This is a genomic window from uncultured Aquitalea sp. (assembly GCF_945957525.1).
Lineage (GTDB): Bacteria > Pseudomonadota > Gammaproteobacteria > Burkholderiales > Chromobacteriaceae > Aquitalea.
On record NZ_CAMFLA010000002.1, the window covers coordinates 167746 to 281282 of the forward strand.

Sequence of the window (113537 nt, forward strand, 5' to 3'; positions counted from 1 at the left end):
GTCCAGCCCATCTTGCCGAACAGCGAGGAATTAAAGCGGTGATGTCGCAGCAAGGACAGGCCCCACCAGACGGCCCGGCCGCCATCCAGCGCATCGCCGCCGGCGCTGCCGTAATCCAGTTGCGCGTTCCAGGTGTCCTGCAGATTGCTGTTGCTGATGTCCAGCTCGCTGTAGAACATGCTCTGATAGGGCGAGGCTGTGCCGGAGTAGTTACTGGCGGTGCCGCGGCCCAGATAGCCGGACCAGCCGATGTCGATGTTGTTGGTGTAGAGGTAGTCCATGCGCCAGGTGAAGGAGGGCACATTGTTGCGTTTGCCATCCACCGAGGCTGGCTCCACATGCCCCACTTCGTTGCCCAGCATGCCTTTCCACAGCCAGTTGCCCGAGATCCACTGTGCGCCTGCGCCGACAAAGGTGCCCGGTTCGCTGAAGTCGAACAGCAGGTTGTGGGTGATGGTGAGCGTTTGCGGGCTGGTGGCCACTTCATAGCCGGCAAAGGACTGCAACTGCCCGGCGTACACCTGCCAGTGCTGATCAAGCGGGAAAACAATCTGCGCCGCGTTGATGATGCTGTTGTTGCTGCCCGAGGCGTTTACCGCCGAGGTCATGCCGATGCCGCGATTGGGCATCAGCGAGATGTCGGCATAGGGCGCCATGGGGCCGGAGCCGAAGCTCTTTTTGATGTCCAGATATACGTCGCCGATGTTGGAGGCGTCGTAGGCGTAGCTGTTGCTGTGATTGACGAAAGTGAAGCCGGCTTTGCGCTGATTGCGGTTGTAGCTGTAGTAGGGGTCGAGATAGCCGCTGATGGACAGATTGGCCAGCGGGCCGGTGTCGGCGTCCTCGCCCAGCTTGTCCACCTTCAACGCCAATGCGGCGATGCGCTGGCGGGAGTCCTCGTCGGCTTCGGTATTGGCCTGGGCCGGGCTTTCGGCCAACCTTGCCTGCAAGGCGCTGACCTGGCTTTGCAGGGCGGCGAGCTGCGCCTTGAGCTGATCCAGTTCGTCGGCGCGCGCTTGCCAGGGCAGGCCGGCAAGCAACAGCGCCATCAGGGTAAGCGGGAATTTAGGCATGTCGGTCTCCTGGCTCAGCGTCCGGTCTTGAAACCGGCCCACAGCCGGGTCATCTGGCGCATCAGCTCGGGCGAGAGCCCCTGGATGGGCGTGAGGCGCTGCAAGGTGGTGGCGTCCGGGTTTACCGAGGCGTCGTTGCGCACTTCAGCCTTTACCAGCGCATTGGCCACCTTGTTGGCGCTCAAGTAGTAGGTGTTGTCGCTGATGTCGGCATGCACTTCGGGGGTTTCGATGTAGTTGAGCCACTTGTAGACGGCGTTGATATTGGGCGCGTCGCGCGGCACGGCCATCACGTCGAACCAGATGGCGGAGCCCTCTTTGGGGATGATGTAGTCGATCTGGAAATTCTTCTTGCTCTCCTTGGCCTGCAAACGGGCCTGCATCACGTCGCCGGACCAGCCGATTGCCACGCACAGATCGCCCAGCGCCAGATCGCTGACATAGCTGCTGCTGTTGAATTGGGTGATGTAGGGGCGAATGCCTTTCATCAGCTCATAGGCGTCTTGCAGGTCTTTGCTGTTGGCCTTGTTGAGGTCGCGCTTCAGGTAGCGCAGCGCAGCGGCAAACACATCGCCGGGCGAATCCAGCAGGCCGACGCCGCAGCTTTGCGCGCGGGACAGGTATTTGGGATTGAACAGCAGCTCCCAGCTGTCGTAGGGCGCCGCCGGCCCCAGCAACTGACGCGCCTTGCTGTTGATGACGAGGCCGGTGGTGCCCATGGTCCAGGGAATCGCGTATTGGTTGCCGGGGTCCACGGTTTCCAGCTTTTTCATCAGCACCGGGTCCAGATTCTTCCAGTTGGGGATGCGGCTCTTGTCCAGCTTCTGATACAGGCCGGCCTGGATCTGGTTGCGCAAGTAGGCCGAAGACGGCACCACCACATCGTAGGCGGAGTGGCCGGCCAACAGCTTGGCTTGCAAAGTGTCTTCGCTGTCGAAGGGGTCGTAGCGCACCTTGATGCCGTAATCCTTCTCGAACTTTGGCACGGTGTTCTTGCCGGCGTAATCGGCCCAGTTGAAAAAGTTGAGGACTTCGGCGCTGACCGAGAAGGCGGCGCAACCGAGGCCGACCGCCAGAGCGAGGCGGGGCAGAGTCTTGCTGAGCATGGCGTCTCCATGACAGGTTGATGACGGGTAGAATCTCTCAAAGACCCCGGGGCGGCGCTGTCCCCCAACGGGGGGACAAAACAGAAGGGGGAGCATCATGGGGGGAGACGCCTTGCCGCTGGACGCGGCGGCGGCGCTGGTAGCCAGCCTGGGCAGCCGGGAGTTGCCCGAACGCTTGTGGGATGTGCTGTCAGCCCGCTTGCCGTTGTGTCATTTGTCCGCCGCGCGCTTCAATCAGCCGCATCCGGAGGCGGTGATCGCCTCGGTGGACTGGTTGTTCGCCCGCAATATCAATCCGGCGCACGACACCGGCGAAGTGGCGCAGCGCTATGTGGAACGTTACTGGCGCGAAGATCCGTTGTTATCGCACATCAAGCCGCTGCAGGATCCGCAGCTAGTGCTGATCCGTCACAACGACATTCCGGCGGAAGATTACGCGCAGGATGTGTTCCGCAACGAGCTGGTCACGGAAGAATGTAATCTGCTGGTGCGCGGCGAGGGCGGGGTGTACGTGCTGGCGGTGTATCGCATGGCCGGGCAGCCATCGTTCTCGCTGGAAGAGTTGTCTCTGTTGCGGCGCTGGGTGCCGCTATTGCTGGCTTTGCTGATGCAGCATGCCCGCCTGACGGTGTCTACCCGGCGTTCCGAACTACCCTCGCTGCCGCGCCTGTTTGACAAGCGGGTAGCCACCGACGGCGTGAAGCTGTCGCCTCGCGAGCGCGCCATCTGCCATTACCTGCTGCAAGGCTGGTCCGCGCCTAAGGCCGCGCACGCCATGGGCGTGCGAGAATCCAGCAGCAAAACCTATGTTGATCGCGCTTTCGTCAAACTGGGAGTGCGCAGCAAGGCGGAGCTGTTTGACTGGTGTTTGCGTTGTGCTTGAGCGGAAAGAAAAACGGGATGCGCAAGTCCATGAAAATACCGCAGCAGGTGGGCGCGAAACGGACGGAGAAGCCGCTTTCGTCATTCGTCATGCCGACGATGAAATAAGCCTGGGCTGCCGACAAGCTGAAAGCCGCAGGACGGCGGTGTTGCTTTGCCGGCAATGCCGGTGCTTGGGCAACTGTTCCAAGGTGCATGCCTCGATCGCTTAACAAGAGCTTGGGTGGGTGGGAAAATACTAGCTTATTCAGTCTCTTATCCCGGATATTCATGAAGTTTGAACGCGACGACATCCAGTTTTTCTGCGCCTACGTCACTTATTACGCCTTGATGCCTTGCGGCAAACCGCGCGCGGATATTTTGGCGCGTTTTCAGCATATTGACCGTAAGTTTGCCGAACTTGGCGTCTATTGCCGTTTGATTCAGCAGAATCAGGCTGGCTGGCCCAGCTACGAGTTTTACCGGGGCGAGTGCCTGTTGTCGGCCATTCCCTATCGCCTTTATCGCGAAGCCATGGATGATATCGCCAAGCGCAGCTGGCGCTGGGCGCAATTTGTCTGAGCGGTGCGCCCCGGGCCCAGGCAAGGCCGGGCTGGCATGAAAAAAGGCGCCATTAGGCGCCTTTTCTGTTGCTGGCCGAGGGCTGTTACAGCTTGATCAGCGTGCTCTTCAGTTCGGTGTACTTTTCCAGCGCGTGCAGCGATTTGTCGCGGCCGTTGCCGGATTGCTTGAAGCCGCCGAAGGGGAAGTTCATGTCGCCGCCTTCGTCGTAGCAGTTCACCCACACCGTGCCGGCGCGCAGACGGCGCGATACCTGATGGGCGGTGGTCACATTGGCGGTCCAGACCGCTGCGGCCAGGCCGTATTCGGTATCGTTGGCGATGCGGATGGCTTCTTCCACGTCATCAAAGGTGATTACCGACAACACCGGCCCGAAAATTTCTTCCTTGCAGGTGGTCATGTCGGCGCGTTGGCAGTCCAGCGCGGTGGGCTCGATGAACAGGCCCTTGTCGGTGTGAGTGGCCTTACCGCCGCAGATCAGGCTAGCGCCTTCGCTGACGCCCTTGTCGATGTAGGACAGCACCTTGTCGTACTGGATCTTGTCAACGATGGCGCCCATGCTGGTGGCCGGGTCCAGCGGCTCACCCGGATACCAGCCGTCAGCGGCCTTCTTGAACTCGGCGAGGAACTGCTCTTTCACCTTGCGATGCACCAGCACGCGGGAGCCTGCGGTACACATTTCACCCATGTTGTAGAAGATGCCGCCGGCTGCGGTGCGAGCCGCCTTGGCGATATCGGCGCAGTCTTCCAGCACGATGTTGGGAGACTTGCCGCCCAGCTCCAGCCAAACGCGTTTGAGATTGGACTGCGCGGCGTAACCGGCAATCAGCTTGCCCACGCCGGTGGAACCGGTAAAGGCCAGGCAGTCGATGTCCATGTGCAGGGACAGCGCCTTGCCCACATCGCCCGCCCCGGGCAGCACTTGGAAGATGCCGTCGGGGATGCCGGCTTCCTTGGCCAGTTGCGCAATGCGGATGGCGGTCAGCGGGGATTTTTCAGACGGTTTGACGATAACTGCGTTGCCGGCCGCCAGTGCCGGGCCGAACTTCCAGCTTGCCATCAGGATGGGGAAGTTCCACGGCACCACGGCGGCTACCACGCCGATGGCTTCACGGGTTACTAGACCCACCAGTTTCGGGTCTACCGGCGCAACTTCGCCGCCGATCTTGTCGATGGCTTCGGCAAACCATTCCACGCAGTAGGCTGCGCCCGGCACGTCCACCGAAGTGGTGTCGCCGATGGGCTTGCCCACATCCAGCGTTTCCAGCAAAGCCAGTTCGTCGCCGTGCTCGCGGATCAGTGCTGCGAAGCGTTTGAGAATCTTGCCGCGCGCCAGCGGCGCGAGGTCGGACCACTTGCCGGAGTCGAAGGCGGCGCGCGCGGCGCGCACGGCGGCTTCCACATCGGCCTCGCCGGCCCATGCGATGTCGGCCAGCTTCTGGCCGTTGGCCGGGTTGATGCATTCGAAGGTGCGACCGTCCGCCGAGGCGGTGTAGGCGCCGTTGATGAAGGCGCGGCCTTCAATCTTCAGTTCCGCTGCAAGCTGTTTCCATTCTGCATGGGTGCGAGCCATGGTGTTCTCCTTTGTAGCTTTATTGGGTCTGTGCGACCGGTCTTGATGTGCGGGTCGTCAACATCAGAACGTCGGCGGCGAGCTGGCGCTGACCATCTCGCAGACTTCATCGCTGGTGTTGCGGAAGCGATGGGGCAGGCGGCTGTCAAAGTAATAGGAGTCGCCGGGGCCCAGTTCCCGTGTTTCGTTGTTGACGGTGATTTCGATGTTGCCGGCAATGATCACGCCGCCTTCCTGTCCATCGTGCTGGAGCATGTCCGGGCCAGTGTCGGCGCCGGGCTCGTAACGTTCCTTCAGAATGGCGATGTCGCGCCGCTCGTGAGCGGTACCCACCAACAGCAATTTGATCTGATCGTTGCCGAGATTGGGAAGGTCCGAAGCTTCATAGAACACTTTGGGTTGTTGCGGTTCTACATCAAAAGTGAAGAACTCCGCCAGTGTCATTGGCAGACCTTCCAGCACTTTCTTCAAAGAACTGACGGAAGGGCTGACGCGATTCTGCTCGATCAGGGAGATCGTGCCGTTCGTGACGCCAGCCCTTTTGGCAAGTTCGCGCTGCGAGAGACCAAAGCGGTCTCTGACCATTCTCAATCGTGCTCCAACATCCATTGTCCAGTTCCATCTGTATGTTAATAATTTTAGACGTCACATGATAATTATTTTGAGCGAGCGACGCATCACTTGTTGCATTGCAAAATGAAATTTCTTTGCAACTTGGCAGGTTTATAGCCAGAATCAGCCATGGGAAGCAAGGGTGTTGTGGATTTTTTTAAACATGAATGGTTTGATATTCCACTAAAAGCCGTAGGAGGCGATTATGCTGATTGGCGTTCCGAAGGAAATCAAAAACCACGAGTATCGTGTGGGTCTGACACCCGCCGGCATTCGTGAATTGGTGGCGAATGGTCATAAGGTGTTGGTGCAGACCCAGGCCGGTCTTGCAATCGGCTTTACCGACGAGCAGTACATTCAGTCCGGGGCGTCCATCGCCTCTTCCGCCGAGGAAGTTTTCGGCAAGGCAGACATGATCGTTAAAGTCAAGGAGCCCCAGCCGGTTGAGTGCCGGATGCTGCGTTCCGGACAGGTTCTCTTCACGTATCTGCACCTGGCTCCCGATCCGGAGCAAACTAAACTTTTGATCGAATCTGGCGCAATCGCTATCGCTTATGAGACAGTAACGGATGAGCGCGGCGGTTTGCCTCTGTTGGCCCCGATGTCCGAAGTGGCCGGTCGCATGGCGGTGCAAGCCGGCGCGCATGCACTGGAGAAGGCGCAAGGCGGTCGCGGTGTGCTGTTGGGCGGAGTGCCCGGCGTGGCGCCGGCCCGCGTGGTGGTGATTGGCGGCGGTGTAGTGGGTTTGAATGCGGCGCGCATGGCGACCGGTTTGGGCGCGGATGTGACGATTCTGGACAAATCGCTGCCGCGCCTGAAGGAAATCGACATGGTGTTCGGCGGGCGCATCAAGACGCTGGTGTCCAATGCCGCCAATATCGACGAATGCATTCGCGAAGCCGACATGGTGGTGGGGGCGGTGCTGATTCCGGGCGCGGCTGCGCCGAAGCTGGTGACGCGAGCCATGCTGGGCAACATGAAACCCGGCGCGGTGCTGGTGGATGTGGCCATTGATCAGGGCGGCTGTTTCGAGACCAGTCGGGCTACCACGCATCAGGATCCGATTTACGTGGTAGACGGCATTGTGCACTACTGCGTCGCCAACATGCCCGGCGGCGTGGCGCGTACCTCCACCCAGGCGCTGAACAATGCGACGCTGCCCTTCACCCTGGAGCTGGCCAAGAAGGGTTGGCGGCAAGCGCTGCTGGACAACGCGCATCTGCGCAACGGTTTGAACATCTGTCGCGGCAAGGTGACTTACCAGGCCGTGGCGCATGATCTGGGCTACGATTTCGTGGACCCGATGGAGGCCATCAAGGCGGCTTCCTGATACATCAATAACTAACCAAGAGACATCAAGAGGTTTTTATGCAGCAACCGATCATCGGTATCCCGTGTGACATCAAGATGGTAGGCCCGTTGCCGTTTCACGCGGTCGGCGAAAAATACATCGCCGCCGCGGCCGGCGCGGTGAAGGGCGTTCCGGTTCTGATCCCCGCGCTGGGTGCGGATATCCCGGTTCGCGACATTCTCGACATGGTGGACGGCGTGCTCCTTCCGGGCTCGCTGTCCAACATCGAGCCTCACCGTTATGGCGGCGCAGCCAGCCGCCAGGGGACACTTCATGATCCGGCGCGTGATGCAACAACGCTGCCGCTCATCGACCTTCTTCTGCAAGAAGGCATCCCGCTTCTGGGTATTTGCCGCGGTTTCCAGGAAATCAATGTTGCACTGGGCGGCGAACTTTTCCAGCACGTACAGGAAGAGGAGGGCTTCAAGGACCACCGCGAGCCCGATACTCAGAATCTGGATGAGATGTATGGTCTGGCTCATGCCCTCCATCTGCAACCCGACAGCCTGCTCAAGGGCTGGATGGGCGGCAAGGAGGTCGTGGAGGTGAATTCGCTTCATCAGCAAGGCATCAAGCGTCTTGCCGACCGTCTGGCGGCGGAAGGCGTGGCCGATGACGGGCTGATCGAAGCTTACCGGGTAAAGGATGCCAAGGGCTTCGCTTACGGCGCTCAATGGCATCCCGAGTGGAAGTACTGGGAAAATCCGGTATCCATGGCCATTTTCAACGCTTTCGGTGACGCTTGCCGCAAGCGTCGTGCAGATCGCAACCGCTGATCCACGCACGTCATCCAGAGCCGGGTTACCGGCCAACAGGAAGTAGAGGAAATCATGAATCAAATCAATGACTGGCTGCGCGAGCACCGTATCACTGAAGTCGAATGCATCGTGCCGGACATGACCGGCGTGGCGCGCGGCAAAATCGTTCCCAAGGACAAATTCGTATCGGACCCGGAAATGCGTCTTCCGGAGGCCGTACTGATCCAGACTGTTACCGGCGACTACCCGGATGACAGCATGCTGGACCTCACCGACCCCGACATGGTGCTGACGCCTGATCCGGGCTCCCTGCGCTTTGTGCCCTGGGCGGCAGACCCCACCGCACAGCTGATCTATGACTGCTACCGCGCGGACGGCTCGCTGGTGGATGTGGCGCCGCGCAGCGTGCTCAAGCGCGTTCTGGGCCTGTTCGATGAAATGGGCCTGGAGCCGGTGCTGGCGCCGGAAATGGAGTTCTACCTGATGTCGCCGAACCCGGATCCGGACATCCCGCTGACCGCTCCGATCGGTCGCACGGGCCGCGCCGAGTTTGGTCGTCGTTCCTACTCCATCGACGCGGTCAACGAATTCGACCCGCTGTTCGAAGATATTTACGACTATTGCCATGCGCAGAATCTGGAAGTGGATACGCTGATTCATGAAATCGGCACCGCCCAGATGGAAATCAACTTCCTGCACGGCAACCCGCTGGATCTGGCCGATCAGGTATTCCTGTTCAAGCGCACCGTGCGCGAGGCGGCGTTCCGTCACAATATGTACGCTACCTTTATGGCCAAGCCGATGGAAAACGAGCCCGGCTCCGCCATGCACATGCACCAGAGCCTGGTGGACAAGAATACCGGCAAGAACGTGTTCACCAAGGAAGACGGCAGTCCGTCCGACATCTTCTTCCACTTCATCGGCGGCATGCAGAAGTACATCCCGGAAGTGATGCCGTTCTTCGCGCCTTACGTGAACTCCTTCCGTCGCCTGAGTCCGTATACCGCCGCACCCACCAACGTGGAATGGGGCTACGACAACCGCACCGTCGGCCTGCGTGTGCCGCATTCTTCCCCGGCTGCCCGCCGTGTGGAAAATCGCGTGCCCGGCGTGGACGTCAACCCGTACATCTCCATGGCCGCCACACTGGCTTGTGGCTACCTCGGCATCGTCAACAAGATCAAGCCGCGCGACCCGATGTCCACCGATGCCTACGAACTGCCGTTCCAGTTCCCGCACGGCGCGGAAGAGTCGCTCAAGCGTTTGGCTGCCTGCCCGGATATTCCGGATGTGCTCGGCCCTCGCTTCGTCAAGATGTATCTGGGTATGAAGGAGAAAGAATTCTCCGAATACTTCCGCGTGATCAGCCCGTGGGAACGCAAGTACCTGCTGCTGCACGTGTAAACCAAAAAAAGTAGTGCCTTTGGGAGGGAAAGGCTGGCCAGCCGGCCAGCCTGACATCAGGCCCTGGGAGAGGGCCGAAGAAACTGTGAAGGAAAGACTGTTATGCAGAAGCAACGTACGACGACTGAATGGCGCGAACTGGATGCGGCCCACCACCTGCATCCTTTTACTGACACCGCCTCGCTCAACCAGCAGGGCGCGCGCGTCATTACCAAGGCCGAAGGCATCTTCCTGTATGACTCCGAAGGGAACAAGATTCTCGACGGCATGGCCGGTCTGTGGTGCGTGAACATCGGTTATGGCCGCAAAGACCTGTCCGATGTGGCCAAGCACCAGATGGACGAGCTGGCCTACTACAACACCTTCTTCAAAACCACGCATCCTGCGGTGGTGGAACTGTCCCACCTGTTGGCCGAAGTGGCGCCGAAGGGCTTCGATCACGTTTTCTATACCAATTCGGGTTCCGAATCGGTAGACACCATGATCCGCATGGTGCGTCGCTACTGGGACGTGAAGGGCAAAAAGGACAAGAAAACCCTGATCGGCCGCTGGAACGGCTATCACGGCTCCACCATCGGCGGCGCCAGCCTCGGCGGCATGACCTATATGCACGAGCAGGGCGATCTGCCGATTCCCGGCATGGCGCACATCGAACAGCCGTGGTGGTACAAGCACGGCAAGGACATGACGCCGGAAGAGTTCGGCGTGGCTGCGGCCAAGTGGCTGGAAGACAAGATTCTTGAAATCGGCGCCGACAAGGTAGCTGCTTTCGTGGGCGAACCGATTCAGGGCGCTGGCGGCGTGATTATCCCGCCGTCCACCTACTGGCCGGAAATCCAGCGCATCTGCCGCAAGTACGACATCTTGCTGGTGGCTGACGAAGTGATCTGTGGCTTTGGCCGCACCGGCGAATGGTTCGGTCATCAGACGCTGGGCTTCCAGCCGGACATCTTTACTACCGCCAAGGGCTTGTCCTCCGGCTATCTGCCGATCGGCGCGGTATTCGTCAGCAATGCCGTGGCGCAAACGCTGGCCGACGGCGGCGACTTCAACCACGGCTTTACTTACTCGGGCCACCCGGTAGCCGCCGCCGTGGCGCGCGCCAACGTCAAGGCGCTGCGCGACGAAGGCATCGTCGATCAAGTGAAAAACGATACCGGCCCGTACATGCAGAAGCGCTGGCGCGAAGTGTTCGGCCAGTTTGAACACGTGGACGACATTCGCGGCGTTGGTCTGATCCAGGCTTTCACGCTGGTGAAAAACAAGGCCACGCGCGAACTGTTCCCGAACAGCGGCGAAGCGGGCATGATCTGCCGCGACATCTTCTTCAAGAACAACCTCATCATGCGCGCTTGCGGCGATCACATGGTTTCCGCGCCGCCGCTGGTGATCAGCAAGGCTGAAATCGACCAGATGCTGGAGATTGCGGCCAAGTGCATGCAAGAGTTCGAGCGCCAGCTCAAAGAGCGCGGCCTCGTTTGAGTTTTTTCGGAATTGTCTGTTCCATCCTTCAGGGCCTGCCATGCAGGCCCTTTTTTACATCCGGCGTCTGCGCTTGCCTAAGCGCAGGGGTGCTGGCTACAAAGAAAGAGTCGCGAGGCCGGTGTCAAGGGCGTTGATGCCCGAGGTCAAGGTTTGGCGGGGCGTGCAATGTAAAGATTCATGGGCAAGTCGCTTCGGCAAACCTTGGCTCATGCTATTATTTCACTCGTCATCAGACGTTGAACGCATTTACCAGCCTGTGGTGAGGGCTTGCGATTCAACGCGGACCGGTCGCAGCGTCATGGGGATGGCGCGCGGACGGCAGCCAGGTACGAAGCGCGGGCGGGCGATAGCGGCCCGACGCGGTATCACGATAATCACAATCACAGGACCAACAAGCAATGTTCGTCGCGATCGGCTATCTCATCATTCTCGGTTCCGTGCTGGGGGGCTTCGTGGCCGCCGGCGGTCACGTCGCTGCGCTGATGCAGCCGCTGGAAGTGGTCATGATTGCAGGCGCTGCCGTGGGCGCCTTCGTCGTCGCCAACGGGGGCTCCCCGCTCAAGGCCACAACCAAAGCGCTGCCTACCGTATTCAAAGGCACGCCATACAACAAAGCCTTTTATATGGAATTGTTCACCTTGCTGTTTGAAATCCTCTCCAAGGTACGCAAGGAAGGCCTGATGTCCATTGAGGCCGACGTGGAAAACCCGGAAGCCAGTCCGGTGTTTTCCAAGTACGCGGCGGTGCTGCACGACCACCATGTCGTAGAATTCATTTGCGACTACCTGCGGTTGATGGTGGGCGGCAACCTCAATGCTTTCGAAATCGAAAACCTGATGGATGTGGAAATCGAAACCCACCACCACGAAGGCGAAGTGCCGGTAAACGCGGTAAAGGGCCTGGCCGACGGTCTGCCGGCTTTCGGTATCGTGGCCGCGGTGATGGGCGTGGTGCATACCATGGAATCCGTAGGCGCGCCGCCGGCGGAGTTGGGCATGCTGATCGCTCACGCGCTGGTGGGTACCTTCCTCGGGATTTTGCTGGCCTACGGTTTTGTGGGCCCGCTGGCCACCATTCTGGAGCACAAGCTGGGCGACGGCACCCGCGTCTACCAGACCATCAAGGTGACCCTGCTGGCCAGCCTTAACGGCTACGCGCCGCAGGTGGCGGTGGAGTTCGGCCGCAAAGTGCTGGCCTCGCATGATCGTCCCTCCTTCAAGGAGCTGGAAGATCACGTCAAGCAAGCCAAAAAATAAGCGGAGCGACCCAGTATGGCAGACGAATCGCAACGCCCAATTATCGTCAAACGCATCAAAAAAGGCGGCCATGGGCATCATGGCGGCGCCTGGAAAATTGCCTACGCCGACTTCGTAACGGCAATGATGGCCTTCTTCCTGCTGATGTGGCTGCTTGGTTCCGCTTCGCAAGGCACCCTTAACGGCATTGCCGAGTTTTTCAAGACCCCGCTGAAAGTGGCGATGGCAGGCGGCGAGGGCGCCGGCGACGCCACGTCAGTCATCAAGGGCGGCGGCAACGACCTGACCAAGAAAAACGGCCAGGTCAACAAGGGCGGCAAGGACATGCAGGACGAAGAGCAGCGCAAGCAGCAAGAGAAAAAAGCGCTGTCCCAGCTGCAAAAGCAGATTGAGCTGACGGTAGACCAAAGCCAGATCCTCAAGGACTACAAGAATCAGTTGAAGCTGGAAATCACGCCGGAAGGCCTGAAGATCCAGATTGTCGACGAACAGAACCGGCCTATGTTCGACGCTGGCAGTTCACGCATGTTGCCGCACACTCGTCTGCTGCTGCAGCAGTTGGCGCAGGAACTCAATCAACTGCCCAACCGCATCAGCGTCTCCGGCCATACCGATGCATCGCCCTTTGCCGGTGGACAGGGCGGTTACAGCAACTGGGAGCTGTCGGCTGATCGAGCCAATACCGCGCGCCGGGAGCTGATTGCCGGCGGTCTGGCGGAAAACAAGGTATTGCGTGTGGTAGGCCTGGCTTCGGCCAACCCCCTGATCAAGAGCAATGTCTTCAGCCCCGAAAACCGCCGCATCGCCATTGTGGTGCTGAACAAGGAAACCGAAGAGGCCCTGCTGAACGATGGCGTGAAGCCGCAGTTCAACCAGACGCCGATTGGCGGCCCTGCGCAGGGCGAGCAAGCGGCCCAGGGTCAGTAAAGCGGGCCGCGCTTGTTGTTGCGACACCTGTTGATCCAGTTGCTGGCCGCTGTCGGCAGCTGGGTATTCATTGCGCCGGCCGTCGATCCATTGCCTTGGGCTGTTCTGCAGGGCTTGTTTGCGGCTTTGCTTTGCTATTTCTGGCGCATGCCGGGCTGGCTCAAACTGACGCATGGCCTTTTCACGCCGGCCATTGTGGTGTTGCAGCAGCAGGGCGTACCACCTTGGGTGTATCTGGCGGCTTTTCTGCTGACTTTCGCCTTGGGGCGCAACGCGGCAACCGAAAGAGTGCCTTTGTACCGGTCTTCGGTGGAGGCGGCAGATGCGCTGGCCAGCTTGCTGCCGCAGGGGTGCCGCTTGCTGGAGGCTGGCTGCGGCGATGGACGCCTTGCCATGCTGCTGGCGGCGCGGAGACCTGATCTTGTCATCTGCGCCATGGAAAATGCCTGGGGTGGCTGGTTGCTGGCCAAATGGCGCTGGTGGCGCGCCGGCAGCCCGGCATCCGTTTCGATTCGTTGTCGCAGTTTCTGGAAAGAGCACTGGGGGAACCACGATGCGGTATATGCTTTCCTGTCTCCTGAACCCATGCCGCGCGTCTGGGAAAAATTCCAGCGTGAAGGCGCGGATGGCAGCCTGCTGGTCAGCAATACTTTCGTCGTTCCCGATGTTCAACCCGACAGTCGGATTCCGCTTGGCGGACCGCTGCAAAAAGCACTGCTGATCTGGCGCCACCCACATGGAACTCGCTAACTGGTTTTCCTCGATTTCGGAACGACGCTGGCCTATCCTGCCGTCAACGCTGGTAGAGCTGAAGGACGCCTGCGCGCGGCACAGCGACCTCATCAGTTTCACCACGCTGGCCAATGTCTGCCTGTCCGACCCCTTTCTGTTGTTTGATCTGTTGCGCGTAGTGGGCGGCTCTCGCGCGCTACAGCGCAACGAGTCCATCCCGTCGGTAGAGCAGACGCTGATGCTGATGGGGCTGGAGGCGGTGGTGAACCGCTTCGGCAAACTTACCGCCATTGCGCCGGTTGAAGGCAAGCTCGACCCCGAAGTGATGGATGCGGTGGAAGACTGGATGGGGCGCAGCCGCGTTGCCGCGCTTATCGTCAAGGAATGGCTGTCCATTTCCGGCGAGCACAAGGTGGAAGACTGTTTCGTTGCCGCGCTGATCTACAATCTGCCTGCTTGCCTGTATCTGATTTACCGCAACCAGCTGCCGGACAAGCCGCTGTTGCAAGAAGTGGCTGATGCTTTCAATACAGACTACTCCAAGCTACTGGAGCAGTTCGTCAAAGCGATTCCGCTGCCTGCGGGGCTGCTCAACTTGCTGGGCAGCGGCGCGCCCAACAAACGCAAGCAGCTGCTGAAACTGGCCATGGCCACCGCCAATTCAGTGGAGCAGGGCTGGTGGCGTTCTCCCTGGAATGTGGGTATCGACGCAGCGGCCAAGCTGATTGGCGCTACGCAGCAGCAGGCTTACGACGCTGTGGTGCAGGCCTGCCTGATGGTGGCGCGCCAGCACAAGGTGGACGCCTATGCTTATCCGGCGCGCGCCTTGTTGTTTTGCGAGGGGGAGTATCTGCGGCCGGAACTCAAGAAGGTGGCGGTGTTGTCGGCATCGCCGGAGCAGCTGGATCAAGGCGTGCGGGAATCCATACGCCACTTGGGCAACGATCTCAAGTTCGAACGCATCCTGTACTACCGCTACGACCACGACACTCACAGTTTGCGATTGAAATATCAGGTAGGCCTGGCGGAAGGCCATGTACTGCGCAAGTTGCCCCTTGAGCTGGATCCCGGTACCTTCTTCGCCCTGCTGACCAGTAAACCGCAGAGTTTCCATGCGCCGGACAGCGTGCGACTGCAATTGGTGCGCAAATACGAAGACGAATTCTTCGAACATATCGGCGATTGCGAATTCGCCGTCATGACACTGTTCGCCGGACATCGCCTGGCTGGCGTGTTCTATGTGGATAATGGACGCAGCAACAAAGTCATAGACGAAACCATCTATCACCGCTTCAAGGAATTGGTGGCGCGCTTGTCGCCGCACCCCTAACGCATGCCGTACCCGTATAAAAGCATTACCTCCCCGCAAAACGAAACCGTCAAACACCTGGCCCGGCTGGCGCAAAGCAGCCGCGACCGTCGCCGTGAGGGCGTGATGCTGCTGGAGGGCATTCACCTCCTGCAGTCTAGCCTCGAGCAGGGCGTGGAGCCGTTGGCTGTCTATGTCAACGACCAGTCCGTCGCTCATGCCGAAGTCAGCCGTCTGCTGCAAGTCCTGTCTGCCGACTGTGACGTGATCGCCATGCCGGATGCGGTGTTGGCCAAGGCCAGCGCCTTGGCGTCCGCACCGGAGTTACTGACCATGTGCCGCCGCCCAGAGGCGGGCCAGATGGTGGCGGGAGAGTCGTGCGTCCTGCTGGAAGATCTGCAAGACCCGGGCAATATCGGCACCATCCTGCGTGGGGCGGCTGCGTCCGGCGTGCGCAGCGTATGGCTGTCCAAAGGCTGTGCCGATGTGTATTCGCCCAAAGTGTTGCGCGCCGGCATGGGTGCGCACTTTGTACTGGATATTCATGAGCAAGCGGATCTGGCCAGTGCCATGCGCGGCTTTGCCGGGCGGCGGTTGGTCACGCACCTGGAGGGCAGCGTCTCTCTGTATGCCGAAGACCTTTCCGGACCGGTGGCGTTGGTATTCGGCAATGAAGGCGCTGGCGTGAGCGAGGCGCTGGTGGCGCTGGCGGATGCCCGGGTGCGCATTCCCATGCCCGGGCATGCCGAATCCCTCAATGTGGCCATGGCTGCCACCGTCTGTCTGTTTGAGCGGGTGCGTCAGTGCGAAGCGAAGGCGGGCCGATGAAGCGCCTGCTGCTGGCGGTACTGTTTCCGTCGCTGACTGCCTGCGCGGCCGGGCCGGAAGTGGCGGTGGATGTAGGCCATTCGCTCAAGGCGACCGGCGCGCGCAGCGCCAGCGGACAAACGGAGTTTTCTTTCAATCAGCGACAAGCGCGGCAGCTGTCGCAAGCGCTAACCGCGCGCGGCATTGGCACGGTGCTGATTGGCGAGTTGGGCGAGATGGATAAGCTGACCGATCGCACAGACAAGGCCTCGGCGCAACGGCTATTCGTCTCGGTGCATCACGATTCGGTGCAGCCGCAATATCTGGCCGAGGCGGGACGCTTCCACGGCTATTCGGTATTCGTTTCGCGCCGCAATCCTTACCCCGAGGCCAGTCTGGCCTGTGCCCGCCGTATTGCCGCCGCGCTGCAGCAGCGCGGCGAGTCGCCCACTATGCACCATCACGAAGCCATTGCCGGCGAGAATCGTCCGTTTGCAGACGAGGCGCTGGGCGTGTACTGGTTTGACGATTTGGTGGTGTTGCGAACGGCCCGCCAGCCGGCCGTGCTGGTGGAACATGGCGTGATTGTCAATGCGCAAGAGGAAAAGCGTTTGGCCGAGCCGGCAGTGGAGCGCAAGTTGGCCGAAGCGGTGGCGGATGGCGTTCAGGCCTGTTTGCCTGCCTTGCCGCAGCGGTAAGCGTTGAGGACAAGGCCGCTATAAACGGCGCACGCGCCGAGCATGCGCAGGTCGTTGCTGTGTCTGGCGAGACGCGGCCGGCCCTTGGGCGTGTGCTCTTGCCTTCACTGTCCGGTTGTAGCCGCAATCAAACGGCCCCGTCGGCTTGCGCCGGCGGGGCCGTTGTACTTCGATGGGGTGGCAAGGCTTATTGCAGCTTGCTGTTCATGCAGCCGGCGCTCTTGCACTCGCGCTTGCGATCATTGAGGAACTGCAAGCGTTCGATGGTGGTGCGGGCAGCGCAATCCAGATTTACGAAAAAGCCGCGCGCGTCCTTGTAGCTGCAGCTGTCGTTGCGGCTGCGAATCCAGGCCAATTGGCCGTTTTTCAGCTGCTTTTTGCCATCGGCGTCCAGCATCTTGGCCAGTTCGCCGTAACTCTCATTCAGATCCTTGTCGGCCTGGCTGTAAACCTTGTTCAGACAGTAAAGATCGTCGAAGTCGTTCTTGGGCTTGTCGCAAGCGGAGTTGGCGTAAGCGCCGACACTGGCGGCCAGCAGTAGAAGGGCGAGCAGTTTTTTCATGATGGCGGTCACTTTGGGACAAAGACGCCAATCTAGCATGTCGTCATGATTTTGCCCATTTGCCGCATCGGAAATCTGTCGCGGCGCGCTTGGAGCTGAACGTCTCGCCTGGCAATGCAGAGCATCGAGGTGCTTATTGTGCTTTGGCGGCCAGTCCCAGTTGCTGTCTTGCGTCGGCAATGGCTCTCACGCGTGCGGCATCCACTGCTTCCGGAATGTGTCGTTTGTCTTCGCAGGCGGCGGCGATGGTGCCTGCGTCCACCTGCAACGCCGCGTCCAGCATGGCGGCCAGCCAATCGGCCTGCGGGTAGGGCGTCTGCTCGAAATGTAGTCTGCCGCGCGCATCAGCCACGCTCGCGGCCAGCATCAGTCGGAAACGTTCGGGACGGCGCAAGGCGTCGGTGTCGCGGAACAGTCGCAGTATCGTGGAGGATTTCATTTCGCCGGCGCAATGTACCTTGGTGTGGTGCAGGGTGGTAATGCGGGCGAGGTCGCGGCAGTCGGCGGGCACGCGCAGGCGTTCGCACATCGCCAGCAATGGTCTTTCCCCGCGGGCTTCGTGCCCGATGTGGCGCGGCAGTACGTCCGCAGGCGTGAGCGCTTTGCCCAGATCATGCGTCAAGGCGGCAAAACGGGCAGGCAGAGGCAGCGACATGGCGGCTGCGGTGTCGATAACCCGCATCACATGATCGCCGGTATCGATTTCCGGGTGATAGTCCGCGCGTTGCGGCACACCAAACAGCGCGTCCACCTCGGGCAGGATGCGCGCGAGCGCGCCGCATTCGCGCAGGATGAGGAAGAAACGCGAGGGCTGGGCCTCCATCAGCGCGCGCGCCATCTCTTGCCATACGCGCTCGGCAACCAGCGCATCTACTTCGCCTTGGTCTACCATGTCGCGCATCAGCGCCATGGTTTCCGGTGCGACGCTGAAGCCGAAACGGGCGGCAAAGCGGGCCAAGCGCAGAACGCGCACCGGGTCTTCGGCAAACGCTTCGCCCACATGGCGAAGGATGCCGTCTAGCGCATCCTGTCTGCCGTTGTAGGGGTCGATCAACACACCGTCTTCGTCTTCGGCCATGGCGTTGATGGTGAGGTCTCGACGGGCCAGGTCTTCTTCCAGCGTCACGTCCTCTGCCGCATGGAAGGCAAAACCGTGATAGCCCTTGCCGGTTTTGCGCTCGGTGCGCGCCAGCGCGTACTCCTCATGGGTACGGGGATGCAAAAAGACGGGAAAGTCTTTGCCTACCGGTTTGAAACCCTTGTCCAGCATGGTTTGCGGATTGGCGCCCACCACTACCCAGTCGCGGTCTTTGACGGGCAGTCCCAGCAGGCGGTCGCGCACGGCGCCGCCGACGATATAGATCTTCATGTTCAACGCGCTGCGGTTTCCCGGTAACGGGAGAGAACGAAGTTGATTTCAGCACAGCCCAGATAGCCGGGCGCTACGGTTTCCAGCGCGACGGGCTCGAAACCCAGCAGCGCGGAAGGGAAGGGATGCGGACTGACGTTGTCCACCTGCAACGAGCGCACATTGTCGCGGCTCATCAGCGTCGGGCCGGGCAGCATTTCCATGATGCCGGCCTGCAGCATGGCAAGCCCCGGCGGCAAGCCGAATACGGGTCGCGGGTGGCCGGTGAGGCGGCCTACGTAGCGCACCAGTTCGGCGAGTGTGTAGTCGCGAGGGCCGGCCAGGTCCAGCTTCTGGCCAATGGTGGCCTTGTTGCGCAGGCTGGCGGCCACCGCTCGAGCCACATCGCCTGCCCAGATCGGGGCGAAGCGGGTGTCGGCGCCGGCCAGCGGCAGGGCCGGCAGGGTTTTCAGCAGGCCAGCGAACAAGGTAAGGAAGCTGTCGCCCTGGCCGAACACCACCGAAGGACGCAGGATGGTCCAGTCCAGGCCGCTGGCTTGCAGTGCGGCTTCGGCCAACCCTTTGGTTTTCTGATAGTCGCTGGGCGCATCCGGCGCCGCGCCCAGCGCGCTGATGTGCACGATGCGGCGAATACCCGTTTTCTTGCAGCCGGCGATGATTTTCTCCAGCAAGTGAAGGTGGGCGGTTTCGAAGGCGGCGCATGAGCCGTGCAAGATGCCCACCATGCTCACTACCGCGTCATGTCCGCGCAACAGTTCTTCCAGCGCCAACGGGTGGTGCACATTGGTGGAGACCAGCTCGGTTTTCGGCAAGACGATCAGCGGCGCCTTGTGCCGATCGCGATTACGGGTGGCGATGGTGATGGCGGCTTCGGCGCGGGCCAGCTCTTCGGCGATGTAGCCGCCGATGAAGCCACTGCCGCCGATCAGGCAAATGCGTTGCTCATGCATGGGCGTTTCTCCTCGTCAGATCAGCGCGCGGGCACGGTTCCCATGCGCGCTTTCAGGGACAGATTGGCGTGGCCGAAACTGCTGGCGTAGAACGCTGCGTTGGCCATCACTTTCTGAACATAGTCGCGGGTTTCGCTGAAGGGAATGGTTTCTGCGTAGATGGTGCCGTCCAGCGGCCGGCTGTCCTGCCAGGCGCGGGCACGCGCCGGGCCGGCGTTGTAGGCGGCGGTGGCCATCACCTCGTTGCCCATCAGATTGTCTTTGACGTATTTCAGATACCAGGTGCCCATTTGCACATTGGTGTCGATGTCGTTTACCTGATAACGGGTCAGGCCGATTTTTTTCGCCACCCAGCTGGCGGTGGCGGGCATCAGTTGCATCAGTCCGGACGCGCCCACGCCGGAGCGGGCCACCACGATGAAGCGGCTTTCCTGGCGAATCAGGCCATACACCCAAGCGTCGTCCACGCCGATTTCGCCGGCGTAGCGGCGGGTCACGTCGCGATAGGGCGTGAGGTAACGCAGGGAGAAGTCGTGTTCTTCCTTGGTGCGTTCCGCGCTGTAAATGGCCATGTCGAAAAACTCTTCGCGGCGGCCGATTTCGGCGGCGGCCAGCAACTGCATGTCGTTGCGGCCGCGCATGCCCCAGCGCCATTCGCGGGTGGCGTCGGTGCGCAGTTCGGGTTTGCCGAAGCGTTGGCTGACGCTAAACAGCGCCAGCGCGCGTTTCACGCTCGGGTCGTTCTTCATGCCGTTGATGTCGTCGCCGGACGGCGTGCCCTTGGCGGCCGGGGCGGACATGGCGTTGCCCAGCTCCTCCAGCGCCAGCAGGTTGTAGTAGGCGTGACCCACGCTGGCGCGAGCAAACAACGTGGTGGCCTCATTGGGCTTGCCCATTTGCTTCAGGCTGCGACCGCGCCAGTACTGCCAGGCCGGTTTGCCGGCCACCTCGGCCGGCATGGCACCGATGATCTCGTCCAGTTTTTGCCATTGCTCGCCGCGCAGTGCCGAGCGGGCCCACCATTCCCATTGTTCGGCGGTGAGCTGTTGCGGGTCGGCCTTGGCGAACCATTGCAAGGACTGGGCCGGCATTTGCTTGCGTGCCGAATACAGCGCCAATTGGCCCCAGGCAAAGCCACGGCGGTCTTTGCTGAGCGAAGCTTCCGTATTGACCAGCGTGCTGGAAGCGGCATTCAGGTCGGTGCGCCCCTTGCGCACGATGTCGTAAACGATGGCTTCCTGGCCGCCGGGCGTGGCGGGGTTGGCCGAAGCGGGTTTGTTGAGCGCGGCATTGTCCAGCGGCAGATTGCCGGCATCGGCCAGCGCACGGGCCTGGGTGACAAAGTTGCCGGCCAGCAGCAAGCGCACGCGCCGCCACAGCCAGTCTTGATTCACATAGCCCTTGGCGTAGGCGGTGGCCATCAGCGTGTTGCAGCCTTCCGGCGCGGGGCGGCTGTCGAGGAAACGGTCCAGATTGTCCGGCTTCTTGCCGGACTGCATGTCCAGTAGCTGGCCATAGCAGGCGGATTCGTCATCGCGGCCTTCATCCGGCAGCTTTTTCCATTCGGCGGCAAAGGCCGACCAGTTTTCTCGCTTGCCCAGTTTCTTCAGCCATTCATTGCGGATGCGCTCGGGCAGCAGGCCTTCTTTCACGCTGGAAAGAAAGCGTGCGACTTGTGCGTCGTTGTCCTGATCCAGCGCCTTGAGCGTCAGCCAGTAAGCCGGGTAGTCCTTGAGCGGGTAGCTGGCCGGCATGGCATCGGCGATGGCTTGCAAGCGGCTGAGGTTGTTGGCGCGGTAGGCATCGCGGGCGGCGACCAGATCGTCGTCGTTGCCGGCCAGCGCAAATGCAGGCAGCAGAAGGGCGGCAACAGGAAGCAGACGGTGGGGGAAAGCGGAAAAACGCATGCTGGATTGATCTCATTTTCTGGCAACGACCAAGCGTCGCCGTGCAAAACCGGAAAGTGGGCTCAGGCCGCGCGCCGGCGCGGCGGCAAAATCGACAATGAAGTCGCAAAGTATACCTGCAAATGGCGACGCAACCATGTCGCCAGGGTGGCCAGGGCAGAGGGTTGACAGCCCGCAGGGGAAAAGTTCAGCCGCGGGGGGCAAGAAAAAAGGCACGCCATGCGTGCCTTTGCGGTGTTTCGCATGCCGGGCTGAGGACGGCGTCAGGCGTCCAGCCCGCCCTGGGCGAGCTCTGCGGCGCGCACTACGGCGCGGGCCTTGTTCTGGGTTTCTTGCCATTCGGATTCCGGCACCGAGTCGGCGACGATGCCGGCGCCGGATTGCACGTAAAGCATGCGGTTTTTGACCACAGCGGTGCGAATGGCGATGGCGAGGTCCATATCGCCGTTGAAACCCAGATAGCCGACCGCGCCGCCGTAAATCCCGCGCTTGGTGGGTTCGAATTGGTCGATGATTTCCATCGCCCGCACCTTGGGCGCGCCGGACAGGGTGCCGGCGGGGAAGGTGGCTTTCAGGATGTCGATATTGGACACGCCCTCGCGCACTTTGCCTTCCACGCTGGAAACAATATGCATCACGTGCGAGTAGCGCTCGATCACCATGTTGTCGGTGATGTTGACGCTGCCGGTGGCGGCGACGCGGCCGATATCGTTGCGGCCCAAGTCCATCAGCATCACGTGCTCGGCGATTTCTTTCGGATCGGCCAGTAGCTCTTCGGCCAACGCTTCGTCTTCATCGCGGGTTTTGCCGCGCACGCGGGTGCCGGCAATGGGGCGCACTGTCACGGTTTCATGCTCACGGCGCACCAGGATTTCCGGCGAGGAGCCCACCACGTGGAAGTCGTCGAAATGGTAGAAGAACATGTAGGGCGAGGGGTTGAGGCTGCGCAGGGCGCGGTAGAGCGACAAGGGCGAATCGCTGTAGGGCATCTGCATGCGCTGGGCCAGCACCACCTGCATGATGTCGCCGTCCACAATGTATTGCTTGCACTGCTCCACTGCATCCTTGAACGCCTCCTGACCATACTCGGAAACGGCGCGGCTGGTTTGCGAGGGCAGAGACAGCGGAATGTCCATGGGCTCGCGCAGGCGGGCGCGCAACTGGCCCAGACGGCTTTCAGCCTTGGCCAGCGCGTTGGGCACTGCCGGGTCGGCGTAGACGATCAGATAAAGCTTGCCGGACAGGTTGTCCACCACCGCCAGCTCTTCCGACACCATCAGCAGGATGTCCGGCGTGCCTACCGGATCGGGCTTCTGGGTTTTGGCCAGGCGTTTTTCCACGTAACGGATGGTGTCGTAGCCGAAGTAACCCACCAGGCCGCCGGTGAATCGCGGCAAGCCATCGATGGGTGGCGCGCTGAAGCGCTGCTGGAATTGTTCGATGAAAGCGAGCGGGTCGCCCTGGTATTGCTCGATGACTTTGTCGCCGTATTCCACTTGCACGCGGTCGGCATTGACGCGCAGGCGAGTGGTGGCCGGCAGGCCGATGAAGGAGTAGCGCCCGAAGCGCTCGCCGCCCACTACGGATTCCAGCAGATAGGAATAGGGCTGGTTGGCCAGTTTGAGGTAGACGGACAGCGGTGTGTCCAGATCGGCGAACAGTTCGAGCGTTACCGGGATGCGGTTGTAACCGGCGGCGGCCAGTCTGGCGAATTCTTCTTGCGTCATGATGTAAACCTGAAAACCGTGGTGTGAGCCGGGAGCTGGTTCAGCTCCGCCGTGCCGCATAGTTCAAGGCAAGGCCGTGACGGGCTGGCGGCAATTGAACGCGCTCCATGTGCGTTATGGGTGAGGAGCGGCTTGTCAGCGTTGCCATCGCCAGCTGGCCGGAGCGGGCAGGAAGGTCATGATGCGAGGATTTTCCATGGTCGGATTGATGATCAGCGGGTTTTATTCTTCATCAAATCGTACAGTTCGGCAAGATTGTCCAGTACCAGATCCGCGCCCAGATTGGCGGCGTCGCCATAACCATAACTCACCGCCACGGCGGCGGAGCCGGCCGCGCGCGCAGCCAGCACGTCGTTGTGAGAGTCGCCCACCATGACCAGTTCGGCCGGCTTGATGCCCAGCACCTGGCACACATGCTCCAGTGGCAGCGCGGAAGGTTTTTTCTCCGGCAGGGTGTCGCCGCCGATGATCAGGCTGAAGCTGTCGCGCAGTTTCAATTGCTCCAGCAGCGGCACGGCAAGATATTCCGATTTGTTGGTGATCACCACCAGCGGCAGTTGCAGGGCCTTGAGCAGGTCCAGCGCCGCCAGTACGCCGGGGTAAATGCTGGTGCGGTCGGTCAGGTGTTCGTGGTAGTAACGCACAAAGAAGGTAAAGCCGGCTTCCCATTGCGCACTCTCGGCCTGACCTTCGCGCTGGTCGGTGATGGCGCGGTGCACCAGGCTGGCGATGCCGTCGCCGACGTGTTCCTGGATGCGCAGATCGGCTAGTGGCGTCAGGCCGAGGTGCTGGCGCATGGCGTTGGCGGCGGCGGCCAGATCGGGAATGGAGTCCACCAGCGTGCCGTCCAGGTCAAAAGCAACAGCTTTGATGTCTTGCAGATTCATGAGATTCCTTGTGCGCGGGGCGCAGGGCGGCCCCGGTGGCTTACAGTGTACGAATATCCAGCACCGGGCATTCGCCAAAACGGTCGGACAGGGTGTAGTCGAGAATGCGTCGGGCGGCGTCGGCAGGACTGCTGAGCCCGCCTTCGGCTTTCAGCGCTTCGAAGCGCGGTTTGTTGGGAAATTGCGCCGGATCACTGTCGCGAATGGCCCCCTGCATGTCGGTATCGATCACACCCGGGTAAATGGCGGCGATGCGCGCCGGGTTGGCGGCGTCGGCCTGTTCTTCCGCCACGTGGCGACAGAAGTGGTCCAGACCGGCCTTGCCGCTGCCGTAGACGCCCCAGCCGGGGTAGGCCTTGACGGCGGCGCCGGAGGAAATGCACAGCACGCGACGCTCAACGGCCAGGTCGTCGGTATGGCGCAGCAAGGCGTCAGTCAGCAGCATGGGCGCGGTCAGGTTGATGGCGATGGCTTGCGCCAGCTCCTGGGCTGGGTAAAAACCGACGCTGGCGATGGGCGTTACCACGCCGGCATTGTTGATCAGCAGCACGCCGTCGTCGCAGTCCCCACCAAGCAGGGTCAGCGCTTCGGCCAACATGCCGTCCAGCAGCGCGCTGTCGGCCATGTCGGCGGCAAGAAAGTGCGCTTTGCCTGGGTGATTGGCCGCCAGCGTGCGCCAGTCTTCGCTTTCACGACGGGCCGCGCCTGCGACGGCATAACCCCTGGTCAGCAGGTCGGCGGCAAAAGCCAGACCCAGCCCGCGCGACGCGCCGGTGACGATGGCGGCGGGCATCAGGCTGACTTGGCCAGTTCGGCGCGCATCGCGGCGATCACGCTGGGGTAGTCGGGTTGGCCGAAGATGGCCGAACCGGCGACAAAGGTATCCGCGCCGGCGGCGGCCACTTCGGCGATGTTGTCCACTTTTACGCCGCCGTCCACTTCCAGCCAGATCTCGCCGCCGTGCCCGGCGGTGTATTCATCGATGCGGCGACGGGCTTCGCGTACTTTTTCCAGCGCGTGGGGGATGAATTTCTGGCCGCCGAAACCCGGATTGACCGACATGATCAGGATCATGTCCACCTTGTCCATCACATGATCCAGCCAGGACAGCGGCGTGGCCGGGTTGAATACCAGGCCGGCCTTGCAACCGTTTTCCTTGATCAGCCCCAGGGTGCGGTCAATGTGCTCGGAGCCCTCGGGGTGGAAGGTGATGATGTCGGCGCCGGCCTTGGCGAACATCGGCACCAGGCTGTCCACCGGCTTCACCATAAGATGCACGTCGATCGGGGCTTGCGTGTGCGGGCGGATGGCCTCACATACCAGTGGGCCCACGGTGAGGTTGGGCACGTAATGGTTGTCCATCACGTCGAAGTGGATGATGTCCGCGCCGGCGGCGATCACGTCGCGCACCTCCTGGCCTAGGCAGGCAAAGTCGGCCGAAAGCAGGCTGGGGGCGATACGGAAGTTGCGCATGGTCTACCTTGAAACGTATTGGAGAGGAATGGCCGCTATTTTAGCGCGCCATGGCCTGGCGAGCGGGATAAAATGCAGAACAACACAAGAGGGAGGACGCCATGTCCGAGAAAACCTACCGCATCGAAGTAAGCGCCGAACCGCACTACATCGAGGAGCAATCCAATGTGGCGGCGGATATCTATATCTTCGGCTATCGCATCACCTTGACCAACACCGGCACGGAGCCGGCGCAATTGATCAGCCGTCACTGGATCATCCGCGACGCCAACAATCAGGAACAGGAAGTCCGGGGCATGGGCGTGGTGGGCGATCAGCCGCGCCTGGAGCCTGGTCAAAGTTATGAATACGCCAGCTCGGCCCACCTGAAAACGCCGTATGGTTCCATGTCCGGCAGTTACCAAATGCTGGCTGACGACGGCAAGCGTTTTGACGCGCCGATTCCGGAGATGCAGCTGGTGGCGCCACGGGTGCTGCACTAATCCATAGCGCCAGCGTACTATCGGCGGGTGTCTGGAGCGGCTGGCAAAATGCCTGATGCTGTGTTGCGTCGGCGGCCGTACTCAAGTACTGCCTGCTACGGCGCGCCTTGTCTCAGCCGGGATACAGATTTTTATTAGCCGCTCTTGGCCGGCCTGTCACTTTCCATTCAGAAAATTCCATGCGAACCAGCCATACCGGCCCAGCGCCGACCGACCGCAATGATCTGCAAACCCTGAAAACCCTGCTGCCCTATCTGTGGGATTTCAAATGGCGCGTAGCGCTGGCCTTGTCCTGCATGGTGCTGGCCAAGGTGGCTGCAGTCAGCGTGCCGCTGTACCTCAAGGACATCATCGATCAGCTGTCCGTGCCGGCCACGCTGCTGGCCATTCCCGTCATGGCTCTGGTGGGCTACGGTGCGGCACGCTTGCTGTCCAGCGTGCTGGGCGAACTACGCGATGCAGTGTTTGCCCGCGTGATCCAGGGCGCGGTGCGCAGCGTGGCGCGCAATGTGTTCCAGCATCTGTTCAAACTGTCCTTGCGCTTTCATCTGGATCGCCAGACCGGCGGCATGAGTCGAGACATCGAACGCGGCACCAAGGGCATCGGCTTCCTGCTCAATTTCACGGTCTTCAACATCCTGCCCACGCTGCTTGAAATCGGCATGGTCACGGTCATTCTCATGCACCGTTACGCCTGGGAATTCGCCGCCGTGACGCTGGGCACCATCGTCATCTACATCGTCTTCACGCTGGTCATCACCGAATGGCGCACCGTGTTCCGTCGCAGCATGAACGACCTGGATTCCAAGGCCAACGCCAAGGCTATTGATGCGCTGCTCAACTATGAGACGGTGAAGTACTTCAATAACGAGCGTTATGAAGAGGCGCGTTACGACAAGAATCTGGCTGCCTGGGAAGCGTCGGCAGTAAAGAACCAGGTGTCGCTGTCGCTGCTGAACGCCGGTCAGGGCGCCATCATCGCCACCGGCGTGACGCTGATCATGGTGCTGGCCGCGCGCGATGTGGTGAACCACAGCATGACCGTGGGCGACGTGGTGCTGGTGGCCACTTTCATTACCCAGTTGTACGCCCCGCTCAATTTCCTCGGCTTCGTCTATCGCGAGATCAAGCACTCGCTGGCCGACATCGAGCGCATGTTCACCCTGCTTTCGGCCAACCTTGAAGTGGAAGATCGCCCGGGCGCGCCTCGTCTGGACACGCGCCAAGCCGCCATCCGCTTCGACAAGGTGGGTTTTGCTTACGATCCTTCCCGTCCCATTCTGCGCGATGTGTCCATTGATATCCCGGCCGGTCGCACCGTGGCCGTGGTGGGCGCCAGCGGCGCGGGCAAGTCCACTTTGTCCAGGCTGCTGTACCGCTTCTATGACGTGGGCGAGGGCGCCATCACGGTTAATGGGGCGGACATCCGCGCTCTGGCGCAGGACAGCCTGCGTGCGCACATCGGCATCGTGCCGCAGGACACCGTGCTGTTTAACGACAGTATCTACTACAACATCGCTTACGGTCGTCCGGACGCCACCCGCGAAGAAGTGGAAGAGGCGGCGCGCTCCGCCCACATCCACGATTTCGTCATGGGTTTGCCGAAGGGCTACGACACGCCGGTGGGCGAGCGCGGCCTGAAACTGTCCGGCGGCGAGAAACAGCGCGTGGCCATTGCGCGCACCATCCTGAAGAATCCGCCCATCCTGATTTTTGACGAGGCTACCAGTGCGCTGGATTCACGCACGGAGAAGGCCATTCAGCAGGAGTTGGCCACCATTTCCGCCAATCGCACCACGCTGATCATCGCCCATCGCCTGTCCACCATCGTGGATGCGGACCGCATCGTGGTGATGGATGGCGGCCAGGTGGTCGAGCAGGGCAGCCACCGCGAACTGGTGGCGCAAGGCGGGCGTTATGCCGAGATGTGGCGCTTGCAGCAAGAGCAGGAGGATAGCGTACTCGCCGGTTAAGCCGCGTGGGTTGAAAATGCCAAGGCCGCAGCGATGCGGCCTTTTTTCTTGTGATTTCAGGATGAAATCCGACGCTTACCTATATGGATGGCATATCGCGATATATTATTAGAGCAATTGCTTTGAAATGTTGACACGAATAGTGAATAGACATTTAAATGGAGCTATATAATAACCGTGCTATTGCCGCTCTTACGTCATAAAAACAGGCAGGCGCAATACAGCAATACCGGGATGTGGTCCTGATCTGGAACGCGGCAGTCACAAGCAGGCGCCATGTGTGATCAGACGATGTCTCCGCGGCTGGCTTTTCCGGCCGGCAAATCGGCAGATTGGGGAATGTTGCCATGAAAGTTCATCGCAGCCGCAGATTGATAGAAGTGGTGTGGCCTTTTGTCGCCATCATGCTTGCCTTGCTGGTGCTCAGTACATTCAGCCTGAATGTACTGAGCACCATCCGGGCATATGTGGCCGGCGAGGGGCAGTGGTCCAAAGCACAGAAGGACGCTATTTACTATCTGTCCCGTTACGCGGGCACCCGCTCGCCCAATGACTTTCAAGCCTATCAGTCGGCCATAGCCATTCAACTGGGTTACCGGCAGGCGCGCATGGCGCTGGACCAGCCCCAGCCGGATCTGGAAAAAGCCCGGCAAGGCATGCTGCAAGGCGGCACGCATCCTGAAGACGTGGAAAACGGCATACGCGCTTTCCTTTGGTTTCGCCATGTGAGCTATATGAGCCAGGCCATTTACTTCTGGCAGATTGGCGATCGCTACGTGATGGAGCTGGCCAGCCTGGCGGATCGCCTGCATGACGGCTTTACCCAGGCCAGCATCAGCCAGGATGAACTGATGCTGGCCAGCCAGCGCATTCGCGAGATCAACGATGAGTTGCGGGAGCCTACCCGGTCCTTCTCCGCCGTGCTGGGAGAGGGGTCTCGCATGGCCAGTCTCGGACTGTGGTGGATCAATCTGATCGCCGGCCTGGTGTTGCTGGCGCTCACCATTCGCCAGGTGCGCCTGCTGCTGTTGCAGTCGGCCCGCTTCGAAGATGCCCTGCATGGAGAAAAAGAGCGGGTGGAAGCCACGCTCGACGCCGTGGGCGATGCGGTGGTGTCGGTCGATCTGTCGGGCAAGGTGCTGTATTTGAACGCAGTGGCGCAAGTGATGCTGGGCGCCAAGGGGCGCGCGCTGGCCGGTTCCTACCTTGAGGATGGATTGACATTGCTGGACGTGTCCGGCGGCGGCAACGATGCGCTGACCATGGCCAGCCTGCGCGCCCAGGCGGCGGGCAAGCAGCATTTCCCCTTGCTGCGCTTGCAAACCGCGGATGGTGAAAAGCATATGGTGTCGATGGTGGCCACACCGGTGCACGACGTTTACGGCAGGGTGGCCGGCCTGGTGCTGGCCTTGCATGACAAATCGGTGGAAATGCAGTACATAAACCACTTGTCCTGGCAGGCCGCTCACGATGCGCTGACCGGTCTTTACAACCGGCGCGAGTTCGAACAGCGCGTCGTGAAGGCGCTGGGGCGGCTGGCGATGGCCTCGTCGCGTCATGCCCTGCTGTTTGTCGATCTGGACCAGTTCAAGCTGATCAACGATACCCACGGCCATGGCGCCGGCGACGAAGTGTTGCGCCAGTTGTCGCGCCTGTTGACCGATCAACTCGGCAACGAGGACGTATTGGCGCGGTTGGGCGGTGATGAATTCGGCGTCTTGCTGGAGGATTGCAGCGAAGACGCTGCGCTGGAAAAGGCCGACCGTTTGCGGCGGGCGATCAGTCAGGCGCACTTCCAATGGGAAGGCATGCTGTTTTCAGTCAGCACCAGCATCGGTCTGGTGTCCCTGCATGAGGCGGGGGCCACGTTGGCCGAAGCCATGCAGGCGGCCGACATTGCCTGTTATATGGCCAAGGAAAAAGGCCGCAACCGTATTCAGATCTACAACGATCGCGATGCGGAGTTGCAGGCCAGATCGCATGAAATGGCCTGGGTGCAGCGGCTGCGCGATGCGCTGGAGGAAGAGCGTTTTTGCCTGTACGGACAGGAAGTGGTGCCGGCGGCGGCTGACGCGCCAGCCGGGGGGCGGCATCTGGAGGTGTTGTTGCGGCTTGATAGCGAAACCGACGGCCTGATTTTGCCGGGCCAGTTCATTCCTGCTGCTGAACGTTTTGGCCTGATGCCTGAAATTGATCGCTATGTGGTGCGCAAGACCTTCGAAACATTGCAAGCGAGACGGCAGGTGGGCGTGGACGACATCGCGCTTTGCGCGGTGAACCTCTCGGGCGCCTCGCTGGGGGATGATGGCTTTCTCGATTTCATCCGCGACCAACTGGGCCGGTATGGCATTGCGCCGGAGCGTATCTGTTTCGAAGTGACGGAAACCAGCGCCATCAGCAATCTGGCGCGGGCTACTGCCTTCATTGATGCTCTCAAGGCGGTTGGCTGCCGTTTCTCGCTGGATGATTTCGGCGCGGGCATGTCGTCTTTCGCCTATCTGAAAAGCCTCAACGTGGATTATCTGAAAATAGACGGCAGCTTCGTCAGGGACATGTTGGTAGACAATACCAACCGCACCATGGTGGAAATGATCAACCATTTGGGCCATGTCACCGGCAAGCAGACCGTCGCGGAATTCGTCGGCTCGCGAGAAATTCTCGAAGAGCTGAGACGTATCGGAGTGGATTTCGTCCAGGGGTATTTCATCGGTGAACCCACTCCGTTTTCCTCGGCGCTGCCGCCGGCGTTGTCGCAGACAAGCGGCAGCGGCGCTGCGCACGAGCCATACAGACCCTAGGATAGAAAAGGGGAATACATGCAAGAACAGCATTTTGTCAGAACCGGCCCCCTCATGGAGGCGGCCAGCTACCCGGAATGGACCCAAGAGCTTATCCATCATTGCGACAAGCTCAAGGCCGAGATCGTGCAGCATGATCTCATCACCATGATGAAGGACGGCGTTTTGCCCGCGCCCATTCATCGCGCCTTCCTCATTGGCGGCTGGCCGGTGATCGAACAGTTTCCGCAGTACATGGCGCGCAACCTGATCAAGATCCGCTATGGCACTGGCCCGGGCGAAGACATGGCGCGCCGTTATCTGATCCGCAACATCCGCGTGGAGCAGAACCACGCCGATCACTGGGTAGCCTGGGCGGCCGCCAGCGGTATCTCGTTGGAAGAACTGCTGGACGATCAGCAGGCTCTGGAAACCAGAACCCTCAGCCATTGGTGCTGGCAGGTGTGCGATCGCGAATCGCTGGCCATCGCCATGGCGGCTACCAATTACGCTATCGAAGGCGTCACAGGCGAATGGTCGGCTCGCATTTGTTCGGAAGATCACTATGCCGAGCTGTTTGACGAGTCGGTGCGCGCCCCGGCTATGAAGTGGCTGAAGCTCCACGCCAAGTATGACGATGCCCACCCCTGGGAGGCGCTGGAAATCATTGTGACCTTGGTGGGCTTGAATCCGTCGGCCGAAACAGTGGACAAACTTCGTTATGCCATTTGCCAGAGTCATCGCTATACACGGCTTTTGCAGGATCACTACATGAAGGCCGGCTCGGCAAGCGTACCGGTTTCTCGTCGAAGTTCTGCAGTAGCTGTCTGATTTAAAGCTGTTTTTGCCTTGATGCCCCGGCGATGTGCCGGGGCATTTGTTTTTCCGCTTGCAGGGAAGTCCCCATGACGGGAATGCATGGCTCGTGATACAGTCGCTGAGTCAGTCGGCGCACGGCCCTGCCGTGCGCCGCTCCTTATTGTTGCGGCGGCTCACAAGGCGGTCGCATGTCGAAGCAAAGGATTGCAAGTGAGCAAAATCGCCGAACTGGAACCCCGCGTCGTCTGGGAGCAATTTCAAACCCTGTGCGAGATCCCCCGTCCCTCCAAGCACGAAGAGCAGCTGCGCGACTACCTCAAAGGGTGGGCCGAGTTGCGCGGGCTGGAAACCGTAGTGGATGCGGTAGGCAATCTGATTGTGCGCAAGCCGGCTTCGCCGGGTTATGAAAACCGCGTCGGCGTTGTGTTGCAAGGCCATCTGGACATGGTGTGCCAGGCCAATAGCGGCACCGAGCATGATTTCTTCAAGGACCCGATCTGTCCTGTGCTGAAAGATGGCTGGCTGGTGGCTGAAAACACCACGCTGGGCGCGGACAATGGTATTGGCGTGGCGATGGGGTTGGCTGTGCTGGCCTCCGACGATGTGCCGCACGGGCCGGTTGAAGTGCTGATGACGCTGGATGAAGAGGCTGGCATGGGTGGCGCGCTGGGGCTGGAATCCGGCCTGTTGCAAGGCAAGATGCTGATCAATATCGATACCGAAGAGTGGGGCGAGTTCTATATGGGCTGTGCCGGCGGTATTGATGTCAATGTCAGCCGCGCCTATGTCGTGGAGCCTGTACCGGCTGGCTACGTTGGCGCGTCGCTGGTGGTGAAAGGCCTGAAGGGCGGCCACTCTGGCGCGGACATCCACCTCGGTCGCGGTAACGCCAACAAGATCCTGTTGCGCCTGCTGCGCGAGCTGGAGGCGATGACCGACCTGCGTCTGTCCAGCCTCAAGGGCGGCACGGCACGCAACGCGCTGTCGCGCGAGGCGTTTGCCGAAGTCTGCTGGCCATCCGCTGATGCGGACAAGGTGGCCGCCAAGCTGGATGCGTTCCAGAATCTGCTGCGGTTTGAATTGGCCGGCGTGGATGAGGGCGTGATCATTGAATCGGCCGCCGCCGAGGCAGTCACTGCGATGGCGAAGGCGGATCAGCAGGCCATTCTTGCGGCGCTGCACGCCGCCCCTCACGGGGTGAAGCGCATGAGTCAGCGGGTGGCCGGGGTGGTGGAAACCTCCAACAATCTGGGCGTGGTAGTGATTGGCGACGGCAAGGTTTTTGCCAATCTGATGGTGCGCTCCTTGCTTGATTCCGGCACGCACATGCTGGCGCACGAAGTGGAAAGTCTGTTCTCGCTGGCTGGCTTCAAGGTGGAAATGGAAGGCGGCTATCCGGGGTGGGCGCCGAATCCCCAATCGCCGCTGCTGGCCTTGTTCCAGTCGGTCTACGCCAAGGAGTTTGGCGGCAAGGCTGGCGTGCAGGTGATTCATGCGGGTTTGGAGTGCGGCATTCTCGGCGCCAAATACCCGGGCATGGACATGGTGTCCTTCGGCCCCAACATTCGCGGCGCGCACGCGCCTGGCGAGCGGGTGGAAGTGGCGTCGGTGGCATCCGCCTGGCAGTTGCTCAAAGCGGTACTGGCGGCAGTGCCCGCAGTCTGAGCTTGGCCGAAGGCCCGTCACGATAAAAGCCCCGCATGGCGGGGCTTTTTCTTTATGCGGCCTATCTGGTTGATTGGCCTATGCTTCGTCGTTCGGATCCTTTTTCCGCGCGCGCGGATGGGCGGCGTCATACACCTTGGCCAGATGCTGGAAGTCTAACGAGGTGTAAATCTGCGTAGTGCTGAGGTTGGCGTGGCCCAGCAGTTCCTGCACGGCGCGCAGGTCGCCGGAGGATTGCAGCATGTGGCTGGCGAATGAGTGGCGCAGCATGTGAGGGTGCACGTGACGATCAGCCCCAGTGCGAATTGCCCACTCGGCAAGACGCTTTTGTACCTGTCTGGGGCTGATGCGCACGCCGCGCTGACTGATAAAGACAGCCTCCGAGGCGGCAAGCGTAGCGCGCTGTTGCAGCCATGCCTGCAGCGCGTCCAGCGCAGTCTGCCCGATGGGCAGCACGCGGGTCTTGTTGCCCTTGCCGGTGACAGTGACCAGCGCTTCCAGTAAATCCAGATCCGGCATGTCCAGATTGACGGCCTCGGACAGGCGCAGGCCGGAGGAATACATCAACTCGAACAGCGCCTTGTCGCGCAAGCTGAGCGTGTCGTCGCCTTCGATATGATCCAGCAGACCGGAGGCGCCATCCACGGGTAGTGCCTTGGGCAGGGGTTTGTCCTGCTTGGGTGCGCGCAGCCCGTGACAGGGGTTGGTGCTCACGCTGCCGCGCTGCTCCAGCCAATCGTAAAACTGCCGCCAGGCAGATAGCTTGCGGGCAAGACTGCGGCTGCCAAGACCGCGTGCGTGCAGGGTGGCTAGTGCGCGACGGATGTCATCGCTGCCAGCGTCGCGCCAGTCCTTGCCGCTCAGCAGCGGCTGCAGCGATTGCAGATCCTGCAGGTAGGCGCTGAGCGTGTGCGGGCTTTTGCCGTCCAGCCGCAGTGAGTCGGCAAACTCGTCCGGCAGCGACGGTTTGGCGAGATCAGCCACGGCGCATCTTGGCCATTTGCATCAGTCGTTCAAACAAAGACAGATCCTGCTCGTTTTTCAGCAGCGCGCCTGCCAGCGGAGGCAGGTTGGCCGAAGCATGACGCTCGGTCAGTTCCTGCGGGGCGATGCTTTCGGCTGACAGTAGTTTGAGCCAGTCCAGCAGTTCGGAGGTGGTGGGTTTTTTCTTCAGGCCGGGCAGTTCGCGGATGGCAAAGAACACCTCCAGCGCTTCTCCCACCAACTGTTGCTGCAGTTTCGGGTAGTGCACATCGATGATGGCCTGCATGGTGTCGCGATCCGGGAAGCGGATGTAGTGGAAGAAGCAGCGGCGCAAAAAGGCGTCGGGAAGCTCTTTCTCGTTGTTGGAAGTAATGATGATGATGGGGCGCTGGCGCGCGCGGACGAACTCTTGTGTTTCGTGCACGAAGAATTCCATCTGATCCAGTTCGCGCAGCAGATCATTGGGGAATTCGATGTCGGCCTTGTCGATTTCATCGATCAGCAGCACCGGGGCGACATCTGCCTCGAAGGCTTGCCAGAGCTTGCCCTTAACGATGTAGTTGCGGATGTCGTGCACTTTGGCGTCTCCCAGTTGCGAGTCGCGCAACCGGGAGACAGCATCGTACTCGTACAGTCCGTGCTGCGCCTTGGTGGTGGACTTGATCGGCCAGACTATCAGCTCACGACCCAGACTGGCGGCCACTTCTTCGGCCAACATGGTCTTGCCGGTGCCGGGCTCTCCTTTGATGAGAAGCGGGCGTTGCAGGGTGATGGCCGCGTTGACGGCCATCATCAGGTCTTCGGTGGCAACGTAGTGTTCGCTGCCGGTGAATCGGGTGGTCATGTGGTGTCAGCCTTGTTTTTATTGACGACAAAGCCGCCACGAGACAGCTGGCGGCTTTGCGGGCGGGGCGGAGCGGCGTCAGCGAACGAACTGGCGTTCGATGTCGTCCAGCGTAATGCCCCAGGTTTTCATCAGATGTTTCAGCAGAGCCATTTCCGGTTCGCTGATGGTACCGTCGGATTTACTGATGTCGATGGCCAGCGCGCCGGTGAGGATACGCTTTTTGTGGTCGGTAACCTCAGCAAGCAGGCTATTGACGCGCTCTTTGTCGAGCAGGTGGATGGTGCCGTCCTGCTCGGCTTCGTCGGAGATGTCGTCGCAATAATCAGCCAGCACTTTGGCGAACTGTTTGCGCGGCAGACCGATCAAATCATAGACGTGCACGGTTTCCAGTAGGTCCAGCTCGCGCGGGTCCATATTGCCGTCGGTGATCATGAACATGGCCAGAATACGGGCAATGGCTTCCGGGCTGTTGACGGGATAAGTTCTCATGGGACTGCCCCCTCTCTCTTTTTATGGGGTGAATCTGCTGCGGAAGGCGTCTGGCATGGCAGCCACCTGCCGGTTGGCGTAATCAAAAAACACGATGCCGGTTTTCAATCTTGCCACTTCTTTACCCGTTTTGTCATCGACCGCCTGATAGACGATGTCCATGCCGCAGCGGTTGAAGTCTGTAAGGCCGATATCGAAGCGCAGCTGGTCGCCGTGAAAGGCTTCCGCACGGTAAGCGATGGCGGCGTCCGCCATGATGATGCCTACGCCTTCAACGTCCAGCTCCGTATAGCCCAGGCTCTTGAAAAAGCGCAGCCGTGCTTCGTGGGCCAGGCTGAGAATGGCGTCGTTGGCCATGTGGCCGCCGTAATTGATGTCGCCGATGCGGATATCCAGTCTGGTGGAGAAGACAAAGCGCTCGGGAAGGTCGATCTTGACGCGTGGCATGAGAAGCACCGTGAATGGAGTGTGTTCGAGTCTAATCACACTCTTAACCTGCATCAACCGTATGCCATGCCGATTTGATAGACTGGGATTGCTGGGCACACACATCAAACACTACAAAGGAGTCGGTTTATGTATCAACGTATCTTTGTTCCGGTGGACGATAGCGAAACCTCCAATCTCGCATTGGCGGAAGCTTGCCGTCTGGCCAAGCACGAAGGCAGCCAGTTGCGTCTGGTGCACGTTGTCGATCTGGCTCAGTTCGGCTGGGGCGGGACCGAGTTTCTGGATGCGTCGGAGCTGCAGAAATCCATCAAGCAGGCTGGCGAGCAGGTGCTGAATCAGGCTGCCAATCAGGCTAGGGCGGAAGGACTTGAGCCTGAAGTGAAAATTCTTGAAAGCTGGGGAGACAAGATCGCCTCGGTACTGGTTGACGATGCCTCGACGTGGGGGGCAGACCTGATCGTCATGGGCACGCACGGCTGGACAGGACTCATGCACATGTTGATGGGCAGTGTGGCCGAGGGTTTGCTCAAACAGGCGGATGTGCCTGTGCTGCTGGTGCGCAACGCCGGCGAGTGAGGTTGGCTTAAAAGAGCCGGGTCGGATGGCCCGGCTTTTTTGTGCCTGCGGGTTTGCTAAACGCAGCGGGGCTTGAGTGCGTAGGCAAAAAGAAACGGCTGCCGGGGCAAAGCCGGGCAGCCGTTTGGCGGTATGAAGCGCTGACTCAGTTGGCGGCGGTTTCGCCGGCGCCTTCCTGGGCTTCCATCTGGGCGCGTACGGCCTTGCGCAGGCTCTTGTACAGATCCGGGTGGGTTTCCTTCAGGTATTCCACGATTTCGAAGTCTTCGCGGCGCACTTTGGACAGATCGATCTGTTCAACGTGAACCAGACGCAGCAGTTCGCGCACCGGCTTGGGCATATTGCGACCACTTTCGTAGCGGGAGCCGCCGGATTGGGTGACGCCGATGCGGCTCCAGAACTCTTGCTGGTTCAGGCCCAGTTTGCGGCGGATTTCACGCGGATTCGGAATTTTTTCAAACAGTTTCATGGGATGTTCCTCAAAGGCTAATAGTATTGGCTTAATTAATTATTGGTATGGTGAGGCGTAAGCCTCTGTCCTAAAAATAGCAAAAAAAATCCATCAGGAATAATCAGATGCGTGAAAAAACATTAAGTTCCACGCTGTGGTGAATCATTTTTTGCTAATGTTAGCGTGTTCTTATGGTGGAGGACAAATGAATTTCGCTGAAATGACGAAAACATATACCTTGATGTCGGTTTTTTGAAACAAACTAAAAGGGGGAGGGGTGGCGAGCCTGACCCTCGGCACTTGAGCTAAGTAACTATGGCTGCTTCCTTCCGGACCTGACCAGGTTTGCTACCGCTCAATGCGAGGAGACCCGCCATTGAAGAGGTCGAATGATACCTGCTCGCATCCTTCTTGCCAAGCAAAACATGACAAATCGGCCGCTTTTCTCATGCGCGCCATAGTCTGACGCTCTTGCCTTGGCTGATCGCGTGTTGCGAAGCCGGCCGCAATCGGTGCAGACTGGCGTCTGGCCCGCTTTATGTCACCAGGACCCGCTCATGCTTGAATCCATCCGCCCCCACTTGTCCCGTCTGGTTGCCTTTGATACCACCAGCCGCAATTCCAACCTGCAACTGATTGACTGGGTTCGTCTGTATCTTGCCGAGTACGGTGTCGAGAGCCGGTTGACGATGGATGACGTGGGCGGCAAGGCGAATCTGTTTGCGCGTATCGGCTCGCCGGGCCTTCCGGTGATGGTGCTGTCGGGTCACACGGATGTGGTGCCGGTGGATGGTCAGGCGTGGAGTTCCGATCCTTTTGTGTTGACCGACAAGGGGGATGGTCGCTGGTATGGTCGCGGCTCGGCCGATATGAAAGGATTCATCGCTTGTATCCTGGCGCTGGTGCCGGAGTGGGTAAGGCTGGCAGAGGCCGGGCGTTTGAAGCAGGCAATCGGCATTGCGCTCTCTTACGACGAAGAGGTGGGGTGCCTTGGGGTGCATCGCTTGATCGAAGGGCTGCTGGAAGACAAGGTGCGGGTGGCGGGTTGCCTGATCGGCGAGCCCACCAGCATGCTGCCGGTCGTGGCGCACAAGGGTATTGCACATTATCACTGCCATGTGCGCGGCCGGGCGGCACATTCTTCGCTGACGCCGCATGGTGTCAATGCAATTGAGTATGCGGCGAGGCTGATTACTCACGTGCGCAGACTGGCGGATACCGAGGCCTCTTTCGGTCACCACCAACCTTTATATGATGTGCCGTTCACCACGCTGCAAACTGGCACCATTAGCGGCGGGACAGCCAACAACATCGTACCCAAGGATTGCGAGTTCACCTTTGAGTGCCGTTGGCTGCCGGGCGATGATCCTCAGCGTTTCGTGGCGTCGGTGCGCGATTACGCCGACACCTTGTTGCTAGAAATGCGCAGTGTGGCGCCTGAGGCTGATATCTCCATCGAGCCGCGCGTTTTTTGCCCGGCTTTTGAGTCCGGCGAAGACAATGCGGTGTTGGGCTATGTAGAGAAACTGTGCGGCGGCAAGAACGGGCAGGGCGTGGCGTACACCACGGAGGCCGGTGTTTTTCATGCCGCGGGGATGCCCTGCGTTGTGCTGGGACCGGGCTCGATTGAGCAGGCACACCGCCCCGACGAATATATTGAGACGGATCAATTGCTGGCTTGTTGTGACTGGTTGCAACGGTTGGCCGAAGAATTGTGTGGTGAGCAATAGGGCTTTTCGTAAAATTTTTTGCGCTGCCTGTCAAATCGCTTCAGAATCCCGGCACCGGTCAACCCGGTGACAGAGGTGCCCGCTCCTGGTTACCCCCCGAGCGGGCTTGTTTTTTGCAGTGATCGAGACACCACAATGAAACAGGACAACAGATCCTCCGCACCCGCCAGCCCGGTCAAGGCGCGTGACGGTTTTACTTCCAGCTTTGGCGTGCTCGCCGCCACGTTGGGTTCCGCAGTAGGCCTGGGCAATATCTGGAAGTTTCCTTATCTGACCGGCACCAATGGCGGCGCCGGTTTTCTGGTGGTTTACGTTATCGCTACCTTGCTGGTGGGCTTGCCGGTGATGATTTCCGAAATCATGCTGGGCCGTAAAGCCAAAGCCGACGCGGTAACTGCGCTGAAAAAGCTGGCGCCTGCCGGTCAGCCCTGGTGGCTGATCAGCGCTTTTGGCGTCTTGTCCGCCTTTCTTATCATGGCTTTCTATTCAGAAGTGGCCGCTTGGGTATTCGCCTATGTGTTCAAGGCTGTTGGCGGGGATATCCTTTCCAGTGACCCCAAGGTCACATCCGCCGCGTTTGGCAGTCTGATCTCCAATCCTGTGCAGTCTCTGGTATGGCAATGGGTGGTGTTGGCGCTGATTGGCGGCATCCTGCTGATGGGTGTCTCCAAGGGCATCGAGGCTGTCACCAAGAAGCTCATGCCTGTGTTGTTCCTGCTGCTGGTGGTGATTGGCGTGCGCAGCCTGATGCTGCCGGGCGCGATGCAGGGCGTTGCCTTTCTGTTTACCCCGGATTTTTCCAAGATCACGGCGGGCGTGGTGCTGACGGCGGTGGGGTTGGCTTTCTTCAAGCTGTCCATCGGCATGGGCACGATGATGACCTACGGCAGTTACTTCCGTGACGATCAGAACATTCCGGCCACCACGCTGCGCGTGATGTGCGCGGACCTGTTCGTGTCCATGCTGGCCGGCATCGCCATCTTCCCGGCCGTGTTTGCCTTTGGCTTCAAGCCGGAAGCAGGCCCTTCGCTGTTGTTTATCACCATTCCTGCGGTATTCGCCAATATGCCGCTGGGCCATGTGTTCATGGTGGCTTTCTTCGTGCTGGCCGCCATTGCCGCCACGGGTGCGATGCTGTCGATTCTGGAAGTGCCAGTATCGGTGCTGAGTGAACGATTCGGGGTCAGCCGCCCCAAGGCGACGGTAATGAACCTGTTGTTGCTGGCGGCCATCGGCGCCACCTGTGCGCTGTCCAATAGCAGCATGGCCGAGGTGAAGCTGTTCGGCATGACCATGTTCGATCTGTTCGACTTTGTCACCTCCAACATCCTGATGCCGCTGGGCGGCATTTTCCTCTGCCTGTTTGTCGGCTGGGTATGGGGTTTCGATCGCCTTAAGGCCGCCTTGTCCAATGACGGACAGCTAGCCAATGAAGGGTTGGTGCGGGTGTTGTTTGTGGTGGTGCGCTTTGTATCCCCCTTGCTGATTCTGGTGGTGATGCTCAAAGGCTTGAAAGTGTTCTGATTGCAGGCAGGCCTCAAGTTGAGAACAGGTCGTAACACTTCGGTGTAACGGCCTGTTTTCATTAGTGCGTTGCGTTTTTGATGCAATCGCTGCTTTCTTTGATTTCTAACAGTCTTTCAACTGGCGGTGAATAATGATCTGTGATTAAGATGCAGACCTTGCTCCATCGTTTCGGAGAGAAAGAGGGCAGCATGAACAAGAAAGCCAAGGGGAATGTGTTGCAGTTCACGCCGTCGCAGCTGGCCAGGCCGGAAGGGTTGGCGGATTTGTGCGGCAAGCTCACCGCGCTGGTGCCTGATCGCTACGCCGGGCCGTGGTCAGAGGAGGAGCTCAAAGAACTGGTGCAGTGCTGGAAGATGATGGCGTTCTGTCAGGATGAAGACACTGTCTGCGCCAAACCCTTTCATTCGGGAGACGGCTTGTTCCGTACCGTTGTTTTCGAGCGCAAAGTGGCTTGAGTCAGTCTTCTAGCGCGCGGTGGCAGCTTGAGATGTGGTCGTTGACTACGCCTGCCGCTTGCAGGAAAGCGTAAATCACCGTGGTGCCGACAAAATTCATGCCGGCCTTTTTCAAGGATTTGCTGATGGTGTCCGACAGCGGGGTGCTGGCCGGGCAGTCAGCCATGCTGGTCCAGTGGTTGCGCACGGGTTTGCCGTCGGTGTGCGCCCATAGCCAGCGGTCAAAGCTGCCGTGCAGTTCCTGCATGCGCAAAAACACCCGCGCATTGCGCATGGCGCTGCGTATTTTCAGACGGTTGCGCACAATTCCGCTGTCCAGCATCAGTCGCTCCACATCGTCTTCCGTCATGGCCGCCACTCTGTGCGGGTCGAAATCGTGGAAGGCGCGGCGATACCCCTCCCGCTTGCGCAGAATGGTGATCCACGACAAGCCGGCCTGAGCGCCTTCAAGAATCAGCATCTCGAACAGTTTTTTATCGTCGTGGACAGGCCGCCCCCACTCCTCGTCGTGATAGGCGACATAGAGTGGATCCGTGCCGCACCAAGGGCAGCGGGGAAGGGTGTCGTCAAGTGGCGTCATGAGCGGTGGGTCAGGCCTTGTTGTGCACCAGGATGTCGAAGACGAGGCCGGTTTTTTGCAAAGCTTGGCGACTGCTGAGATTGAATACCAGCGGGTTGCGCAGGTTGGCCGAAAGGCGGCCCAGTGCCGGGTGGCTGTCGTCGTCGGCCTGTTCCTGATAGAGCATCAGCAGGATGGCGGCTTCGCCCGGGTTGGTCAGCGCCAGCTGCGCCACTTCCGCGTCGTCCAGCTCCACTTCGAAACGCACGCCCAGCGCTTGCGGCGTGGTCAGGCTGATGGTGATGTCGGGATTATCCAGAGACTGCAGCCAGAAAACCGAAGGCTGCGTTTTGTCCGCGTCGTGGAACAGTTTGAAGCGGGTGCAGTTCTCAAGTGCCGGAATGCCGTTGGCAAAGGTGATGATGGTGGTCTCGTCGACTTCTACCGCGCCCAGCTGGCTGGAATTGAACAGCATGACAGTCTCCCTGTGGTTTACCGCGTCATTATGCATCAAAGCCGTACCGCCAGCGATGACATTGGCGCGCTGGCATGCGGTTTGCTGCTGATGCGATGGACGGACTGCAAAGGAGATCGTCATGATGGTGCTGGAAAAAGCGGTGTTGCGCGCCATGCGGCAAGATGACAAGCCCGGGTTGTGCGCTTTGCTGGCGCGCAATGTGGCAAGCGGGGCTTCCATTGGGTTTCTAGCGCCGCTGGCGCAGGAGGTGGCGGCGCGCTATTGGCATCAGGTGTACGCCGACATGCTGGAAGGGCGGAGACTGGCGCTGGTGGCTTGCGACGGGCAAGGCGGCTTGCTGGGTGCGGCGCAACTGGAGTTCTGCTTCAAGGAAAACGGCGGGCACCGTGCTGAGGTGCAGAAGCTGATGGTGGCCCCCGAAGCGCGCCGGCAGGGCATTGCCTCCCGTCTCATGCGGCAACTGGAAGAAGAGGCCAGGCTGGAGCGGGTGGAGCTTCTGGTGCTGGATACGGCAAAAGGCAGCGAAGCCGAACGCTTATATCAAGGCCTCGGCTGGACCCGTGCGGGTGAAATTCCCGATTTTGCGCTGGATGCGGTGACGCGGCAGCCGCACGCTACGGCAATGTACTGGAAGCGCCTGTAAAAGGCGGTAGCCGCTTTCTGTTCCGGCTGGCGCAAGCGGTGTCTGCACAGAATTGGTGCTGCGCGCTACACTGGCGCACCATGCAGAACCATCAATCGCTCTATCACCGTCTTGAAGCGGCGCTGCTGGCCTGCGCCCCCGATGACAAAATCAGGTTGGCCGAAGCGCTGCTTTGCGATTGGCGTGCCGGCAAGTTGAATCGCCAGGATGCGCCCCTCTATTCCTTGCCTGACCCTGGCAGACCAGTCAGGCCATTGCTGGTGTCGCCCCGCCAAGTGCCCAGGCGAAGGCTGGATACCCGGGAGGGACATGCGGCCATGCTGCATGCTATCGCCCATATCGAGTTCAATGCTATCAATCTGGCGCTGGATGCAGCCTGGCGTTTTCGCGAGATGCCCGACGAATTCGCCGGCGACTGGCTGAGAGTGGCGGCTGAAGAAGCCGGTCACTTTGCCTTGTTGCAGGGCCGGCTTGGCGCTTTGGGTTTTGGCTATGGGGACTTTGAGGCGCATGACGGGCTCTGGCGGGCATGCATGATGACCGATCACGATGCGCTGGCTCGGATGGCGCTGGTGCCGCGCGTGCTTGAAGCGCGCGGTCTGGATGCCACGCCGGCCATTCAGCACAAGCTGGCCGGCATTGGCGACCGCGACAGCATTGCGGTGCTGGATATCATCCTGCGGGATGAAGTCGGACATGTTGCCATTGGCAATCACTGGTTTCATGTTTTGTGTCGAGAGCGCAACCTGGATCCGGTGGCCACTTTCCGGCAGCAATTGGCGGAGCATGATATCGGCTCGCATCGCGGCTGCTATAATCTGGCCGCCCGGCGCGAGGCCGGGTTCAGCGAGGCGGAGTTAGCCTGGCTGCAAACGCCGCCGGATAGCCTGGCGCATTGATAGAGAGCGGGATGATGCATTCCTTTTTGAAGAAGTTGCAGCGACATCGCGGCCGGGCGCTGGCCTTGTTGATAGGCGGCACCTTGCTGTTCACGTTGGCCGCCGCCGGCATGGCGGGCGGTGAGTCGCAGCCGCTCTGGTGGGAGCGTGTGGTGTGGCTTGCGGGAATGATGGCGGGGCTCTTCGGCCAACTTGCAGGCTTGCTGGCATTGGCCAAAAAACCATGAGCACAAAATGGCATTGAAAACAGTAAGTTAATGTCGCATTCGCTATTGGCGCTCGCCTTGACGCTGAATGCGCGGCGGCGCATAATCGCGCCGCAACATAAGTGCAAAAAGGCCCTCGGTATCAACGTGGGGCCTTTTGTTTTTACTGTTTTCGGAGACCCCGAATCATGGATTACCAGGTATTCCTGCGCGAGCTGGAAACCGCCACGCTGCCTGCCGAGCGCTTCAATCATCAGGCGCATTTGTACGCTGCTTGGGCTTATCGTCGTCAATACCCGGCGCCGGAAGCCGCTGCGCGCTGTTCTCGCGCCTTTTCGCGTTATGCGATGGCCAAGGGCGCGGCCGACAAGTATCACCATACCCTGACCATGGCGTTGCTCAGCATCGCTTACCATCGCGCCGAGCAGGAACCTGCCATGGTAGAAGACTGGCAGGCCTTTCTCGCGGGTTGCGCGGATATCGCCGGCGACGCCCGCATGCTGTTGCAAGACTATTATTCCGATGACCGGCTGGAGCAGGACCAGGCTCGACGCGCTTTCATCAAGCCGGACCGCGCGCCGCTGCCCACCGCCTGTTTTGCCCACTGAGACTGTGACACCGACATGCTGAAAGCCCCGGAACTGCTGCTGCCCGCCGGCACACTGGACAAAATGCGCGCCGCCTATGATTTTGGCGCCGACGCCGTTTACGCCGGCCAGCCGCGCTACTCCCTGCGCGCCCGCAACAACGACTTCAAGCTGGAAGAGCTGAAAACCGGTATTGATGAAGCGCATGCGCGCGGCAAGCTGTTTTTTGTGGCCAGCAACCTGCTGCCGCACAACAGCAAGATCAAGACCTATATGGCGGACATGGAACCAGTGATCGCCATGAAGCCGGATGCACTGATCATGGCCGACCCGGGCTTGATCATGATGGTGCGCGAACGCTGGCCGGAAGTGCCCATCCACTTATCTGTCCAGGCCAATACCGTCAATTACATGGGGGTGAAGTTCTGGCAGAAGCTGGGCGTCTCCCGCATCATCCTGTCCCGCGAGCTGAGCCTGGACGAAATCGAAGAGATCCGTCAGGAGTGCCCGGATATTGAGCTAGAAGTCTTCGTGCACGGCGCTTTGTGCATTGCCTATTCCGGTCGCTGTCTGCTGTCAGGCTATTTCAATCATCGCGATCCCAATCAAGGCACCTGCACCAACGCCTGTCGCTGGGATTACAAGGTGCATGACACGCAAGGCGACGACGCCGGCGATGTTCAGGTCATCAAGTTCGACTTCAACCAGGCGCTGGAAGAAGCGAATCAGAGTTTTGCCGCTTGCGGCGGCGCTGAGCGTCACCCGCTGGCAGACAAGACTTATCTGATTGAAGAAGGCAGCCGGCCGGGCGAGCTGATGCCCATCATCGAAGATGAGCATGGCACCTACATCATGAACTCCAAGGACCTGCGCGCCGTAGAGCAGGTGGAGAAACTGGTGAAGCTAGGTGTGGATTCACTGAAGATTGAAGGCCGCACCAAGAGCTTGTACTACGTAGCGCGCACCGCGCAGGTGTACCGCAAAGCCATCGACGACGCGGTGGCGGGGCGTCCTTTTGATTACAGCTTGCTGGCGGAGCTGGATGGCCTGGCCAATCGCGGCTATACGCCCGGCTTCCTGGAGCGCCACCAGACTCAGGAATACCAGAACTACCTGACGGGCCACTCGAAGGCCAAGCAGAGCCAATATGTGGGCGATGTGCTGGAGGTGGATGCCGAGGGCTGGGCGCTGGTGGAGGTGAAGAACCGCTTTGCCGTTGGTGATCGTATTGAAGTGATTCATCCGTCTGGCAATCGTGTACTGGAATTGGGCGTCATGCTCCGTGACGGGGCAAGGATCGACGTTGCGCCGGGTAATGGCATCCAGGTACGCATTCCTGATATGGCGGGGATGGAGAAAGCTTTGCTGGCGCGCCTTTTCTGATCAAATCAACTGGTCTGGAATTGGCCTGATTTTATGGCGAACCGTCCCTGATGGACGCTTCGCCATTTTTATTTTGAGCGTTTTTGATCATGTAGAGAGGGTTTGATCTGTGGCAAAACAGCCTCAATCCCTTTCATGTCCCCCATGCTTGATGCTTGCGCTGCTGGTGACGGCGCGGCGTTTGCATTCGCACTGTCGCGGATGGGTTCAACGGCGGGTCTTGACCAGGTTTTCATGAGCTTGAAGCCGCTAAAGTATTGAATCCATTAGCTTGCAGTGACTGGTGGGAAGTTTTCCCATTCGAGTCGTGCTGGACGGGATGCGCGCTTGCGAAACTGGCAGCCGTTCATAATAGTAAACACGAGCAGCGCCAAGCGGTGGGTGGGTGTTGATTATATTGCGCTGCAAAATAAATTCTTATTGCAGCAGGAAGTCTTTGTGGTTAAAAAGCTGTAACACCGACGGTTGATCTGTGGATTTTATTAAACATTTGATCGCGGTGGAGACAAAGGAGGATGCTGGGTCAGTTTGGCAAGCTGCCGCCCCGGGGTGGTGCGGTCGGGTGCTGATCTGGTGCGCGGTTTCCTGAAAAATACATAAGCATGAAGTCAACGGATCGGATAGTTGGCTCGTTTGTTGGACACCGGCAGCTACATTCCGCCCATGGCGAGCGCAAATAGCCAAGCTTGCTATGTTGGGGGTATAAATACCGAGCACAAATATTGCTATATGCGATATGGGGCCCGGTTCCGGGTCTGGCAACGGCAGGTACAAGGGAAAAACCCGGCCTGCAGCAAGAAATGCGGTTCATCAGGTCCCGAATGTCGTAAAGACGGCAGGGAATTATGGTCTTGCACTCTATTAGGAAGCCTGTAATGAAGAAGAAACTTGTCAAGAAGGTTCTGTGTTCTTTGCTGATGCTGATGCCGGCGGCTGGCGCCATGGCGGAAGACAAGGCATTGAACGTGTACAACTGGTCTGATTACATCGCCAAAACCACCATCCCGGGTTTTGAGAAGCAGACCGGCATCAAGGTGAAGTACGACGTCTACGACAGCGATGACACCCTGCAAGCCAAGATGCTGACTGGCAAGGCCGGCTACGACATCGTGGTGCCGACGTCCAATTTCATGGCCAAGCAGATTGAGGCCGGCATTTACCAGAAGCTGGACAAATCCAAGCTGCCCAATCTGGCCAACCTCGACAAGACTTTGATGGCCAAGATCGCCGACGCTGATCCGGGCAACTCCCACGGCGTGCCCTGGGCTTACGGCACCGACGGCATCGGTTACAACTTCACCAAAGTGAAGGCTATCCTGGGCAAGGATGCTCCGCTGGACAGCTGGGACATCATTTTCGACCCGAAAAATCTCTCCAAACTGAAAGGCTGCGGCGTCTCGGTGCTTGACCAGGCCAACGACGTATTCGCCGTCGCGCTGCACTACCTGGGCAAAGATCCGAACAGCAAGAACCCGGCTGACTACCAGGCCGCCTTCGAGCTGCTGAAGAAGATTCGTCCCTACATCACCCAGTTCAACTCCTCCGGCTACATCAATGACCTGGCCAACGGCGACATCTGCGTTGCCTTGGGCTGGTCCGGCGACGTGAACATCGCCAAACACCGCGCCGCCGAAGCCAAGCGCTCCTACCAGCTGGGCTATGTCATTCCGAAATCCGGCGCGCCGATCTGGTTCGACGTGATGGTGGTGCCCAAGGATGCTCCGCATCCGGAAGCGGCCCTCAAGTGGATCAACTATATCGAAACGCCGGAAGTGAACGCCGCCATCACCAACGAGGTGTTCTATCCGTCAGCCAACGCGGCCGCGCGCAAGTTCGTGAAGCCCGAGCTGGCCAGCGATCCGACCATCTATCCGCCGGAAGCCGTAGCCAAGACCCTGTTCCTGCTCAAGCCGCTGCCGGCTGACATCATGCGTCTGCAGAACCGTCTCTGGACTCAGCTGAAGACCGGTCGCTAAGCAAGAATCCTGCTGTACAGCGGCGGGCTTTGCCCGCCGCGCATGCCGGACCCTGACCCCAAAGCCAGCACCTGGCGAAAGGGCAGGCACCCGGTGTGCGCAAGCCTGCTGACAAGCAGTTTTGCGCGTGCCGGGTGACATTCACATCAAAGGGAGTGCGTCGTTCCCGTTCGCGGGCGCGATGATTAAAAGAGGAGGTCGCTGGCGGAGGCTGGTTTGCCGAAGCTCGTGACTGGAATGTGTACTTGGAGAACCGGTCTTACCGGTCAAGTGGTGCAATAATGAAGAGTTTCAAGCTCAATAGGTGGATGCCGTCGGGAAAGACTACGGTCATCGGCATACCATTCATCTTCCTGTTCGTTTTCTTCCTGCTGCCTTTCCTGCTCGTAGTGGGCATCAGTTTCTCCCAGCAGCAGCTGGGCATTCCGCCCTACACGCCGCTGACCAAGATGGAGGACGATGTAATCAGCATCTTCCTCAACATCAGCCACTACAAGTTCATGTTGCAGGATGACCTGTACATCGCCACCTACATCAGCTCGGTGAAGATGGCGGTGGTCTCCACCATCCTGTGTCTCGTGATCGGCTACCCCATGGCCTACTACATCGCGCGCGCCGAGGGTTCCACTCGCGACACGCTGATGATGATGGTCATGCTGCCTTTCTGGACCTCCTATCTGATCCGCGTTTACGCCTGGATCGGCATCCTGAAGAATGACGGCTTCCTCAACCAGTTCCTGATGTGGCTGCATGTCATTGATTCGCCGCTGCGTCTTTACCATACCAACTGGGGTGTTTATATCGGCATGGTGTTCTCCTACCTGCCGTTCATGATCATGCCGCTGTATGCCCACTTGGTGAAAATGGACCTGCGCCTGCTTGAGGCGGCCTACGATCTGGGCGCCAAGCCCTGGAAGGCCTTCGTCAGCATTACCTTGCCGCTGTCCAAAAACGGCATCATCGCCGGCAGCCTGCTGGTATTCATTCCGGCGGTAGGCGAGTACGTGATTCCTGAATTGCTGGGCGGCTCCGACACGCTGATGATCGGTCGCGTGATGTGGGACGAATTCTTCAACAACATGGACTGGCCGATGGCGGCTACCGTTACCTGCTGCATGGTGCTGCTGCTGCTGGTGCCGATGGCGATGTTCCAGCACTACCAAGCCAAGACCATGGAGGAAATCAAATGAGCACGATGAAACCCAGCAAACCGCTTTCCTACACCGTACTGGGCCTGGGCTACGCCTTCCTGTACCTGCCCATCGTGTTGTTGGTGATTTACTCCTTCAACGAGTCCAAGCTGGTGACTGTATGGTCCGGCTTCTCCACCAAGTGGTACTGGGCGTTGCTGGAGGACGATGAGCTGATCACGGCGGCCTTCCTCAGCCTGAAGATTGCCCTGATGACGGCTACTGCATCGGTAGTGATCGGTACTTGGTGTGGCTTCGTGATGGCGCGCATGACTCGCTTCCGCCTCTATCCGGCCTTCACCGCCATGGTGAATGCGCCGCTGGTGATTCCGGAAGTGATTCAGGGTATTTCCCTGCTGTTGCTGTTTGTTGCCATGGAGCAGTCCTTTGGCTGGCCTGAAGGTCGCGGCATATTCACCATCTGGATCGGTCACGTGATGCTCTGCGTGTCTTATGTGGCCATCATCGTGCAGTCCCGCGTTCGCGAGCTGAATCGTTCGCTCGAAGAGGCCGCCATGGATCTGGGCGCGCGTCCGCTGAAGATTTTCTTCGTGATCACGCTGCCGCTGATTTCCCAGGCGCTGGTGTCCGGCTGGTTGCTGTCCTTTACCCTGTCGCTTGACGACCTGGTGCTGACCGCCTTCCTGTCCGGTCCGGGCTCTTCTACCTTGCCGATGGTGGTGTTCTCCCGCGTTCGTCTGGGTCTCAATCCTGAAATGAACGCCTTGGCCACCATCTTCATTGCCACGGTGTCCGTCGGCGTCATCGGCGCCAATATCTACAGCCGTCGCATGGAGCGCAAGCGCGAACGCGAAATGCAAGTGGCCTTCGCGCACGGTTAACCGGTTTTTGTCAGCGTGGTTTCCAAGTCCCGGACGGGTAGCCCTCGTCCGGGCATGATCAGTACCAAAAAAATGTTGTACCAACAGAGTAACGACAAGGGAGAAGTGATCATGAAGAGGTTGTTGATCAGCGCACTGATCGCCGGCCTGCCCGGCATGGCCATGGCCGATGCCAAGGCGGACGAAATCGCCAAACTCAAGGCACAGCTGGAGGCGCTGCAGTCACAGATGCAGCAACTGCAGAAAGCCGTGGACCAGGCCACTGCGGCCAAGACCACGGATACGGCCGAGGATGGCAATGCCGAACTCAAGCAGCGCGTGGCCGGCATGGAAATGAAGGTGGACAAACTGACCAACGACGCCAACGAAGGCCCGATTGCCGGCCTTAGCGTTACGGGTTACATCGACCCTACCTATATCTACAACCGCACTGGCAAAAGCGCTGGCTTCCAGTTTGTTAACCACTCGGGCAGCTACGGTTACGCCAACAGCACCTTCGGCGATGTTTATCTGGACATCAAAAAGACTTTCGGCGTAGGGCCGATGGCGCCAAGCGCTGAAATCAGCATCATGCCGAACCGGGGCTCCGGCAACACCTTGCTGGATGGCGGCGGCAAAAACGGCATTATCAATACTGCGATCATCAATTACCCGATTTCCGACACCACCCAGCTGGTGGCCGGTTTGATGAACAGCTTCGGCGGTTATGAGTACCAGCTGTCCACGCAGATGAACACCATTACCCATGGTTTGCTGTATGACTTCAGCGATCCGGGCAGCTACGTCGGCGCCGGCTTCAACTGGAGTCATGGTTCCTGGGCTACCAAGTTCATGATTGCGAACGAGCAGTATCGCACCACGCCCAATTCCGCCATGGATTCCAACGGTCAGACTCGCAGCAACAATACGCCGACGGTGACGGGCCGCGTTGATTACACCCTTACCAGCAACTGGGATGTCGGCGGTTCGGCCAACGTGGGTCGTCAGGCGCTGTACGCGCATCAGGATGCCAACGGTAATGCCGACGGTACCTTCGGCTTCCAGGGCGGTAGTTCCAATCCTTACAGCAACTACTACTTTGGCGAGCTGGATGCCACCTACACCGGTACTGATTCGGTTTACAACGCCGAGTTGGACTATGGCCGTCAGAAGAACGCGGCCTGGAATGGAGGCGATGCCGTGTGGTGGGGCTTCAGTCTCATGGCTCACCAAAAGTGGACGAGTGAAACCTTCGGCCGCATGGGCGCTACGCTGCGTTACGATTACCTGAATAACAGCAAGAATGGCGGCGGCGGCGGTGGCATTGCCCTTGATGCGGCATCCGGCATTGATTCCGTCAACGGCTTTGGCGTCCCGAACAGCTGCCTGCTCAATAGCTCGGCCAATGGTACGGATTGCAACGGTGTTAACCGTCAATCGCTGACGGCAGCATTGCTGTTTTACCCCTCCGATCAGCTGACGTTGAAGATGGAGTACCGTCACGACTGGGCCAATGGAGATGTGTTCCAGCGTACCGACGGCAGCTATCGCAAGAGCAACGACGTGTTCGCAGCTCAGGCGGTGTACAGCTTCTGATCGGACAGCCTGAACAGACTTGTCGTGAAAAGCGGCCCCGCAAGGGGCCGTTTTCTATTGCCAGGGTTTTTCGCCTGTCATGACTTGGCAAGAGAGGGCTGACGTTGCACACTGCGCATTCCCACCTTTGCTCGAGTTTTGCCCATGCCGCCAGCCTGGCTGACCACGCTGTTTCCACCTGTCCGTTATCGTCCCGAACCTGGCAAGGGCCACCACGGCCCGAAAGGGTATCGAAACCTGCATCCTTTCAACATGCCGTCCCCGCTCAAGTTGCTGCGCTGGCGTTGGCAGGTATGGACCGGCCCGCGCGTCGACCACCGGCCAGACATGGTGCCGCGCGCGGTGATGGATGTCGCGGCGCTGCGGGGCAATCGCAGCCGGGCATCGGCGACCTGGTTGGGGCATGCCAGCCAATTCATTCAGCTGTGCGGACAGAACATTTTGTTGGACCCGGTGTTTGCGGACAGGGTGTCGCCGTTTACCTGGGCAGGCCCTCGGCGCGAGGTGCCCTTGCCCTGCAAGCCGGATGACTTGCCGCGCATTGATCTGCTGCTGATCACGCATATGCATTACGACCACCTGGATTTCGCGGCAGTGCGGCGCTTGGCCGGGCAGCCGGGAGGGGCGCCGCGCGTTGTCGTGCCGCTGGGCATGAAATTGATGATGGAGGCTGCGGGCATGCCTTCGGCCAACATAACAGAACTGGACTGGTGGGCATCCGTGCAGATTGGCGATGTGCGAGTGTTCCTGACACCGGCTCATCATTGGAGCAATCGCGCGCCCTGGGGGGATGCCAACAAGGTATTGTGGGGCGGTTTCCTCTTGGTAGGCGATGGCTTGAAACTCTGGTATCCGGGCGATACCGGTTATCACCCGCAGCTGTTCTCCGACATGGGCGAGCAGATCGGCGGCATCGATTTTGCCTTCCTGCCCATTGGGGCTTACGAGCCACGCTGGTTTTTGCAGCCCCAGCATGTGAACCCTGACGAGTCGGTGCGCATCTTCCGTCACCTGCGCGTCAAGAAAGCCTGGGCCATCCACTGGGGTACCTTCATCCTCAGCGATGAGCCCATTCAGCAGCCCATGGCCGAGCTGGCGATGGCCTTGCGCGAGCAGGGCGTCAGCGCCAGGGATTTCATGGTGCCGGCCATTGGCGAGACCCGCTGGCTTTGATGCCTGGCAGTGGTCGGGCACGCAAACATTGCCCGTAAAGGCATTGGGGCATACAATCAAGCCTGTATTTTTTTTCGAAAACGAAGCGATTTTTTCGTTTTCAGGGCATTTCTGGGGCTTTTTATGACGATTCTGCAACTCATCAATGAACGGGTGCGGGCCGCTTTGGCGGCTGCCGGCGCGCCCGACGCACCGGCGGTGGTTCAGCCGGCTTCCAAACCCGAGTTTGGCGACTATCAGGCCAATGGCGTGATGGGCGCAGCTAAGGCGCTCAAGACCAACCCGCGCGAGCTGGCGCAAAAAGTGGTGGCTGCGCTGGATCTGAACGGCATCGCCGACAAGGTTGAAATTGCTGGTCCGGGTTTCATCAATATTCATCTAGCCCCTGAATATCTGGCCCGACGAAGCGAAGCCGCCCTGAAGGATGACAAGCTGGGCATCGCCCCGGTAGCGCCGCAGCGCATTATGGTGGAGTATTCCTCACCCAATCTGGCCAAGGAAATGCACGTTGGCCACCTGCGCTCCACCATCATCGGCGACGCGCTGGCCCGCGTAATGGAATACCTTGGCCACAATGTCGTGCGCGCCAACCATGTGGGCGACTGGGGCACCCAGTTCGGCATGCTGGTGGCCTATCTGGTGGAAACCCGCCACGCCGGCGATGCGGATCTTCAGTTGTCCGATCTGGAAACCTTCTACCGCAATGCCAAGATCCGCTTCGACGAGAGCGAAGATTTTGCCAACACTGCGCGCGATTACGTGGTGAAGCTGCAGGGCGGCGATCAGGAAGTGCTGAAGTTGTGGGAGCAATTCGTCGATGTTTCCCTCAAGCATTGCGAAGCTGTTTACGAGAAGCTGAACGTTGGTCTCAAGCGCGAGCATGTGCGCGGCGAATCCTCCTACAACGATGATCTGCCGGTGATCGTGGAAGAGTTGCGCGAGGCGGGGCTGCTGACTGAGGATGACGGCGCCGAGGTGGTGTTCCTGGAGGAATTCCGCACCCAGGAAGACAAGCCGATGGGTGTGATCATCCGCAAGAAGGACGGTGGTTTCCTCTATACCACCACCGACATCGGCGCGGTGCGCTACCGTCACAAATCGCTCAAGCTCGATCGCGTTATCTACGTGGTGGACGCGCGTCAGAGCCAGCACTTTGCCCAGATGTTCAGCATCTGTCGCAAGGCAGGTTTCGCCCCGCCCGAAATGGTGCTGGAGCATGTCGGCTTCGGCGTGATGATGGGCGACGACGGCAAGCCGTTCAAAACCCGCAGCGGCGGCACTGTCAAGCTGATCGAATTGCTCAATGAAGCGGAAGAGCGCGCCTATGCGCTGGTGTCGGAGAAGAATCCGGACCTGTCCGAAGAGCAGAAGCGCGCAGTGGCGGAGGCCGTGGGCATTGGCGCTGTGAAGTACGCCGATCTCTCCAAGAGCCGCATGAGCGACTACATCTTCAACTGGGACACCATGCTGGCTTTCGAGGGTAATACAGCGCCCTACCTGCAATACGCTTACACGCGCGTGCAAAGTGTATTCCGCAAGGCCGAAAGCTATGATGCGTCCGCGCCTATCGTCATTACCGAGCCGGCGGAGAAGCAGCTGGCCGCCGCATTGGCGCAGTTTGAAGACACCTTGCAGGCTGTGGCCGAGGGTTGCTACCCGCACTATCTGTCTACGTATCTGTATCAGATCGCCACGCTGTTCTCCCGCTTCTACGAAGCGTGTCCGATTCTCAAGAGCGAGGGCGAAGTGCGCGCCAGCCGCCTGCAATTGGCGGCCTTGACCGGCAAGACCTTGCGCGCTGGTCTGGATCTGCTGGGCATCAAGGTACTGGACGCCATGTAAGCCGTTTTGGCCGCAAGTAAAAACGCCCGCATCTGCGGGCGTTTTCTTTTGTTGGATGGGGGCTGATCCCCGCACAAGGTTGGCCGAAGGCTTCGGCCAACCTTGTTGTTCGGACTCAGATCGCTTCGGTACTGCGCATCAGCCAATCCAGCGCTGCGCCGCTGACCAGCGGGCTCAAGCGTTGACGCACTTCCGTGTGATAGCGATTGAGCCAGTCCACTTCCTGGCGCGAAAGCAGGGAGTGTTCGATGCAGCGCGTGTCAATGGGGCAAAGCGTCAGCGTTTCAAAGCGCAAGAAATCGCCAAAAGCATTCTGTTCGGCCTCAACATTCAGCACCAGATTCTCGATGCGCACCCCCCATTGGCCAGGGCGGTAGAGGCCGGGTTCGATCGAGGTGATCATGCCGGCCTCCATCGCCATGCTGGCTTCCGGCACGCTGCGGGAAATGCTTTGCGGCCCTTCGTGTACGTTGAGGAAGTAGCCCACGCCGTGCCCGGTGCCGTGGCCATAGTCAAGGTTGTGCTGCCAGAGCGGTGCGCGGGCGATAGCGTCCAGCATGGGTGAGAGGGTGCCGCGCGGAAAGTGAGTCATGGACAGCCCGATGGTGCCTTTCAGTACCAGGGTGAAGTCGCGCTTCTGCTCCGCCGTGGGTGTGCCCACGGCAACAACGCGGGTGATGTCTGTGGTGCCGCCATGGTACTGGCCGCCGGAGTCAATCAGCAGCAGTCCTTCGCCTTCAATGCGGGAATGCGCTGCCGGCGTGGCGTGATAGTGGGGCAAGGCACCGTTGGCTTTGAAGCCGGCGATGGTAGCGAAGCTGGAACTGACAAAGCCGGGGCGGCGCGCGCGCGCAGCGGTGATCTGCTCGTCGATGGTGACTTCCGTCATCGGTTCGCGGTTGACTGCGCTTTCAAACCAGGCAAAAAACTCGCACAGGGCGGCGCCGTCTTGCTCCATGGCGCGTCGCACTTGTGCGGCAGCATGGTCTGTTTTTTGCGATTTGAACAGCGTGCTGGGATTGATGGCCGTGATGATGCGGGTCTGCGGGTTGATTGCCTGGCGGAAGCCAAGCGTCACGCGGCGCGGATCAATCAGCACGGACTCGCCTGCGGGCAGCATGGCCAGCGCTTGCTTGGCGGTGGCGTAGTCGGCGATGTCAATGCCGTCCTCCGCCAGTTTGGTGCGCAGTTTTGTATCCAGTTTGCCTGGGTCGACAAACAGGGTGGCGCGCTCGGGGCCGATCAGTGCATGAGCGATGAAAACCGGGTTGTAGCTGACATCCGCTCCGCGCAGATTGAACAGCCAGGCCTGATCATCAAGTGTGGAGATGAAGTGCCAATCCGCACCGTGCTTGTGCAGAGCTTGGCGTAGCCTCGCCAGTTTTTCCGTGCGGGGCGCTTCGCTCAGGCTGGCATCGTGCTCGTAAACGGGGGCATCCGGCAAGGGAGGGCGCGGCTGATAGATATTGTCGATCAGGTCCAGATCGGTGCGCAGGATGATGCCCTTGGGTTCAAGGGTTTGCCGAAGCGCTTCCGCAGCGGCCAGCCCCAGTACGTCGCCGTCAACCGCCAGCGTCTGACCGGTGATCAGCGTCTCGGCCAGCCATTGCAAGTGCAGCGGGCTAGCTGCGGTCTGGATTTTCATCAGCGCAATGCTGCTGCCGCTGAGCTCCTGCTCCGCCTGCACCCAGTAGCGGCTGTCGGCCCACAGCCCGGCAAAGTCGCCGGTAACGATCAGGGTGCCCATGGAGCCGGTAAAGCCGGATAGCCAGGCGCGGGCTTTCCAGCGCTCGGGCAGGTATTCGGACAAGTGCGGGTCGGAAGAGGGTATCAGGCAGGCATCAACGCCGGCGGACTGCATGGATTGGCGCAGTGCGGCCAGCTTGTCGGAAACGGTTAGGGTGCTCATGGCGAACTCCGGTGCGAAATTGTATCCATTTTCATGCCGCATGCCGGATAGCACAAGTGAGATTCTTCATGGCCGGGCATGAGTTTTGCGAATGCTTATGCAATAGCCCGAGCGGCTGGATGTCAATCGGTGCCCACAAGCCCGGGCGGTGTGGTTGTGCCTGGTGCTGACTTCGCTCTGCCAGGCTGCGTTGACCTGGATGCAAAAAAGGCGACCGTAAGGGTCGCCTTTTTGGATGCTTCAGCCGATGAATCAGTCGGCGCGATGCGAGCTGCTGCGCGGGCTGCTGCTCGGGCCATCGCGACGCGGGCCGCGCTTTTGGTAGCCTTCGCCGCGGCCATAGCCGCCTTCGCGGCGATCGCGACCATAGCCATTGCCGCTAGCATTGCGGTTATTGCCGTAACCGCCCGGCTTGCCGCCGGTGCGACGCGGGCCTTTCGGCGGGCGACGGGTGGGTTCCATGCCTTCGATCACGCCTTCCACGATCTGGCGCTTCAGGTATTGCTCGATGCGACGGACCTTGTGGAATTCCTTGGACTCAGCCAGGGTGATGGCCGTGCCGTCACGACCGGCGCGGCCGGTGCGGCCAATGCGGTGCACGTAATCTTCAGCCTGCTTCGGCAGGTCGAAGTTCACCACGTGAGTGATGGTGGGAACGTCGATGCCGCGAGCGGCAACGTCGGTGGCGACCAGAATCTTGATGCGGCCGCGACGCAGGTCGTTCAGCGTGCGGTTGCGCCAGCTTTGCGGCATGTCGCCATGCAGGCAGGCGGCGGAGTAGCCCTGATCGGACAGCTTGTCGGCCAGTTCTTCGGTATACGCCTTGGTGGCGGAGAAGATCACGCACTGGTCAAAGCCGGATTCTTTCAGGATGTGATCCAGCAGGCGATGCTTGTGGTTCAGGTCGTCTGCGTACAGCAGGTGCTCTTCGATGGTGCCGCCGGAGGTTTCGGTGCGAGCAATCTCGATACGCTGCGGTTCGCGAGTCATGCGCTCCGCCATCTTGCCGACGATACCGTCCAGCGTGGCGGAGAACAGCACGGTCTGGCGGGTTTCCGGCGTGGCTTTGACAATGGCTTCGATGTCATCGATGAAGCCCATGTCCAGCATGCGGTCGGCTTCGTCGAGCACCAGCATTTCCAGGCGGGAGAAGTCGATGCGGCCAGAGCGCATGTGGTCCATCAGGCGGCCCGGAGTGGCAACTACCAGATCGATCGGGCGCGACAGGGCGCGGATCTGGAAGCCGAAGGACGAACCGCCCACCAGGCAGGCGGTGCGCATCCAGCGCAGATCCTTGCCGTACACTTGGGCGTTCTTTTCAACCTGCTGCGCCAGTTCGCGGGTCGGGGTCAGTACCAGTACACGCGGGCCGTTGCCGCGCATGGTGGAGCGCTCGGACAGTTTGGTCAGGGCAGGCAGCAGGAAGGCGGCGGTTTTGCCGCTGCCGGTTTGTGCGGAAACCAGCAGATCGCGGCCGGCGAGGGCGGCGGGAACGGCTTCGGCCTGTACGGAAGTGGGCTCAGTGTAGCCTGCCTCTTCCAGAGCGCGGGTGATGGTAGCGGGCAGACCGAGGTCACGGAATTGCATAACGTCCTTTCTCGCCGGCAATAGGAGTGCCGGCCTTGCTTGGCCAGTTTGGTGGCGGTTAGCGGCCTTCATTGGCCGTCGGTCATCGGCACCAACCTGTGCAAGCGGCGAACAGCAGTCCGGTACTCAAGAAAGAGACGCTACGTGGACGAAGCCTGGAATATTGGTCAGGGACGATGAAACATGTCCCGCTAAGTGAAGATTCGCGTTGCGAAGCAGCGGAAATAGCGGAAAACTGAAGGGTTCGCAATTTACGGTAAAAACGTTTTGATTGCAAGCGTTTTTTACAAAATGATGTGCTAAGTGATTGATTTGTGGTTGGCTGAATACCGCATGTTTAAAAAACTGAAACCCTGCAGGCGCAAGGTTTCAGTCTTTAGCGCTATGTCGTGCGGCTCAGGCAGGCAATGACGCCATCCAGCTGGCGTCGCCGCTGGCATCGCGATACTCCGCACCGGACCAGTAAGGATAGGGGGAGCTTGCGATCTGGCGGAACAGTTGGCCGAATGGCAGTTGGCCGCTGCCGGGCGCGCCGCGCCCAGGCGCATCGGCAAACTGCAAATGGCCGATGCGTTGCCAGTGCTGCTCCAATATCGTGTTCAGATCCTCGTCCATGCGCGCCATATGGTAGAGATCAACCTGCCAGTACAGGTTGGGATGCGTCGGCAGACTGTTCAGGTCGGCGAGGCCGCTGATCAGGAAGCCCGGCATGTCATGACGGTTGATCGCTTCCACGGTGCAGCGGATCCCGGCTTCCGCCATGCGTTCGGCAGCCAGCAGCAGATTGCGGCGGAGCGTGCTCAGGGCCTGTTCAACATCTGCGCCTTCTGCCAACCTGCCGGGGAGGACATTCATCGCCTCCACGCCAAGCTCGCGCCCATAGCGCAGTGCCGATTCCAATGCGTGCTCGAATTCATCCTCTTTGCCGGGGGCCCCGGCAAGCCCCAGGCCGTTGGACATCAAGTCGCCTGCCGGTACGTTGATCAGCACCAATTTCAGTTGATGGGTGGATAGTTGTTCTTGCCAGAAGCTTATGGGCTGATCATAGGGGAACTGGATTTCCACCGCGGAAAAGCCTGCTTGCCGAGCCGCGGCAAAGCGTTCAGCCATCGGCTTTTGACTGAACAACATAGAAAGGTTGGCGCAGAGTTTCAGCATGCCGGGGGCGCGTCCTGATAAAAATGAATGAGGCTGGAGAGGTCGTCGTTGGCATGGCTGGCGGCGTGCAGTCGCATCAGTTGCGCGGCCAGCGCAGCCAGCGGTGTGGCGCTGCGCTGTTGGCGCGACAGCGTGCCGGCATTGTCCAGATCCTTCAATAGCGTGGCAACTTTCCATTGCACGGGTTCCGCCTGTCGGCTGGCCATGCGCGGAGCGAGAATCTGCAGAGGCAGCGAGTCGGCGAAGCCGCCCGCCAGCGCGCCAGCCAGCAAAGTGGCGTCAACGCCGCTGTTTTCAGCCAGCGAGACGGCTTCGGCGATAAGCATGGCGTTGGCCGCGACGATCAATTGATTGCAAATCTTGGTGACCTGACCCGCGCCGACATCGCCCATGCGAGTGATACGCGTGGAGTAGGCGTACAAATAGGGTGAGACTATGGCGATGGCGTCGGCATCTCCGCCCGCCATCACGACCAGCGCGCCGCTTTCTGCACCCTTGACGCCGCCGGAAACCGGGGCGTCCACCCATCGTACGCCGTGGTCCTTCAGTCGGATGGCGATGCGCCGCGTGGTCTCCGGGTCTATGCTGGAATGATCGACAATAATTTGTCCGGCTCGCAGTGCGTTGCCGAGGCCGTCGTCTCCAAACAGCAATGACTCAACCGCGGCGCCATCCGATACGCACAGCAAGATGATGTCCGAGTTCATGGCCAGATCTTGAACGGAGGTGGCCGTTTCGAGTCCGGCGGCGCGCGCTGCGGCGCGTTTTTCCGGCGAGCGGTTCCATACCGACAGGGTATGGCCTGCATCGCGCAGGCGTTGAGACATGGGCAAGCCCATCAGGCCAAGGCCGATAAATCCGAGACGGGTCATGAGTGAGTACGGGCTGGAAATGACGCTGAAATTGTAGCTGCCGGCCTGGAAGGGGTCGAGAATACTGCGCGCTTATTTTCTTAAATATTTCACGGGTAGACTTGTTAAGCATTTTTACTCTTTTACTGTCTGACCTGAAACGATATGCTTGCAAACCATTCTTTGTCAGAGAATGTCGACTACATTGATTGCAACGGGATGAAAAGCCGAGAAGACACGATGGAAAAGTGCAGACCAACCGGCAGTGCGACGAGGGAGGCGGCGAGGTGTCCATGCGGAACCTGATTCGCGCCCAATGGTCGCGTTACGCCTTGTCGGCCAGGCCGGTAGTGGTTTATGCCGTCATGGTATGCGCGAGCCTGCTTTTCAGCCTGGCGGTGGCGTTCCTGTATACCCTGACCGTGGAAAAGACCGAGTTGCGCGTGCAGGGCGACAAGCTGCTGCATCAGGCAGAGCAGCAGCTGAATCAGGCAGGCGCATCGCTCGCCAGGGTGGATGCGGTTCAGGTTGCAGATGGTTGTGACCTGCCGCGCCAGTTGCTGGCCTCGGTGGTACAAGCCACGCCCCATGCGCGATATGCGCTCAAAGTGACGCCCGAAGGGCATGGTTGTACTTCAGACATGTCGCGCATGGATGTGCCCGGGGCAATGCAAGGAGGGCGTTCCTTGCAGTTGGTGGCCAATGCGGATGGCAGCGCGGTTATCCGGTTGGCGCATCGCGGCGACTGGATCAGCGTGATTGAGCTGGGGCCCGAGTTCCTGGTGGGTTGGCTTGCCCAGCTGTCCGATGACGACGTCTCCGCCCGCTTTGTCGTCGGCGAGCAATACCTGAACAGCCAGGGCGCGGTGTTGCCGAAGGACGCTGAGCCGGCTGCGGGCATCGCTTATGCGGCGCAGTCCACCAATGGACAGTATGGTGTCATGCTTGCGGAAAGCTGGGGCGCGTTATGGTCGCGAACCTTGCTTTATCATGCGGATGCCCTGTTGCTGGCAATGGTTACCGGTGCCGTGCTGGCCTGGGCATTGTTGCGCCGCCGGGTGGCGCGCAATTCCAGTGGTTGGGAAATTGCCCAAGGCATACGCAACAAGGAATTCTTCACGCATTACCAGCCCATCGTTGCTGCGGAAAACGGCGAGTGCGTAGGGGTGGAGGTACTGGCGCGCTGGCGGCATCCGGTGCAGGGCGCCATTCGTTCCGATCTGTTTATTCCGGCGGCGGAAGACGCTGGTCTGATCGTGCCGTTGACGCGTTACCTGATCCGGCGTGTCACCAAGGAGCTGAAGCAAGTGGCGTTGCCGCCGGGTTTCTTTGTCGGTATTAATATTGCCGCAGAGCATCTTGGCATGCCGGATCTGGTGGAGGACTGCAAGGTATTGCTGGCGGTGCTGAGAGAGAAGAAGGCAGTGCTGGTGCTGGAGGTTTCCGAGCGCTTTCCCTTGCCCGAGCATCAGGTGACGCACCGGGTGGTGCAAGATTTGCGGCAAATGGGTGTCAAGCTGGCGCTGGATGATTTCGGCATTGGCCACGCTGATCGTAATTACCTGCGACGCTGGGGCTTTGATTATCTGAAGGTGGAGAAGGGTTACGTTTCCGCCTTGGGCAAGGACAGCTTCAAGACAAATATTCTCGACAACCTGTTGCTGACCTCGCAGCAATTGGGGGTGCAGGTGATTGTCAAGGGTGTGGAAACGCAAGGCCAGCAGAATTACCTGACAGTTAAAGGCTTTGAATTTTTGCAAGGTTTTTACTTCGGCAAACCCATGACGCTGAATCACTTCCGTCAATGGCTTTATTCAGGCATTACTCAGGATCGCACGCATGTGCCGCAGCGAGCTGCGGGCGTAGGCAAGCCAGAGGCTGCCAGCCGGTGATGCGGTTCTGGAGGGATGTCTTGGTCGGCGGCATATTCATGCCGCCGATTTTCATTTGTGGCATTCACTCGCCTTGAGCGCGTACTGGGCGGCTTCTGGCGTTTTTCTGTACAATCCGCCCTTTTTTTCAGGAGCCGTCAGTTCTATGCATTACGCGGTGCAACGTTATGCGGCCACCCGCCCTTGGGCGCGTCGGGTTGGTCAGGTTTACGGTTCTTCCGTGGATTTCAAACCGGCATGGGAAGAGTGCATGGCGCTGGTCAAGCGCGAGTTGGAACGTGCCGGGCAAGTGTTTCAACTGCCGGCCTCGGTGCTGTCGACCGAGCAGATGTTGGCCGACGCTTATGGGCATTTTTGTCGTCATGGGCGTGTGGTGAGTCACTTGGAGCCGGTGCTCTCTGCAGCCTTGGGAGCGACCCGTCTGCCGTCCAACATGCCGGACCGTTTGAACTTGCCAGCGGACGCGTTTTTCTTGCATGTGGAAGGAGGGGCGGCGGGCGGCGCTTTTGTGCTGCACGACAAAATGCGTCAGCAGTTGTTGATCTTGTTGTTGAGGGATGACTTCTCGCGCAACGGGGATTGGCTGGCCGGCGGAGACAGTTGCCTCTCATTGTCCATTTCCTATCCGGGCGAGTTGGCGCCTCAGATCGAGTTTGTGCCCGAAGCCTGGTCGGCATTGCTGGCGGCGGTTTTGAATGGCTTTGCCGTCATGACCCAGCCAAAGGCTACTCTGGAACGGGGGTGGGAAGCGGCGGCTCCCATTGAAATCGTACAGCGAGCCTTGCGGCCGGACTGCTTCAAGACGCGCAAGAAGAACCGCGCCGAGTTGCTGAAGGCGGGATATCAGGAGGTGAGCTTCTGCCGGATGGCGGAGTTGGCCGAAGCCCCCGCAGGCTACCAGACGCAAGGCTATTGGCGTCGCCAGGCTAGCGAAGCCGGCTCACGTCTGGTATGGGTGGCGCCGCGTCAGGCTTGAGGTTGCAGCAGTTCGTGCAACACTTTGCGCACAGCCATCGCTTCGAACGGTTTTTCCATGATGGCGGAGACGCCTGCCTGGCGGGCGGCCTCCAGCCGGTCGGTGTTGGATTCGCTGGATATCATCAGGATGGGCACGGAGCTTTGCATGCTGGAGCGGATGTAGCTGGTCAGTTCGCAGCCATCCATCATCGGCATGTTGTAGTCTGTCAGCACCAGATCGAACAGGGTGCTGTCGATCAAGGGCAAGGCATCCTTGCCGCTCCATGACTCGGTAATTTTTTCAAAACCCAGTCTTTCCAGGACGGTGCGGATGTGGCGGCGCGCCATAACGCTATCGTCCACCACCAGTACGTTCAGTTCGGCATAGTCGACATTGTCGTCGCAGTCTTCGGCTTCCATCGACAGGAAGTCCACCGTATTGTTGATCGCCTGGTCCAGTTGCTCTACGGTGAACGGCTTGGGCAGGATGCCCATCAGGCCGGCTTGGCGCATGGGGTCGATCAGATCCGGGTTGGACTCGCTGGTGACCAGGATGAACGGCAGGTCGCGCAGCTCCGGCTTGCCGCGCATCTGGAAGATCATCTGGCCGGCAGTCATGTCGGGAAGATGAAAAGCGCTCATCACCACGTCCGGTTTGTATTTGGAGATGTGACTTAGCAAATCTTCGCCTGTTTCAAAGACTTCCACACGAGTAATGCCAAGCTGGTTGAGCTCGTTGCGGATGATCTGCGCCTGGACGGAAGACGTTTCCGCCAGTGCCACGATGAGATGTTGAACGGCCAGCATGCAAGCTCCGCAGGGGGTGGCGATATAGCCATGATAGGTTGTTTGTAGCGCAAGTGCTGTCAACACAGAAAAAAGCCCCTGCTTGGCAGGGGCTTTCCTGTTTGAAAATCAGTTTGCGCTGTCTTGATCCAGGTGGTAGCGGGTGATGCGCTCCACTTCTTCGCTCGAACCCAGGAAGACCGCCACGCGCTCGTGCAGCGCTTGCGGCTGGATATCCATGATGCGCTGGCGTCCGTTGGTGGCCTGCCCGCCAGCCTGTTCCACGACGAAGGCCATCGGATTGCCCTCATACATCAAGCGCAGCTTGCCGGCCTTGGACGGGTCGCGCGCATCCTTCGGGTACATGAAGATGCCGCCGCGGGTAAGGATGCGATGCACCTCGGCCACCATGGAAGCCACCCAGCGCATGTTGAAGTCCTTGCCCAGAGGCCCGGTTTTGCCTGCCAGCATTTCATCAACGTAGCGTTTTACCGGGGCTTCCCAATGACGCATGTTGGACATGTTGATGGCGAATTCCTGGGTTGCTTCCGGTACGCGCATGTCCGGGTGGGTCAGCACGAAGGAGCCCTGCTCGCGATCCAGCGTGAAGCCATGCACGCCGCTGCCGAAGGTGAGCACCAGCAGCGTTTGCGGGCCATAGACGGTATAGCCTGCGGCCACTTGATGGGTGCCTGGTTGCAGGAAGGCGTCTTCCGTGGCGTGATCGATGCCTTCCGGGCAGCGCAGGATGGAGAAAATGGTGCCGACGGAAATATTCACGTCGATGTTGGAGGAGCCGTCCAGGGGGTCGAACATCAACAGGTATTCGCCCTTCGGGTATTCGCCCGGGATGTGATAGGGCAGTTCCATTTCTTCGGATGCCATCGCGGCCAGACTGCCGCCCCATTCGTTGGCGTCCAGCAGAAAGTCGTTGGCGATCACGTCCAGCTTCTTCTGAGCTTCGCCCTGGATGTTGCCGGTACCGGCCTCTCCCAGTACGCCTGCCAGCGCGCCCTTATTCACGGAGAAGCTGATGGCCTTGCAGGCACGGCCGACGGTTTCGATCAGCAAGCGCAGTTCAGGCGGCAGGGTGCCAGCTTTGCGCTGCTGTTCGATCAGAAAGCGGGAGAGAGTGATGCGGCTCATGTCTATCCTTGATGGCAGGTGGTGTTCAGCCCGGAGAAATCATTTGTGCTGGGCTATAGGTCAGTCGCCCATTATAACGAATCGTTGGCATGTCGTATGACGAAACCTTGATGACGGGTATGAGAGGTGGCCGATGCGGAAATTGTGTTTGTGGTTATGCCTGTGGCTGCCGTTGACGGCGTCGGCGCTTTCTATTTATACCGAAGACTGGCCGCCGGTAAGCTTTGAGCGCGGCGGCGCCGCTGACGGCCTGGCTGTGGATGTCGTGCGAGCGATTCAGGCTCGGATCAAAGATCGCACTGCGGTGGAAGTGGTTCCGTGGGCCAGAGGTTATCAGTCCTTGTTGACCACGCCTGACGTGATGCTGTTTACGGTTGGCCGAAGCGAGGCAAGAGAAAAATTGATGACCTTGCTTGGCCCGGTTGCCATCTCGCAAACCCTGCTGCTGTGCCGCAAGGGCGAGGCGGCGGCCTTGCAGGCGCTGGGGGCCGGGATTTTGCAGCGGGCGGTAGGGGCTTATCGAGGCAGCATCTTTGCCGACGCCGCATCCTCCGCCGGCTTTGTGGAGCTTGATCTGGCCCCCACGCCGCAAGTGGCGGCGCAAAAGCTGCTGTCCGGGCGGTATGACCTGTGGGTGGATGGCGGTCTGGTGGTGTCGTCCATTCTGCGCGACATACACCAGTCCGACGATGCGGTGGAAACGGTCAAAGTGCTTGATTCGCTGGAGTTGTATCTGGCGTTTTCGCGAGGGACTTCAGCAGCTGAGATCCGGCGCTGGCGCGATGGTTTTGCCGCCATACGCGCCGACGGCACGTTTCGGCGATTGTACGCAAAGTGGATGCCCAACCTGACGCCGCCGGCCATGCTGCGCCAGGTGGGACTGACTCCCGCGCATTAACGCCTAAGCCTGCTTGCCGGCTTCTGTTTCCAGCCAGCGACAAAATGCGGTTATGGCCGGGTCGTCCGCTGCCGTGCGCGGGGCGATCCAGCAGTAATCCCTTACTGGCGAAACTGGCTTGCCCAGCGGTGAACACAGTTTGCCGGCATTGATCAGCGCTTGCGCCATCGGCAAGGGGCCAAGCACCACGCCAAGGCCATCCAGTGCGGCTTGCAGCGCCAGCGAGAAACGGTCGAAGTGCAGGCTGCTGGCGGGTTTCAAATCGGGCACGCCGGCCATGGTCAGCCAGCGCTGCCAGGCGGTGGGACGGGTATCGGCATAGAGCAGGGTGTGCTGAGCGAGATCCGTCGGCGAGTTCAGCGGGATTGTCTCCAGCAGGGCAGGCGCGCAAAGCGGCAGCTCCCATTCTTTCAGAAAGGGCTGATTCAGGTGGCCCGGCCAATCGCCGGGGCCGCGGCGGATGGCGATGTCGAACGGGCTGTCCAAACGGGAAATGTCACGATCGGAAGTGACCACATGCAGCTCAACGTCCGGATGGGTTTGCCTAAAGCGCGGCAACCTTGGCAGCAGCCAGTACATGGCGAACGTAGGCGTGGAGTTGATGGTGAGACGCTGCTGGATGTCGGGTTGCATCAACTGGGAGGTGGCGCTGGAAATCAGGTCCAGACCGTCCTGGATCTGGATCAGATAGCGCCAGCCGGTATCGGTGAGCTTGACCCGGCCGCCGGAGCGCTCGAACAGCTTCACGCCCAGCCATTCTTCCAATTGCTTGATCTGCTTGCTCACAGCGCCATGGGTGACGAAGAGCTCGTCGGCCGCTGATGAAAAGCTTTCCAGTCGCGCCGCAGCCTCGAATATGCGCAGCGCGTTGAGGGGTGGGTAGGTGCTCATGGTGTGAGTATAACTCACAGGCGATGTTTCGATTACTCGTTTGTAAGGCGCTGGTATAAGGCGTAATCTTCCAGCAATCTAAACGGGGTAGAACCAACTTGACTCCCCGGACGGTTGTCGCAGGGCGCAAGCCGCCCCGACTGACTCATTGCAAACAACCCAAGCAAAAAGGTCCCCAGCTATGCTCGAAGCCTACCGTCAGCATGTCGCAGAGCGCGCCGCCATGGGCATTCCGCCCCTGGCCCTGTCCGCCAAGCAGACCGAAGAACTGGTCGAACTCCTGAAAAATCCGCCCAAAGGCGAAGAAGACCTGCTGGTCGAGCTGATTACTCATCGAGTGCCGCCGGGCGTGGATGATGCCGCCAAGGTAAAGGCTTCTTTCCTGGCCGCCGTTGCCGATGGTGATGTGAAGTCCCCGCTGGTGTCCCGCCAGAAGGCCACCGAGCTCTTGGGCACCATGCTGGGTGGTTACAACGTCAAGCCACTGATCGATTTGCTGGGCGATGCCGAAGTGGGGGAGATTGCCGCTGCAGGCCTGAAGAAAACCCTGCTGGTGTTTGATTACTTCCACGATGTGAAAACCCTCGCCGACGCCGGCAACGCCAACGCCAAGGGCGTGCTGCAAAGCTGGGCCGACGCCGAATGGTTCACCAGCCGTCCGGAAGTGGAGCAGAAAATCACCGTTACCGTATTCAAGGTGCCGGGCGAAACCAATACCGACGACTTGTCTCCGGCGCCAGACGCCTGGAGCCGTCCGGACATCCCGCTGCACTACCTGGCCATGCTGAAGAACACCCGTCCGGGTGCGGCCTTCGTGCCGGAAGAAGATGGCAAGCGCGGTCCTATCCAGTTCATCGAAGACCTGAAGAAAAAAGGCCATCTGGTTGCCTACGTGGGCGACGTGGTGGGTACGGGTTCTTCCCGCAAGTCCGCCACCAACTCCGTGGTGTGGGCTACCGGTCAGGACATTCCCTTCGTGCCGAACAAGCGCTTCGGCGGCGTGACCCTCGGCGGCAAGATCGCGCCGATTTTCTTCAATACTCAAGAAGATTCCGGCTCCCTGCCGATCGAAGTTGACGTTTCCGCGCTGGAAATGGGCGACGTGGTGGACATCTACCCGTACGAAGGCAAGATTGTCAAAAACGGCTCCGACGTGGCCAAGTTCCAGCTGAAGTCCGATGTGCTGCTGGATGAAGTGCGCGCCGGTGGTCGCATCAATCTGATTATTGGTCGCGGCCTGACCGCCAAGGCGCGCGAAGCGCTGGGCCTGGCTCCGTCCACCGCTTTCCGTCTGCCGAAGGTGCCGACTGACAGCGGCAAGGGCTTCTCGCTGGCGCAGAAAATGGTGGGCCGCGCCTGTGGTCTGCCGGAAGGCCAGGGCGTACGCCCGGGTACTTACTGCGAACCGCGCATGACCACCGTGGGTTCCCAGGACACCACTGGCCCGATGACGCGCGATGAGCTGAAGGACCTGGCTTGTCTGGGCTTCTCGGCCGACCTGGTGATGCAATCCTTCTGCCACACGGCCGCCTATCCGAAGCCGGTGGATGTGAAAATGCACAAGGAGCTGCCGGCCTTTATCTCCACGCGCGGCGGCGTTGCCCTGCGTCCGGGTGACGGTGTGATCCACAGCTGGCTGAACCGCCTGTTGCTGCCGGATACCGTGGGTACGGGCGGCGACTCCCACACCCGTTTCCCGATCGGCATTTCCTTCCCGGCCGGTTCCGGTCTGGTGGCTTTCGCCGCCGCTACCGGCGTGATGCCGCTGGATATGCCGGAATCCGTGCTGGTGCGTTTCAAGGGCGAACTGCAACCGGGCGTTACTCTGCGCGATCTGGTCAACGCCATTCCGCTGTACGCCATCAAACAAGGCCTGCTGACGGTAGCCAAGGCCGGCAAGAAGAACATCTTCTCCGGTCGCGTGCTGGAAATCGAAGGCTTGCCGAACCTCAAGGTTGAGCAGGCTTTCGAACTGTCCGACGCTTCCGCCGAGCGTTCCGCCGCAGGTTGCACCGTGCACCTGAACAAGGAGCCGATCGTCGAATACATGCGCTCCAACATCACCCTGATGAAGACCATGATCGCCGACGGCTATGCGGATGCCCGTACGCTGGAACGCCGCATCAAGAAGATGGAAGAGTGGATCGCTTCCGGCGAACTGCTGAAGGGCGACGCCGACGCTGAATACGCTGCCGTGATCGACATTGATCTGGCTGACGTGAAAGAGCCGATCGTGGCTTGCCCGAACGACCCGGATGATGTGAAGTTCATGTCCGAAGTGGCCGGCACCAAAATCGACGAAGTGTTCATCGGTTCTTGCATGACCAACATCGGTCACTTCCGCGCCGCGTCCAAGCTGCTGGAAGGCAAGCGCGATCTGCCGGTAAAACTGTGGCTGGCTCCGCCGACCAAGATGGATGCGCAACAGCTGACCAATGAAGGTCACTACGGCGTGTTCGGCATGGCCGGCGCACGCACCGAAATGCCGGGCTGCTCGCTGTGCATGGGCAACCAGGCGCAAGTGCGGGAGGGCGCTACCGTGATGTCCACTTCCACACGCAACTTCCCCAACCGTTTGGGCAAGAACACCAATGTGTTCCTGGGCTCGGCCGAGCTGGCCGCCATCTGCTCCAAGCTGGGCAAGATTCCGACCGTGGAAGAGTACAAGGCAAACATCGGCATCATCAACGAGAAGGGCGCTGAAGTTTACAAGTATCTGAACTTCGACCAGATCAAGGATTACCAGGACGAAGCTGCCAAGGTTGTCCTCTGATCCTGACGGTAAACCGTCTCAAAACCCCGCGTCTCGACGCGGGGTTTTTTATTGCCTGCGCCAGGCATCAAGCCATTCGTCGCGGGAGGAAATGGGGTTACAATCCCCCTTTGGCCTGCGCTGGTCCTGCGCGGGAGGTGCCCGGGGTTCTGGCCCGGGCTGTCACGATTCAGAGGTTAACGCGCGTGTGGTTTTTGTCTGTGCTGCTGGTGGTGAGTGTGCTGGGTGGTCTGGTCTGGTGGAAGGCGGGCAAGCCTTCCGGCGCGCGCTTGCTCAAGCAACTTGACCGTGTGTTGGGCAATACGCACGATGAACCGTTGGAGCCTCAGCCGGCCGTGCTGCGTGAACTCCGTCGCGAGCCGGTCGCCATCAGTTTTGATCATCCGGACGAGCCGGCGCAGGAGTCGTCCGAGCCGTCCCGTCCCGGCGCTCCCGCACCTGCCGCTCCGCTTGTCTCATCGCAGGCTCCGATAAATCCTGCTAACAAATCTGAAGCCGCGCCGCTGCGGCAGGCTGTGAAGCCAGAACCTGTGCGTCAGCCAGCTCCCGATTTGCCGCATGTCGAGCTATCGCGCGATTACCGCCAGCGCAAAGTCCCTGCGCCAAAATCCGATCCGGTAAAAGCAGACCTGCCGGTGATCGGCATTGATGAACTGCAACGCAATCTGCGGCAAGGACATCGCCAGCAGCACGCGAAACGGGCTGCCGCGCCGGTCGCCGAGTCCGACTTGCCCATGGTGGACCCGCAGGAGGTGCGCCAGCAGGTGAGGGCGCTGCACGAGCGGCGTCATGCGCCCAAGGACATGAATCGCCCACTCCCTCCCGTGGTGCTGCAGCCGGTGCGTCCACCTGCGCCGCCCACGCCGTCTCCCTTGGCTACGCCGGCATTCCAGCCGGCTGCTTATGCGCCGGCTTATGACGAGCCCCCTATCGTTCGTCATCAGGAGATGAAGGCCGGGCCAGCTTTTGACGGCTGGCTCAGGCCACCGGCCAAGATACGGCAGGAAGGCGGAACTGAGGCATCAGCCCAGGCAGGCCAAGCCGACAACGACGCCGTCTTGAGTACGGACGAACCGCAGCTTGCGCCGGAATCCGCCCCTTCGGCCAACCTTGAGGAGCCGGCTTCGCTGGCTGGCGCTTTTGCCGCGCGTCGCTTGGAGCGGGCCGCAGATAACGCCATTCCGGTGATTTCCCCCGTGCCGGTGGCGGAGACGAACACTAGTGTCCAACTCAAGCCGGTAGCCGAGGCGGATACCACGGATGAGGCCGGCGAAACGGCGATGACCGAGGCTGTTTTCTCGCCAGACCGTCCCGTTCCACCGATGGCTCCGCAGGCGGCTGCGGAGGATGCCGATACGCTGCCGCAGCAGGAAGAGCGCCTGCGCTGGCGTTGGCCACAACCCCAGCAACGCAGCATGGTGGCGGCAGTTGAGGACGCAGCGTCCCCGACCCACGCCGATGCGTCGCTGGCGGAGGCCAGCGACGCTGTCTCCGTACCGGAGCCGGCTGTCGCGGCGTCGGTAAAGGCGTCCTTGCCATGGACCATCGTCGAGCCCGAGGCTTCGCCGGAGGCGCAGGCGGCCCCTATCGGTGCGATGACTGCCAGCGGCGGTTTGGTATGGCATATGTTGGCCGAAGACAGTGTTGGGCCGGCCGTGGCGGAAGCCGCCAGCCTGCCTGATGCACCCGTGACCGAGTCCGCTCCTTCCGCGCGTCTTGACGAGCCTGCGCCTTGGCATGTCTTGCCGGCGGAGCAGGTGGTGGCGGTAACGGCTGCGGAGGCTGCGCATCGTTCCAGCTTGCCGGTGATCTATGGCGAAGAATGCTTGCCCGGCCTGGATCTGCTGCGCCCGGCCGATGAGGCGCAAGTGGTGTGTTCTGATGATGAGTTGCTGGAACGCGGCATCCTGATCGAAGAGAAGTTGGCTGAATTCAAGGTAAAAGTCAGCGTGGTGGATGCCTACGCGGGCCCGGTGATTACCCGTTATGAAGTAGAGCCCGCGGTGGGCGTGCGCGGCAATCAGGTGGTCAACCTGATGAAAGACTTGTCCCGCGCGCTGGGTCTGGCCTCCATCCGGGTGGTGGAAACCATTCCCGGCAAGACCTGCATGGGGCTGGAGCTGCCCAATGCCAAGCGTCAGATGATCCGCCTGTCGGAAATTTTCAGCGCGGAAGTGTTTCAAGGGTCGCGCTCGCGCCTGACGCTGGCGCTGGGCAAGGACATTACCGGCCAGCCGGTGATTACCGATCTGGCCAAGGCCCCGCACCTGCTGGTGGCGGGGACAACCGGTTCGGGCAAGTCGGTGGGGGTCAACTCCATGATCCTGTCCATGCTCTACAAGGCCACGCCGGATGAGGTTCGCTTCATCATGATTGACCCCAAGATGCTGGAGTTATCGGTCTACAACGATATTCCCCATTTGCTGGCGCCGGTGGTGACCGACATGAAGTTGGCCGCCAACGCCTTGAACTGGTGCGTGGGCGAGATGGAGCGGCGGTACCGGCTGATGAGCGCGCTGGGCGTGCGCAATCTGGCCGGCTACAACGACAAGGTGCGCGATGCGGAAGCGGCAGGGCAGCGATTGACCAATCCCTTCAGTCTGACCCCGGAAACGCCGGAGCCGCTCTACCCGCTGCCCTTCATCGTGGTGGTGGTGGACGAGTTTGCCGACCTGATGATGGTGGCGGGCAAGAAGATCGAAGAGCTGATCGCTCGTCTGGCGCAGAAAGCTCGCGCCGCCGGCATACATCTGATTCTGGCGACGCAGCGGCCGTCGGTGGATGTGATTACTGGCCTGATCAAGGCCAACATCCCCACCCGCATCGCCTTTCAGGTATCCAGCAAGGTGGACAGCCGCACCATTCTCGATCAGATGGGCGCGGAAAGTCTGCTTGGTCAGGGCGACATGCTGCTGTTGCCGCCGGGTTCGGGCTATCCGCAGCGAGTGCATGGTGCCTTTGTCACTGACGACGAAGTACACGCGGTGGTGGACTGGCTCAAGCAGTGGGGCGAGCCGGATTACGTAGAGGGTATTCTCACCGGCGAGGCGGAGGCGGAAGAAGACTCGGCCGCAGCCACGGCCAAGGCGCAGGCCGCTACCGAAAGCGACCCCTTGTACGACGAGGCGGTGGAGATTGTGTTGCGTACGCGCAAGCCATCCATTTCTTCGGTGCAGCGTCATTTGCGCATCGGCTACAACCGAGCTGCGCGGCTGATTGAGCAAATGGAGGCGGCAGGCATCGTCAGTGCGATGGAGAGCAACGGCAACCGTACGGTACTGGTGCCGCAGCGGGATTTCTAGGCGCTTCGGCTAACCTTGGCGGGTTGGGGATCAGCAATAAAAAAGGCACCATGCGGTGCCTTTTTGTTTTGCGTTAAAGCGCTTAACGCCGGCGGCGTCTGTCATCGCGCTCCGTGCGGATACGGATGGGAACCAGCTCGCGCTTTTTCTCCATCGGGGCGGTCAGCAGGCCCACTATCGCCGCGCCGGCGGCGATCAGGGCAATCATCAGAACGGTTTCCATGGCGGCTCTCCCTCAGCTTGGGTGAGGTCGTATGCTGACCCCTGCTTTCATTGTCGGCAGGTCTTGCCGATTCCTCAAGAAAAAAATGGGGCTGATGCTGCTGGTTTCAATACTTACTTTCAGATTAATCCTTTTATGAAATCAGCAATAACCTAGAATCAATCAAGACATTACTTGCGGCTGCCAGCAGGATGCGAAGCAAATGCCAGCCAGAGGGCGCAGGGGCGATCTTGTAGGCAAGAACCGGGCGGCGCGAAGGTGGCGCGGGTTGTTCGGCACAAAAAATCAGACGGGTGGAAACCGGATTGATGACTGCGAAGAAAAAGCGTAGCGGCATGGAGGTGCCGGTTGGTGTATGGCGCGCGGCGCTGGATGCTGAAGGCGGCGCCGTATTGTTGCTGGATCGCCATGGCGCGGTGTGTTACGCCAGCCCTTCGGCGAGGCAGATATTGCGCTGCGACCGCCCGGAAGATTGCAGTCTTGACGATTTGCTGGCGCAGGCGGGTGTGGCGGCGAGCCTGTTGCCGGCACTCCCCGTCCTGCCGTCTGGAGATGCGTGTCGCGAGTTGTTGCTGCAGGATGCCAAGGGCAGGCCCTGTCATGTGCGCTTGCGCCGTCGGCAGTTGGAGGAAAAGGCGGATTGGTCGCTGGTGACGCTGGAAAGCGAATGGGGCAGTCTCTCCCAGATTGCGCGCGAGCAGCACGCCTTGTTTGTCAATGGGCCGATGGTGGCGTTTGCCTGCCATGCCGAGTCTCCATCACAGTTGGCCGAGGTCAGCCCTAATGTCATGCGGCTGCTGGGCCATTTCCCCGAGGATATTCTGCTCTCGCCCGACTGGTGGCGCGAACATGTTCACCCCGCAGACCGCCATGCGCTGGATGAAACAGACTGGCAGAAGGCCGCAGGTGGGTATATTTACCGGCGCTACCGCATGCTGCACGGCGCAGGCCACTGGCGTTGGGTGGAGGAGTATGCCCAGCGCGTGGATGCAGGGCGGATTCAGGGTTATTGGCTGGATATCAATGATCAGGAAGAGGGACGGGACCGGCTGAGCAAGATTGCCGCCAGCATTCCCGGCATGATTTTCCAATATCGGGCCAGCGAAGCGAAATTTGGCGAATTCTCTTATGTCAGCGAGGGCGCGCGATCGATATTCGCCTGTTCGCCGCAGCAATTGATGGAGAGCAGCAACCTGGTGTGGGACCGCCTGCATCCGGATGATCGCTACCGGGTAATCGACGAAGCGCTGATCGCCCAGCGCTACCATCTGCCGCTGATCACGGAGTTCCGCATCCGTTTTGATGATGGCCACATCATCTGGGTGGAGGGGCGCGCTACGCCGGAAACCCAGCCGGACGACTCGGTGTGTTGGTACGGCATCATCTCCGAGGTGACCCAGCGCAAGCAGATCGAGCAGGCCTTGCGTCAGAGCGAAGAGCGGCTGGATATGGCCATCCAGGCCGCCAATATGGGCTTGTGGGACTGGAACGTGGTGCAGGGCACGCTGGAGTTCAACAAGCAGTTGCTGGACATGACGGGTGTGGATGTCGAGCAATTGCGCGCGTTTGGCCAGACTGCCTGGCAATTGCTGGTGCACCCGGAGGATGTCTCCGGTATTCGCCACTGTCTTCGCCAGTTGTTGGGAAACAAGGCGGGCGTTTACCGCATCGAATACCGGCTGCGCAATGCAAGCGGCGAGTGGATGTGGGTGCTGGACAAGGGGCAGGTGTTCGAGAAAGACGACAACGGTAATGTGGTGAGGGTGGTGGGGACGGTGCAGGACATCTCCGCGCACAGGTTGGCCCAGCAATTGTTGAAGAACAGCGAAGCGCATTTCCGCATGCTGTTCCAGAACCACGCGGCGGTGATGCTGCTGCTGGACCCGGAAAGCGGCCTGATTCAGGATGCCAACCCATCGGCCGAGCGCTTTTATGGTTACAGTCGCGATGAGTTGGTCGGCATGCCGATGAGCCGGATAAACCAAATGACCAAGGACAAGGTGTCCGGTCTGCTCAATGCCGCTTTGAGCCGCGCGCACAATCATTTCACCTTCACGCACAAAGTGCGGGGCGGAGAGCTGCGCACCGTGGAGGTGTATTCCTCGCCAGTGGAATCCCACGGCAAGAAAATGCTGTTTTCGATCATCCACGACATTACCGCGCGCCGTAAAGCCGAGGAGGCTTTCATGCTGCAGCAGCAGCAGTTGCTGGCCATCATCGAGAACTTTCATGGTGCGGTGGTGGTGGAAAACCAGCACGGTGATGTGGTGCTGGCCAATCGCCAATACTGTCGCATCTTCATGCCCGGGGTGGCTCCAGAGCAGTTGAAAGGCATTCGGCGCGAGCAGTTGATAGAGCAGGTGATGCAGGTGTTCGCCGATCCGCCGGCCATTCAGTCGCGCTTGCAAGAGCTGACCTTTGCCCGCGATCCCGTGCTGGGCGACGAGGTGCTGCTGGCGGATGGCCGGGTGATGGAGCGGGACCATGTGCCCATCATCGTTGAGCGTCAGTTGCGCGGTTTTTTGCGTGTTTATCGGGATATCACGTTGCGCAAGCGGCAAGAGCGCGAGCTGCGCGAACTGGCCACCACGGATGCGCTGACGGGCGTGGCCAATCGCCGCAGTTATATGGAGAAACTGCAGGAGGAGTTTGTCCGCTTCCAGCGCTTTGGCGATCCGGTGTCGGTGTTGATGATGGATATCGATCACTTCAAGGCCGTCAACGATACTTGGGGACATGCCGCAGGCGACAAGGTGCTCCGGGCGTTTGCCGAAGTCAGCCGCAGCGTGATCCGGCAAGTGGATACGCTGGGTCGGGTGGGGGGCGAGGAGTTTTCGGTGGTGCTGCCGGCCTGTTCGCTGGCTAGCGCCAGCAAGTTGGCCGAAAGGGTGCGCAAAGCGGTGGCTGCCAAACGCGTCAGCAATGGCAAGGACACCTTGCGAATGAAGGTAAGCATTGGCGTCAGCTGCTTTGACGCAGCGCATCAGGGGCCGGACGTGGCGATGGCGCTGGCCGATCAGGCCTTGTACGAGGCCAAGCTCAACGGACGCAATCAGGTGCGGGCTTTTGATGGGGGAGGCTTGCCGTTCGAGGTGCCCGCCAGGCCCCCGTCTTCAGACTGAGGGCGCGGCAATGCCGCTTTTTTTCAGCGCGCGCATGGCCTGGTCGATGCCTTCCAGCGTCAGCGGATACATGCGGTTTTCCATCAGCTGGCGCAGCATGCGCAGCGAGGGGGTGTAGTCCCAGGCTTGCTCAGCCACCGGGTTGAGCCAGGCGGCATGGCGGAAGTGTTCCAGCAGTCGGCGCAGCCAGGTTTCGCCCGGTTCGGGGTTCATGTGCTCCACGCTGCCGCCGGGGTAGGTGATTTCGTAGGGGCTCATGGTGGCGTCGCCCACCAGAATCAGCTTGTAGTCGGCGCCGAAGGTGTGGATGAGGTCCCAGGTGGACAGGCTGCTGCTTTGCCGGCGGTGATTATCCTTCCACACGGTTTCGTACACGCAGTTGTGGAAGTAGTAATACTCCAGGTGCTTGAACTCGGTTTTGACGGCGGAGAAGAGCTCTTCCACCACCTTGATGTGGTCGTCCATCGAGCCGCCCACGTCAAACAGCACCAGCACTTTTACCGCATTGTGCAATTCGCGGGTCATGCGCAAATCCAGCATGCCGGCATTGCGCGCGGTGGCGGCGATGGTGGCGTCCAGATCCAGCACATCTTCCGCGCCGTCGCGGGCGAACTCACGCAGTCGGCGCAAGGCCACCTTAATGTTGCGGGTGCCAAGCTCCACCGAGTCGTCAAAATTGCGGAACTCCCGCTTGTCCCACACTTTCACCGCGCGGCGATGGCGGGATTCGTTCTGGCCGATGCGGATGCCGGCCGGATTGTAGCCGTAGGCACCGAAAGGGCTGGTGCCGCCGGTGCCTATCCATTTGTTGCCGCCCTGATGGCGTTCGTGCTGCTCGGCGAGGCGTTCGCGCAGGGTGTCCATCAGCTTGTCCCAGCCCATGGCTTCCAGCTGTCGCTTTTCCTCCTCGCTGAGAAACTTCTCTACCTGCTTGCGCAGCCAGTCTTCCGGAATTTCAGTTTGCAGATCGTCCAGCGTCAGGGACTTGCCCTGAAAGTGGTGGCCGAACACCTGATCAAAACGATCGTAGTATTTTTCGTCTTTGACGAGGGTGGTGCGCGCCAGATAGTAGAACGCATCCAGGCTGCCGAAGGCCACGTGCTGACGCAGGGCCTCCAGCAAGGTGAGGAATTCTTTCAGCGTGACGGGCAGGCGCGCATCGCGCAGGGCGTAGAAGAAGTCGATCAGCATGGGAATTCTATGAGTGATGACACGGAAAAAGCTTGGTGCTATGCTGGCTTTAGAGTCGTGGCTCTAAACGACCGTTCGGGTTAATCCAACACCATCACGAGGATAGCACAATGGATGCTTTCAAAACGGCAACAGGGGAAGAGACTGTCATGCAAGACGCCTTTCTGCGTTTGCGTGCGGCAGCGCGAAAACAGGCTTTCCCCGAGTTGGCCGAACGGCGGCGCTGGCTGACGGCGCTGGAGCGGCTGATCAAGGATAACCGCCAGCCGCTGATTGCGGCGGTGAGTGCGGATTTCGGTCACCGCAGCGATGTGGAAACCCGTCTGGGCGAGCTGTTTCCCTCGCTGGAGGGCATCCGTCACGCCCAGCGCCATCTGGCGCGCTGGATGCGCCCGCAGCGGCGCAAGGCGTCCATCTGGTTCATGCCGGCGCGCAATCGCGTCATCCCGCAGCCGCTGGGTGTGGTGGGGGTGATCGTACCGTGGAACTATCCCTTGTTTCTCGCCTTCGGCCCGCTGGTGGCCGCGCTGGCGGCCGGCAATCGGGTGATGGTGAAGATGTCGGAACTGACGCCCGCCACTGGCGAGCTGCTGCGCGAGTTATGCGGGCGCTATTTTGGCCCGGATCTGGTAACCGTGGTGAACGGGGGCCCCGAGCTGGCGCAGGCGTTTACTCGCTTGCCGTTTGACCATCTGCTGTTTACCGGCTCCACCGCCATCGGCAAACATGTGATGCGCGCCGCGGCGGACAATCTCACGCCAGTGACGCTGGAGCTGGGCGGCAAGTCGCCCACGCTGGTGGCACCGGGCGCCGATGTCAGCCTGGCGGCGGAAAGCATCGTGGCCGGCAAGATGTTCAATGCCGGGCAAACCTGTGTGGCGCCGGATTATGTGCTGGTGCAGGAAAAGGAGCGCGATCGCTTGGTCGCCGCGCTGGAAGGCGCGGCCAGCAAAGCCCACCCGCAACTGCGCGACAGCAGCGCCTACAGCAACATCATCAATCAGCGTCATTATCAACGCCTGCAGGGCTGGCTGGACGAGGCGCGCGCCGCCGGCGCAGCAGTACGGCAGATCAATCCCGCCGGCGAGGCGCTGGACGGCGTGCGCAAGCTGCCGCTGACGCTGGTGCTGGATTGCCCGGACGAAGTCAGGCTGATGCAGGAAGAAATCTTCGGCCCCATCCTGCCGGTGGTGAGCTACCGCACGTTTGCCGAAGCGCTGGACTACATCAACAACCGTCCCCGTCCCTTGGCGCTGTATCTGTTCGATACCGATGAAAAGCGCATCGAGCAAACCCTGCGCGACACCATCTCCGGCGGCGTGGCCATCAACGACACCCTGCTGCAAGTGGCGCAGGACGACATGCCGTTCGGCGGGGTGGGCCCGTCCGGCATGGGCCACTACCACGGCCCGGAGGGCTTCCTCACTTTCTCCAAACTCAAGCCGGTATTCGAGCAAAGCCGCCTTTCCGGCGCGCCGATGACGCGCGCGCCCTATGGGCGCCGCATCGAATGGCTGCTGAAACTGATGATGGGGCGCTGAGATGCTGAGCCGTCGACAACTGCTCAAAACCGGCATGGCCGGTAGCGTGGTGCTGTTGGCCGCCGGTTGGCTGGCCACGCCGCGAGAAGACGCGGCGCCTGAGGGCGTGCCTGCGTTCAAGGCTTTGCAAGAACGCGACGCGGTAGTACTGCGCGCCATCATTCCGGTGATGCTGGGTTTGCCGCAGGTGCCGGTGGACGAGGTGCTGAAAGGGGTGGATGCGTCGGTGGCGGCTTTGCCGCCGCCGGTGCGCGATGAATTGCGCCAGTTGTTTGATCTGCTCGACAACCGCTGGGCGCGGCGTTGGCTGGCAGGCGTGCGCGAGCCCTGGGCCGAAGCGTCGCCGGCAGCGCTGGCGCGGTTTCTCGCCAACTGGCGCGATAGCGCCTTTCCTTTGTTGCGCAGCGCTTACCAGGCCCTGCATGCTTTGATCAATGCCGGCTGGTACGGCAATGCCGCCAGCTGGAGCGCCATCGGCTATGCCCAGCCGGCGCAAGTAATGGGCTTGCTGCCATGACAGAACGCATGACTCTCCCTGATCCGGTGGCCGCTGGCGTGGCTGGCGGCTGGCGCGTCACTGACGGCGCGGTGGCGCGTGAGGATATCAAGCTCAGCGTGGATGTGCTGATTGTCGGCACCGGCGCGGGCGGCGGCATGGCGGCGGAGACGCTGGCCAAGGCCGGGCTGGACGTGCTGATGGTGGAGGAAGGTGCACTCCGGAGCTCGAAGGACTTTCGCTTGCTGGAAGCCAAAGCCTATCCGGAACTGTATCAGGAGGCGGCCAGCCGCAAGACGGCGGACAAGGCCATCGGCATCTTGCAGGGGCGCACGGTGGGCGGCAGCACCACGGTCAACTGGACCAGCTCTTTTCGCACTCCGGCGGACACCTTGGGCTGGTGGCATCAGCGCCTCGGCCTTGCCGATACCACCGAAGCCGGCATGGCGCCCTGGTTCGAGATGGCCGAAACCCGCCTGGGCGTCAGCGACTGGCTTACCGACCCCAACCCCAACAACAGCGTGCTGGAGCGAGGCTGCAAGGCGCTGGGCCTCAAACATGGCCGCATCCGCCGTAATGTGAAAGGCTGCTGGAACCTGGGGTATTGCGGCATGGGCTGCGCCACCAACGCCAAGCAGTCCATGCTGGTGACCACCATTCCCGGCGCGCTGGAGCATCGCGCCAGCCTGATCACCCGCGCGCGCATCGACCGGCTGGTCCGGTCCGCCGACGGCAAGCGGGTGGAGCGGGCGGAGGGCAGCCTGTTGGCCGAAGACGGCATGACGCCCACCGGCCGAAAACTGATCATCACGGCGCGGCAGGTGGTGCTGGCGGCGGGGGCCATCGGCACGCCGGCCATCTTGCTGCGCAGCGGTATCGGCGATGCCGGCAGTCATACCGGCAAACGCACTTTCCTGCACCCGGTGGCACTGTCCGGCGCGGTGATGCCGGAGCGCATTGAACCCTACAATGGCGCGCCGCAGACGGTGTATTCCGATCACTTCATGCACACTCAGCCGCTGGATGGACCGCTGGGCTACAAACTGGAAGCGCCGCCGGTGCATCCTTTGCTGATGTCGGTGACGCTGACCGGCATCGGCGCTGCCCAGCAAGACTTGATGCGGCAACTGCCGCACTTGCAGGTAACGCTGGCCCTGCTGCGCGACGGGTTTCACCCGGACAGCCAGGGCGGCGAGGTCAAGCTGCGCGGCGATGGATCGCCGGTGCTGGATTACCCGCTGAACGACCCGGTCTGGGACGGCGTGCGTCGCAGCTGGCTTACCATGGCCGAGCTGCAGTTTGCCGCCGGCGCTGCTTCCGTGCTGACCGTGCATGAGCAAGCCGGCTTGACCAGAAGCTGGCGCGAGGCGCGCGAGGTCATCGCCGGCTTACCCTTGAAGCCCTTGCTGGCGCGGGTGGTGTCCGCCCATGTGATGGGTGGCGCGGCCATGAGCGCCCGGCCCGAGGACGGGGTGGTGGACGAATACGGCCGGCATTGGCAGGTGGGTAATCTCAGCGTGATGGATGGTTCCGTGTTTCCCACCAGCATTGGCGCAAACCCGCAGCTGTCGGTATATGCCTTCGCCTTGCGCTCAGCGCACAAGTTGGCCGAAACGCTGCAACGAGGGTGAATACGCCGGGCAGGCCAAATTGTTTTGTTTGAGTATTTGCACCAAAAAGCCGGCAAAGCCGGCTTTTTTCATGGCGATGTCTGCAAAAATGCGCAAGTAAATGACATTTCTCAACGGGAGTTCGCTGGCTGGCGTTAGAATGGGCCTGTATTGATGAATGGTGATTCATTACTGCTATGGCATTTTTCCGTTTGAATAAAGCCGTATTTGGCGTGCTGCTGGCGTTAACGGGGCAGGCGCAGGCGGCGGAAACGCTGGAGCAAGCCTGGCAAGCGGCAGTGCAAGCCAGCAATGCCCTGCGCGCGGAAGCCCGGCGCGTGGGCGCTGCCGGCGAGCAGGTCAAGGCGGCGGAAGCCGCTGCCGGGCCGACGCTGAAGCTGGAGGGCAGCTGGACGCAGCTGGACAGCACCCCGCAAGCGCGCATTGATCTGACGCCGATGACGCAGGGGCTGGGCCCCTTGGCCGCGCGTCTGCCGTCTAGCGTGGACGCGCCGCTGTCCAGCAATCATCTGGGCGTAGCCGACGCCAGGCTCAGTCTGCCGCTGTATACCAGTGGTCGCCTGCAAGCGCTGCGCGACGCGGCGCTGTCCTCCGAAGACGCTGCGCGGCAAGGCTTGACGCAGGCGGAGCAGGAGCTGCGTTTGCAAGTGGCGGAGGCCTATTTCAATGTGCTGCGCGCCGGCCATGCTCACGACGTGGCGCGCCAGTATCTGGCCAGCCTGGAAAGCTATCAGCGGGATGTCGGTAATTTCTTCCGCAAGGGGGTGGTGGCGCGCGGCGATCTGCTGGGTGCGGAAGTGGCCGTGGCGGACGCTAGGCAAAAGCAGATTGTAGCCGCCCAGGCCAAGGCGCTGAGCCGCGCTGCTTATAACCGTCTGCTAGGGCGGGCATTCACACAAGAAGTGGCGTTGGCCGAGGTGGATTGGCCGCGCGAGACGCGCCCGCGCGCGCAATTGGCCGCCATGGCGGATCGGCAACGGCCCGAGCTGGCGGCGCTGGCCCGTTGGCGCGACGCGCTGGAAGCCAATGCCCGCAGCGTCAAAGCCGAGGGTGGGCCGCAGGTGGGCGCCTATGCCGCCTACAGTTATGCGGACAATCCCTATCTGGTGAACAAGGGTTATGGCTCGCTGGGCCTGGGCGTGAGCTGGACGCTGTTTGACAGCGGCCTGATCCGCGCGCGCGCCGCCGGCGTCAGCGAGCAGGCGCAGGCTATGGCGGATCAGCTTCAGGAAGCCAAAAGCCTGGTGGCGCTGGATGTGGAGCGCGCCGCCAGCGCCGAGCTGGAGTCCGCCGAGCGGGTGACGGTAGCGCAAAGCGCGCTCAAATCCGCCGACGAATACCTGGCCATACAGCGAGACCGCTACCGCAACGGTCTCGCCAATCAGACCGAAGTGCTGGCGGCCGAGGCGCGCCGCGCCGACAGTCAGCGCAATCTCTACAACGCCCGTTACGACCACGCGTTAGCCGTGGTGCGGCTGAAACGGGCCACGGGTGAGCTTTGACATGAAAAAAACCGGATGGATTGTGGCGGCGCTGGTATTGGGCGTGGCTGGCGCAGTGGGGTATAGCCAGTGGCAGAACCGCGCGCGTGGTTTGCCGGACGGATTGATCCAGGCCAATGGGCGGCTGGAGGGCGACAGCGTGCTGATCGCCGGCAAGTACCCCGGCAGGTTGGCCGAAGTGCGCGCTCATGAAGGCGACGCGGTGACCAGCGGACAAGTGGTGGCGGTACTGGCGTCCGACGAGGTGACGGCGCGCCTCCATGCCGCTCAGGCTGCCGTGGCGTCGGCCCGGGCGCAAAAAGACCGTGCCGCTGCCGCCAGCGCGCAGGCCGGCAAGGATGCCGCCCGCTTTGCCGACTTGCTGGCGCGCGGATCGGTGGATCGCATGCATGCCGAGCAGATGCAGCTGGCCGCCGTCAGCGCCCGTACCGTGTTGCAGCAGGCCGACCAGCAGATCAGCCAGGCGGATGCCGCGAGGCGGGAAGCGCAGGCCGTGCTGGATGAGCTGACGCTGAAAGCGCCCAGTGGCGGCGTGGTGGTGAATCGCCTGCGCGAACCGGGAGAGGTGGTGGCGGCGGGCGCCGGCGTGGTGGAGCTGGTGGATCTCAATAAGCTGTACCTCAAGGTGTATGTGCCGGAAAACCAGATCGGCAAGGTCCGCTTGGGTTTGCCGGCGCAACTGCATACCGATGCCTTTCCTGATCAAGTGTTTGAGGCGCGCGTGACCCATATCGGCAGCAAGGCCGAGTTCACGCCCAAGGAGGTGCAGACGCCGGACGAGCGCGTCAAGCTGGTGTACGCGGTGAAGCTGTCGCTCAGCGCTAATCCGGGGTTCAGGCTCACCCCCGGGCTGCCGGCCGATGCGGTCATCCGCTGGAAGGATGATGTGCCTTGGCAGGCTCCGCACTGGTAAATCATGAACGACGAAATCGTTATCCGCGCCACGGACTTCGGCAAACGTTACGCCCGTCACGCTGCGGTCTGCGGGCTCGATCTTGCCGTACGCAAGGGCGAGCTGTACGGCCTGATCGGCCCGGATGGGGCGGGCAAATCCAGCCTGATGAAGGCGGTTGCCGGCGTATTGGCTTTTGAGGAAGGCCGGCTGGAAGTATTTGGCCTGCCGGTGGGCAGCGAGCGCGAGGCGGAGCGGGTAAAGGGACGCTTGGGCCTGATGCCGCAGGGGTTGGGGCAGAACCTGTATGGTGATCTGTCCATCGAGGAAAACGTGGATTTCTTCGCCCGCTTGCGGCAGGTGCCGGCGGCGGAAGCCGCCGCGCGCAAGGAGCGTTTGCTGGCTATTACCCGGCTGGCGGCTTTTCGCGCACGGCCGATGAAGCAGCTGTCCGGCGGCATGAAACAAAAGCTGGGGCTGGTGTGCACGCTGATTCACGCGCCGGACCTGATCATCCTCGACGAGCCCACCACCGGCGTGGACCCGGTGTCTCGCCGTGATTTCTGGGCCATTCTCGCAGAGTTGATTGCCGATCAGGGCCTTACCGCATTGGTGTCCACCGCCTATATGGATGAAGCCAGCCGCTTTACCCGCATGAGCTTGCTGCACGAGGGACGCGTGTTGGCCGAAGGTGCGCCGCAGGACATCCTGGCGCTGGCGCCGGGCGTGCTGGTGCAATGCCGGGTGGAGCCGCAATTGGAGGCAATCAGCCGCCTGGCGGCGGACTTCCCCCAGTGCGAAGCTATGGGGCCGGATATCCGCTTGTTTGCCGCGGGACTGGATGAAGCCGGCGCGCGCGCAGCGGTCGCGCAGAGGCTGGCCGGCTTGCCGTGTCAGCGTCTGGATGTCATGGAGCCGGAGCTGGAAGACGTTTTCGTCGCCATGTTGTCGAGGCAGGGCGCGGCCGCCGCCACGGCGCAGCCCGTCAGCGCGGCGGTGGCGAATGCCGAGGGACTGGCCATCGAGGCGCGCGGGCTGTCCAAATGCTTTGGCGAATTTATCGCGGTGGGCGACGTCAGCTTCCAGGTGCGGCAGGGTGAAATCTTCGGCTTGCTGGGCGCTAACGGCGCTGGAAAAACCACCGCCATCAAGATGCTCACCGGTATCTTGCCGCCCACGCGCGGCGAGGGACGGGTAGCCGGCGCCGACATGAAGCAGGCCGGCGCGCTGATCAAGTCGCGCATCGGTTATATGTCGCAGGCCTTCTCCCTCTATCTGGATCTGACCGTGGCGGAAAACATCCGTCTTTACGCAGGCATTTACGGCCTGGACCGTCGCCGCCGCGACAGCCGTCTGGGCTGGATTCTCGATATGGCCGGCCTGCATGGTCACGAAAACGACCTGGCCTCGTCCTTGCCCATGGGTCTGCGCCAGCGCCTGGCGCTGGGCTGTGCGCTGGTGCACGAACCCCGGGTACTGTTTCTGGACGAGCCCACCAGCGGCGTGGACCCCTTGGGGCGGCGCGCTTTCTGGGACATCCTGTTCCGACTGTCGCGCGTGGACGGCGTGGCCATGCTGGTGACCACCCATTACATGAGCGAGGCGGAACACTGCGACCATCTGGCGTTGATGTTTGCCGGCAAGGTAGTGGCGGACGCCAGTCCTGAGGCGATGAAACAGGAAGTCATCGCCGAGGCCGGTCAGCTTTACCGTTTACAGGCCGACAACGCCGCGGCGCTGGTGCGCCCGCTGCAGGAGCATGGTTTTGCCAATGTTTCGCCGTATGGCGCCGCCTTGCATGTGCTGACGCGCGAGCCGGAGCGGCTGCGCAAGACGCTGGCGGGCATGGGCGTGCCGGCAGACCTGCGCGAGCGGCCCATCGCCATGGAGGATGTCTTCGTGCATCGCGTCAGCCAACTGGAAGCGGCCAGCCGGAAGGGACAGCCATGAACCTGAAACGGGTGGCGGCCATCGCCTCCAAGGAATGGCGGGAGATCCTGCGCGACCGGCTGTTCTTTTCGCTGGCCTTTGTGGTGCCGGCCTTGTTGATGGTGCTGTTTGGCTACGGATTATCGCTGGATGTGGAAAACATCCCGTTCGCCGTGGTGGATCAGGATCGCAGCGCCGCAAGCCGGGATTACGCCTATCGTTTCATCGATTCACGCTATTTCAGCTTTCGCGGTTACGCCGCTAATCAGCGCGATGCCGAGCGTGCGCTAGCTGCCGGCGATGTGCGGGTGGTGCTGGTGATTCCGCCGCGCTTCGGCCAACGTCTGGCGCAGGGGCGCGAGGCCGGCATCCAGACGCTGGTGGACGGCACGTTTCCCAGTCGCGCCATGACCACCAAGGGCTACGTTACCGCCATCAACGCGGCGTTCAGCCTGGCCTCGGTGACGCAGGCGGTGTCGCGCGTCACCGGCATGCCGCCGGACGATGTGGCGGCGCAGCTGACGCCCATCGCGCTGGAAACGCGCTATCTCTACAACCAGAGCGTCACCAGCATTTGGTCGCTGGCGCCCAAGCTCATCATGGTGATCCTGATGTTGTCGCCCCCTTTTCTCACGGCGCTGGGCGTAGTGCGCGAGAAGGAAAACGGCTCCATCTTCAATATCTACGCGTCCAACGTCAGTCGGGGAGAGTTTCTTGCCGGCAAGCTGCTGCCCTACGTAGCCATTTCCAGCGTCAACATCCTGGTGTTGTGGCTGCTGGCTACGCTGTTGTACGGCGTGCCGTTCAAAGGCAGCTTGCTGTTCTTTCTGCCGGCCACCCTGGTGTATGTGCTGTGTACCACCGGCATCGGCTTGCTGGTGTCCGTGCTGGTGCGCACCCAAGTGGCGGCCATGATTGTCACCATGGTGGCCACCATGATTCCGGCGGTGCTGTATTCCGGCCTGATCATCCCCATCGTGTCGCTGGGGCCGGGTGCGCGGCAGGTGGCCGAACTGATGCCGGCCATGTACTACACCGACATCGTGGTGGGCTGCTTCCTCAAGGGCGTGGGGCTGCAGAGTCTGTGGCGACCGTTGCTGGTGCTGTCCTTGTATGCCTGCCTGTTGTTTGCCGTCGGTTACGCCCTGTTCAGCAAGAGGCCAAAAACATGAGCGATTTTCTCCTGTGGTGGCGGCTGGCGCTGCGGCGTTTCGCAGTGATGCTGGTGAAGGAGCTGAAACAGCTGGGGCGCGACCGGGTACTGCTGGCCTTCATCGTTTACGCCTTCACCGCTGATATTTTCCTTGCGGCGTCCGGGGTGTCCTTGTCGCTCAATCATGCGGCCATGTTGGTGCAGGACATGGATCGCACGCCGCAATCGCGCGAACTGGCGGCGCGCTTCGCCGAGCCGCACTTTCAGCAGGGCGGCGTGGTGACGCGTGACGCGCAAGGCCTGGCGGCGCTGGATCGCGGCGAAGCCATGATCGTGCTGTCGGTGCCGCCGGACTTCGGCAAACATCTGCAAAAGGGCGAACCCGTCGCCGTGGCCATGCAGGTGGACACCACCAATTCAGTGCTGGGTTTTCTGGCCACCAGCTATGCGCAGGAAATCGTCGCCCGCTTTGGTCTGGAGTCGGCGATGCGCCGCTTGGGTCTGGCCGGCGGCGCGGCGGCCGAGCTGCCGCAGGCGGCCAACGAGGTGCGGGTCTGGTACAACCCGAATCAGGAAGACAGCTGGTTCATGGGTATTTCGGAGATGCTGAACATCGCCACCGTGTTTGCCGTGCTGTTGCCGGCGGCGGCCATGGTGCGAGAGAAAGAGCGCGGCACGGTGGAGCAGTTGATCGTTTCGCCGCTGACGCCGTTCGGCATCCTGTTTCCCAAGGTGGTGTCCATGACCGGGGTGATCCTGTGCGGTGTGGCGCTCAGCCTGTTTCTGGTGTTGATGCCGGTATTCGCCATTCCCGCCAAGGGCAGTCTGGCGCTGTTCTTTGCGCTGTCCGGCCTGTATGTGTTCACCACGGCGGGCTTGGGCTTGTTTGCGGCCACCATTGCCCGCAATCTGGCGCAGGCGGGCATGCTCTCCATCCTGATTCTGGCGCCCATGCTGTTTCTGTCCGGCGCCTGGACGCCGCCGGAGGCCATGCCGGCTTGGTTGCGCGGGCTGATGTTTGTCTCGCCGTTGCACTATTACCTGGACATCGCCTTTGGCATCTTGCTGAAAGGGCAGGGGGTGACCGAGCTGTTGCCGGCCATCATGGGCATGACTGCCATCGGCGTAGGCGTGTTTGCCTTTGGCCTGCTGCTGTTTCGCCGGCAGTTTGATTGATACGGCCCGAGCTGCGGGCCGGCAATGTAAAACGCCGTTCAATGCGAACGGCGTTTTTGCGTGGAGCCAAACCTTGGCCGAAGGGCTCAACCGCCAGCGTGGCGGGCGCTCAGCGCGCGATAGGCATCCATGAAGTCCGGCTGTACGTAGGGCTTGAGCAGCGCCAGCACCTGACGCACGCCGCGATGGCCGGAAGCCTCGGTAATGGGCGCGCGCGGGCGGGAGGTTTGCTCGAAGGCAAACCAGAATTTCACCACCAGCCAGATGTTGACGCTGACCGCTTCGATGTCTTCCTCATCCATCTTCAGCAGGCCCAGGCGGATGAATTCGCGGAAGTGCTCGCCCAGAATGCCTTTCAGTTCGGTGTTGACGAACTGGTGGTACTCGGACTGCAGCTGGGTGTTGCGCGACAGCATGCCCGGCAGGTCGTAGAACATGAAACGGAACTGCCACATGGCAAGGAAAGCGGTGTCCAGATAGTTGACCAGATCGGTCACCGTGCGATGGCCGGTCTCCGGTACGGACAGACGCTCGGTGATGAAGTCCCGGTACATCAGGAAAATCTGGTAGACGATCTCTTCCTTGTTGCGGAAGTGATAGTAGAGGTTGCCCGGGCTGATCCCCAGATGCGCCGCAATGTGATTGGTGGTGATATTGCGCTCGCCCTGTTCGTTGAACAGTTTGAGGCTTTCCAGAATGATGCGGTCGTAGGTTTTGATGCGGGGTTTGCTCATGGGGCTACCGGATGGGAAGGCAAGGCACGATTATAACCATCGTTTGGAGTTTGTGCTCTAATTTTTACCGTTGTTTGCCGGAATTTCCGGAAAACAACCTTCCATGAACTGATGGATGATGGCTTGCTCGATACGTTGCCGCTCTTTGGCGGGGATGGCGATGCGCAAGATCAACTGATAGCGTTTTTCGTCCACTGCCTGCATGCCGATGCGCGGCTCCACGGATGGGGTGTCCACCAGGTAACGCTCCGCCATGCGCTCCATGTGGCTGCGCGCAGCCTCCACGTGCAGGGCGCAATGCTCTTCCGCCGCCTGCAGCAGCAAACGCTGCGCGCGCGCTGGCGGTATGGCGTAACCCATGGGCACGTTGATGATGTGCATCACGTAATCGCCCATGTAGTTCTCGCGAATCACGGCGTTGGACAGCAACAGGCTGTTGGGGAAGGTCAGGGCGCGGCCGGTCATCTGGTGCGCGTTGTGCTGCGGGCCGATCTCCATCACCGTGGTGGACAGCAGGCCGATGTCCACCACGCGGCCGCGGATGCTGCCCACTTCGATGTGATCGCCTAGGCTGTAGCTGTTGGAGGCGTGACGAACGACAAAGCCCGACACGCAGAGGATCAGCTCCTTGGTGGCCAGAATCAGGGCCGCCGCAAAAGCCAGCATGGACACTGCGATGGTTTGCAGTTCGTTAGCCCAGATCAGTCCGATACCTGCCAGACCGCTGATGAAGAGAAAATTGCGCGTGGTGATGGACCAGCGTCTGCGCTCTTCCACCGGTACATTGACGTTGCTGGCCAGGATATGCCCGACTACCACTCGGATCAGCACCAGCACCGCCACCAGCATCAGCGAACGGACTATCTCGTGCGAGTAGTCGGCGCGCAGGGCGTGGACGAGGTCGATCAGGCTGTACATCGGGCGTATCCCTGGCTTAGTCGTTGAGTTTGACGGCGTGTTCGCGGGTCTCGTGGAACACGATGTCCGGCCAGCGCTCTTGCGTCAGTTGCAGGTTGACGCGGTTGGGCGCGAGGTAGGCCAGGTTGCCGCCGGCGTCGGTGGCGATGTTCATCTGCAGCGCCTTGATGAATTCGTCCAGCTTCTTGCGGTCATCGCAGGTAAACCAGCGCGCCGACCAGATGCTGGCCGACTCGAACATGGCGTCCACACCGTACTCGGCGGCCAGTCGCGAGGCCACCACTTCAAATTGCAGCACGCCCACCGCGCCCAGAATCAGATCGCCGCCGCTGTGCGGCTTGAACACCTGCACCGCGCCTTCTTCGCCCAGTTGTTGCAGGCCTTTTTGCAGTTGCTTGAGCTTCAGCGGGTTCTTGATGCGCACCGAGCGGAACAGCTCCGGCGCAAAGAAGGGGATGCCGGTGAAGGTAAGTTCTTCGCCTTCGGAGAAGCTGTCGCCAATCTGGATATTGCCGTGGTTGGGGATGCCGATGATGTCGCCGGCAAAGGCTTCTTCCACGATCTCGCGGTCGTGGGACATGAAGGTCACCACGCTGGAGGCGGCGATGTCGCGATTCAGCCGCAGGTGCTTCATCTTCATGCCGCGCTCAAACTGGCCGGAACACACGCGCAGGAAAGCAATGCGGTCGCGGTGCTTCGGGTCCATATTGGCCTGGATCTTGAACACGAAGCCGGAGAATTTGCCCTCTTTCGGGTCTACGCTGCGGACGGTGGCGTCGCGCTCAAGCGGCGCAGGGGCCCAGTTGATCAGCGCGTCCAGAATCTCGCGCACGCCGAAGTTGTTGATGGCGGAGCCAAAGAATACCGGGGTCAGCTCGCCGGCCAGGAATTCGTCCAGGCTCCATTCGTTGGACGCGCCCTTCACCAGTTCGATTTCCATGCGCAGCTGTTCCATCTCCAGCGGGAACAGCTCGTCCAGGCGCGGATTGTCTATGCCCTTGATGACTTCAATGTCGCTAACCAGCTTTTCGCTGCCGGCTTCAAACAGGATCACTTCGTCGGACAGCAGGCTGTACACGCCGCGGAAGGTCTTGCCCATGCCGATGGGCCAAGTGATGGGCGCGCAGCGGATCTTCAGCACGTTTTCCACTTCGTCCAGCAATTCCAGCGAATCGCGTACTTCACGGTCGTACTTGTTCATGAAGGTGACGATGGGGGTATTGCGCAAGCGGCACACATTGAGCAGCTTGATGGTTTGTTCTTCCACGCCCTTGGCGGCGTCGATCACCATCAGCGCGCTGTCCACGGCGGTGAGTACGCGATAGGTGTCTTCGGAGAAGTCCTGGTGGCCCGGGGTGTCCAGCAGATTGACAGTGTGGTCGCGGTAGTCGAACTGCATGACCGAAGAAGCCACAGAAATGCCGCGCTGCTTTTCAATCTCCATCCAGTCGGAGGTGGCGAACTTGCCGCCCTTCTTGCCCTTTACGGTACCGGCCATCTGGATCGCGCCCGAAAACAGCAGCAGCTTTTCGGTCAGCGTGGTTTTACCGGCGTCAGGGTGGGAAATGATGGCGAAGGTGCGGCGGTGCGCCACTTCTTCGGCAATGCGGGACAGTTCGACGGACATGGAGATAAGCAGCCAAAATCAGGAAAGCCGGTGATTTTACAGGATTGACGTCCCGAGCGTAACCATGTCGCGCGTATAGGCGAGTGACGGGGTTTGGCTAAATTTCGCGGCAAATCAGCAAGATGGCGAATCAGGGCAAAACCCGGGCGGCGCAAAGGTCGGCAGGGGTGGCTGATTTGGTTATGATTGGAGGATTCGCAGCCCTTTTCGGGCAATTCCGAATCGGCATGGTTTCCCTCCCGCCGCAGGGCGGGCAGAAAGGCAAGAGATGTTTACCGGCATCGTTCAAGGCATGGCCGAGGTGGTGGCCATTGAAGAGAAGCAGGATTTCCGTCGCCACGTGGTGCGTCTGCCGGCGCACATGTTGGGCGGCATCGAACTGGGCGCCTCCATCGCCCACAACGGTTGTTGTCTCACGGTGACGCAGGTGGACAACGATCTGGTGGCCTTTGACCTGATGAAAGAAACGCTGGCGGTTACCAATCTGGGCCGGCTGGTGGTGGGCGACCGGGTTAATGTGGAGCGCGCCGCGCGCTTTGGGGATGAAATCGGCGGCCACGCCATGTCCGGTCACATCCTCTGTCTGGCCGAGGTGCTGGAAGTGATCCGCAGCCCCAATAATTGCACGGTGTGGTTTGAACTGCCGGCGGCTTTTGCCAAATACCTGTTTGCCAAAGGTTATATCGGTATCGATGGCACCAGCCTCACCATTGGCGAGGTGCGCGACAACCGTTTCTGCGTGCATCTGATCCCGGAAACGTTGGAACGCACCATCATCAGCCAGCGCCGGGCGGGCGACAGCATCAATATCGAAATCGACCCGCAAACCCAGGCTATCGTCGATACCGTCGAGCGCGTGCTGGCGCAGCGAGGTCAGGCGTGAGCGCTCTCGCGGGCGTGTTGCTGGCTGCGTCCTGGAGCGGCGGCAAGGACTCCTGCCTGGCGCTGTGGCGGGCAAAGCAGGCCGGTGCAAAGGTGCATTGCCTGCTCAACATGCTGGACGAAAACGGCGAACGCTCCCGTTCGCACGGCGTGCGCCCGGAGGTGCTGACCGCGCAGGCCGAGGCAATGGGTCTGCCGCTGGTGAGCGGCAAGGCCAGCTGGGCCGCTTACGAAGCAGAGTTTGTTTCCCGCCTGCGGGCATTGCATGGCGAGGGTGTGCAAGCCATGGTGTTTGGCGATATCGACCTTGAGCCGCACCGCGAGTGGGAAGAAAAGGTGTGCGCGGCGGCATCGCTGCAAGCCTTGCTGCCCTTGTGGCAGGAGGCGCGCGAGAAACTGGTGCGGGAATTCGTCGATGCGGGTTTTTCCGCGCGCATCGTTATGCTCAACACCGATATGGTGAGTAAAAAATGGTTGGGCCAAACGCTTGATCATGCGCTGATTGACGCCATGTTGGCCGAAGGGGTGGATCCGTGCGCGGAAGGCGGCGAATTCCACACGCTGGTGACCGACGGCCCGCTGTTCGCTGCGCCGCTGCGTCTGCGCGTCGGCGAAGAGCGCCGGGACGGCTGCTATGCCAGCCTCGATTTCATGCTGTCCTGAGCCGGGCTCGGGACGCGACACGACAAAGGAAGCAGGACATGATCATTTCTCCGATTCAGGACATCATCGCCGACATCAAGGCCGGCAAGATGGTGGTGCTGGCTGATGCGGAAGACCGCGAAAACGAAGGCGATATCGTCATGGCGGCTGAGTTCGTCACGCCCGAAGCCATCAATTTCATGGCCAAGCACGCGCGCGGCCTGATTTGCCTCACCCTGTCCGAACAGCGCTGCAAGCAGCTGAACCTGCCGATGATGGCCACCAACAACGGCACCTCCTTCGGCACCAATTTCACGGTATCCATCGAAGCGGCCGAAGGCGTGACCACCGGCATTTCCGCCGCCGACCGCGCCCGCACCGTGCAAGTGGCGGTGGCGCGCAACGCCAAGGCCAGCGACCTGGTGCAGCCGGGCCATGTCTTTCCGCTCAAGGCGCAAAACGGCGGCGTGCTGATTCGCGCCGGCCATACGGAAGCCGCCTGCGATCTGGCCATGCTGGCGGACTTGGAGCCGGCGGGCGTCATCTGCGAAATCATGAACGACGACGGCACCATGGCGCGCATGCCGGAGCTGTTGGAGTTTGCCCAGCAGCACGGGCTGAAGGTGGGCACCATCGCCGATCTGATCCACTACCGCAGCCGCACCGAATCGCTGGTGGAAAAAGTAGGCCAGCGCCCGGTGGAAACGCCATTCGGCTCTTTTGAGCTGCATGTGTTCCAGGACGCCACCACTCGTGAAACCCACATGGCGCTGGTGAAGGGCGACATTACCGAGCATGAAGAAACCCTGGTGCGCGTGCATGAGCCGCTGTCGGTGATGGACTTGCTCGACCCGTTGTGCCGCCAGCATTCCTGGACGGTGCCGGGCGCGCTGGAGGCGATTGAAGAGGCCGGCAAGGGCGTGGTGGTGCTGATGTATCGCGACGAATGCGGCGAGCAGCTGCTGCAGCGCGCACTGGGGCAAAACGTCAAGCGCGGCGCCTGGGACGGCAAGACCTTCGGCGTTGGCGCGCAAATGCTTAAGGCTTTGGGCGTGCGCAAGATGAAACTGATGTCCTCGCCGGTGAATGTGCCCTCCATGACCGGCTTTGATCTTGAAGTCAGCGGTTTCTGTCAGCCCGAACACTTCCACATCGAAATCGGTTAAAATAGCCGGTTTTCCGTCATGACGAATCCGGAGCCGGCACAGCCGTCTCCGGTCAAACCTGTTCTGCAGTGAGGAATTCCATGCTTGAAGCCATCCAGCGCATTACCCCCGACCTTAACGGCAAAGGCCTGAAAATCGGCGTGGTCATGGCCCGTTTCAACGAGCCGGTGTGTCACGGCCTGCGCGATGCCTGCCTCGCCGAGCTGAAGGTGCTGGGCGTGGAGCCGTCCGATGTGGTGCTGGCCACCGTGCCGGGCGCGCTGGAAGTGCCGCTGGTGTTGCAAACCATGGCCAAGAGCGGCCGTTTCGATGCGCTGGTGGCGCTGGGCGCGGTCATCCGCGGCGAGACCTACCATTTTGAACTGGTATCCAATGAATCCGGCGCTGGCGTTACCCGCGTGGGCCTGGATTTCGACATCCCGGTCGCCAATGCCATCCTCACCACTGAAACCGACGAACAGGCTGAAGTGCGCATGCTGGAAAAAGGCCGCGACGCTGCCCGCGTTGCGGTGGAAATGGTCAATCTGCACAAATCGCTGCGCGGCTGATGCCCTCGGGGGCCGCCCAGGTGGCGGCCGCGCGCTTGCTCTTTCAGGAAAAAACATATGAAAACCGCCCGTCGCCGCGCCCGTGAATTTGCCGTTCAGGGCATTTACGAGTGGGAAATGAATCCGGATCGTCCGGCTTCCATGATCGAAAAGCACCTGCGCGAGAACGAATACTTCGTCAAGGCTGACGAAGCCCTGTTCCGCGCCGTGTTGTACGGTGTGCTCAAGGATGTGCCGCTGCTGTCCGGCCGCATTCGTCCTTACTACGAGCGCGCCGAAGAAGAAGTCAGCCCGGTGGAGCGCGCCGTGCTGTTGATGGCCGCGCTGGAGTTGACCGAACACGTGGAAACGCCTTACCCGGTGATCATCAACGAAGCCATCGAAATCACCAAAACCTTTGGCGGCACCGATGGCCATAAATTCGTCAACGGCGTGCTGGACAAGCTGGCCGCTGACGTGCGCGCCGACGAAGTGGCTGCGCAAAAGGCTCGCCGTCAGGGTTGATGGCGCACTGCACTTTATCTCAGACGACACCCGCCACGGCGGGTGTTTTTGCGTGAACGCATGAACGAATTTGACTTGATACGCCATTGCTTCACCCGCGAAGCCCGCCATAGCGTGCTGGGCGTGGGCGATGATGCGGCCATCCTTCGGCCAACCCCGGGCTGCGATCTGCATGTTTCCACCGACATGTTGGTGGAAGGGCGGCACTTTTTTACTGATGTCGATCCGCACGCCCTGGGTCACAAAACGCTGGCGGTGAATTTGTCGGACATGGCGGCGATGGGCGCTGTGCCGCGCTGGGCCTTTCTGTCACTGGCGCTGCCTGCGGCAGAGGCGGGCTGGGCGCAAAGATTTGCCGAAGGGCTGTTTGCGCTGGCCTATGAGCATGGCGTGGATCTGGCTGGCGGCGACACCACGCGCGGCCCGCTGACCTTGTCGGTCACCATCATGGGCGAGGCGCCGCAAGGGCTGGCGCTGCGCCGCGACGCCGCTCTTGTGGGCGACGACGTGTGGGTGAGCGGCGAGCTGGGTCTAGGCGCGCTGGCGTTGGCGGAGCGCTTGGGTGGCGAAGTGGCGGTGGAGGCGGGCTTGCTGGCGGCGGCTAGGCAGCGGCTGGACTATCCACAACCGCGTGTTGCGCTGGGGCGGGCATTGCTGGGGGTGGCGCATGCGGCCATTGATGTATCGGATGGCTTGATGGCGGATCTGGGTCATGTCCTGACCGCCTCCGGCGTGGGGGCGGAGGTGTGGCTGGACAGCCTGCCTTCTCATGCCGGCATGGAGGCGGATCGACCGCGCTACCTCGCTTGTCTGGCGGCAGGCGGCGATGATTATGAGCTGTGCTTCACCGCGCCGCAGGCGGCGCGCGCCGCCGTGCTGGCGGCGGGCGAGGCAACGGGTTGCCGGGTGACGCGGGTTGGCCGCGTGACGGCGGCGTCTGGCGGCAGGCTGCTTGATGCGTCGGGAAATGTCGTGTCATTGGCAAGGACGGGTTATGACCACTTCACACAAGGCTAAGCCGGCATTCAAGCCGGATTGGGCTTTTTTGCTGCGCCGTCCGGCGCATCTGCTGGCTTTTGGTTTTGGCAGCGGGCTGGCGCCCAAGGCGCCGGGTACTTGGGGCACGCTGGTGGCTTATCCGCTGTTTGCGCTGTGTCTGGCGGCGGGGATGAGCGCTACTGTGATTGCCGTGCTGTGCCTGCCTTTATTTGTGCTGGGCGTCTGGGCTTGTCAGGTGACGGGCGATGCGCTGGGTGTGCATGACTATGGCGGCATAGTCTGGGATGAGGTGGTGGCCATGCTGCTGGTGTTGGCCTTTGCGCCGGCAACGCCGCTTGGCTGGCTGATCGCTTTTGCGCTGTTCCGCTTTTTTGACATCATCAAGCCCTGGCCCATTGGCTGGTTCGATCGGCGCGTTCATGGCGGGCTGGGCGTCATGCTGGATGACGTGATTGCCGCCTTGTTCGCGATGGCGGTGCAGGCGGTGCTGGCAAAGTGGTATTGAATCGGGGAGAGACGGCATGCGTTGGGATGGCAATCGGGAAAGCGACAATGTGGAGGATCGCCGTGATGAGAATGGCGGCGGTGGCAGTGGTTTCAGTCTGGGCGGCGGCACGATAGGGATTGGCACCATCGCTGTTGGTTTGGTCGCCTGGCTGGTGTTTGGCGCCAATCCCTTGCAGGTAATCAGCGCACTTAGCGGGCATCAGTCTGCGCAGACGCAGCAGCCCCCCGCGCACAAGCCGCCGGCGGACGATCGCGAAGCCAAATTCGTGCGGGTGGTGCTGGCGGATACCGAAGATGTCTGGGGTGGTGTCTTTCGTCAGCGCGGCGGCCAGTATCAGGCGCCCAAGCTGGTGCTGTTCAATGGCGCTACGCCCACCGCCTGCGGGCAGGGGCAATCGGCCATGGGCCCGTTTTATTGCCCGGCAGACCGCAAGGTGTATATCGACCTGGCCTTCTATCGCACTTTGCAAGACCAGTTGGGCGCGCCGGGCGAGTTTGCCCAGGCGTACGTGATTGCCCATGAGGTGGGCCATCACGTGCAGAACTTGCTGGGCATTTCCTCCAAGGTGGATGCGGAGCGTCAGCGCAGCAGCGAAGCCCGGGCCAATGCGCTGTCTGTCCGGCTTGAGTTGCAGGCGGATTGCTTTGCCGGGGTGTGGGGCAATCACGCCGACAAGGCGCGGCATATTCTTGAGAGCGGCGATCTTGAGTCCGCGCTCAATGCGGCCTCAAAGATTGGCGACGATACGCTGCAGCGCTCGGCGGGTCGCGCGGTGGTGCCGGACTCCTTCACGCATGGCAGCAGCGAACAGCGGGTGCGCTGGTTCAAGCGAGGGTTTGATAGCGGCGAAATCGATCAGTGTAATACGTTTGCCGAACGCCGCTTGTGAGCGGGTTTTGATGGGAAGCGGGTTGCCGCCTTCGTGGAGAGCAAAAATCCCGCAGCATGTCTGCGGGATTTTTTCATGTTTGCGGGCGCTGAAGCCCAATAGGGGCGGGCTTTGTGGTATTCTTGCGCCCCTCTCGTTGTGACCCGTCACTCATCCATGAAAGACCCTTGCGATCACTACACCTTCGACTTGATCGGCGGTGTGCAAAAAAAACCCGGCCGCAAGCCGCTGGGCGAGCGCGCCATGACGGTGGCCGAGCGCAAGCGTCGCAGTCGCGAGTTGCGCCGCAATCGTTTGCAAGAGCTGTCGGTAACGGTGGAACTGAGTCGCGATGCGCAGAAGTCGCTCGACAAGATGATTGAATGGTGGGGAGTCAGCAAGAAAGAGGCGATCAATCGCGCGCTGCAGATTGCCTGTCAATCGCAGACAGGGCGCACCGGCATGTTGTTTGATCTGGATATGCCTCCGCCGGCGACGGCAAAGCGCCGACGCAAGTTGGAGTGATGCGGATGCAAAAAGACTTCGGCCAACCTTTGTGTTGGCCGAAGTCTTTTCACGTGTGCGCGGCGTTCCGTTGGCATTGAGCCGGGAGGAGGCGCTTGGAGCCGCTCTAAATCGCTGATGCCGGGTTGCGCCTCCTTATCTTGATCTTGTTCGTGTTGGGAGGAGCTGCTTCAGGAACTAGGCTTCGGCAGCGGCATGACCTGTTGGAGGCGACTGCGGGACTGGCTGGCGCTAGGCGTTTGGGATCATCTACATCTAACCCTGCTGATACGACTGCGCTAACACGATCAAATGGATTGGAGTCGAGCCAGCATTGACGGGGCGAGTGTTACCAGCCCCCTGGGGGCCAACAAACTAGCCCCAATCCCACCGGCCGCGGCAAGCCCGGTAGCAAACGGCACATCGTCGTAGGTCGCCGTGGCCTGCCCTTGGCGCTGTGTTACTAGGGCTCCAGCATCTGGAACCGCGACGACAGCCGCCGCCTGCAGGATCCGCTGAGCTTTCGCGATAGCGTCTTCGTGCTCGGCGAAGTGGCTCGCGCCTACGCCGAAGCGCGCTCCCTGCTGGCAGTGCAGCTTAACTCCTCGGACGACAATCCGGGCGTGGCCGTCGGCGTAACACCCAAGGGCACGCTGTGGCAGGAGAAGAAGAACTACGTGACCAGCAGGGCTGCGGCGGGCGCAGTCTTGCCGAGCGCCAACTTCGAACCGCTACCGGGGGTCATCGCCTTCGAACAACTGGGTATCGCGCTGGCGCACAACTCGATCACCTCGGCGCTGCGCACGAGCAAGCTGGACTCGCCTGATTTCACCGGTGGGATGGAACGCTACCTGGGTACCGAAAAGTCGTATCACGCCTTCGGCGCCATGGAAAAGCCGGCGGTAGCATTAGCCATGGAGAATAAGGTGCTGGCAACACCGGTATCGACAGAGTTCTTGCCGATCGCAGGCCAAGTCGAGGACATCGCCACCAACGCCAGCCAAGTAGTCAAGCGCCTGCAGAAGCAGATCGACAATTCCTACTTGCTGCTTGGCATCGAGCTGGTCCACGCCGCGCAGGCAGTCGACCTGCGTGGAGCCAGGCAGCCCGACTTCGCCTTGGCGCCGGCAACCACCGGCCTCTACAACGCGCTGCGCGCGCGCGTTACCAAGCTTGAGGAAGATCGCCCGCTGACGCCGGACTTCCGAGCCGCGGCGCAGGTTCTCAGCGCCTATCGCGAATAACGGCATGGCAGCAACGGCGATTCGTGGCCGAAGAGGCGGGCGACATGGGAAATGGAGGCCCATCGTATATTGCCGCTCATTCAGAACGCGTTTGTGCTCTTCCGAGTAAGCGAAAGCGGCAATGGCCAAACGTGGTTGGCGGGAGGCGGAATGCCCCGTATGCAACAAGGCGTGCAAGGCGCGATGCCCCGGTGTGCGAAGTCACAGCGATATGCGAAAAGCGTAGGACGGAAGCCTCCGGTTTTTTTGGAGGCGTGCCGCCGCGATGCAGCCAGCCAAACAGACAAAAACGGCAATGTTCAGACGTGGTTGGGCTTTGTGGCACAAATCAGCCACAGGTCGAACTACCCCAATCCCCAGGCGGATTTATCCCATGCGGCGTGCTCAGTGGGGTGAGGTAGGGTAAGAGGGAAGGAAATTAAGCAAAAAATTGGACGACCTCTTCAGGTACGCCCAATTTTGGTGCAAATTTCCAAGTATAAAGTTATTAACTTCAATAACTTAACGTCCCTGCACCTGCAAGCGGGCTAGGCCTTGCGAAAATCCAGGCACACCGAATTGATGCAATAGCGCTCGCCGGTGGGTTCCGGACCGTCGGGGAAGACATGGCCAAGGTGGGCGTCGCAGCTGGAGCAGCGCACTTCGGTGCGAATCATGCCGTGCGAGGTGTCTTCGATGCGCCGGATGTTGGCGCCCGCCGCTTCGGCCCAGAAGCTGGGCCAGCCGCAGCCGGCGTCGAACTTGGTGTCCGAGTGGAACAGCCGCGCGCCGCAGCAAACGCAGTAGTAATCGCCGTGTTCGTTGTGGAAGTAATGCTCGCCGGTGAACGGGCGTTCGGTGCCTCCTTGCCGGGCGACGCGGTATTGCTCCGGCGTGAGTTGGGCGCGCCATTGGGCGTCGGTTTTGCTTGTGATGTCGCTCATGATGGGTGTCCTTGAGAGTGGGTGACGGTTGGTCGCGCGGGCGGCGGCTTTCTGACGCGTCAGAGTTCGTCCAGTGTTTCCGCCAGATGGGATTCGTCGGCCCACTTTTCCAGCACCCAGCCCTGCGGGCCCACGCTCAACCAGTTCAGGGCGGCGTTGGGAATGGGGAAGTCGCGCGGTTTTTGCAGCGGCGTACCCGTGGCGTGGCGGTAGATCATTTCCAGCACGCCGCCGTGCGCCACCACCAGCACGGTTTGCGCCGGATGCGCTTCGGCCAACCAATTGATGTGACTGATGATGCGCTGGTGAAAGCCCTGTAGGGTTTCGCCGCCGTCCATATCGTAATGCGGGTCTCGATCCTGATGCTTGCGCCAGGCTTCCGGCATGGCGGTGCGGGCTTCGTCGTAGGTCTTGCCTTGAAAGGCGCCGTAGTGACGTTCCTTGAGTGCGTCGTGAAACTGGGCGATCAGCTTCAGTTTGTCCACCAGCGGCGCTGCGGTCTGCCGGGTGCGGGTGAGACTGCTCACATGCAGGCTGTCAAAGCGCTGCCCGCGCAGTTGCAGGGCGGTGGCCAGCCGCAGGGCCTGTTCCTCGCCTTGCCGGTTGAGCGGGATGTCCAGATGGCCTTGCAGGCGGCGTTCTCGATTCCAGTCGGTTTCGCCGTGGCGAACAATGCAGAAGCGGGTGGTGTGCATGGTGTGCGTGTGTCGGGAGGTCAGAGAATCCCTACGCCGGAAATTTCCCGGGCGAGGTTGGCGGCGTAGTTGTCGGTCATGCCGCCCAGGTAATCCAGCACTTTCATGTAAGCGTGATAGAGGCTGTCGTCCGGCTGGATATGGCGTTCCAGCAGGCCCATGGCCAGGTGTTCGCGCGGGGTGAGCTGGTCCGGGCCTTTGCTGATGCAGGCGTGCACGGCCGGCACCAGCACATCGAGAATGGTGGACATGCAGGGGTAGGAGGCCAGCTCGGTAACCAGTTTGGTGCGGTGGCGGTATACCTTGTTGCTGGCCAGCTCCTTGGCCTGGATCAGCGCTTCCTGCACCGCCGGCTCGGTGAGGTTGATGAGGTCCTTGGCGGGGAAGTTGCCCGCCAGCAGCGAATCATGGTGCAGCATGAATTTCTGTGCCACTTCGGAGACGCAGCGGCCAATGGCGATGCCGCGCAGCATGGCGCATTTTTGTTTGACGTCGTGGATGGCCCAGACGCGTTCGTACTCGGTGAAGTGAGCGAACAGCCGTTCGAACTCATGGATGTCGAGAATACCGATTTCCACCGCGTCTTCGAGGTCGAGGATGGCGTAGCAGATGTCGTCCGCCGCTTCCATCAGATAGGACAGTGGGTGGCGTCCCCACTCCAGCTCGCCCTTGCGCGGCAGCTTGAGCTCTTCCGCCACGCGCTGGAAGTAAGGCAGCTCAGTGCGGTAGATGTTGAATTTGTCTCGCTGCAGCGCCATGGGCGCGTCCGAAGTCCACGGATACTTGATCAACGCGCCGATGGCGGCGGAGGTGAGGCGCATGCCGCCTTCGCCGGCATACATTTCCAGCGAGGCGACCATGCGCAGGCCGTGAGCGTTGCCTTCATAGGTTTGCACGTCGCGTACTTCAGCGGCTGTAAGGTTTTGCAGGTAGGCGGCGTTGCGTCCGGCGCGGAACCAGTCGCGCAGGGCGTCTTCGCCAGTATGGCCAAAGGGCGGATTGCCGATGTCGTGGGCCAGGCAGGCCACTTGCACCACCGCGCCGATGTCGTAAGGGCTGTAGCCCTCGGGCATCAGGCCTGCATGCTCCAGCATCACGCCCACGCGGTTGCCCAGGCTGCGGCCGACGCTGGCCACCTCTACGCTGTGTGTCAGCCGGTTGTGGGTGTGGTCGTTCTGCGCCAGCGGATGCACCTGGGTTTTGCGGCCCAGCCGGCGGAAGGCGCTGGAGAACACCACGCGGTCATGGTCGATGTGAAAGTCGCTGCGCAAGCCCGGACTGCCTTCTTCCGTGGCGGGAGTGCGGGTGGGCAGTACTTCGCCCTGGATCACCTTGAAACGCTGGGTGGAAAGCAGGGAGGCCCACTGCTGGCGGAGAGGCTGGTTCATGATGGACGACGGGTGGGTGGCGACAGGTCGATGATATTGGGTTTGTCCGCGCGGTGAAAGCCGCTGGCGGTCTGGAATGCGGCAGGGCCCGGCATGGCCGGGCCCTGATCTGGCGGCACGGGCCGGCGAAACTGGTGGCGGCGCGTGCCCAGACTATTGGAAACGCTCACAAAACTCCTTAAGCACCAGAGCGACGACGCACAGGTGCTGGCAGCAAGTTGCCTGCCGCCCGGCGGCGCAAAGCAGGGCCAGGGGGTTTGTCAGTGGGTCTTAGTGCTTCTTGGTGGTTTGGTTGCCGATGACGCCGCCAACGGCTGCGCCGCCAACCGTGCCCAGCGCGGAACCGTCGGTCAGCACCGAGCCCAGCACGGCGCCGGCGGTGGCGCCAATGGCGGTATTGCGTTGCGTGCGGTTCATGCTGCCGCAACCGGCCAGCAGCGAGACAGCCAGCAGGGCGGCGACGGGGTAGGTGATTTTGTTCATAGGAAGCTCCTTGCAAGATGCGTTGTTGCCTTGCAAGGACTGGCGGCAGCTTGCAGAGGTTCCGCTTTTGGCTGCCTTGTTTTGTAACCGATTGTCAATCTCAAGGGGTATAAACCCTGATCACTTGGCCATGCCGATCGTCGGTCAGGTACAGTGCGCCATCCGGGCCCACCCGTATCTCTACCGGACCGCCCGGGCCCTTGGCGTCTTTCCATTGCCCCAGCAATTCCACCGGCTTGCCCTTCGGCAAACCTTGCTTGTCCACCGGCCAGGCCATCAGCCGGTGCCCGTGTTGCCGGTAGCCGTGATAGCCCACTACCAGCCAGTTGCGAAAGCGTGCCGGAGCCAGCTCGCCTTGCCACCAGGCAAGGCCCAGAGGGGCGGAATGCGCTGGCAGCAGCATGTAGGGCGCGACGGTTTTGCGGCAATCGTAGGCGGGAAATTCCGGCGCCGACAGGCGATTGTCGTAGCAGTAGGGCCAGCCGTAGTGTTTGCCGGCTTGCAGGATGTTCAACTCGTCGTGCGGTAGCTCATTGTCGTTGGGCAGGCCCAGCTTCAACTGGATGGCGTCGCGGCTGTTTTCCGCTTGCAGCACCAGCCCGCTTTGCGCATTCACGCCCAGCGCCATGCTGTTGCGCAGGCCACGAGCGAATATGCCCAGATCGCTGATTTTGCCGTCGTCCGCGATGTGGTAGCGGCGCACCACGCCCACCGGGTTGTCGCCTTCCGCTTCCGGGCAGAAGCCGGCGCGCTGTTGCGCTGGCGAGGCTTGATCGCAGTTGTCCGACGAGCTGCCGACATTGACGTAGAGGTCGCCGTCCGGCGACAGGGCGAAGGTGCTGAGTGGGTGGCGCTGCCTGATGGGCAAGCTGATGACGGTTTCGCGCTGGGTCGGGTTGTTCAGTGCAAAGCGCACGATGCGGCCCACCTCGCCGACGTAAATCTTGCCATCCGGCCCGCGCATCACGCCGTGTGGGCGGTCAAAACCCGTGGCGATAAGGGTTTTCTCCCAGCCGTCTTTGCCAGCTTTCAGTTGAATGAGCCGGCCATTGGCGGCATCCCAACGCACCATTTCCGTTACCAGCAGGCTGCCGTCGTCCAGTACAGCCAAGCCGCGCGGCATGGCCAGGCCGCTGCTGATGACGCTGGCGCACAATCCGGCCGCCGGCTTGGCGGACGGCCCCTTGGCCGGCGGGCAGGCGGCGCGCGCCAGCGGGCTGGCCAACAGGGCAGTCATCAGGAGCAGACGGAGGATGATCGGCATAAATAAACCTTTTGGTTTGTAAATTGAATGACAAACTGCTATCTTGCCATGACTGCCACCAAAGTATCCGTCATGACTGTTACGCATCCCAAACTCATTCTGTTCACCGTTTGTCTCATCGCGCTGATGAGTACGGCCGGGGTGGCCATGCCTTATCCCATCCTGGCGCCGGTTTTCGTCGATATGGCGCCGGACGGTTTCAATCACTTCATGGGCCTGCCGCCCAAACTGTTGCTGGGCGTGGCGCTGGCGGTGAACCCGACCGGCATTTTGCTGGGCAGCCTGTTTATCGGCAGCCTGTCCGACCGACTGGGCCGCAAGACCGTGCTGCTAACCACCTTGGCATTGACGCTGTTGGGCTATGTGCTCACCGCCTACGCGCTGTGGAGCCGCAATTACCCCTTGTTTGTGCTGTCGCGCTTCGCCACCGGGCTAACCGAAGGCAATGTGGCGGTGGCGCGCGCCATCGTGGCGGACCTGCATCCGCAGCTGGATCGCACGCGGTCGTTTGCTTTGCTCAATGCGGTGCTCTACACAGGCTGGCTGGTGGGGCCGCTGGTGGGCGGCTTGACGCTGCCCTTGGGCGAGCCGGTGCCGTTTGCGCTGGCGGCCGTTTCTTTGCTGCCTTGTCTGGTGATCCTGACCGTGTTCTTGCCGGAAACCGGCGAGCGGCTGCATGCCGACCGCTCGTTGCTGGCGGTAGTGCGCGAGAAAAACGCCTTTCGCCTGCTGGGCAAGGACCCAATGCTGGCGCGGTTATTCTGGATGCAGCTGGCCTTCGCCATGGGCGTGAATGCTTTTTATGAGTTCTATCCGCTATGGCTCGTGGAGTTTGCCCGCCAGGACAGCCGCGGCATTGCGCTGGTGACGGCCGGGCTGTGCCTGATGATGACCGGCGCCAGCATCTGGGTGGGCAAGTGGTTTGCCGATAAACCGCATTTGCCGGTGGCGCGCACGCAGGCGCTGGTGTTTTCCGCTGGCTTGTTCCTGTTGTGCCTGCTGCCCGGCAAACAGGGCGTCTGGCTGATCATGGTGCTGGGCTTGCCGCTGTCCATCTACAACACCTTGCTGCCGGTCTGGTGCTCCGAGCGCTTTGATCATCTGGGTCAGGGTGGGGTGATGGGGCTGTTGTCCACCGTGTTTTGCCTTTCCAATGTGGCGATTGCCTTGCTGGGCAGCGTGCTCACCTTGCTGGACACCCGCCTAGTACTGCTGCTGGGCGCCTGCACCTGTTTGCTGGCCAGTGTGCGGCTGCAAGCGCTGATCCGGCTGACGACCAGGCAAGGAGGGGGGGCATGAATATGGCCGATCGACTGCTGTATCTCCTCAAGACCCGTGGCGCCATGAGCGCGCAGCAGTTGGCCGAAGCGCTGGACATGACGGCCATGGGCGCGCGCAAGCATCTGCTGGCGCTGGAAGAAAAGGGCCTGTTGTTGTCCGAAGAGCGGGCGGAGGGGGTGGGCAGGCCGGCGCGTTACTGGCTGTTGAGCGACAAGGGTCATGCGCGCTTCCCGGACCGGCATGCTGATCTCGCTTTGCAGCTGCTGGGGCATGTGCGCGAACGCTTCGGCCAACAGGGCGTGGACGACCTGATAGCCGCCCGCGAGGCCGCCTCGTTCGACCAGTACGCTGAGGTGTTGGCGGCACAGGCTGATGTCGGCGGCAAGGTGCGCGCCCTGGCGGCCTTGCGTACTGCCGAAGGCTATATGGCCGAGGCGGCGCCGCAGGGGAGTGACTGGCTGCTGCTGGAGAATCACTGCCCCATCTGCGCCGCAGCACGCGAGTGCCAGGGTTTTTGTCGTTCCGAGCTGGCGCTTTTCCAGCAATTGTTCCAGCCCTTGGCGGAAGTGCGGCGCGAGGAGCACTTGCTGGCCGGTGCGCGGCGCTGCGTCTATCGCATCCATCCGTTGTAGGTTTGGGGTGTGTATTGCGTGCACTTGGCGCTGCCGGCGGACGAGGCCGCCGTTGGCATACGAAACTGCTTGCGGTGGTAGCCTGCCTCAATGATAATAATTGAGAATCATTATCATTAAAGAGGTGGCCCCATGTTCTGGAATACTCTGTTCCTTGCCGGTCTGGGCGGCGTCATTCTCATCCGCATGATGTTCGTCGTGTTGCTGCAGTCCACGCCCGGCGCCATGCCGGGAGCGCGCTATCTGGGCTGGCCGGTGGTGGCGGGCATGTGGCTGGCGCCGCTTCTTCTGGCGCTGGCGGGTTGGCCGAAGGCATTGCCGGTCACACTGCCGCCCTTGCTGCCGGCGCTGGGTGTTTTATTGCTGGCCTTGTCGGTGTGGCTGTTCTGGCGCAGCCACGCCGATGTGCTGATGGGTAATCTGCAAGCAGGCAATCAACGGGGGCGGGGGGTGTACCAGCGCATTCGCCATCCGATGCTGCTGTCTCTATGGCTGCTGATGGTTGCCGAGTTGTTGTTGCTGGGCGATGCCTTGCCGGCCGTCATCGGCTTGTTGGCCTTGAGCGTGGATTTGCGCCGTCGGCTTGAGCGCGAAGACGACAGCCAGCGTCGACTGCTGGGCGCGGACTACGCGCGCTACCGCAGCGAGACCGGTGGGTTCTGGCCTCGCTCGCTGGCGGGCTAGCACTGGCGGAGCCACGGGATGCGGCAAAGCAAAACGGCTGAAAGTGCGGTGTTTAGTCCGCCGTTTCAGCCGTTTTGTCATGCGTCCCTGCTCAGTAAAGTCTTTAGCCGCCTTGCAGGTTGCTCAGCATGTTGCGGATGTCTTGCGGGCGGGCAATCTCCGTTTTGCCATCGCGATAAACCGTCAGCTTGCCGTTTTCCACCAGCCCCACTTCCATTTCCTTACTGCCCGGGTCCAGCAGCAGATAAGCCATCTCGCTGCCGCCCTCATGCGGCTTGTTGCCGGAAGCGTAATACACGCCGTCTTTTTGCAAGGGTGAACTCACCTGCATATTAGCGTTGAATACGGACAGCTTGTCGCCCAGCAGCGCGCGCAGGCGTTCTGCCACCATGCCCTTGCTGTAAAGGCTGGTTTCCGTCGGGTACTTGCCGACTTGTTTTTCCAGTTGCTGCCAGCCTGCGGCTTCTTCGCCATGCCCGGCGGCTTCCTTGATGATGGTGACGGCCGCCCCAAGCAAGGGGTTATCCTGGCCGGCCTGTTCCACTTTCTGTTTGGCCTCGCCGAGGACTGCGCTGGCGTGCTGTTTCAAATCGCCCAAGGGGGCGCTGGCGTCGCCCAGCGCCTGCGCAGCCGCGCCAACCGCGGCGGAGGCGGTTTGCTGCGCCTGCTCGGTCTGTTGCTGGGTGCAGGCCGCCAGTGAAATCAGGGCGAGTAGGGGGAAAGTGAGCTTGCGCATATTGAAGTTTCTCCATCAATAGATAGAAGAGTCTGAGCATGTGCTGCTACATTCGGTTCCCGTTGCTGGTGGCCAGGCTGAAATCATCAACTACAAATGTTCATAATCGAACATCGCTGTTTGCTATACTGAATTACTGGGTGAAATTAATGCATATCAATAAATTCAATGACTTGTGGTATTTTTTGGTAAGCCCTGAAAAGTGAATTTATAATGACGAAACGATTTTGCAGTGCAATAACATGTTGTGAGCTTATTACAAACTGGCGCATTTGATCTGCGTCAACTTTTTGTGTTCGTAATCGAATGTAAGATGGTTTCGAAATATGACACAACGTCGTATCGAATCAATCAGGAGGTGGTCATGGAATCCTTGTCTCGTACCGCAGTTCAGGCTGATCCCTGGCGCGGATTTCAGTCCGGCGAGTGGCAGACCCGTGTCGATGTGCGCGACTTCATTCAACGCAACTACACGCCTTACGAGGGCGATGACCGCTTCCTGGCCCCGGCAACCGAGCGCACGCAGAAACTCTGGGCCACGCTGGGCGAGCTGCTGAAGGCTGAGCGCGAGAAGGGCGTGCTGGATGTGTCGGCCGATCGCGCCACCTCCATCACCGCGCACGACGCTGGTTATATCGATAAAGACAGCGAAGTGATCGTCGGCTTGCAAACCGACGCCCCGCTGAAGCGCGCCATCATGCCCAACGGCGGCCTGCGCATGGTGGAGGCCGGCCTGGCGGCTTACGGTTTCGAGCTTGACCCCATGGTCAAGGAAATCTGGACCAAATACCGCAAGAGCCACAACCAGGGTGTGTTTGATGTGTATACCCCGGAAATCATGGCTTGCCGCAAATCCGGCGTCATCACCGGCCTGCCGGACGCCTATGGTCGCGGCCGCATTATCGGCGACTACCGCCGCGTGGCGTTGTACGGGGTGGACTACCTGCGCGCCGAGCGCCAGCAGCGTTTCCACGAACTGGACGACGCCGTGTTCAACGACGACACGCTGCGTTTGCGCGAAGAGCTGTCCGAGCAATTCCGCGCGCTGGACGAACTCAAGCAGATGGCCGCCAAATATGGCTACGACATCAGCCGCCCCGCTGCCGACGCCCGCGAAGCCGTGCAGTGGGTGTACTTTGCCTATCTGGCCGCCGTGAAGGAACAAAACGGCGCCGCCATGTCCTTTGGCCGCGTATCCACCTTCCTTGATGTGTACATCCAGCGCGATCTGGAGTCCGGCGCACTGACCGAAGCGCAGGCTCAGGAAATGATCGACGACCTGGTGATCAAGCTGCGCATCGTGCGCTTCCTGCGCACCCCGGAATACGATCAACTGTTCTCGGGCGACCCGACCTGGGTAACCGAATCCATCGGCGGCATGGGTGAAGATGGCCGCACCCTGGTCAGCAAAACCAGCTTCCGCTTCCTCAATACCCTGTACAACCTGGGCCCGGCGCCGGAGCCCAATCTCACGGTGTTGTGGTCCACCCGCTTCCCGCAAGGCTTCAAGCACTTCTGCGCCAAAGTGTCCATCGACACCAGCGCCATCCAGTACGAAAACGACGATCTGATGCGTCCGTACTGGGGCGATGATTACGGCATCGCCTGCTGCGTGTCGGCCATGCGCATCGGCAAGCAGATGCAGTTCTTCGGCGCGCGCGCCAACCTGGCCAAGGCTTTGCTGTACGCGATCAACGGCGGCGTGGACGAGAAGAGCGGCGTGCTGGTGGCCAAGGGTTTCGAGCCCATCACCGCTGACGTGTTGAGCTACGAAGAGGTGCTGCCCAAGCTGGAAAAAATGATGGACTGGCTGGCGGCCACTTATGTGAAGGCGCTCAACAGCATTCACTACATGCACGACAAATATGCTTACGAGCGCATCGAGATGGCACTGCACGACCGCGACATCGTACGCACCATGGCTTGCGGCATTGCCGGCTTGTCCGTGGCGGCGGATTCGCTGTCGGCCATCAAATACGCCAAAGTCAGTGTGGTGCGCAATGAGCAGGGTTTGGCTGTCGACTACAAGATCGAGGGCGACTACCCGGCCTTTGGCAACAACGACGACCGCGTGGACGACATCGCCGTCTGGCTGACCAAGGAGTTCATGGACAAGATCAAGGCGCAGCCGTACTTCTACCGCGACGCCAAGCCGACCCAGTCGGTGCTGACCATCACCTCCAACGTGGTGTACGGCAAGAAAACCGGCAATACGCCGGACGGTCGCCGCGCCGGCGAGCCGTTCTCGCCGGGCGCCAATCCGATGAACGGCCGCGACGTGAAGGGCTTTGTCGCCGCCGGCGCCTCGGTGGCCAAGCTGCCGTACGACGCCGCGCTGGATGGCATCAGCTGGACCGCATCGGCCACGCCGGATGCGCTGGGGCATACCGCGCAAGAGCGCATTGCCAACCTGGCCAACTGCCTGGACGGTTTTGCCGCCGCCCACCCCACCAGTTTCAGCTCGGCCAAGTGCACGCCGTTTGATTGCGAGGGCGAGCGCGACATTGAAGGCGGCGGCTTCCACGTCAACGTCAACGTGTTCAAGCGCGAAACCTTGCTGGACGCCATGGAACACCCGGAACTGTATCCGCAGCTCACTATCCGCGTTTCGGGTTATGCGGTGAACTTCGTCAAGCTCACTCGCGAACAGCAACTGGATGTGATCAACCGCACTTTCCACGGCACGATGTAATATCTGTCTGACCGGGCCCGTCCGCCGCATCGCCGGCGGGCGGGCTCTTTGCTTGCCGGAAGCCCTTCGGCCAACCTTGGAGACAAGCCATGAGTCCCCCTGTCGATCTTGCCGCCGAGCTGCTGGCCACGCGCGGTTTTGTGCACTCCACCGAAAGCGGCGCCGGGGTGGACGGGCCGGGCATGCGCTTTGTGTTTTTTGTTTCCGGCTGCCAGTTTCGCTGCCAGTACTGCCACAACCCGGACACCTGGAAACTGCACGCCGGCCGCGAAGTGAGCGTGGCCGATGCGCTGAAAGAAGTAGGGGCTTATGCCGGTTTCCTGAAGTTTGCGGGCGGGGTCACCATTTCCGGCGGCGAGCCCTTGATGCAGCCCGAGTTTGTCGGCGCGCTGTTTCATGCCGTCAAGCAACGCTACGGGCTGCATACCGCGCTGGATACCCAGGGTTTCCTGCACGCCAATGTTGCTGACGACTGGTTTGATGATGTGGATCTGGTGCTGCTGGATATCAAGCACAGCGACCCGGCGCGCTATCACGACATTACCGGCAAGGACTTGCAGCCCACGCTGGATTTCGCCCGCCGCCTGCAGAGGCTGGGCAAGAAAATGTGGATTCGTTATGTGCTGGTGCCGGGCTTGACCGATGGCGAAGCGGACATTCGCTGCCTGGCGACGTTTATCGCGTCGCTGGGTGGTGGGGTGGAGCGAGTGGAGGTGTTGCCATTCCATCAACTGGGCAAAGACAAATGGCACAAGCTGGGGATGATCTACCCGCTGGAAGACACGCCGGTGCCGACATCTGAGCAGGTAAAGAATGCGCGCGAATGGTTTGCCGAAGCTGGTTTGACGGTGACTTGAGCAATATTGCTGGCGGTTTTAATCTTTGCGAATTTATCAAGAAATACTGACAAAAACTAAGAATTTTCCTACAGTTTGACGATGTTGTGTCGTATAGACTTTGCCTTGTTATTTAATTAACAAGACAAAGTCATGATTGATACCGCTTTTATGGCCCTGAGTGGTCCTGATCTTTTCAAGGATGGCGCAGGGCATCGTCTGGTAAGTGAACAAATCTGCACCATCATCAATCGCATCGCACGCAAGGGGCGCTGCATCGTCATCTGGGAGCGCGGCAAACTGTTGTTTTGCTCGATGGACAGTCGCAATGCGTCCCGTTACCTCGCCAAGCCCACCTGCCTCGGCGTTTACGACGAAGAAGTCACATTTTCCGAACTGCAGGGCGACCTCAAAGCCGTTTTGCTGAATCAGGAGGCTGTGCCTGCCTGATCGCGCCGTATCAATCCTGTGCGCGGCATGATGATGCTCCGATTTGGAGATTGGCTCGGTCTTCCTTCCGTGCCGCAGTGAGAAAGCCAGTGTTGCGCCTCTGCGCTCGCTGGTTTTTTTGTGTCCTGGCACCACTTGAGACTCTATTTCTGGCAGTCTGCATGCGCAGGGGCGTCTGGTGAGATCAGTAGCGCCAAACGCTTGCGCATATCCTGATTCGCCAGCGTCCAAACGCCTGTTGTTACCGATGCTCTCAGTCCTGCCTGCCAGAACGGGTCTTCTTCCAGCAAGGTTTGCGCTGCCTCGCGGCTGTCAGCTTCCATGAGCCACAGGGCGCCGTAGGGTGCTGAGGTGACCGTCTCGCGCAGCGAGCCTGCCAGTAAGATACATTCGGCCTGCCTGTCCAGCCAGGCGAGGTGGGCTTCGAGATGCTTTTGCCGTACATCGCCGCAGCCCGGCTTGTCAGTGAACTGAATGATAAAGATGGGCATGCATGTTCCTGCGTGCGAGTTGGATGATCGAGTCTTGGGTGGCAATGCCGCCTGGATGCGTGTGCGCGCCGAGATGCTGATTTTGCATGCGATTAGCTATCAGAAAAGCTGTTGCTTGGGTGTTGGCGATTGTATTTGGCAATGGCCCGTTTACCCCTGCCAGCCTGTCGGGTAGAGTCCGGCATCCTTTAACGGCCTGCGGCGGCAGCCGCGACCTTGCTCATGCACTACACCATCTTCGATACCCCTGTTTTGCGCACGTTGTTGTGCTGGATTTCCCGCTTGGCCCTGCGTCTGGCCGGCTGGCGCATTCGCGGCGATTTTGCCGATATCCCGCGCTATGTGCTGATTGGCGCGCCTCACACCAGCAATTGGGATTTCCCTCTGACACTGGCAGTCTGCTTCTCGCGTCGGGCCAAGCTCTACTGGATGGGCAAGCACACCTTGTTTGCAGGTCCGGCCGGGCCGATCATGCGCTGGCTGGGCGGCATCCCGGTGAAGCGCAGCCAGAACAATTCGCTCGTGCAACAGATGGTAGAGGTCTATGGCCGTTCCGAGCGGCTGGTGGTGGCCATTCCGCCTGAGGGGACGCGCAAGCATGTCACTGAGTGGAAGACCGGGTTCTATTACATCGCGCATGGCGCGGGGGTGCCGGTATTGCTGGCGTATATGGATTACGCGCGCAAGGAGTGTGGTTTCGGCCCCTTGTTCACCACTACCGGGGATATTGAGGCCGACATGCCGCGCATCCGTGCTTTCTATCAGGACAAAACCGGCAAATATCCGCCGTCTGTCGAAGACCGCTAGTCTGAAAAAACCGTCGCCGTAGATCGCCGACGTTTTTTTCTTGCCGGTGGGGCGATATGTTCAATGCGCTGCCGAGGCTGCCGCGCTGACCGGCAGAAACTGCAGGAAGGGGCCGGCCACCAGCGACTGGCCGAAATCGATGGCGCTTCGGCGAACCTTTTCATCGTTCATCTCCGCTAGCAACTCCAGCCGGGCCATCATGCGGCCCATTTCACGCTCAAACGTCAGATTGCGCCCCTTGTCGCTGATTTCATTGGCCAGCAGCAACGGCTTGCCGTCCGTCGCCGTGCGATTGTTCAGCAGCCAGGCAGCCACTTCGATGTTGTAGGCGGCATTGGCCAGTTGTTGGGCGTCCAGACCGTGTACGAGATAAAGCTGTGTGCGGCCGCCGTAGGCATCCACCAGCATGCTGCCCAGTCCGTAGGCCAAGGCGCCGGCACGGTCGCCGGTAAATTGCGGATCAAAGGCGGTGGTGAGGGCGGCAGTGCCACGCACTTGGCCCAGGGCGGGCAGCGGCGTGTTGCTGCGTACGGCCTGCATCACCAGATTGACAGCGGCGTCGCGGTTGCCGGCGCCGCTTTTGCGCCATTCGGCGGGGTTGCGCTTGTAGAGTTTGTCCAGCAGCAGTTGCAGGGAGGCAAGGTTGTCGCGCATGGCCAGGTTGGCGGCGCGATTGGCGGCGCTCTGGCCTAGTTCCGAGGAGTCGAAATCATCGCCGTGCACCGGTTTTTTTGCCGGGGCGCTACTGCAGGCTGACAGGGTTAGCGCAAGCAGGACAAGAATGGAAAAGCGGGGTAGCGACATGGGGCGGCCGGACGGAGTGGATGCCGTCTTTGTACCGCCATGTCGCCGCAGGGGCAAGGCCTCAGGGTTTGGCGGCTTCGGCAAACAGCGCTTTCCAGCCGTCCAGGCCCAGTTCGGTCACTGTTTCGATATTGCGTTCGAAAATGGCTTCAGCTTCTGGGAAGGCTTCTACGGCGCGGTCGATGCTGCTTTCGCGAATCAGGTGCAGCGTTGGCCACGGCGAGCGGTTGGTGTAGTTGCCGATATCGTTGACCCCGGTGCCGTCAAACTGGAATTTGGGGTGAAATGCCGCTACCTGCAGCATGCCTTCCAGTTCCAGCTCATCGACGATCGCGTCAGCCACATCGAGAAATTCGTTGAAATCGAGAAACCGCTGCAGCGCGTAGGGGTGGATCAGCAGCGTGGTGTCGGTTTCTTCCGGCGAGGTATCAGCCAGCAGCTTGAGTTCGGCGGCCAATTGTTCGGCCAGTTGCGCCGGGTCGGTGGCGTCGCTGACGACGAAGCGCACCTGGTTTTTAACGTAAACCGATTTGGCGAAAGGGCAGAGGTTAAGGCCGATGACGGCTTTTTCCAGCCATTGGCGGGTATCTTCCAGTGCTTGTTCGGGCGTGGGCTTTTGCATGATGTGCCTCGGGAGAAAGCAAAAAAACCCGGACATGTCCGGGTTTTTATCAGATTCGAATCCGTGTTGCGGATTACAGAGTCTGGATGTTGGAGGCTTGCTTGCCTTTCGGGCCATCGACGATGTCGAAGCTTACGCGCTGGTTTTCGGCCAGGGTGCGGAAGCCTTTGGCGGTGATTTGGGAGAAGTGAGCGAACACGTCGTCGCCGCCTTCGTCCGGGGTGATGAAACCAAAGCCTTTAGCGTCGTTGAACCACTTAACGGTACCAGTTGCCATTTTGTTAATCCTCAAAACGAGCAGTTGAAAAAGCGCACGAAGTTCAAGGGAAATGGCGACTGTGGTACGGACAATGCCACTACAACAACTACACATCCACAACTTGAGCATCCTGCAGACCGGCATAGTGCCGATAGTTGAGAATCCTGGCAAGTCTTTTCTGCAAAGGATTTGCTCAAATTTTGATTATGACCTGATTTGAATAAGGGTTTTCGTCGTCGGGGTTCAGGCACCGAAGAAGCCGCGCGCTTCCGCGTCGTCCAGCGCAGCCCTCAACCATTGGCCGGCGAGGGGGCTGCCGTCACTCACTTTTGAAGCCGCCATGCGTATCACTT

At 60.7% G+C, this 113537-nt stretch carries 106 protein-coding genes, 1 other RNA gene and 1 pseudogene (2 of these 108 only partly in view); 64 read left to right on the forward strand and 44 right to left on the reverse strand.

What is annotated here, in order from left to right; genetic code table 11:
• Both Q0P52_RS02565 and Q0P52_RS02570 read right to left on the reverse strand, forming a co-directional pair.
• Positions 1–1073 carry the 5' portion of a DUF3138 family protein gene (locus Q0P52_RS02565; RefSeq protein WP_293764127.1) on the reverse strand. 316 nt of this gene lie to the left of the window's left edge, so only the first 1073 of its 1389 coding nucleotides appear in the window; the start codon lies at positions 1071–1073; its stop codon lies beyond the left edge, outside the window.
• Between the two features lie 14 nt (positions 1074–1087).
• Positions 1088–2179, reverse strand: a complete 1092-nt coding sequence (locus Q0P52_RS02570) for a polyamine ABC transporter substrate-binding protein (protein ID WP_293764130.1) — start codon at positions 2177–2179, stop codon at positions 1088–1090.
• Positions 2180–2276: 97 nt separating this feature from the next.
• Here Q0P52_RS02570 and Q0P52_RS02575 point away from each other — a divergent pair, with 97 nt between their 5' ends.
• Positions 2277–3062, forward strand: coding sequence for a helix-turn-helix transcriptional regulator (locus tag Q0P52_RS02575; RefSeq protein WP_293764133.1), 786 nt, complete (start codon positions 2277–2279; stop codon positions 3060–3062).
• Positions 3063–3331: 269 nt separating this feature from the next.
• Positions 3332–3622, forward strand: coding sequence for a hypothetical protein (locus tag Q0P52_RS02580; protein ID WP_293764135.1), 291 nt, complete (start codon positions 3332–3334; stop codon positions 3620–3622).
• Positions 3623–3707: 85 nt separating this feature from the next.
• Here the strand turns inward: Q0P52_RS02580 and Q0P52_RS02585 are convergent, their stop codons facing one another.
• Positions 3708–5195 (reverse strand): aldehyde dehydrogenase, encoded by a 1488-nt coding sequence (locus tag Q0P52_RS02585; RefSeq protein WP_293764138.1) that lies wholly within the window; start codon positions 5193–5195, stop codon positions 3708–3710.
• A gap of 63 nt (positions 5196–5258) precedes the next feature.
• A complete protein-coding gene (locus Q0P52_RS02590) occupies positions 5259–5804 on the reverse strand; it encodes a cupin domain-containing protein (protein ID WP_293764142.1) in 546 nt (181 codons plus the stop codon).
• Between the two features lie 208 nt (positions 5805–6012).
• On the opposite strand from Q0P52_RS02590, the gene ald reads away from it, so the two are divergent.
• From ald to Q0P52_RS02640, 10 genes are all read left to right on the forward strand, one after another.
• The gene (gene ald, locus Q0P52_RS02595; protein WP_293764144.1) at positions 6013–7137 is read left to right on the forward strand and encodes an alanine dehydrogenase; all 1125 of its coding nucleotides are present in this window, start codon (positions 6013–6015) and stop codon (positions 7135–7137) included.
• A 38-nt stretch (positions 7138–7175) separates the two neighbouring features.
• Positions 7176–7934: a gamma-glutamyl-gamma-aminobutyrate hydrolase family protein gene (locus tag Q0P52_RS02600; protein WP_293764146.1), complete on the forward strand. Its 759-nt coding sequence runs from the start codon at positions 7176–7178 to the stop codon at positions 7932–7934.
• Between the two features lie 54 nt (positions 7935–7988).
• Positions 7989–9320, forward strand: a complete 1332-nt coding sequence (locus Q0P52_RS02605; RefSeq protein ID WP_293764149.1) for a glutamine synthetase family protein — start codon at positions 7989–7991, stop codon at positions 9318–9320.
• A gap of 102 nt (positions 9321–9422) precedes the next feature.
• A complete protein-coding gene (locus tag Q0P52_RS02610) occupies positions 9423–10802 on the forward strand; it encodes an aspartate aminotransferase family protein (protein WP_293764151.1) in 1380 nt (459 codons plus the stop codon).
• A 401-nt stretch (positions 10803–11203) separates the two neighbouring features.
• Complete coding sequence (gene motA, locus Q0P52_RS02615; protein WP_293764154.1) at positions 11204–12061, forward strand: flagellar motor stator protein MotA; 858 nt, start codon at positions 11204–11206, stop codon at positions 12059–12061.
• Positions 12062–12076: 15 nt separating this feature from the next.
• Positions 12077–12988 carry a flagellar motor protein MotB gene (gene motB, locus Q0P52_RS02620; protein ID WP_293764156.1) on the forward strand — a complete coding sequence of 304 codons (912 nt, stop codon included), beginning with the start codon at positions 12077–12079 and terminating at the stop codon, positions 12986–12988.
• Between the two features lie 12 nt (positions 12989–13000).
• Positions 13001–13738: an SAM-dependent methyltransferase gene (locus Q0P52_RS02625; RefSeq protein WP_293764158.1), complete on the forward strand. Its 738-nt coding sequence runs from the start codon at positions 13001–13003 to the stop codon at positions 13736–13738.
• Positions 13725–15050, forward strand: a complete 1326-nt coding sequence (locus Q0P52_RS02630; protein ID WP_293764161.1) for an HDOD domain-containing protein — start codon at positions 13725–13727, stop codon at positions 15048–15050. Before Q0P52_RS02625 ends, Q0P52_RS02630 begins: the two co-directional genes overlap by 14 nt.
• Before the next feature lie 3 nt (positions 15051–15053).
• Positions 15054–15857 carry an RNA methyltransferase gene (locus Q0P52_RS02635; protein ID WP_293764164.1) on the forward strand — a complete coding sequence of 268 codons (804 nt, stop codon included), beginning with the start codon at positions 15054–15056 and terminating at the stop codon, positions 15855–15857.
• Positions 15854–16534 (forward strand): N-acetylmuramoyl-L-alanine amidase, encoded by a 681-nt coding sequence (locus Q0P52_RS02640; protein WP_293764167.1) that lies wholly within the window; start codon positions 15854–15856, stop codon positions 16532–16534. The genes Q0P52_RS02635 and Q0P52_RS02640 overlap by 4 nt, the downstream gene beginning before the upstream one ends.
• A 187-nt stretch (positions 16535–16721) precedes the next feature.
• Here the strand turns inward: Q0P52_RS02640 and Q0P52_RS02645 are convergent, their stop codons facing one another.
• The 8 genes from Q0P52_RS02645 to rpe form a co-directional block, all read right to left on the reverse strand.
• Positions 16722–17096 (reverse strand): lysozyme inhibitor LprI family protein, encoded by a 375-nt coding sequence (locus Q0P52_RS02645; protein WP_293764170.1) that lies wholly within the window; start codon positions 17094–17096, stop codon positions 16722–16724.
• A gap of 133 nt (positions 17097–17229) precedes the next feature.
• Positions 17230–18465, reverse strand: a complete 1236-nt coding sequence (locus Q0P52_RS02650) for a multifunctional CCA addition/repair protein (protein WP_293764173.1) — start codon at positions 18463–18465, stop codon at positions 17230–17232.
• Between the two features lie 2 nt (positions 18466–18467).
• On the reverse strand, positions 18468–19415 hold the full coding sequence (locus Q0P52_RS02655) for a complex I NDUFA9 subunit family protein (RefSeq protein ID WP_293764176.1): 948 nt from the start codon (positions 19413–19415) through the stop codon (positions 18468–18470).
• A 20-nt stretch (positions 19416–19435) separates the two neighbouring features.
• The gene (locus Q0P52_RS02660) at positions 19436–21322 is read right to left on the reverse strand and encodes a lytic transglycosylase domain-containing protein (protein WP_293764178.1); all 1887 of its coding nucleotides are present in this window, start codon (positions 21320–21322) and stop codon (positions 19436–19438) included.
• A 263-nt stretch (positions 21323–21585) separates the two neighbouring features.
• Positions 21586–23052 carry an anthranilate synthase component I gene (trpE, locus tag Q0P52_RS02665; protein ID WP_293764355.1) on the reverse strand — a complete coding sequence of 489 codons (1467 nt, stop codon included), beginning with the start codon at positions 23050–23052 and terminating at the stop codon, positions 21586–21588.
• Positions 23053–23261: 209 nt separating this feature from the next.
• Positions 23262–23936 (reverse strand): phosphoglycolate phosphatase, encoded by a 675-nt coding sequence (locus Q0P52_RS02670; protein WP_293764180.1) that lies wholly within the window; start codon positions 23934–23936, stop codon positions 23262–23264.
• 40 nt (positions 23937–23976) lie between these two features.
• Positions 23977–24729, reverse strand: coding sequence for an SDR family NAD(P)-dependent oxidoreductase (locus tag Q0P52_RS02675; protein WP_293764183.1), 753 nt, complete (start codon positions 24727–24729; stop codon positions 23977–23979).
• A complete protein-coding gene (rpe, locus tag Q0P52_RS02680; RefSeq protein ID WP_293764186.1) occupies positions 24729–25409 on the reverse strand; it encodes a ribulose-phosphate 3-epimerase in 681 nt (226 codons plus the stop codon). Before rpe ends, Q0P52_RS02675 begins: the two co-directional genes overlap by 1 nt.
• A gap of 101 nt (positions 25410–25510) precedes the next feature.
• On the opposite strand from rpe, the gene apaG reads away from it, so the two are divergent.
• The 5 genes from apaG (at position 25511) to Q0P52_RS02705 (ending at position 33125) form a co-directional block, all read left to right on the forward strand.
• Positions 25511–25891, forward strand: a complete 381-nt coding sequence (gene apaG, locus Q0P52_RS02685; protein ID WP_293764189.1) for a Co2+/Mg2+ efflux protein ApaG — start codon at positions 25511–25513, stop codon at positions 25889–25891.
• A gap of 179 nt (positions 25892–26070) precedes the next feature.
• On the forward strand, positions 26071–27864 hold the full coding sequence (locus Q0P52_RS02690) for an ABC transporter ATP-binding protein/permease (protein ID WP_293764192.1): 1794 nt from the start codon (positions 26071–26073) through the stop codon (positions 27862–27864).
• A gap of 347 nt (positions 27865–28211) precedes the next feature.
• Positions 28212–30662 carry an EAL domain-containing protein gene (locus Q0P52_RS02695; RefSeq protein ID WP_293764194.1) on the forward strand — a complete coding sequence of 817 codons (2451 nt, stop codon included), beginning with the start codon at positions 28212–28214 and terminating at the stop codon, positions 30660–30662.
• 18 nt (positions 30663–30680) lie between these two features.
• A complete protein-coding gene (locus Q0P52_RS02700) occupies positions 30681–31472 on the forward strand; it encodes an iron-containing redox enzyme family protein (RefSeq protein WP_293764196.1) in 792 nt (263 codons plus the stop codon).
• 198 nt (positions 31473–31670) lie between these two features.
• Positions 31671–33125: an aminoacyl-histidine dipeptidase gene (locus Q0P52_RS02705; protein ID WP_293764198.1), complete on the forward strand. Its 1455-nt coding sequence runs from the start codon at positions 31671–31673 to the stop codon at positions 33123–33125.
• A gap of 78 nt (positions 33126–33203) precedes the next feature.
• On the opposite strand, the gene xerC is transcribed toward Q0P52_RS02705, so the two are convergent.
• From xerC to Q0P52_RS02725, 4 genes are all read right to left on the reverse strand, one after another.
• Positions 33204–34109: a tyrosine recombinase XerC gene (gene xerC / locus Q0P52_RS02710; RefSeq protein WP_293764200.1), complete on the reverse strand. Its 906-nt coding sequence runs from the start codon at positions 34107–34109 to the stop codon at positions 33204–33206.
• Positions 34102–34953: a MoxR family ATPase gene (locus Q0P52_RS02715; RefSeq protein WP_293764203.1), complete on the reverse strand. Its 852-nt coding sequence runs from the start codon at positions 34951–34953 to the stop codon at positions 34102–34104. The genes xerC and Q0P52_RS02715 overlap by 8 nt, the downstream gene beginning before the upstream one ends.
• A gap of 78 nt (positions 34954–35031) precedes the next feature.
• Positions 35032–35445, reverse strand: coding sequence for a hypothetical protein (locus Q0P52_RS02720; protein ID WP_293764205.1), 414 nt, complete (start codon positions 35443–35445; stop codon positions 35032–35034).
• Between the two features lie 21 nt (positions 35446–35466).
• The gene (locus Q0P52_RS02725) at positions 35467–35892 is read right to left on the reverse strand and encodes a thioesterase family protein (protein WP_293764208.1); all 426 of its coding nucleotides are present in this window, start codon (positions 35890–35892) and stop codon (positions 35467–35469) included.
• A 129-nt stretch (positions 35893–36021) separates the two neighbouring features.
• Here Q0P52_RS02725 and Q0P52_RS02730 point away from each other — a divergent pair, with 129 nt between their 5' ends.
• The gene (locus tag Q0P52_RS02730) at positions 36022–36471 is read left to right on the forward strand and encodes a universal stress protein (RefSeq protein WP_293764211.1); all 450 of its coding nucleotides are present in this window, start codon (positions 36022–36024) and stop codon (positions 36469–36471) included.
• A gap of 145 nt (positions 36472–36616) precedes the next feature.
• Here the strand turns inward: Q0P52_RS02730 and Q0P52_RS02735 are convergent, their stop codons facing one another.
• Complete coding sequence (locus Q0P52_RS02735; RefSeq protein ID WP_293764214.1) at positions 36617–36940, reverse strand: helix-turn-helix domain-containing protein; 324 nt, start codon at positions 36938–36940, stop codon at positions 36617–36619.
• A gap of 258 nt (positions 36941–37198) precedes the next feature.
• Positions 37199–37297, reverse strand: an RNA gene (gene ffs / locus Q0P52_RS02740) — signal recognition particle sRNA small type.
• A gap of 182 nt (positions 37298–37479) precedes the next feature.
• On the opposite strand from ffs, the gene argE reads away from it, so the two are divergent.
• The 3 genes from argE (at position 37480) to Q0P52_RS02755 (ending at position 40634) form a co-directional block, all read left to right on the forward strand.
• Positions 37480–38652, forward strand: coding sequence for an acetylornithine deacetylase (argE, locus tag Q0P52_RS02745; protein WP_293764217.1), 1173 nt, complete (start codon positions 37480–37482; stop codon positions 38650–38652).
• Between the two features lie 135 nt (positions 38653–38787).
• The gene (locus tag Q0P52_RS02750) at positions 38788–40176 is read left to right on the forward strand and encodes a sodium-dependent transporter (protein WP_293764220.1); all 1389 of its coding nucleotides are present in this window, start codon (positions 38788–38790) and stop codon (positions 40174–40176) included.
• Between the two features lie 191 nt (positions 40177–40367).
• Positions 40368–40634, forward strand: a complete 267-nt coding sequence (locus Q0P52_RS02755; RefSeq protein ID WP_293764222.1) for a hypothetical protein — start codon at positions 40368–40370, stop codon at positions 40632–40634.
• A gap of 1 nt (position 40635) precedes the next feature.
• On the opposite strand, the gene Q0P52_RS02760 is transcribed toward Q0P52_RS02755, so the two are convergent.
• Together Q0P52_RS02760 and fliW are read right to left on the reverse strand one after the other, a co-directional pair.
• A complete protein-coding gene (locus tag Q0P52_RS02760) occupies positions 40636–41214 on the reverse strand; it encodes a DNA-3-methyladenine glycosylase I (protein ID WP_293764225.1) in 579 nt (192 codons plus the stop codon).
• 10 nt (positions 41215–41224) lie between these two features.
• Positions 41225–41668, reverse strand: a complete 444-nt coding sequence (gene fliW / locus Q0P52_RS02765; RefSeq protein WP_293764227.1) for a flagellar assembly protein FliW — start codon at positions 41666–41668, stop codon at positions 41225–41227.
• 121 nt (positions 41669–41789) lie between these two features.
• On the opposite strand from fliW, the gene Q0P52_RS02770 reads away from it, so the two are divergent.
• From Q0P52_RS02770 to argS, 11 genes are all read left to right on the forward strand, one after another.
• Positions 41790–42314 (forward strand): GNAT family N-acetyltransferase, encoded by a 525-nt coding sequence (locus Q0P52_RS02770; protein ID WP_293764230.1) that lies wholly within the window; start codon positions 41790–41792, stop codon positions 42312–42314.
• An 80-nt stretch (positions 42315–42394) separates the two neighbouring features.
• The gene (locus tag Q0P52_RS02775; RefSeq protein WP_293764233.1) at positions 42395–43213 is read left to right on the forward strand and encodes a ferritin-like domain-containing protein; all 819 of its coding nucleotides are present in this window, start codon (positions 42395–42397) and stop codon (positions 43211–43213) included.
• An 11-nt stretch (positions 43214–43224) separates the two neighbouring features.
• A complete protein-coding gene (locus tag Q0P52_RS02780; protein ID WP_293764236.1) occupies positions 43225–43440 on the forward strand; it encodes a hypothetical protein in 216 nt (71 codons plus the stop codon).
• A gap of 167 nt (positions 43441–43607) precedes the next feature.
• Positions 43608–44027 (forward strand): hypothetical protein, encoded by a 420-nt coding sequence (locus Q0P52_RS02785; protein ID WP_293764239.1) that lies wholly within the window; start codon positions 43608–43610, stop codon positions 44025–44027.
• A gap of 18 nt (positions 44028–44045) precedes the next feature.
• A complete protein-coding gene (gene yegQ, locus Q0P52_RS02790; RefSeq protein ID WP_293764358.1) occupies positions 44046–45389 on the forward strand; it encodes a tRNA 5-hydroxyuridine modification protein YegQ in 1344 nt (447 codons plus the stop codon).
• A gap of 875 nt (positions 45390–46264) precedes the next feature.
• Positions 46265–47365, forward strand: coding sequence for a polyamine ABC transporter substrate-binding protein (locus tag Q0P52_RS02795; RefSeq protein WP_293764244.1), 1101 nt, complete (start codon positions 46265–46267; stop codon positions 47363–47365).
• Positions 47366–47646: 281 nt separating this feature from the next.
• Positions 47647–48555, forward strand: coding sequence for an ABC transporter permease subunit (locus Q0P52_RS02800; protein ID WP_293764247.1), 909 nt, complete (start codon positions 47647–47649; stop codon positions 48553–48555).
• Between the two features lie 5 nt (positions 48556–48560).
• Positions 48561–49397 carry an ABC transporter permease subunit gene (locus Q0P52_RS02805; RefSeq protein WP_293764361.1) on the forward strand — a complete coding sequence of 279 codons (837 nt, stop codon included), beginning with the start codon at positions 48561–48563 and terminating at the stop codon, positions 49395–49397.
• Between the two features lie 111 nt (positions 49398–49508).
• Positions 49509–50972, forward strand: a complete 1464-nt coding sequence (locus Q0P52_RS02810) for a DUF3138 family protein (protein ID WP_293764249.1) — start codon at positions 49509–49511, stop codon at positions 50970–50972.
• A gap of 144 nt (positions 50973–51116) precedes the next feature.
• Complete coding sequence (locus Q0P52_RS02815; RefSeq protein ID WP_293764251.1) at positions 51117–52145, forward strand: MBL fold metallo-hydrolase; 1029 nt, start codon at positions 51117–51119, stop codon at positions 52143–52145.
• 123 nt (positions 52146–52268) lie between these two features.
• Positions 52269–53987 carry an arginine--tRNA ligase gene (argS, locus tag Q0P52_RS02820; RefSeq protein WP_293764254.1) on the forward strand — a complete coding sequence of 573 codons (1719 nt, stop codon included), beginning with the start codon at positions 52269–52271 and terminating at the stop codon, positions 53985–53987.
• A gap of 115 nt (positions 53988–54102) precedes the next feature.
• On the opposite strand, the gene Q0P52_RS02825 is transcribed toward argS, so the two are convergent.
• From Q0P52_RS02825 to Q0P52_RS02840, 4 genes are all read right to left on the reverse strand, one after another.
• The gene (locus tag Q0P52_RS02825; protein WP_293764256.1) at positions 54103–55896 is read right to left on the reverse strand and encodes an aminopeptidase P family protein; all 1794 of its coding nucleotides are present in this window, start codon (positions 55894–55896) and stop codon (positions 54103–54105) included.
• Between the two features lie 252 nt (positions 55897–56148).
• Positions 56149–57483 carry a DEAD/DEAH box helicase gene (locus Q0P52_RS02830; RefSeq protein ID WP_293764258.1) on the reverse strand — a complete coding sequence of 445 codons (1335 nt, stop codon included), beginning with the start codon at positions 57481–57483 and terminating at the stop codon, positions 56149–56151.
• Positions 57484–57879: 396 nt separating this feature from the next.
• The gene (locus Q0P52_RS02835; protein ID WP_293764261.1) at positions 57880–58641 is read right to left on the reverse strand and encodes a TIM barrel protein; all 762 of its coding nucleotides are present in this window, start codon (positions 58639–58641) and stop codon (positions 57880–57882) included.
• A complete protein-coding gene (locus tag Q0P52_RS02840; RefSeq protein ID WP_293764264.1) occupies positions 58635–59513 on the reverse strand; it encodes an NAD(P)-dependent oxidoreductase in 879 nt (292 codons plus the stop codon). Before Q0P52_RS02840 ends, Q0P52_RS02835 begins: the two co-directional genes overlap by 7 nt.
• A gap of 272 nt (positions 59514–59785) precedes the next feature.
• On the opposite strand from Q0P52_RS02840, the gene Q0P52_RS02845 reads away from it, so the two are divergent.
• The gene (locus Q0P52_RS02845) at positions 59786–61384 is read left to right on the forward strand and encodes an EAL domain-containing protein (protein ID WP_293764267.1); all 1599 of its coding nucleotides are present in this window, start codon (positions 59786–59788) and stop codon (positions 61382–61384) included.
• Positions 61385–61529: 145 nt separating this feature from the next.
• The gene (locus Q0P52_RS02850) at positions 61530–62360 is read left to right on the forward strand and encodes a hypothetical protein (protein WP_293764270.1); all 831 of its coding nucleotides are present in this window, start codon (positions 61530–61532) and stop codon (positions 62358–62360) included.
• Here the strand turns inward: Q0P52_RS02850 and Q0P52_RS02855 are convergent.
• Together Q0P52_RS02855 and Q0P52_RS02860 are read right to left on the reverse strand one after the other, a co-directional pair.
• Positions 62351–63148, reverse strand: coding sequence for a response regulator (locus Q0P52_RS02855; protein ID WP_293764273.1), 798 nt, complete (start codon positions 63146–63148; stop codon positions 62351–62353). The two genes, Q0P52_RS02850 and Q0P52_RS02855, sit on opposite strands and share 10 nt — an antisense overlap.
• A gap of 108 nt (positions 63149–63256) precedes the next feature.
• The gene (locus Q0P52_RS02860) at positions 63257–64273 is read right to left on the reverse strand and encodes a class 1 fructose-bisphosphatase (RefSeq protein WP_293764276.1); all 1017 of its coding nucleotides are present in this window, start codon (positions 64271–64273) and stop codon (positions 63257–63259) included.
• A gap of 133 nt (positions 64274–64406) precedes the next feature.
• Between Q0P52_RS02860 and Q0P52_RS02865 the strand changes: the two genes are divergently transcribed.
• Positions 64407–65171 (forward strand): transporter substrate-binding domain-containing protein, encoded by a 765-nt coding sequence (locus tag Q0P52_RS02865; protein WP_293764279.1) that lies wholly within the window; start codon positions 64407–64409, stop codon positions 65169–65171.
• Between the two features lie 3 nt (positions 65172–65174).
• Here Q0P52_RS02865 and gcvA read toward each other — a convergent pair whose 3' ends face one another.
• Positions 65175–66080 (reverse strand): transcriptional regulator GcvA, encoded by a 906-nt coding sequence (gcvA, locus tag Q0P52_RS02870; RefSeq protein WP_293813653.1) that lies wholly within the window; start codon positions 66078–66080, stop codon positions 65175–65177.
• 163 nt (positions 66081–66243) lie between these two features.
• On the opposite strand from gcvA, the gene acnB reads away from it, so the two are divergent.
• Both acnB and Q0P52_RS02880 read left to right on the forward strand, forming a co-directional pair.
• Positions 66244–68835, forward strand: a complete 2592-nt coding sequence (acnB, locus tag Q0P52_RS02875) for a bifunctional aconitate hydratase 2/2-methylisocitrate dehydratase (protein ID WP_293764285.1) — start codon at positions 66244–66246, stop codon at positions 68833–68835.
• Between the two features lie 185 nt (positions 68836–69020).
• Complete coding sequence (locus Q0P52_RS02880) at positions 69021–72137, forward strand: DNA translocase FtsK (RefSeq protein WP_293764288.1); 3117 nt, start codon at positions 69021–69023, stop codon at positions 72135–72137.
• 82 nt (positions 72138–72219) lie between these two features.
• Here Q0P52_RS02880 and Q0P52_RS02885 read toward each other — a convergent pair whose 3' ends face one another.
• Entirely contained in the window at positions 72220–72360 is a 141-nt protein-coding gene (locus tag Q0P52_RS02885) for a hypothetical protein (RefSeq protein WP_293764291.1), read from the reverse strand.
• 308 nt (positions 72361–72668) lie between these two features.
• Between Q0P52_RS02885 and Q0P52_RS02890 the strand changes: the two genes are divergently transcribed.
• Positions 72669–75482 carry a PAS domain S-box protein gene (locus Q0P52_RS02890; RefSeq protein WP_293764294.1) on the forward strand — a complete coding sequence of 938 codons (2814 nt, stop codon included), beginning with the start codon at positions 72669–72671 and terminating at the stop codon, positions 75480–75482.
• On the opposite strand, the gene Q0P52_RS02895 is transcribed toward Q0P52_RS02890, so the two are convergent.
• Entirely contained in the window at positions 75474–76673 is a 1200-nt protein-coding gene (locus Q0P52_RS02895) for a VWA domain-containing protein (protein ID WP_293764296.1), read from the reverse strand. The genes Q0P52_RS02890 and Q0P52_RS02895 overlap by 9 nt on opposite strands.
• Positions 76674–76822: 149 nt before the next feature.
• Between Q0P52_RS02895 and Q0P52_RS02900 the strand changes: the two genes are divergently transcribed.
• The 8 genes from Q0P52_RS02900 (at position 76823) to Q0P52_RS02935 (ending at position 86993) form a co-directional block, all read left to right on the forward strand.
• Entirely contained in the window at positions 76823–78214 is a 1392-nt protein-coding gene (locus Q0P52_RS02900; RefSeq protein ID WP_293764300.1) for a coniferyl aldehyde dehydrogenase, read from the forward strand.
• Between the two features lies 1 nt (position 78215).
• Positions 78216–78731, forward strand: a complete 516-nt coding sequence (locus Q0P52_RS02905; protein ID WP_293764303.1) for a hypothetical protein — start codon at positions 78216–78218, stop codon at positions 78729–78731.
• 8 nt (positions 78732–78739) lie between these two features.
• Positions 78740–80341, forward strand: coding sequence for a GMC family oxidoreductase (locus Q0P52_RS02910; protein ID WP_293764306.1), 1602 nt, complete (start codon positions 78740–78742; stop codon positions 80339–80341).
• Between the two features lie 191 nt (positions 80342–80532).
• On the forward strand, positions 80533–81843 hold the full coding sequence (locus tag Q0P52_RS02915; RefSeq protein ID WP_293764309.1) for a TolC family protein: 1311 nt from the start codon (positions 80533–80535) through the stop codon (positions 81841–81843).
• Position 81844: 1 nt separating this feature from the next.
• Entirely contained in the window at positions 81845–82756 is a 912-nt protein-coding gene (locus Q0P52_RS02920; RefSeq protein ID WP_293764311.1) for an efflux RND transporter periplasmic adaptor subunit, read from the forward strand.
• Between the two features lie 3 nt (positions 82757–82759).
• Entirely contained in the window at positions 82760–84685 is a 1926-nt protein-coding gene (locus Q0P52_RS02925; RefSeq protein ID WP_293764313.1) for an ATP-binding cassette domain-containing protein, read from the forward strand.
• Positions 84682–85836 (forward strand): ABC transporter permease, encoded by a 1155-nt coding sequence (locus Q0P52_RS02930; protein ID WP_293764315.1) that lies wholly within the window; start codon positions 84682–84684, stop codon positions 85834–85836. Before Q0P52_RS02925 ends, Q0P52_RS02930 begins: the two co-directional genes overlap by 4 nt.
• Positions 85833–86993 (forward strand): ABC transporter permease, encoded by a 1161-nt coding sequence (locus Q0P52_RS02935; RefSeq protein ID WP_293764318.1) that lies wholly within the window; start codon positions 85833–85835, stop codon positions 86991–86993. Before Q0P52_RS02930 ends, Q0P52_RS02935 begins: the two co-directional genes overlap by 4 nt.
• Before the next feature lie 86 nt (positions 86994–87079).
• On the opposite strand, the gene Q0P52_RS02940 is transcribed toward Q0P52_RS02935, so the two are convergent.
• Genes Q0P52_RS02940 through Q0P52_RS02950 form a run of 3 tightly spaced genes read right to left on the reverse strand, consistent with a single transcriptional unit; the run spans position 87080 to position 90272 of the window.
• On the reverse strand, positions 87080–87727 hold the full coding sequence (locus Q0P52_RS02940; RefSeq protein ID WP_293764321.1) for a TetR/AcrR family transcriptional regulator: 648 nt from the start codon (positions 87725–87727) through the stop codon (positions 87080–87082).
• Positions 87728–87784: 57 nt separating this feature from the next.
• Positions 87785–88645 carry a mechanosensitive ion channel domain-containing protein gene (locus tag Q0P52_RS02945; protein ID WP_293764324.1) on the reverse strand — a complete coding sequence of 287 codons (861 nt, stop codon included), beginning with the start codon at positions 88643–88645 and terminating at the stop codon, positions 87785–87787.
• Positions 88646–88661: 16 nt separating this feature from the next.
• Positions 88662–90272, reverse strand: a complete 1611-nt coding sequence (locus Q0P52_RS02950) for a peptide chain release factor 3 (RefSeq protein ID WP_293764327.1) — start codon at positions 90270–90272, stop codon at positions 88662–88664.
• 268 nt (positions 90273–90540) lie between these two features.
• Between Q0P52_RS02950 and Q0P52_RS02955 the strand changes: the two genes are divergently transcribed.
• The 11 genes and pseudogenes from Q0P52_RS02955 to Q0P52_RS03005 all read left to right on the forward strand — a co-directional run bounded on the left by Q0P52_RS02955 (position 90541) and on the right by Q0P52_RS03005 (position 98137).
• Positions 90541–91155 (forward strand): riboflavin synthase subunit alpha, encoded by a 615-nt coding sequence (locus Q0P52_RS02955; RefSeq protein WP_293764330.1) that lies wholly within the window; start codon positions 90541–90543, stop codon positions 91153–91155.
• Entirely contained in the window at positions 91152–91817 is a 666-nt protein-coding gene (locus Q0P52_RS02960) for a diphthine--ammonia ligase (RefSeq protein ID WP_293764333.1), read from the forward strand. The genes Q0P52_RS02955 and Q0P52_RS02960 overlap by 4 nt, the downstream gene beginning before the upstream one ends.
• Positions 91818–91855: 38 nt before the next feature.
• A complete protein-coding gene (gene ribBA, locus Q0P52_RS02965; protein ID WP_293764336.1) occupies positions 91856–92962 on the forward strand; it encodes a bifunctional 3,4-dihydroxy-2-butanone-4-phosphate synthase/GTP cyclohydrolase II in 1107 nt (368 codons plus the stop codon).
• A gap of 80 nt (positions 92963–93042) precedes the next feature.
• Complete coding sequence (gene ribH / locus Q0P52_RS02970; RefSeq protein ID WP_293764339.1) at positions 93043–93510, forward strand: 6,7-dimethyl-8-ribityllumazine synthase; 468 nt, start codon at positions 93043–93045, stop codon at positions 93508–93510.
• Between the two features lie 57 nt (positions 93511–93567).
• A complete protein-coding gene (nusB, locus tag Q0P52_RS02975; protein WP_293764342.1) occupies positions 93568–94014 on the forward strand; it encodes a transcription antitermination factor NusB in 447 nt (148 codons plus the stop codon).
• A gap of 60 nt (positions 94015–94074) precedes the next feature.
• The gene (gene thiL / locus Q0P52_RS02980; protein ID WP_293764345.1) at positions 94075–95031 is read left to right on the forward strand and encodes a thiamine-phosphate kinase; all 957 of its coding nucleotides are present in this window, start codon (positions 94075–94077) and stop codon (positions 95029–95031) included.
• Positions 95009–95518 (forward strand): phosphatidylglycerophosphatase A, encoded by a 510-nt coding sequence (locus tag Q0P52_RS02985; protein ID WP_293764348.1) that lies wholly within the window; start codon positions 95009–95011, stop codon positions 95516–95518. Before thiL ends, Q0P52_RS02985 begins: the two co-directional genes overlap by 23 nt.
• Positions 95519–95534: 16 nt before the next feature.
• The gene (locus tag Q0P52_RS02990) at positions 95535–96410 is read left to right on the forward strand and encodes a neutral zinc metallopeptidase (protein WP_293764351.1); all 876 of its coding nucleotides are present in this window, start codon (positions 95535–95537) and stop codon (positions 96408–96410) included.
• 156 nt (positions 96411–96566) lie between these two features.
• Entirely contained in the window at positions 96567–96914 is a 348-nt protein-coding gene (locus Q0P52_RS02995) for a hypothetical protein (RefSeq protein WP_293764353.1), read from the forward strand.
• Between the two features lie 156 nt (positions 96915–97070).
• Positions 97071–97351: pseudogene (locus Q0P52_RS03000) on the forward strand (IS5/IS1182 family transposase); the annotation flags it as partial.
• Between the two features lie 18 nt (positions 97352–97369).
• Positions 97370–98137 (forward strand): aromatic amino acid lyase, encoded by a 768-nt coding sequence (locus tag Q0P52_RS03005; protein ID WP_293764364.1) that lies wholly within the window; start codon positions 97370–97372, stop codon positions 98135–98137.
• Between the two features lie 527 nt (positions 98138–98664).
• Here the strand turns inward: Q0P52_RS03005 and msrB are convergent.
• The 6 genes from msrB to Q0P52_RS03035 all read right to left on the reverse strand — a co-directional run bounded on the left by msrB (position 98665) and on the right by Q0P52_RS03035 (position 102890).
• Positions 98665–99060 (reverse strand): peptide-methionine (R)-S-oxide reductase MsrB, encoded by a 396-nt coding sequence (msrB, locus tag Q0P52_RS03010; RefSeq protein WP_293765984.1) that lies wholly within the window; start codon positions 99058–99060, stop codon positions 98665–98667.
• A gap of 59 nt (positions 99061–99119) precedes the next feature.
• Positions 99120–99755 carry a histidine phosphatase family protein gene (locus tag Q0P52_RS03015; RefSeq protein ID WP_293765985.1) on the reverse strand — a complete coding sequence of 212 codons (636 nt, stop codon included), beginning with the start codon at positions 99753–99755 and terminating at the stop codon, positions 99120–99122.
• Between the two features lie 20 nt (positions 99756–99775).
• Positions 99776–101143, reverse strand: coding sequence for a deoxyguanosinetriphosphate triphosphohydrolase (locus Q0P52_RS03020; protein ID WP_293765986.1), 1368 nt, complete (start codon positions 101141–101143; stop codon positions 99776–99778).
• A complete protein-coding gene (locus tag Q0P52_RS03025) occupies positions 101140–101313 on the reverse strand; it encodes a hypothetical protein (RefSeq protein WP_293765987.1) in 174 nt (57 codons plus the stop codon). The genes Q0P52_RS03020 and Q0P52_RS03025 overlap by 4 nt, the downstream gene beginning before the upstream one ends.
• 100 nt (positions 101314–101413) lie before the next feature.
• Positions 101414–101626 (reverse strand): glycine zipper 2TM domain-containing protein, encoded by a 213-nt coding sequence (locus tag Q0P52_RS03030; protein ID WP_293765988.1) that lies wholly within the window; start codon positions 101624–101626, stop codon positions 101414–101416.
• Between the two features lie 100 nt (positions 101627–101726).
• Positions 101727–102890 (reverse strand): PQQ-dependent sugar dehydrogenase, encoded by a 1164-nt coding sequence (locus Q0P52_RS03035; protein ID WP_293765989.1) that lies wholly within the window; start codon positions 102888–102890, stop codon positions 101727–101729.
• Between the two features lie 48 nt (positions 102891–102938).
• Here Q0P52_RS03035 and Q0P52_RS03040 point away from each other — a divergent pair, with 48 nt between their 5' ends.
• The 3 genes from Q0P52_RS03040 (at position 102939) to Q0P52_RS03050 (ending at position 105487) form a co-directional block, all read left to right on the forward strand.
• On the forward strand, positions 102939–104189 hold the full coding sequence (locus Q0P52_RS03040; protein WP_293765990.1) for an MFS transporter: 1251 nt from the start codon (positions 102939–102941) through the stop codon (positions 104187–104189).
• Positions 104186–104803: a metalloregulator ArsR/SmtB family transcription factor gene (locus tag Q0P52_RS03045; RefSeq protein ID WP_293765991.1), complete on the forward strand. Its 618-nt coding sequence runs from the start codon at positions 104186–104188 to the stop codon at positions 104801–104803. The genes Q0P52_RS03040 and Q0P52_RS03045 overlap by 4 nt, the downstream gene beginning before the upstream one ends.
• 132 nt (positions 104804–104935) lie before the next feature.
• Complete coding sequence (locus Q0P52_RS03050) at positions 104936–105487, forward strand: hypothetical protein (RefSeq protein ID WP_293765992.1); 552 nt, start codon at positions 104936–104938, stop codon at positions 105485–105487.
• Positions 105488–105590: 103 nt separating this feature from the next.
• Here the strand turns inward: Q0P52_RS03050 and Q0P52_RS03055 are convergent, their stop codons facing one another.
• A complete protein-coding gene (locus Q0P52_RS03055) occupies positions 105591–106223 on the reverse strand; it encodes a hypothetical protein (protein ID WP_293765993.1) in 633 nt (210 codons plus the stop codon).
• Between the two features lie 364 nt (positions 106224–106587).
• Here Q0P52_RS03055 and pflB point away from each other — a divergent pair, with 364 nt between their 5' ends.
• The 3 genes from pflB (at position 106588) to Q0P52_RS03070 (ending at position 110201) form a co-directional block, all read left to right on the forward strand.
• Complete coding sequence (gene pflB, locus Q0P52_RS03060; RefSeq protein WP_293765994.1) at positions 106588–108915, forward strand: formate C-acetyltransferase; 2328 nt, start codon at positions 106588–106590, stop codon at positions 108913–108915.
• Between the two features lie 89 nt (positions 108916–109004).
• Positions 109005–109772, forward strand: coding sequence for a pyruvate formate-lyase-activating protein (gene pflA, locus Q0P52_RS03065; RefSeq protein ID WP_293765995.1), 768 nt, complete (start codon positions 109005–109007; stop codon positions 109770–109772).
• A gap of 132 nt (positions 109773–109904) precedes the next feature.
• On the forward strand, positions 109905–110201 hold the full coding sequence (locus Q0P52_RS03070; RefSeq protein WP_293765996.1) for a hypothetical protein: 297 nt from the start codon (positions 109905–109907) through the stop codon (positions 110199–110201).
• A gap of 143 nt (positions 110202–110344) precedes the next feature.
• On the opposite strand, the gene Q0P52_RS03075 is transcribed toward Q0P52_RS03070, so the two are convergent.
• Positions 110345–110692 carry a YciI family protein gene (locus Q0P52_RS03075; RefSeq protein WP_293765997.1) on the reverse strand — a complete coding sequence of 116 codons (348 nt, stop codon included), beginning with the start codon at positions 110690–110692 and terminating at the stop codon, positions 110345–110347.
• Between the two features lie 222 nt (positions 110693–110914).
• On the opposite strand from Q0P52_RS03075, the gene Q0P52_RS03080 reads away from it, so the two are divergent.
• Positions 110915–111499, forward strand: a complete 585-nt coding sequence (locus tag Q0P52_RS03080) for a lysophospholipid acyltransferase family protein (protein WP_293765998.1) — start codon at positions 110915–110917, stop codon at positions 111497–111499.
• A gap of 60 nt (positions 111500–111559) precedes the next feature.
• Here Q0P52_RS03080 and Q0P52_RS03085 read toward each other — a convergent pair whose 3' ends face one another.
• The 4 genes from Q0P52_RS03085 to Q0P52_RS03100 all read right to left on the reverse strand — a co-directional run.
• On the reverse strand, positions 111560–112303 hold the full coding sequence (locus Q0P52_RS03085) for a hypothetical protein (protein WP_293765999.1): 744 nt from the start codon (positions 112301–112303) through the stop codon (positions 111560–111562).
• Positions 112304–112364: 61 nt separating this feature from the next.
• The gene (locus Q0P52_RS03090; RefSeq protein ID WP_293766000.1) at positions 112365–112925 is read right to left on the reverse strand and encodes a DUF1415 domain-containing protein; all 561 of its coding nucleotides are present in this window, start codon (positions 112923–112925) and stop codon (positions 112365–112367) included.
• A 73-nt stretch (positions 112926–112998) separates the two neighbouring features.
• Complete coding sequence (locus Q0P52_RS03095; RefSeq protein ID WP_293766001.1) at positions 112999–113202, reverse strand: cold-shock protein; 204 nt, start codon at positions 113200–113202, stop codon at positions 112999–113001.
• Between the two features lie 225 nt (positions 113203–113427).
• Positions 113428–113537: the end of an HD domain-containing protein gene (locus Q0P52_RS03100; protein WP_293766002.1), read on the reverse strand. The gene runs 490 nt beyond the window's last position; only the last 110 of its 600 coding nucleotides appear in the window; its start codon lies beyond the right edge, outside the window — the gene reads right to left on this strand; it ends in the stop codon at positions 113428–113430.

What these genes read in the sequence shown, in the direction of transcription:
- Q0P52_RS02570 (WP_293764130.1), bottom strand. Translation starts at nt 2,179, where the DNA reads ATGCTCAGCAAGACTCTGCCCCGCCTCGCTCTGGCGGTCGGCCTCGGT.
- Q0P52_RS02575 (WP_293764133.1), top strand. Translation starts at nt 2,277, where the DNA reads ATGGGGGGAGACGCCTTGCCGCTGGACGCGGCGGCGGCGCTGGTAGCC.
- Q0P52_RS02580 (WP_293764135.1), top strand. Translation starts at nt 3,332, where the DNA reads ATGAAGTTTGAACGCGACGACATCCAGTTTTTCTGCGCCTACGTCACT.
- Q0P52_RS02585 (WP_293764138.1), bottom strand. Translation starts at nt 5,195, where the DNA reads ATGGCTCGCACCCATGCAGAATGGAAACAGCTTGCAGCGGAACTGAAG.
- Q0P52_RS02590 (WP_293764142.1), bottom strand. Translation starts at nt 5,804, where the DNA reads ATGGATGTTGGAGCACGATTGAGAATGGTCAGAGACCGCTTTGGTCTC.
- ald (WP_293764144.1), top strand. Translation starts at nt 6,013, where the DNA reads ATGCTGATTGGCGTTCCGAAGGAAATCAAAAACCACGAGTATCGTGTG.
- Q0P52_RS02600 (WP_293764146.1), top strand. Translation starts at nt 7,176, where the DNA reads ATGCAGCAACCGATCATCGGTATCCCGTGTGACATCAAGATGGTAGGC.
- Q0P52_RS02605 (WP_293764149.1), top strand. Translation starts at nt 7,989, where the DNA reads ATGAATCAAATCAATGACTGGCTGCGCGAGCACCGTATCACTGAAGTC.
- Q0P52_RS02610 (WP_293764151.1), top strand. Translation starts at nt 9,423, where the DNA reads ATGCAGAAGCAACGTACGACGACTGAATGGCGCGAACTGGATGCGGCC.
- motA (WP_293764154.1), top strand. Translation starts at nt 11,204, where the DNA reads ATGTTCGTCGCGATCGGCTATCTCATCATTCTCGGTTCCGTGCTGGGG.
- motB (WP_293764156.1), top strand. Translation starts at nt 12,077, where the DNA reads ATGGCAGACGAATCGCAACGCCCAATTATCGTCAAACGCATCAAAAAA.
- Q0P52_RS02630 (WP_293764161.1), top strand. Translation starts at nt 13,725, where the DNA reads ATGGAACTCGCTAACTGGTTTTCCTCGATTTCGGAACGACGCTGGCCT.
- Q0P52_RS02635 (WP_293764164.1), top strand. Translation starts at nt 15,054, where the DNA reads ATGCCGTACCCGTATAAAAGCATTACCTCCCCGCAAAACGAAACCGTC.
- Q0P52_RS02640 (WP_293764167.1), top strand. Translation starts at nt 15,854, where the DNA reads ATGAAGCGCCTGCTGCTGGCGGTACTGTTTCCGTCGCTGACTGCCTGC.
- Q0P52_RS02645 (WP_293764170.1), bottom strand. Translation starts at nt 17,096, where the DNA reads ATGAAAAAACTGCTCGCCCTTCTACTGCTGGCCGCCAGTGTCGGCGCT.
- Q0P52_RS02650 (WP_293764173.1), bottom strand. Translation starts at nt 18,465, where the DNA reads ATGAAGATCTATATCGTCGGCGGCGCCGTGCGCGACCGCCTGCTGGGA.
- Q0P52_RS02655 (WP_293764176.1), bottom strand. Translation starts at nt 19,415, where the DNA reads ATGCATGAGCAACGCATTTGCCTGATCGGCGGCAGTGGCTTCATCGGC.
- Q0P52_RS02660 (WP_293764178.1), bottom strand. Translation starts at nt 21,322, where the DNA reads ATGCGTTTTTCCGCTTTCCCCCACCGTCTGCTTCCTGTTGCCGCCCTT.
- Q0P52_RS02670 (WP_293764180.1), bottom strand. Translation starts at nt 23,936, where the DNA reads ATGAATCTGCAAGACATCAAAGCTGTTGCTTTTGACCTGGACGGCACG.
- Q0P52_RS02675 (WP_293764183.1), bottom strand. Translation starts at nt 24,729, where the DNA reads ATGCCCGCCGCCATCGTCACCGGCGCGTCGCGCGGGCTGGGTCTGGCT.
- rpe (WP_293764186.1), bottom strand. Translation starts at nt 25,409, where the DNA reads ATGCGCAACTTCCGTATCGCCCCCAGCCTGCTTTCGGCCGACTTTGCC.
- apaG (WP_293764189.1), top strand. Translation starts at nt 25,511, where the DNA reads ATGTCCGAGAAAACCTACCGCATCGAAGTAAGCGCCGAACCGCACTAC.
- Q0P52_RS02690 (WP_293764192.1), top strand. Translation starts at nt 26,071, where the DNA reads ATGCGAACCAGCCATACCGGCCCAGCGCCGACCGACCGCAATGATCTG.
- Q0P52_RS02695 (WP_293764194.1), top strand. Translation starts at nt 28,212, where the DNA reads ATGAAAGTTCATCGCAGCCGCAGATTGATAGAAGTGGTGTGGCCTTTT.
- Q0P52_RS02700 (WP_293764196.1), top strand. Translation starts at nt 30,681, where the DNA reads ATGCAAGAACAGCATTTTGTCAGAACCGGCCCCCTCATGGAGGCGGCC.
- Q0P52_RS02715 (WP_293764203.1), bottom strand. Translation starts at nt 34,953, where the DNA reads ATGACCACCCGATTCACCGGCAGCGAACACTACGTTGCCACCGAAGAC.
- Q0P52_RS02720 (WP_293764205.1), bottom strand. Translation starts at nt 35,445, where the DNA reads ATGAGAACTTATCCCGTCAACAGCCCGGAAGCCATTGCCCGTATTCTG.
- Q0P52_RS02725 (WP_293764208.1), bottom strand. Translation starts at nt 35,892, where the DNA reads ATGCCACGCGTCAAGATCGACCTTCCCGAGCGCTTTGTCTTCTCCACC.
- Q0P52_RS02730 (WP_293764211.1), top strand. Translation starts at nt 36,022, where the DNA reads ATGTATCAACGTATCTTTGTTCCGGTGGACGATAGCGAAACCTCCAAT.
- Q0P52_RS02735 (WP_293764214.1), bottom strand. Translation starts at nt 36,940, where the DNA reads ATGAAACTGTTTGAAAAAATTCCGAATCCGCGTGAAATCCGCCGCAAA.
- argE (WP_293764217.1), top strand. Translation starts at nt 37,480, where the DNA reads ATGCTTGAATCCATCCGCCCCCACTTGTCCCGTCTGGTTGCCTTTGAT.
- Q0P52_RS02750 (WP_293764220.1), top strand. Translation starts at nt 38,788, where the DNA reads ATGAAACAGGACAACAGATCCTCCGCACCCGCCAGCCCGGTCAAGGCG.
- Q0P52_RS02755 (WP_293764222.1), top strand. Translation starts at nt 40,368, where the DNA reads ATGAACAAGAAAGCCAAGGGGAATGTGTTGCAGTTCACGCCGTCGCAG.
- Q0P52_RS02760 (WP_293764225.1), bottom strand. Translation starts at nt 41,214, where the DNA reads ATGACGCCACTTGACGACACCCTTCCCCGCTGCCCTTGGTGCGGCACG.
- fliW (WP_293764227.1), bottom strand. Translation starts at nt 41,668, where the DNA reads ATGCTGTTCAATTCCAGCCAGCTGGGCGCGGTAGAAGTCGACGAGACC.
- Q0P52_RS02770 (WP_293764230.1), top strand. Translation starts at nt 41,790, where the DNA reads ATGATGGTGCTGGAAAAAGCGGTGTTGCGCGCCATGCGGCAAGATGAC.
- Q0P52_RS02775 (WP_293764233.1), top strand. Translation starts at nt 42,395, where the DNA reads ATGCAGAACCATCAATCGCTCTATCACCGTCTTGAAGCGGCGCTGCTG.
- Q0P52_RS02780 (WP_293764236.1), top strand. Translation starts at nt 43,225, where the DNA reads ATGATGCATTCCTTTTTGAAGAAGTTGCAGCGACATCGCGGCCGGGCG.
- Q0P52_RS02785 (WP_293764239.1), top strand. Translation starts at nt 43,608, where the DNA reads ATGGATTACCAGGTATTCCTGCGCGAGCTGGAAACCGCCACGCTGCCT.
- Q0P52_RS02795 (WP_293764244.1), top strand. Translation starts at nt 46,265, where the DNA reads ATGAAGAAGAAACTTGTCAAGAAGGTTCTGTGTTCTTTGCTGATGCTG.
- Q0P52_RS02800 (WP_293764247.1), top strand. Translation starts at nt 47,647, where the DNA reads ATGAAGAGTTTCAAGCTCAATAGGTGGATGCCGTCGGGAAAGACTACG.
- Q0P52_RS02805 (WP_293764361.1), top strand. Translation starts at nt 48,561, where the DNA reads ATGAAACCCAGCAAACCGCTTTCCTACACCGTACTGGGCCTGGGCTAC.
- Q0P52_RS02810 (WP_293764249.1), top strand. Translation starts at nt 49,509, where the DNA reads ATGAAGAGGTTGTTGATCAGCGCACTGATCGCCGGCCTGCCCGGCATG.
- Q0P52_RS02815 (WP_293764251.1), top strand. Translation starts at nt 51,117, where the DNA reads ATGCCGCCAGCCTGGCTGACCACGCTGTTTCCACCTGTCCGTTATCGT.
- argS (WP_293764254.1), top strand. Translation starts at nt 52,269, where the DNA reads ATGACGATTCTGCAACTCATCAATGAACGGGTGCGGGCCGCTTTGGCG.
- Q0P52_RS02825 (WP_293764256.1), bottom strand. Translation starts at nt 55,896, where the DNA reads ATGAGCACCCTAACCGTTTCCGACAAGCTGGCCGCACTGCGCCAATCC.
- Q0P52_RS02830 (WP_293764258.1), bottom strand. Translation starts at nt 57,483, where the DNA reads ATGCAATTCCGTGACCTCGGTCTGCCCGCTACCATCACCCGCGCTCTG.
- Q0P52_RS02835 (WP_293764261.1), bottom strand. Translation starts at nt 58,641, where the DNA reads ATGCTGAAACTCTGCGCCAACCTTTCTATGTTGTTCAGTCAAAAGCCG.
- Q0P52_RS02840 (WP_293764264.1), bottom strand. Translation starts at nt 59,513, where the DNA reads ATGACCCGTCTCGGATTTATCGGCCTTGGCCTGATGGGCTTGCCCATG.
- Q0P52_RS02845 (WP_293764267.1), top strand. Translation starts at nt 59,786, where the DNA reads ATGCGGAACCTGATTCGCGCCCAATGGTCGCGTTACGCCTTGTCGGCC.
- Q0P52_RS02850 (WP_293764270.1), top strand. Translation starts at nt 61,530, where the DNA reads ATGCATTACGCGGTGCAACGTTATGCGGCCACCCGCCCTTGGGCGCGT.
- Q0P52_RS02855 (WP_293764273.1), bottom strand. Translation starts at nt 63,148, where the DNA reads ATGCTGGCCGTTCAACATCTCATCGTGGCACTGGCGGAAACGTCTTCC.
- Q0P52_RS02860 (WP_293764276.1), bottom strand. Translation starts at nt 64,273, where the DNA reads ATGAGCCGCATCACTCTCTCCCGCTTTCTGATCGAACAGCAGCGCAAA.
- Q0P52_RS02865 (WP_293764279.1), top strand. Translation starts at nt 64,407, where the DNA reads ATGCGGAAATTGTGTTTGTGGTTATGCCTGTGGCTGCCGTTGACGGCG.
- acnB (WP_293764285.1), top strand. Translation starts at nt 66,244, where the DNA reads ATGCTCGAAGCCTACCGTCAGCATGTCGCAGAGCGCGCCGCCATGGGC.
- Q0P52_RS02885 (WP_293764291.1), bottom strand. Translation starts at nt 72,360, where the DNA reads ATGGAAACCGTTCTGATGATTGCCCTGATCGCCGCCGGCGCGGCGATA.
- Q0P52_RS02890 (WP_293764294.1), top strand. Translation starts at nt 72,669, where the DNA reads ATGACTGCGAAGAAAAAGCGTAGCGGCATGGAGGTGCCGGTTGGTGTA.
- Q0P52_RS02895 (WP_293764296.1), bottom strand. Translation starts at nt 76,673, where the DNA reads ATGCTGATCGACTTCTTCTACGCCCTGCGCGATGCGCGCCTGCCCGTC.
- Q0P52_RS02900 (WP_293764300.1), top strand. Translation starts at nt 76,823, where the DNA reads ATGCAAGACGCCTTTCTGCGTTTGCGTGCGGCAGCGCGAAAACAGGCT.
- Q0P52_RS02905 (WP_293764303.1), top strand. Translation starts at nt 78,216, where the DNA reads ATGCTGAGCCGTCGACAACTGCTCAAAACCGGCATGGCCGGTAGCGTG.
- Q0P52_RS02910 (WP_293764306.1), top strand. Translation starts at nt 78,740, where the DNA reads ATGACTCTCCCTGATCCGGTGGCCGCTGGCGTGGCTGGCGGCTGGCGC.
- Q0P52_RS02920 (WP_293764311.1), top strand. Translation starts at nt 81,845, where the DNA reads ATGAAAAAAACCGGATGGATTGTGGCGGCGCTGGTATTGGGCGTGGCT.
- Q0P52_RS02925 (WP_293764313.1), top strand. Translation starts at nt 82,760, where the DNA reads ATGAACGACGAAATCGTTATCCGCGCCACGGACTTCGGCAAACGTTAC.
- Q0P52_RS02930 (WP_293764315.1), top strand. Translation starts at nt 84,682, where the DNA reads ATGAACCTGAAACGGGTGGCGGCCATCGCCTCCAAGGAATGGCGGGAG.
- Q0P52_RS02935 (WP_293764318.1), top strand. Translation starts at nt 85,833, where the DNA reads ATGAGCGATTTTCTCCTGTGGTGGCGGCTGGCGCTGCGGCGTTTCGCA.
- Q0P52_RS02940 (WP_293764321.1), bottom strand. Translation starts at nt 87,727, where the DNA reads ATGAGCAAACCCCGCATCAAAACCTACGACCGCATCATTCTGGAAAGC.
- Q0P52_RS02945 (WP_293764324.1), bottom strand. Translation starts at nt 88,645, where the DNA reads ATGTACAGCCTGATCGACCTCGTCCACGCCCTGCGCGCCGACTACTCG.
- Q0P52_RS02950 (WP_293764327.1), bottom strand. Translation starts at nt 90,272, where the DNA reads ATGTCCGTCGAACTGTCCCGCATTGCCGAAGAAGTGGCGCACCGCCGC.
- Q0P52_RS02955 (WP_293764330.1), top strand. Translation starts at nt 90,541, where the DNA reads ATGTTTACCGGCATCGTTCAAGGCATGGCCGAGGTGGTGGCCATTGAA.
- ribBA (WP_293764336.1), top strand. Translation starts at nt 91,856, where the DNA reads ATGATCATTTCTCCGATTCAGGACATCATCGCCGACATCAAGGCCGGC.
- ribH (WP_293764339.1), top strand. Translation starts at nt 93,043, where the DNA reads ATGCTTGAAGCCATCCAGCGCATTACCCCCGACCTTAACGGCAAAGGC.
- nusB (WP_293764342.1), top strand. Translation starts at nt 93,568, where the DNA reads ATGAAAACCGCCCGTCGCCGCGCCCGTGAATTTGCCGTTCAGGGCATT.
- thiL (WP_293764345.1), top strand. Translation starts at nt 94,075, where the DNA reads ATGAACGAATTTGACTTGATACGCCATTGCTTCACCCGCGAAGCCCGC.
- Q0P52_RS02985 (WP_293764348.1), top strand. Translation starts at nt 95,009, where the DNA reads ATGACCACTTCACACAAGGCTAAGCCGGCATTCAAGCCGGATTGGGCT.
- Q0P52_RS02990 (WP_293764351.1), top strand. Translation starts at nt 95,535, where the DNA reads ATGCGTTGGGATGGCAATCGGGAAAGCGACAATGTGGAGGATCGCCGT.
- Q0P52_RS02995 (WP_293764353.1), top strand. Translation starts at nt 96,567, where the DNA reads ATGAAAGACCCTTGCGATCACTACACCTTCGACTTGATCGGCGGTGTG.
- msrB (WP_293765984.1), bottom strand. Translation starts at nt 99,060, where the DNA reads ATGAGCGACATCACAAGCAAAACCGACGCCCAATGGCGCGCCCAACTC.
- Q0P52_RS03015 (WP_293765985.1), bottom strand. Translation starts at nt 99,755, where the DNA reads ATGCACACCACCCGCTTCTGCATTGTTCGCCACGGCGAAACCGACTGG.
- Q0P52_RS03020 (WP_293765986.1), bottom strand. Translation starts at nt 101,143, where the DNA reads ATGAACCAGCCTCTCCGCCAGCAGTGGGCCTCCCTGCTTTCCACCCAG.
- Q0P52_RS03030 (WP_293765988.1), bottom strand. Translation starts at nt 101,626, where the DNA reads ATGAACAAAATCACCTACCCCGTCGCCGCCCTGCTGGCTGTCTCGCTG.
- Q0P52_RS03035 (WP_293765989.1), bottom strand. Translation starts at nt 102,890, where the DNA reads ATGCCGATCATCCTCCGTCTGCTCCTGATGACTGCCCTGTTGGCCAGC.
- Q0P52_RS03040 (WP_293765990.1), top strand. Translation starts at nt 102,939, where the DNA reads ATGACTGCCACCAAAGTATCCGTCATGACTGTTACGCATCCCAAACTC.
- Q0P52_RS03045 (WP_293765991.1), top strand. Translation starts at nt 104,186, where the DNA reads ATGAATATGGCCGATCGACTGCTGTATCTCCTCAAGACCCGTGGCGCC.
- Q0P52_RS03050 (WP_293765992.1), top strand. Translation starts at nt 104,936, where the DNA reads ATGTTCTGGAATACTCTGTTCCTTGCCGGTCTGGGCGGCGTCATTCTC.
- Q0P52_RS03055 (WP_293765993.1), bottom strand. Translation starts at nt 106,223, where the DNA reads ATGCGCAAGCTCACTTTCCCCCTACTCGCCCTGATTTCACTGGCGGCC.
- pflB (WP_293765994.1), top strand. Translation starts at nt 106,588, where the DNA reads ATGGAATCCTTGTCTCGTACCGCAGTTCAGGCTGATCCCTGGCGCGGA.
- pflA (WP_293765995.1), top strand. Translation starts at nt 109,005, where the DNA reads ATGAGTCCCCCTGTCGATCTTGCCGCCGAGCTGCTGGCCACGCGCGGT.
- Q0P52_RS03070 (WP_293765996.1), top strand. Translation starts at nt 109,905, where the DNA reads ATGATTGATACCGCTTTTATGGCCCTGAGTGGTCCTGATCTTTTCAAG.
- Q0P52_RS03075 (WP_293765997.1), bottom strand. Translation starts at nt 110,692, where the DNA reads ATGCCCATCTTTATCATTCAGTTCACTGACAAGCCGGGCTGCGGCGAT.
- Q0P52_RS03080 (WP_293765998.1), top strand. Translation starts at nt 110,915, where the DNA reads ATGCACTACACCATCTTCGATACCCCTGTTTTGCGCACGTTGTTGTGC.
- Q0P52_RS03085 (WP_293765999.1), bottom strand. Translation starts at nt 112,303, where the DNA reads ATGTCGCTACCCCGCTTTTCCATTCTTGTCCTGCTTGCGCTAACCCTG.
- Q0P52_RS03090 (WP_293766000.1), bottom strand. Translation starts at nt 112,925, where the DNA reads ATGCAAAAGCCCACGCCCGAACAAGCACTGGAAGATACCCGCCAATGG.
- Q0P52_RS03095 (WP_293766001.1), bottom strand. Translation starts at nt 113,202, where the DNA reads ATGGCAACTGGTACCGTTAAGTGGTTCAACGACGCTAAAGGCTTTGGT.